Origin of the sequence: Rhizobium sp. AB2/73 (genome assembly GCF_020871915.1) — a bacterium.
In the GTDB taxonomy this organism is placed as follows: Bacteria; Pseudomonadota; Alphaproteobacteria; order Rhizobiales; family Rhizobiaceae; genus Rhizobium; species Rhizobium dioscoreae.
In genome coordinates this window covers 112,661-222,738 of the sequence record NZ_CP067071.1, presented here as the reverse complement: position 1 = coordinate 222,738, position 110,078 = coordinate 112,661, and the positions used below count along the sequence as shown (strand labels likewise).

Below are 110,078 nucleotides of genomic sequence, written 5' to 3'. Positions count from 1 at the left end.
GAAGGGCAAGACGCTTTATGCCTATCGCGTGCCGGCATCCTGCCTGGCGCCTAAATCGTCGGCAGCGGGTGCGACGGAAAATTAAGAAATCGAGCCGGGACTGTTGACCGGCTCGTGCAACTGCATCATGACAGGCCACACTAGGAAGACGCCAAGCGTCCTGTTATCATGACCGAACCGCTGGAGTTCGCTCCGGCAAAGGAATGAAGGCATTTTGGACCGTTGAGCCCGCTCGAATTCGGCGCCGCCGACAGCGAAGATAGAGAAGACAGGACGCACCGCGCCGGAGCGCGCGTGATCGCCTCGCTGTTCGTCGCATTCTTCGCCTATATCGGATTGGCGCTTGGCGGTGGCATCAACCTTGCCGCGCGCGCCGATGCGGACGCGCTCTCCTCGGGCAAAGACACCCAGCCTCTCTATCTATCGCTGCGTGACCCGGTCCGCGGAATCGTCGTTGCCGATCGGCTGGTGACGCCGAAGGCCACATGGCACGATATTGGGCCTGCAACGCTTGCTGCCCTCCCTACCCTCGGATATCCCGCAACCTCGTGGCAATCGTACCGCCCGAATGATGCCACACGCTTCGAATCCCTGGCGTTTCGCGCCTATCTCGCACGTGCGCCTCCAGGCGCGCTTGCCTAAGCGTTTGGCGCAGACGCGCTGCATTTCCGACACGACCTCAAGTCCGCCCGCGGCCAGACCGTCGGCATAAGCCTATTTTCAAGGATAATACCCATGCGTACCTCACCATGGCTCGTGGCACTCTATACGGTGATCATCGTCATTGGCTTTCTGATCGCACTGCCGAACGCGCTGCCGCCGTCGGTTCTCAGCAAGATCCCATCCTGGCTGCCTCACAGCCAGGTGTCGCTCGGCCTCGACCTTCGCGGCGGCTCCTATCTCGTTCTCGAAGTCGACGAGAAGGACCTGACGAACGGCCGGCTGCAATCGCTGCAGCAGGACGCGCGCCGCGTGCTGCGCGACAAGAACATCCAGACCCGCTCGATCGTCCGCAATGGCGACCAGATCGTCGTGACGCTCAGCGACGCCTCGCAAAGCAGCGATGCCGTGACGCAGCTGCAGACGCTGGCCAATACGATCACGTCGGGCCTCTCGGCCGGCCAGTCCGATCTCAACATCAAGCCGAATGGCGCGACGATCGCGATGTCCTTCTCGCCGGCCGGCATTTCGGCCAACGTCGATTCCGCCGTTCAGCAGAGCCTTGAAGTCATCCGCAAGCGCGTCGACCAGGTGGGCGTTGCCGAGCCGACCATTCAGCGCGTCGGCCCGAACCGCGTTCTCGTCCAGCTTCCCGGCGCACAGGATCCGTCGCACCTGCGCGAGCTTCTCGGCTCGACCGCGAAGATGTCCTTCCACCTGCTGGCCGACAACGTCGATCCGAACAATCCCGGCCCCGGCGTCACCATCATGAAGGACGAGCAGGGCAACAGCTATCCGGTTCTCGACCGCATCGAACTGTCCGGCGACCGCCTGACGGATGCCCGCGTCAGCTTCGATCCGAACACGCACGAGCCGCTCGTCACCTTCCGCTTCGACAGCGCCGGCGCCAACCGGTTTGCCGAAATCACCCGCGAAAATGTCGGCAAGCCCTTCGCCATCGTCCTCGACAACAAGGTTCTGAGTGCGCCTAATATCCGCGAGCCGATCACCGGCGGCTCGGGCCAGATCTCCGGCAACTTCACCGCAGACAGCGCCACCACGCTTGCAGCCTTGCTGCGCGCCGGCGCCCTGCCGGCCAAGCTCACCGTCATCGAGGAGCGCACCGTCGGCGCCGACCTTGGTAGCGACGCGATCCAGAAGGGCATCTATAGCGGCCTGGTCGGCTTCGTTCTGGTTGCCGCCTTCATCTTCGTGCTCTATGGCGCCTGGGGGATTCTGGCGAATGTTGCCCTGCTCATCCACACGGTCCTGACCTTCTCGGCCCTGACGCTTGTCGGCGCCACGCTGACGCTGCCCGGCATCGCCGGCGTCGTCCTTGGTATCGGCCTCGCGGTTGATGCCAACGTTCTCATCAACGAGCGCATCCGCGAAGAAACCCGCAAGGGCCGCGGCGCCTTCGCCGCCATCGATAACGGCTTCAAGAAGGCTTATTCGACGATCATCGACGGCAACATGACGGCGCTGATTGCCGCCGCCATCCTGTTCTACTTCGGCTCCGGCCCGGTTCGCGGCTTTGCCGTGACCATGGGTCTCGGCCTCATCATCTCAATGTTCACCTCCGTCGCCTTCGTGCGTGTCGTGATGATCGCCATTACCCGTCGCCGCAAGCTGAAGGTGATCAACATCAGGCCGCTGATCCCCTTCAGCCCCTATGACAAGCACATCCAGTTCATGAAGGCCCGCTTCTTCGGCGTCACCGTCTCGGCGATCCTGTCGCTCGCCTCGGTGGTCCTGTTCATCCATCCGGGCCTCAACTACGGCGTCGACTTCCGCGGCGGTATCCAGATGTCGGTCAAGACCAAGGACGCGGCCGATCTGGCGACGTTCCGCGAGGGCCTGAACACGCTCGGCCTCGGCGAAATCGCACTGCAGTCCTTCGGCGACAATAACAGCCTCCTTGTCCGCGCCCAGCGCCAGGACGGCGGCGAAGAGGCGCAGACGGCGGCAGTGACCAAGCTCAAAGCCGAAATCGTCAAGATCGACCCGAGCGCGACCATCGAAGGCACCGATGTCATCGGTCCGAAGGTTTCGGGCGAGCTTGCCTGGGCCGGCATCCTGTCGGTCGTGATCGCCAGCCTGGCGATGCTGTTCTACATCTGGTATCGCTTCGAATGGCCGTTCGCGGTCGGCGCCATCGTGACGCTGGTGCTCGACGTCACCAAGGCGATCGGCTTCTTCGCGATCACCGGCCTCGATTTCAACCTGACGGCCATCGCCGCGATCCTGACGCTTGTGGGATATTCGGTAAACGACAAGGTCGTGGTCTATGACCGCATGCGCGAAAACATGCGGCTCTACAAGTCGATGCCGTTGCGAGATATCATCGACAAGTCGATCAATGAGACCCTGGCGCGAAGCCTATACACCAATGCCACCGCCTTCCTGGCGCTGGTGCCGATGGCAATCTGGGGCGGCAGCGCCGTCTCCAGCTTCGCGATCCCGATGGTGTTCGGCATCCTCGTTGCCGGTGCCTCGTCGGTCTTCATCGCAGCACCGATCCTGCTGTTCCTCGGCGATTGGCGCCGCCGTCACGCCAAGCCGATTGCCAATGATGCGGCATCGACAGACGGCAAATCCGGTAAGGACAACAAGCAGATTCCTGCCGCATAATAAATGAAAAGAGGACATGTCCGGCGTCCGGGCATGTCCTCCACCGCCCTACGAAATCGGCGGCATATGCAAAGGCAAGCCCGGACGCGGCGCCGTAATCTTTTCCACGACACCGTTTTCCTGCTCGCTGACGAGCAGATGCTTGCCGTCGACGGTAAAGGCAATATTAGCTGGGCGCGCGCCGTCCGTACGGATATGACCGGCCATTTTTCCCTCGGCGTCCACCATGGAAATTTCACCCAGGCCGTACATGGCGCAGTAAAGCACGCCGCTGCGATCAAAGGCGAGGCCGGCCGGCCCGCGCAGCGCGTTCACGGCGGGCGATGTCATCGACTGGACAAACATTTCCTGCCTGCCGCCAACGACCTGCCGATAGATTTTTCCAGTCAGTGTTTCACTATAATAGAGCAATCCATCGGCATCGAAGGCAATGCCGCTCGCAAAGAGCAGACCGGCTGCGAGGACACGGATGACCCGCCCCTCAGCCGGATCGATCTGATAGACGCAGCCATTGTAAGCCGCCTTGAAGAAATCGGGATGGATGTGGCCGCCTTCGAGAAGATTGGCAAGACGGATGCCGGAATCAGTCATGTAAAGCAGGCCGTCGGGTCCGAAAGCGAGTGCATTCGGATGCAGAAACGGACCATCCGCGCTACCCTCGATGACTTGCAGGACGCGGCCTTGCGCCGATAATCTGACAAGGGAATTCTCCGGGCCGTTGGCTACCCAGAAACATCCGTCGCCATCGACCGCAATCCCCATCGGCCGGCCGCCGACACGGCAAAGTTCCTGCGGTACGCCGCTTGCGTCGAAAAGTTTCAGACAGCGGCGGCTGGCATCCATTTCCACGGCCGCCAGGCGGCCGTCCGGCAAAGCCACGAGGCCGCTAGGCAGACGCAGCCCGGTGGCAATCGTTTCGTTCATGTTTTGAAACCTTCATTCTACGCATTACGAAGCCCCAAAAACTCAAAATGCTGCGCCGGAATGATACATAAGCACGAAGAAGATCCTTTTCGAGCCGGACGAGTGCAAATCCGGATAAGATTCTTGTGCCAGAGGTCACATCCGCGTGCAGGCCCTGTTCATCTTGACAGGCTTTGGCGATTCGGAACATCCATAGAACGTCCATATATTTTCGCGCTTGCGATTCGCCGCATGCCGCGCTCCGCCTGCCGCCGGAGGTTACTCAGGAGAGTCGATGACCGCCGCCTATCTGGAAAAGCTGAACCCGGAGCAACGGCTGGCGGTGGAACATGGCACGAGCGGTGACGGCCATATTGCCGGGCCGCTGCTCGTCATCGCCGGGGCCGGCTCCGGCAAGACGAATACGCTTGCCCATCGCGTCGCGCATCTGATCGTTAGAGGTGCGGACCCGCGCCGCATCCTGTTGATGACCTTCTCGCGCCGCGCTGCCGCCGAGATGGGCCGCCGCGTCGAGCGGATCTGCCGCGAGGTGCTGGGTGCGAATGCCGGCATTAACGCCGACGCGCTGGCATGGAGCGGCACGTTCCACGGCATCGGTGCACGTCTGCTCAGGGACTATGCCGAGCAGATCGGCATCGATCCGGCCTTCACGATCCACGACCGGGAAGATAGCGCCGACCTGATGAATCTTGCGCGCCATGATCTCGGCTTCTCGAAGACGGAGAACCGCTTCCCGACCAAGGCGACATGCCTTGCGATCTATTCGCGCTCCGTCAATGCGGAAGCGCCGCTCGACAGCGTGCTGCGGGATTACTTCCCGTGGTGCGCCATGTGGGAGCAGCAGCTGCGTGATCTCTTCGCCTCTTATGTCGAGGCGAAACAGGCGCAGAACGTGCTCGATTACGACGACTTGCTGCTCTATTGGGCGCATATGCTGCAAGAGCCGCTGATCGCCGAGGATATCGGCAGCCGCTTCGACCATGTGCTTGTCGACGAATATCAGGACACCAACCGGCTGCAGTCCTCCATTCTGCTGGCTCTCAAGCCCGATGGCCGCGGACTGACCGTCGTCGGTGACGATGCGCAGTCGATCTATTCCTTCCGCGCCGCGACCGTGCGCAACATTCTCGACTTCCCGAAAGCCTTCACGCCCTCGGCCGATATCGTCACGCTCGACCGCAACTACCGTTCGACGCAGCCGATCCTTGCTGCCGCCAACGCTGTAATCGATCTCGCCTCGGAGCGCTTCACCAAGAACCTGCGCACCGAGCGGCAAAGCACGGAACGGCCGCGGCTGGTGACGGTGCGCGACGAGGCCGATCAGGCGCGCTACATCGCCGATCAGATACTGGAAAATCGTGAGGGCGGCGTAAGGCTGAAGCAACAGGCAGTGCTATTCCGCACCTCCAGCCATAGCGGCCCGCTGGAAGTGGAACTCACGCGGCGCAACATTCCCTTCGTCAAATTCGGTGGGCTGAAGTTCCTCGATAGTGCTCATGTCAAGGACATGCTGGCGGCGCTTCGCTTCGCCCAGAACCCGCGCGATCGGGTCGCCGGCTTTCGCCTGATGCAGCTCTTGCCCGGCGTCGGTCCCTCCACGGCACAGCGCGTGCTCGACCAGATCGGCGAAGAGGCAAGTCCGATTACGGCGCTCACCGAACTGCCGCCGCCACCGCGCACGGGAGACGACTGGACCGCTTTCGTCGAGACGATGCGCGAGGTCAAAAGCGGCAAGGCCGGCTGGCCGGCGGAAATCGGCCTCGTTCGCCAATGGTACGAGCCACATCTGGAACGCGCGCATGAGGATGCCGCGACCCGCCAGGCGGATCTCGTCCAGCTCGAACAGATCGCCGCGGGTTACGGCTCGCGCGAGCGCTTCCTCACGGAACTGACGCTCGATCCGCCTGACGCCACGAGCGATCAGGCCGGCGTGCCACTGCTTGACGAGGACTATCTGATACTCTCGACCATCCATTCCGCCAAGGGTCAGGAATGGACGAAGGTCTTCATCCTGAACGCCGTCGACGGCTGCATCCCCGCCGATCTCGCCGTCGGATCGTCCGCGGAGATCGAAGAAGAGCGCCGGCTGCTCTATGTCGCGATGACCAGAGCGAAGGACAATCTCGATCTTGTCATTCCGCAGCGCTTCTTCGTGCACGGTCAACATGCGCAGGGCGACAAGCATGTGTTTGCCTCGCGCACCCGTTTCATTCCCGCGACCTTGCTGCAGTTTTTCGAGGTCTGCGGCTGGCCGCAGGCACGGGCTGAAAGCGCGGCCGCTATCCGGGCGCGGGAGGTACGCGTCGATGTGGGAGCGCGGATGCGGGGTATGTGGCGGTGAGTTTGGCGGTTGTGAGCAGCAGGTCAGGCATGTTTTGTGATGCCGCCTCTTTGTGCGTGTCCCCTCACCCTAGCCCTCTCCCCTTGTGGGCAGGGCTATCGCATATGGAGGCGGATGAGCACCATAAGCTCCTTCTCCCCTTGGGGAGAAGGTGGCCCGAAGGGTCGGATGAGGGGGTTATCGATTTGAATTCATGGATTTTGGTGGTCTTGGCGGGCACCCCCTCATCCGCCTGGCGGCACCTTCTCCCCGCTGGGGAGAAGGGGGACGGCGGTGATCTCCGCTCATATGCGATACCCCTGCCGCCTGCGGAGAGAGGGTCGGGGTGAAGGGCAGCCCTGCCCCGTCTGACCATCCGGCAATCCTCACTTCGCCTCGCGAAATATCTCGATGATCGCCGAAAAATCGCGACCGCCATTGCCGAGCTTTTCGAAGAGCGCGTAAAGTTGCGCCGCCTCCGCGCCCAGGGGCGTCGATGCACCGCTCGACAGAGCTGCCTCCTGCGACAGGCGCAGGTCCTTGAGCATCAGAGCTGTCGCAAAGCCGGGCTTGTAGTCGTTATTGGCGGGCGAGGTTGGTACCGGGCCAGGCACCGGGCAGTAAGTATTGATCGACCAGCATTGGCCCGACGACGTCGAGGCGACATCGAAGAGAGCCTGATGCGAGAGGCCGAGCTTTTCGCCAAGCACGAAGGCCTCGCAGACGCCGATCATCGAGATACCGAGGATCATGTTGTTGCAGATCTTCGCGGCCTGGCCGGCGCCGGCATCGCCGCAATGGACGATCTTCTTGCCCATCACCTCGAGCAACGGCTTGGCGGCAGCAAAGCTCTCCACCGAGCCGCCGGCCATGAAAGTCAGCGTTCCCGCTGCCGCGCCTCCAGTGCCGCCGGAAACGGGCGCATCGAGCGAAAGGCAACCGGCATCCCCTGCCATGGCATGCGCCTTGCGGGCGCTATCGACATCGATGGTGGAGCTGTCGATCAACAGGGTCCCCTTGGGCACGGAGCGCAGCACGTCGGTCCAGACGGTGAGGACATGCTGGCCCTTCGGCAGCATGGTCACGACCACCTCTGCATCCGCCAGGGCTTCGGTGAGCACGCTGGCAGGCTTTACCCCCGATGCTTCGGCTGCCTTCAGCACATCATGCGAAAGGTCGAATCCTGTGACGGCGTGGCCGGCCTTGACGAGATTGGCGGCCATCGGGCCTCCCATATTGCCGAGGCCGATGAAGGCGATCCGTGTCATGATGTTTTCCTCCCATGATCGGTTATCTTGCGAAAAGCGGTGGCTGCGCCGGTATGAAGAAGCGGTCGATGGCATCCGCCGTCACTTCGGCAAGGCTCGCCGGAGACCATTTCGGATTGCGGTCCTTGTCGATGACGGCAGCGCGCACGCCTTCGTAGAAATCGTGATTATACAATATGCCCTTGCAGGCGCCGAGTTCCCGATTGAGGCATTCGGCAAGATCGGCACTCGCCCGCCCTGCCCTGAGCAGCCGCAGCGTCAACTTCAAGCTCGTCGGCGAGCGGCTGGCGAGCGCGCCGACGGCCTCAGCGGCAAACTCCGAGGGTTCGCTCGCCAATGACTGCAGGATGCCTTCAACCGTATCGCCGAAAAAGGCGCGGTCGATCACATCGCGGTTTGCCGCAAGCCGGCTTTCGCCCGCATCCATCGCCATTGTCTTGATCAGTGCATGCACGTCTGCGGCAGAGACCGAGAGGGGGAGTGAGGCGACTGCATCGACCAGAGCCGGCAGCTCCTCGGACGAAACGCAGTGATCGGCAAAACCGGCATGGATCGCATCTGCGGCGCCGATCGCAAGGCCGGTCAGCCCCATCCAGGTCCCTGCTTCGCCCGGCGCTCGCGGCAACAGCCATGTGGCGCCGACATCCGGGAAGTAACCGATACCGGTCTCGGGCATGGCAAGGCGCGTGCGCTCGGTAACGATGCGATGGCTGCCATGCGCCGAAAGTCCGACGCCGCCGCCCATGGTGATGCCATCCATCAGCACCACATAAGGTTTGGGATAGCGCGAGATGGCGTGGTTGAGCAGGAATTCCTCGCGCCAGAAGGTTTCCGCTTCATCGGAGCCGTCCTTGCCGCTCTGATGCAGCAGGCGGATATCGCCGCCAGCGCAGAAACCACGCTCCCCCTCGCCCAGAACGATGACGCTCGCAATCGCCGGATCGGCGGCGAAACGCTCCAGGGCTGGCGCGATGACCCGCACCATCGGCAATGTCAGGCTGTTCAACGCCTTCGGGCGGTTGAGCCTGATGATGCCAGCCGATCCGCGCCGCTCGATGATGACTTCGTCCGTGCTATCCATGCAAATCTCCTGTCCCTGCTGCCATCGATCCTCAGGGATTCATCTATTGTCGGCAAGGATCATTTCGGCTGCCTTTTCGGCGATCATGATGGTTGGCGAATTGGTATTGCCCGACGTGATCGACGGCATGACGGACGCATCGGCGATGCGCAGTCTTGCCAACGCCCTGAGCCGCAGGCGCGGATCGACGACGCTTTGCGCATCGCCGCCCATGCGGCATGTACCGACCGGATGGAAAATCGTTGTGCCGATATCGCCGGCGGCACGCTCCAGGTCCGCATCGGTTTCGTAGGTCGGCCCGGGCTTGAACTCCTCCGGTCTGAACCGGGCAAAGGAAGGCTGCGCCACAATCCGCCGCGTCAGGCGAATGGAGCGTACGGCTATCTCCCGGTCCCGTGCCGCCGAAAGATAATTCGGGCTGATGGCCGGCTGCATGGCGAAATCGGGGCTGCGCACATGCACCGAGCCGCGGCTTTCGGGTCGCAGATTGCAGACGCTGGCGGTGATAGCAGGAAAGGGGTGGACGGGATCGCCGAACTTGTCGAGCGAGACCGGCTGCACATGATATTGCAGGTCGGGCGTTTCCTTGTCCGGCCCGGAGCGCGTGAAGATGCCGAGCTGGCTCGGCGCCATCGCCATGGGGCCTGAACGGCGAACCAAATATTCGAGGCCGATCGCAGCCTTGCCGATCAGCTTCGTGGCCTTCTCGTTCAACGTGGGCACGCCGGTCACCTTGTAGGCAAGGCGCAGCTGCAGATGATCCTGCAGATTCTCGCCGACGGACCGGACCTCGCGGACGAGGTCGATACCGGCTTTGCTCAGCACCTCGCCGTCGCCGATGCCTGACAGCTCCAGAATATGCGGCGATCCGATGGAACCGGCCGATAGCACCGTCTCGTTGTTCGCATAGGCGCGTTTCGCCACGCCATCATGCTGGAACTCGACGCCGGTCACGGCATCGCCCTCGACGATCAGGCGGCGGACCTGTGCCTTGGTATAGACGGTGAGATTGCCGCGCTTCATCGCCGGACGCAGGAAGGCTTTCGTGGTGTTCCAGCGGATGCCGGCGCGCTGGTTGACGTCGAAATAGCCGGAACCTTCATTGTTACCGCGATTGAAATCCGCCGTTTCGGGGATACCGGCCTCTTTGGCGGCGGCCTGGAAGGCGTCGAGCACGGCCCAGCGCACGCGCGCCTTCTCGACGCGCCATTCGCCACCGGCGCCGTGCATCTCATCCTTGCCGCGATAATGATCCTCGGACTTGATAAAATAGGGCAGCACATCGTCCCAGCCCCAGCCCGCGCAGCCGAGTTGGCGCCAGAGATCATAGTCTCGCGCCTGGCCGCGCATGTAGATCATGCCGTTGATCGAGGAGCAGCCGCCGAGCACCTTGCCGCGCGGGTAATTCAGCGACCGGCCATTCAAGCCCGCTTCCGGCGATGTGGTGAAGCACCAATCGGTGCGGGGATTGTTGATGCAATAGAGATAGCCGACCGGGATGTGGATCCAGTGGTAATTATCGTTGCCGCCGGCTTCCAGCAGCAGCACCCTGTTGTTGCGATCGGCCGAAAGCCGGTTTGCCAGCACGCATCCGGCACTGCCGGCCCCGATGATGATGTAGTCAAAGCGGTCCATTGGCATGCCCCCTCACCCTAACCCTCTCCCCGAGGGGGAGAGGGGACTATTTCGGCATTTGCCTCGGCCCCGTATCCGATGATCGTCAAAGACAGTTCCCCCTCTCCCCTCGGGGAGAGGGCTGGGGTGAGGGGGTGCACAACAAGTACGCATAGGTTTGATCATTACCGCCGATATTCAAACCCCAGCTTCCGTCCCAGCCGCGAGGCATAGAATTCGCCGATAACCCCGCGGCGGAAGAGCAGGACGCAAACCATGAAGACGATGCCGGTGATGATGGTGACGGGGAATTCCGACGTGGCGAGATAGTTTTCCAGCGTCGCCACGAACCCCGCGCCGAAAATCGGGCCGATCAGCGTGCCGATGCCGCCGAGGAGCGTCATGAGAATGACCTCGCCGGACATCTGCCAGGCGACATCGGTGAGCGTCGCGAACTGGAAGACCAGCGCCTTGACCGCCCCTGCCAGCCCGGCAAGGGCCGCAGACATGACGAAGGCGCCAAGCTTGTAGCGCGCCACGGAATAGCCGAGCGAGATCGCCCGCTGCTCGTTCTCACGGATCGACTTCAGGATCATGCCAAAGGGCGAATTGATGAAACGCCAGATGATCAGCACGCCGATCAGGAAAATGGCGAGAACGAAATAATACATGTTGAAGGAGTTGTTGAGATCGAGAACGCCGAGGAGATAGCCGCGCGGTACCGACTGAATGCCATCCTCGCCATGGGTAAATGCCGCCTGCAGGCAGAAGAAATAGAACATGTAGGAGAGCGCCAGCGTGATCATGGCGAAATAGATGCCCTGCCTGCGGATGGCGACGAAGCCCATGATGAGGCCGAGCAGCGACGCGCCGGCGACGCCGATCAGGATGCCGAGTTCGGGCGGCAGGCCCCACTCCTTCACCGCATGGGCCGTGAAATAAGCGGCCCCGCCGAAGAAGGTGGCGTGACCGAAGGAGAGCAGGCCGGCATAGCCGAGCAACAGATTGAAGGCGCAGGCAAACAGCGCGAAGCAGAGCACCTTCATGACGAAGATCGGGTAGATGAAGAATGGCGCCCAGATCAGGCCGACAAGGCCGAGGATCAGCAACAGCTTCTGCACGGAAAGCTTCGGACGCTCCTTGGAACTCAAGCTGATCAATCCAGCCATATCACGCCTCCCGACCGAAGAGACCCGCCGGCCTCAGAAGCAGCACGATTGCCATGATGACAAAGATGACGATGTTGGAAGCTTCCGGATAGAAGACCTTGGTGAGGCCTTCGGCGATCCCGAGCATGTAGCCTGTCACGATCGCTCCCATGATCGAGCCCATGCCGCCGACGACCACGACGGCGAAGACGATGATGATCATATTCGAGCCCATCAGCGGCGAGACCTGATAGATCGGTGCGGCCAGCACGCCGGCGAAGGCAGCAAGCGCCACCCCGAAGCCGTAGGTCAGCGTCAGAAGCACCGGCACGTTAACGCCGAAAACCTGGACGAGCGTGGAATTCTCGGTCGCGGCGCGCAGATAGGCGCCAAGCTTGGTCTTTTCGATCAGCAGCCAAGTGCCGATGCAGACGACCAGCGAGGCAATGACCACCCAGCCGCGATAGACGGGCAGGAACATGAAGCCGATATTTCTTGCGCCCGCCAGCTCCGTCGGAACGGCATAGGGTTGACCGGAGGAGCCGTAGAGATAGCGGAAGGTTCCTTCGATGGTCAGGGCCATGCCGAAGGTGAAGAGCAGGCCATAGAGCGGATCGATCCCGTAGAGCCGGCGCAGGCAGAGCCTTTCCACCAGCGCGCCGAACAGACCGACGATCAGCGGTGCCAAAACGAGGGCCGGCCAATAGCCGATGCCGGCATAGGAAAGCAGCAGATAGGCGGTGAAGGCGCCGAGCATATAGAGCGCGCCATGGGCGAAATTGATGACTCGCAGCATGCCGAAGATGATCGCGAGGCCAAGGCTCAGCAATGCATAGAAGGAGCCATTGATCAGCCCGATCAGCAATTGACCGAGAAGAGCTTGGGCGGGGATGCCGAATATCGTCGTCATGTTCAGACCCCCAGAACCTTGTGGAGCATATCCATGCGCTCGGAAAGCTCGCCGACCGGGAACTCCGAGACCATCTGGCCGTGATCCATCACATAGAAGCGATCGGCGATGCGGCTGGCGAAGCGGAAATTCTGCTCGACGAGCAAGATGGTCATGCCACGGCCTTTCAGCTTCTGCAGGACTTCGCCGATGCGCTGAACGATGACCGGGGCAAGGCCCTCGGTCGGTTCGTCAAGCAGCAGCATACGGACGCCGGTGCGCAGGATGCGGGCCATGGCAAGCATCTGCTGTTCGCCGCCGGAAAGCCTTGTACCGACGCTATTGCGCCGCTCATGCAGGTTGGGGAACAGCTCGAAGATCTCGTCGAGAGTCATACCACCAGCGGCGACGACCGGCGGCAGCATCAGGTTTTCATAGACGCTAAGCGTCGAGAAGATGCCGCGCTCTTCCGGCACGAAGCCGATACCCTGATGCGCCGTCTTGTGCAGCGGCACCTGCATCATGTCCTTGCCGGCAAAGGTGATCCTGCCCTTGCGGGCGCGGACGATGCCGACGATGGTGCGCAATGTCGTCGTCTTGCCGACGCCGTTGCGGCCGAGAATGGTAACGGTTTCCCCCTCACCCACGCGCATATCGACGCCATGCAGGATGTGACTTTCACCATACCAGGCATTGAGTCCCTGAACGTCCAGAAGCGGCGCCATGGTCAAGCCTCCTCCGTGCCCATATAGGCTTCGCGGACGCGCGGATCCCGGCTCACCGCGGCATAATCGCCTTGAGCCAAGATCTCGCCGCGCTGCAGCACAGTGACATGATGGCAGATATCGGCAACGACCGAGAGATTGTGCTCGACCATGAGGACCGCCCTGTCACGCGCCACATCGCGGATGATAGCAGAGACGGTGTTTACGTCCTCCAGGCCCATGCCGGCCATCGGCTCGTCGAGCAGCAGCACCTTCGGATCGAGAGCGAGCGTGGTCGCGATCTCCAGTACGCGCTTGCGGCCGTAGGAAAGATCGGCTGCTACAGCATCACGCTCCTTCGACAGACCGACAGAGGCGATGAGCTGTTCGGCGCGGGCATTGAGGCTGTCGAGAGCGGATAGCGGCCGCCAGAACTGGTGAGCGAGATTGCTCGGCCGCTGCAAGGCGACGCGGACATTATCCAGTACCGTCAGATGCGGGAAAACAGCGGAAATCTGGAAGGAGCGCACGAGACCCATGCGCGCAACCTTATCAGGTCTTGTCCTGGTGATATCGGTGCCGAGCAGCGTGATCGTGCCATGCGTCGGCTGCAGGAATTTGGTGAGCAGATTAAAAACCGTCGTCTTGCCGGCGCCGTTCGGGCCGATCAAAGCGTGGACCTGCGCGTGATGTACATCGAGATCGACATTCTTGACGGCGGTGAAGCCGCCGAAATCGCGACGCAGTCCCCGGGCGGATAAGACCACCCGGGGCTCTTCATGCGGATGTGTCGCGGCCATCGCCATGAGCTGGTCCAAGCCCTATTGCTTGACGAGGTCGCAGCCGCTTTTGGCCGGATCGATATAGGCTTCCTTGCCGGGGATCGTCGCCAGCACGTTGAAGTAATCCCACGGCTCCTTGCTCTCTTCGGGCTTCTTGACCTGCAGCAGATACATGTCGTGGATCATGCGGCCGTTGGCGCCGACCGTACCGCCGCGGCCGAAGAAATCATCAACCGGCATCTCATGCAGCTGCTTGGCAACGGCGTCGGTATCATCCGTGCCGGCCTTCTGCACGGCCTTCAGATATTGCATCACAGCGGAATAGGTGCCGGCATGGATCATGTTCGGCATCTTGCCGGTGCGGGCAAAAAAACGCTTGCCAAATTCGCGGCTCTTGTCGTCGAGGTTCCAGTAATAGCCTTCCGTCAGCGTCAGCCCCTGCGCCGCCTGCAGGCCGAGGCCATGGACTTCGGCAAGCGTGAAGAGCAGTGCCGCCAGATGCTGGCCACCCTGGGTGATGCCGAATTCGGACGCCTGCTTGATGGCGTTTGACGTGTCGAGGCCGGCATTGGCGAGGCCGATAACCTTGGCGCCCGACGACTGTGCCTGCAGCAGGAAGGAAGAGAAGTCATTGGTCGACAACGGGTGACGGACGGAGCCGAGCACCTTGCCGCCGCTTGCCTTGACAAAATCGCTGGTCTGCTGCTCGAGCGAATAGCCGAAAGCATAGTCGGCTGTCAGGAAGAACCAGGTGTCGCCACCCTGCTTGACGAGCGCGCCGCCGGTACCGACGGCCAGAGCATGCGTGTCATAGGCCCAGTGGAAGCCATAGGGCGAGCATTGCTTGCCGGTGAGATCGGTCGTGGCAGCGCCGGTGACGATATCGATCTTCTTCTTTTCCTTGGCGACCGCCTGCACGGCGAGCGCGACCGACGAGGTCGTCAACTCCATGATGGCGTCGACCTTGTCCTGGTCATACCATTGGCGGGCGATATTGGAAGCGATATCGGGCTTGTTCTGGTGATCGGCATCGACGATCTCGATCGGCACGCCGAGAACCTTGCCGCCGAAATCCTCGGCAGCCATCTTGGCGGCCGCCACAGACGACTTGCCGCCGAAATCCGCATAAACTCCGGACTGGTCGTTGAGGATGCCGATCTTGACGACACCATCGGACGGGCCGGCGGCGAAAGCCGCGGTGCCGGCTGCAAGCAGAAATGCAAGGGACGCAATAAGACTCTTTCGCATATCCTCTCCTCCCAGAGATTTGGCAAAAACGAATCTGTTCAAAATTGGCCAGCCGCTTTCCTCAAAACGGCTTTTCCCGATAGGCAAGATCACGGAATTCGCGCGTTGACGCAAGTCGCGATTGCAACTAATTCCAAACAAGGTCTGTTCATTTTTGAACAGAGGAGGATGCATGAAGCGCACGCCGCATTTTACCTGGGACGATCTGCAGTTCTTCCTCGCCGTTGCGCGAACGGGGCAGCTTTCGACCGCGGCGCGACAGCTGCGTACCAGCCACGCCACGGTCTCGCGTCGTATCGACCGGCTGGAATTCGCCTTGAAGGTCAAGCTCTTCGAGCGTAATCCGCGCGGCTATATGCTGACCAGCATGGGCCAGCGCTTCGTCGACACAGCCGAAAGAATGGAGCAGGAAACCGAGCGTCTGCGGACCGACCTTTCGACGGGATCGGCAGCCCAAGGCGGCGTGGTGCGCATCAGCGCGCCGGAGGGGTTTTCCAATTTCTTCTTCACCGGCGTTCTGCCGGAATTCACTGCGAAACATCCGAATATTTCGCTTGAGTTGATCACGATCCAGCAGATCATGTCGCTCTCTCGCAAGGAGGCCGATATCGTCGTGGTGCTCGACCCGCCTAAGGCCGGACCCTACTTCACCGAGAAACTGACGGACTACCATCTGCAGGTCTACGGATCGCGCAATTACCTTGCCCGCCATCCGCCGATCGAAAGCCGCGACGACCTGCCTGACTTCACCTTCATCGGCTATATCGAAGACATGATCTTCGCGCCGGGCCTGGATTACCTCGATGACGTCCATCCGCGCATCAGGCCGCAATTCCAGAGCTCGAGCATCTTTGCGCAGCTGACGGCGACGAAGAACGGCCAGGGGCTGTGCGTGCTGCCGTTCTTCATCGCCGGCAAACATCCGGACCTGCAGGTCGTCCTGCCACATGAGGTGGATCTCAGGCGCCACTACTGGATCACCTGCCACCGCGATCTGCGCCAATCGCCACGCGTGCGCACCGTCATTGACTTCCTGGCGGAAGCCGTGCGCAAGAATGCTTCAGCCTTTCTGGGTCCCTGGAGAAAAACCGAGAACTGAGATCGCTTCAGGCTATAGCGTGCTCGGGGCAGCATAGATCTTGCCGAGCCCGGCGGCATCGAAGCTCGCCCGTTCGACGAGGCGAAGCTCCCAATCCAGCGACGAACGCACGATCGTTTCCAGGCTGTCGTGTTTTGGAACCCAGCCCAGCTCGCGACGAGCGAGCGTCGCGTCCGCAACAATGCTCGCCATATCGCCAGGCCGGCGCGGAGCGATATGGATGCGGAAGGAACGGCCATGGATGCGCATGACCATGTTGAGCACGTCAAGCACGGAGTAACCGTGGCCATAGCCGCAATTGGCAACCAGCGAGCGGCCGCCATCGCGCAGATGACGCAAGGCCACGAGATGCGCCTCAACAAGGTCGCTGACGTGGATATAGTCGCGCACGCCGGTGCCGTCATGCGTCGGATAATCCGTGCCGTAGATATCCACCTGGCGGCGGCGGCCGAGGGCCGCCTCGCAGGCGACCTTGATGAGATGAGTGGCACCGTCGGTCGACTGCCCAGCCCTTCCCTCTAGATCAGCGCCGGCGACATTGAAGTAACGCAGCGCGACATAGCGGAAATCATAGGCCGCGGCGGCATCGCGCAGCATCAGCTCGGACATGAGCTTGGATTGACCATAGGGGGATTCAGGCCGCAACGGCACATCTTCGCTAACAGGTCTTTCCGCGGGCTGCTGACCATAGACGGCAGCGGTGGACGAGAAGACGAAATGGCGGATGCCGGCCCTCACGGCGGCGCTCATCAGGGCGCGGGTCTTGCCGGTGTTGTTTTCGTAATAGGCAAGCGGGTCCTCAATCGACATCGGCACGACGGCAGAGCCAGCGAAATGGATGATGGCTTCTATATCGTTCTCGGCGAAAATCGTTTTGAGCAGCGCCTCGTCAGCGACGTCGCCGAGATAGAAGCGGGCCGAGGGCGGGACTGCCCAGCGAAAGCCTGTGGAAAGGCAATCGAGAACAACAACGTCCTCGCCCGCATCAAGCAATCTCCAGACCATGTGGCTGCCGATATAGCCGGCTCCGCCCGTCACCAAGACAGTCATTCTTCGCGTCCCCGCCAAGTCTTATCGGCGATATATGAGGCCGCTTCACCTGCGAAATTGATTAAAAGCCGGAGGCGGGGCGGGAAAGATTGCGGGGATGGTTAGAGGGGTGTTTCGTGGTTTGATAGGATTTTATGGATTGGGTGTGCGACGGCAGGCCTCGCATATATCGGAGAGTGCATACCCCCCTCTGTCACTTCGTGACATCTCCCCCACAAGGGGGAGATTGCTGCCCCCTCCACCAAAACAATGAGGTTTCGGCTTCAGCAGATATGATGTTCATTGGGTGTGAGAAGCTGCCGTGAGTTTCCAATCTCCCCCCTTGTGGGGGAGATGTCGCGAAAGCGACAGAGGGGGGCACGGGACCAGCCAATCAAACGCTGTCAGCCGCAGCACACGGATCGTTCCTACAAACTCAAAATATACCTACTCAACCTTTCCGCGGCATCCGCCACCTGCACCGGATCGCGCAGGAAGCAGGCGCGCATGAACAGCTCTCCGCCCAAACCGAAGGCCGTTCCGGGTGCCAGGCCGACGCCGGTCTTGTCGACGATGTCGATGGCGGCCTTGCGGCTGTCGGTGACGCCGTCGATTCTGAGGAAGGAATAGAGCGCACCATCTGGCTTCAGCGTCTGTACGCGATTGGTGGCGATCAGCGCGTCGCAGAGAATATCGCGCGAGCGAGTGGCCTTTTCGATATTGGAGCGAACGAAATCATCGCCCTCGTTCAGCGCTGCAACCGCGCCTCTCTGCATGAACTGCGCGACGCCGGAAGTCGAATATTGCACGAGGTTTTCGATCACCTGCCCGAGCTCGGCCGGTGCGACGATCCAGCCGACACGCCAGCCGGTCATCGACCAGTTCTTCGAGAAAGAATTGACGAAGAGAATCTTGTCGTCGGCTTCCTTGACATCGAGGAAGCTCGGCGCGCGGCCGCCGGCATAATAGTAGAGCGCATAGATTTCGTCGGCCATGATCCAGAGATCATGCTTGCGCGCCAAAGCGAGGATATCGCGAAGATCCTGATGTGTCGCCGTCCAGCCTGTGGGGTTAGACGGGGTATTGATGAACAGGCCCTTGGTCTTCGGCGTAATCGCCGCTTCCAGCCGGTTGAGATCGAGCGACCATTTGCCATGCTCGAACTGCAGCGGCACCGGCACGGAACGGGCGCCTGCGATCTCGAGCGCCGCAGCAATGTTCGGCCAGGCGGGCGACAGATAGACCATCTCGTCGCCGGGAGCGGTGATCGCCTGCACGGACAGCTGGATCGCCTGCATGCCGGAGCCGACGACATAGAAGTTCTCCATCGGCAGCGAGGTGCCGAAATGCCGGCCATAATAATCGGCGAGCGCCTGACGCAGTTCCGGAATACCGCGCTGCCAGGTGTAAAAGGTTTCGCCGGCGTTGAGCGAGGCCATGGCGGCGCGGTTGATGAAATCCGGCGTCGGCAGATCGCCCTCACCGACCCAGAGTGGCAGCAGCCCCTCACGACCGCGGGCATAGTTGACAACTTCCACGATCCCGCTTTCGGGTGCTGCGAGCGCGCGTGGGCTGAGGCTATCTAGTATCGACATGCAAAGTCTCCGGTTTCTGCCTTCATAAAGCAGAGCGGCGGACAAATCCCATGACTTTGCCTTAGTGACCGATCGATTTTGGTGATGAATAGAGCCCCGGTCCTCGCCTGCACCGAGGCTTCGAAAGAGGTTGAATTGGACCTATCACCGCTTGGCGAGAAGGTCGCGGATTTCGGTGAGCAACTGAACGTCGGCCGGCGGCGGAGCTGCCTCGGCAACCTTCTCTTCCTTGCGCTCAAGCTGGGCACGCAGCGTGTTCACGCCCTTGACCATCAGGAAGATGATCCAGGCTAGGATGAGGAAGTTGATGAGGACGGTGATGAAGTTGCCGTAAGCGAAGACTGCCCCCTGGGCACGGGCGGCTGCCAGCGTCGGCGCGTTGACCGCCGAGGAAAGGCCGATGAAGTAGTTCGAAAAATCGAAGCCGCCGAAAATCGCACCGACGATCGGCATGATGATATCGTCAACCAGCGATTTCACGATGCCGCCGAAAGCGCCGCCGATGATCACGCCGACTGCGAGATCCATGACATTGCCGCGGGCGATAAATGCCTTGAATTCATTTAGCATTGAGCAGTCCCCTTCGCGTTGCCGTTGAATTCACTGTTGATAATTAGCACCATCTTTTGCCTTATTTTTCAACAGCAAATCGACCAGGAGCCTTGTCCAGGCATGCATATCCCATGATAATTTCGCCGCATTAGCAACTTTAGGGCGCATATATTCGGCAGCTTGTTCGTCAGTTGCGAGCAACCAAGCCGAGGCCCCTGGATGTACATCAGGGATCTCGGGTGAGTCGTTCGGCATAGTCGGCCGCGCTTCAAGCGCTGACCGCATTCTCCCGCATCACCTTCGCGACGAGCTTGCGAGCGTAGTCAGGACCGGGCGCCTGGTCGAAGAGAATGCGATAGATGATCGGCGAGATGACGTGATCCATCAGTTCCACCAAAGTCGGAAAGGACTCGCCGGCCGCCTCCGCCCGCGCAATAAATACGCTTAGTTGGCAGCGTGTATAGGTGCAGCATTTTTCCGCATTTGCGCTATCGGGTACCGCGAGAACATCGCGCAGCAGTTGCCGTCCGACTCCCGAGGCCATTTCATCGGCATATTGCTCGACCCAGGCCTCCAGGTCCTCCCGGGCGCTGCCAATCCTGGCGGGCTCGCCTTCAGGCTGCAGGCGTGAGGCGGCAACATCCGCCAGAAGCTTTTGAAGGTCACCCCAGCGGCGATAGATCGTCGACGGCGTGACATTGGCGCGCTGTGCGATCAGCGGGATCGTCACCTCGGCGCGATCCATCGTCGCCAGCATGTCGCGGACGGATTGATGCACGGCCGCTTGCACTCTGGCGCTGCGCCCGCCGGGGCGGGGATTTTCTCTGTAGCCCATAAGCCCTTGCCAATTTTTCCCGTTTTGCGGATCGTGAATGACCGAAGGCATCTACTGACGCAAAGTATTTGCTTTTATACGCCAGGCACCTATATCCGTCTAACGCAATCTTTTAGCTTTAGGTAGGATATAGTCGATGCCCAAACTCGATTCCACCGCCAGCGCCCCGATTTCATCAGCCAGACGCCTGGCGCCTTTCTATTATGCAGCAACGAGCGCCTTGTTTTTGGCCGCCTCGTCGGCACCGACGCCTCTCTACCGCCTTTATCAACAGGCCTTTGCCTTTTCGCCGGTGCTGCTTACGGTGATTTTCGCCGTCTACGCCTTCTCCCTTCTCGCCGCGCTCCTCATCGTCGGCTCGATCTCCGACCATCTCGGCCGTCGGCCGGTAATCTTCGCATCGATCCTGCTCAATATGGTGGCGATAGTCCTGTTTTTAATGGCCAGGGGTTCGGATTGGCTGATTGCCGCCCGCCTCGTGCAGGGCTTCGCGACGGGCACCGCCGTCAGTTCCGTCGGTGCCGCCCTTGTCGATCTCGATCCGATCAGGGGATCGATCACCAACAGCCTTGCCCCGCTTGTGGGCATGGCGATCGGCGCGATCGGTACGAGCCTGCTGATCCAGTTTGCGCCGGCCCCGACCGTACTCGTCTATATCGTCACGCTTGCCCTGCTGGCGCTGCAAGCCGCGCTGCTATGGCTGATGCCGGAGACTACAAGCCGACGGGCCGGCGTGCTCGCATCGCTGAAGCCGGAAGTCGCCGTTCCCCAGCAGGCGCGGCGGACGCTGCTGGCGCTGACGCCAATCAATATCGCCGTCTGGGCGCTCGCCGGCTTCTATCTGTCGCTGGTGCCCTCCCTGGTCACTGCGACGACCGGCAGCACGGCGCCGTTGGTCGGCGGCTCCGTGGTCGGGGCATTGACGATCAGCGGCGCGGCCGCGGTGTTCCTGTTGCGTAAGCGATCCGCCGCCGCAATCATGAAGTTCGGCATACCAACCATGTGCCTCGGCATACTGACCATCATCGCCGGCATGCATGCGGCTGAAGTGTCGATCCTCGCCCTGGGAACTGTGATTGCCGGCGCGGGCTTCGGGGCGGTTTTCCTCGGCACGGTCAGAAGCATCATGCCACTGGCAAAGCCCGACGAACGCGCCGGGCTGCTCTCCGCCTTCTACATTCAGAGCTACCTCGCCTTCAGCGTCCCCGCCATCCTCGCCGGCTTCCTGTCGAAAGCGCTCGGCTTTGCCGAGGCTGCCGATATCTATGCGGCGGCGATCCTTCTGCTCATCGGCTGGGGCGTCGTTGCGCTGAGGGCGGGGCAAGAGAAGCCGTTAGGTAATGCGTAAGCATAATCTTACGTATTGCCCTTTGATCTACGCTGAACCAATCAACAAAAAGGGCCGCTCCTGACAGGGCGGCCCATGATTTCTCGCAAGCAATAGCTCTCCGGTTCAAGCCGCCTTCTTCGCACCATAAGGATCGAAGCGGCCGTAGAAGGTCTCGCCCTTTGCGGCCATGTCCTTGAGCAGCGCCGTCGGCTGGAAATGCGGACCGTAGGCAGCCGCCAGCTTGTCGCAGAGCTCCACGAAAGCCTTCGCACCCATGCCGTCGATGTAGGACAGCGCGCCGCCGGTGTAAGGTGCGAAGCCGAAGCCGAGGATGGAGCCGACATCGGCTTCGCGCGGATCCGTGACGATGCCTTCCTCGATGGTGCGGGCCGCTTCCAGCGCGATCGTGACGAGGAAGCGCTGCTTCAGCACGTCGACATCGACTTCATCTGCCTTCTTCTGCGGATAAAGATCCTTGAGGCCTGGCCAGAGCGACTTCGTCGCCGGCTTCGGCGGGTAATCATAGAAGCCCTTGGAGTTCTTCCGGCCCAAACGACCCTCACCTTCGACGAGACCGCTGATCAGCTGCATGTGACGCGGGTCGACGGCTTTCCCGCCGAGATCGGCAACCGTCGCCTTCAGGATCTTGTAGGAAAGGTCGATGGCGACTTCATCGTTCAGCGCCAGAGGCCCGACCGGCATGCCGGCCATCTTGGCGGCGTTTTCGATCATGGCCGCGGGCACGCCCTCGATCAGCATGTCATAGGCTTCGTGGATATAGCGGAAGACGCAGCGATTGACGAAGAAGCCACGCGTGTCGTTGACGACGATCGGCGTCTTCTTGATGGCGGCGATGTAATCGAGTGCGACGGCGAGCGCATGATCGCCGGTTTCCTTGCCGAGAATGACTTCGGTCAGCATCATCTTCTCGACCGGCGAGAAGAAGTGGACGCCGATGAAATCCGCCGGGCGCTTGGAATTCTTCGCAAGACCGGTGATCGGCAGCGTCGAGGTGTTGGAGGCAAAGACGGCGCCGGCCGGCAGCACGGCCTCTACGGCCTCGATGACGGCCTTCTTGACGTCGCGATCCTCGAACACGGCTTCGATGACGAGATCCGCATCCTTGAGATCCGAATAATCGGCCGACGGTGTGATGCGAGAGAGCAGAGCTGCGCCTTCGTCCTGCGTCAGCCTTCCCTTACCGATGGAATCCTTGACCAGCCCCTCGCCGACGCCCTTGCCCTTGGTTGCGGCTTCGATATCGCGGTCGATAAGCGTGACCGGGATGCCGGCTGCTGCGGTGACATAGGCGATAGACGCTCCCATGAAGCCGGCGCCGACCACGCCGACCTTCTTCAGCTCCGTCTTCGGCTGGCCGGCCGGGCGGCGGGCGCCTTTGCCGAGTTCCTGCATGGAGATGAACAGCGAGCGGATCATCGAATAGGCTTCGGTGGTCTGCAGCACATGGGTGAAATAGCGCTGCTCGATCTTCAGGCCGGTATCGAAGGGAACCTGCAGGCCTTCATAGACGCATTTGAGGATGGCGAGGGCTGCCGGATAATTGCCCGATGTCTCGCGGCGCAGGATGGCCGGGGCTGCCGGCCAAAGCTGAGCTGCGGCCGGCGTCCAGATGCCGCCGCCTGGTGCCTTGAAGCCCTTTTCGTCCCAGGGAGCTACCGGCTTCAGGCCATCCTTGATCATCTGCTTGGCGGCCGGGATCAGCTGATCCGGCTCGACAACCTGATGCACCAGGTTCATAGCCTTGGCGCGAGCCGCCGTCAGCGACTGGCCCGTCGTCATCATCTGCAGGGCGGATTGTGCATCCGTCAGGCGCGAGACACGCTGCGTGCCGCCGGCACCGGGGAAGATGCCGACCTTGACTTCGGGCAGCGCGATCTTGACGCTCTTGGCGCTGGACGCGACGCGGCCGTGGCAGGCGAGCGACAGCTCGAAAGCGCCGCCCATGCAAGTGCCGTTGATGGCCGAAACCCAGGGCTTGCCGCAGGTTTCGAGCTTGCGGAACAGGCCCGTCATGCGCCCCACAAGATCGAAGAGTTTTTGCGCGGCTGCCGCTGGGTCTTTCGCCTTCTCATCCTGATAGAAGGAGAACATCGACTTGATCATCGAAAGGTCGGCGCCGCCGGAGAAGGAGGATTTGCCCGAGGTGAAGACCACGCCCTTGACGGCTGCATCGGCAACCGTGGCGTCGATGATGGCGTTCAGCTCTTCCAGGATCTCGGCGGTGAAGACGTTCATGGACTTGCCGGGCATGTCCCATGTAACGAGGGCTATGCCGTCTGCGTCGGTTTCGACGGTGAAATTCGTGTAAGCCATTGGGTTCCCCTCCTCAGACGCGTTCGATGATCGTGGCCGTGCCCATACCGGCACCGATGCAGAGCGTGACCAGCGCGGTGTTGAGGTCGCGGCGTTCCAGCTCGTCCAGCACGGTGCCGAGGATCATCGCGCCGGTCGCGCCGAGCGGATGACCCATGGCAATCGCGCCGCCATTGACGTTGATCTTGTCATGCTCGATATCGAAAGCCTGCATGTAGCGCAGCACGACGGCGGCGAAGGCTTCGTTGAGCTCGAAGAGATCGATGTCAGCAAGCGTCATGCCGGTGCGCTTCAGGAGCTTCTCGGTGACGTCGACCGGGCCGGTCAGCATCAGCGCCGGGTCGGAGCCGATATTGGCGAAGGCCTTGATGCGGCCACGCGGCTTCAGCCCCATGCTCTGACCGCCCGCCTTGGAACCGAGCAGCACGGCAGCGGCGCCATCGACGATGCCGGAGGAGTTGCCTGCGTGATGGACGTAGTTGATGCGCTCGACTTCCGGATGGGCCTGGATGCCGACGGCTTCGAAGCCGCCCATCTCGCCGGGCAGCTGGAAGGACGGATTGAGCGAGGCGAGCGCCTGCATATCGGTGCCGGGACGCATGTGCTCGTCGCGGTCGAGAATGGTCAGACCGTTGATATCCTTCACCGGAATGACGGAATTCTTGAAGTAGCCCTTTTCCCAGGCATTGGCGGCGCGCTTCTGGCTCTCAACTGCGTAGGCATCGACATCATCGCGCGAGAAGCCGTATTTGGTGGCGATGAGATCAGCCGAGACGCCCTGCGGCATAAAATAAGCCGGGAAGTTGACCGAGGGGTCCATGAACCAGGCGCCGCCGGACATGCCCAAGCCGACGCGCGACATGCTTTCGACGCCGCCGGCGATGACGATGTCATCAGCCCCTTGCGCTATCTTGGCCGCGCCGAAATTCACGGCATCAAGGCCCGAAGCGCAGAAGCGGGAAATCTGCATGCCGGGCGCCTTGGTGGAATAGCCGGCTTCGAAGGCAGCGCCCCTCGGGATAACGGCGCCAGCTTCCATGACAGGATCGACGCAGCCCATAATGATGTCGTCAACCGTTTCGGTATCGAGGCCGTTGCGGTCGCGGATCGCCTCCAGCGTCTTGGCGGCGAGGCGCACGGAGGGCACTTCATGCAGCGCCCCATCCTTCTTGCCCCGTCCGCGCGGCGTGCGCACGTGGTCGTAAATGAAAACCTCGGTCATGTCTCATCTCCCTGCAGCGGCAAGCCGCCTTCCGATTCAGTATATAGCGACCAACGCCGCGAATTCCCCTTTCCCCTCGGGGAGAGGTGCTCGACAGAGCAGATGAGGGGACCCAAGGGCACCCATACGGTGCAACGCCCCCGCATCCTGCGCTTCGCGCGTCCTTCTCCCCGAGGGGAGAAGGAAAAACTCAAAAGGCTTCCGCCGCCAGTTCCATCATCGTGTCGGCACCGGTTTCGATGCGGGCCTTGCGCAGCGCCGTTTCCGGCATGATGCGCTCCATGTAGAACCGCGCCGTGACAAGCTTGTTCTTCAGATAATCCTCGCGCGCACTGTCGCCAGCCGCAAGGCCTGCCTGCGCCGCCTTGGCCATCTTCGCCCACATATAGCCGAGAACGACGAGACCGAAGAGGTGCATGTAATCGGTCGAGCCGGCACCGGCATTGTCGGGCTTGGCCATGGCGTTCTGCATGAACCACATGGTCGCCGCCTGCACATCGTTCAAGCCCTTCTTCAGGTGCTTGGTGAAGAAGGCCATCTGCTCGTCGTTGCGGTTTTCCTCGCAGAAATCGCCGATTTCCTTGAAGAGTGCCATGACGGCGCGGCCGCCGTTCAGCGCCAGCTTGCGGCCGACGAGATCGAGCGCCTGGATACCGTTGGCACCTTCATAGATCATGGTGATGCGGGCATCGCGGACATACTGGCTCATGCCGTGCTCTTCGATATATCCGTGGCCGCCGAAGACTTGCTGCGCCATGACGGCATGGTCGAAGCCCTTGTCGGTCATGACGCCCTTGAGGATCGGCGTCGCGAGGCCTAGGATGTCGTCGGCTGCCTGGCGTTCCTTCTCGTCCGGAGAGCGATGGGCGATATCGGATTTCAGCGCCGTCCAGAGCAGGAAGGCGCGGCCGGCCTCGTTGAAGGCGCGGATGGTCATCAGCGAGCGGCGGATGTCGGGATGGACGATGATCGGGTCCGCCTTCTTGTCCGGTGCCTTCGGACCGGAGAGCGAGCGGCCCTGTATGCGTTCGCGGGCATAGGCGGCGGCATTCTGATAAGCGATCTCGGCGATGGAGAGACCCTGCAGACCGACGCCGAGGCGAGCCTCGTTCATCATCACGAACATGGCGTTGAGGCCCTTGTTCTCGGCGCCGATCAGGAAGCCGGTAGCCTCGTCATAGTTCATGACGCAGGTGGCGTTGCCGTGGATGCCCATCTTGTGCTCTATCGCGCCGCAGGAGACCGGGTTGCGATCGCCGAGCGAACCATCATCCTTGACGAGGAACTTCGGCACGATGAACAGCGAGATGCCCTTCGTGCCCTCAGGCGCACCTTCGATGCGGGCGAGGACGAGATGGACGATATTATCCGTCATGTCGTGCTCGCCAGCCGAAATGAAAATCTTCTGGCCTGATATCTTGTAGCTGCCATCGGCTTGCGGAACCGCCTTGGTGCGCAAGAGACCGAGATCGGTGCCGCAATGCGGCTCGGTGAGGTTCATGGTGCCGGACCAGCTGCCCTCCACCATCTTCGGCAAATAGGTCTGCTTCTGTGCATCGGTGCCATGCACGAGGATGGCGGCAATCGCGCCCTGCGTGAGGCCCGGATACATCATCAGCGACATGTTGGCGGCGGAGGTATATTCGCCGACGGCGCAGTGCAGTACATAGGGAAGCCCCTGCCCGCCGAATTCTTCCGGTGCGGCGAGACCCAACCAGCCGCCTTCGCAATAGGCGCGATAGGCTTCCTTGAAGCCCTTCGGCGTGGAGACGGTGCCGTCGTCATGTCGCACGCAACCCTCCTGATCGCCGGAATAATTGAGCGGGAAAAGCACCTCTTCCGACATCTTGGCCGCTTCACCGACAATCGCCTCGATCATGTCAGGCGTGGCATCGGCATAGCCCGGAAGATTGTTGTAGCGCTCCAGCCCGAGCACATCGTTCAGGACGAAAAGCGTATCGTTCACCGGGGCCTTGTAGACTGGCATTTCTCGAATTCCTCCAATTCGCCGCCGGACCTTGACTTTCCGGCCACTGTCACACTCTTACAAAATATTGACGTTTGCGTAAACGTCAAATTCGTGTCTCGCTGTGAAATTTTGGTGAAGCCGATTGGGGGAGAGCATTCCGCATATCGCCGATATGTCCCCTCTGCCCAAGCAAATTGGTGCTGCCTCAGAACAAGAATATCGGGCTGCGGGACAGCAGAACCAAAATAAAAGGTTAAGACATCAGACAAACTTAACGAGTTGTTTACCACGTTCCGTAAATTGTACGAGTTGAGCAGCAGTGCTTCGCGTTTTTTCAACTTATGCTTGGAAATCGCGCTGCCTATGCCGCTCTGTTTGAGGAAAGCCAATAGATTTATCCCTTTCCGAATGGCGGGATGCAGACAGCAAGGCGATGCAGCAACGTCTTCTTTCGTCAGCATGACGGCCCGGGTGGTCCACAGTTCGAGGCGAGCAAAAGATATGAGCGGATCGCGATCAAATCATACCGGAACCAGCGACTGGACGTCGCTGGATGCTCTGAGCCGCACGATCGAGGGGCTGGAGGCACGCATCGAGGGGTTGATGGGAACCGCCGCCGCGCGCGATACGCGCCAGCGCGTCGCTGCCGGCTATGCGCCTGCTCCCGAACCAGCCGCAACGGAGCGGATGCCGCCCCGCCCCGAACGCGAACAATATGCCGGCCGCGCTTACGAGCGCCCGGTGCGCAACGAACGCCATGAGAGCGACCTGCGCTCCGATCCGCTTGCCGAAATCCGTCAGCGTCAGCGCACGCTGGAAGCAAACCGAGAACGTCTGCAGCCACGGCGCGAGGAAATCACGCATGCAGAACTGCAGCCGGCGCGGCGTCCGATCGACAGCTACCCCCAGCGCCAGCCGATGCGGGCCGCTGCCGCCGACGCGCCGGTCGACATCGCCCAGGCGCTCGTCAACCTTCGCCAGGATCTGAAGCGCGACATCGCCGATAGCGTGAGCCGCGAAGTCACCGCCTTGCGTGCCGAAATCCGCGATATCCGCGAAAACGCCGAGGACAAGCATTTCGTCGCCGATGTCCGCCAGGACATGGCCAGGCTTGCCGACAGCATCAACCAGCTCGCCGGTCAGCCGGAGACCTCCGGGCTGAAAGCGGAATTCGACGAACTGCGCTCGCTGATGGACGGCCTTGCCCGCGAGGAATCCCTGCACCATGTCGAGCGGCAGGTGAAGGCGATCGACACGTCGGGCCTTCAGGACGAGCTCGTCTCGCTGGCCTATCGCCTTGATGACATCAAACAGCATCTCGGCGGCATGAACGACAGCCCGGCCGTGCACGCGCTGGAAACCAAGCTGCTGACGATCGCGACCGCGATGGAAAGCCTCGGCTCGATGATGCAGCCGCAGGACCAGGCCATGCAGCGGCTGGAAGGCCGCCTCAGCGGCCTTGCCGATCAGATCGACCTGATGAGCCGCGATGCAGGCCGGCGTCAGCCTGCCGACGATCTTTCCGGCCGCCTCGAAGCGCTCGCCATGCGCATCGACGAACTCGGCAGCGCCAAGGCCGTCGCCCGCCTCGAAGAGCGCCTGGACCAGCTTTCGCTTCTGATGGAGCGTTCGCAGAAGGCCACGCCGCAGCCGGAGCTCGTCACCTATCTCGCCGACATCTCCCATAAGATCGATGCGCTGGAACATGGGTCTGTCGGCAACGCGCTGGCCGACCGGCTGGATTATCTCGCTCGCCGCATCGACGAGATCGATTTCCATCCGTCCGCGCCGGCAGCAAGCCTCGACGACAGCATGGCGCGTCGCCTCGAAGGCCGCCTCTCCGACATCGCAGCCCGGCTGGAAGCGAGCACCGCCGCTCCGCCGACGGATACGCAGGCGCTGCGCAGTCTCGAAGAGCAGATCGCCCATCTCTCGACATTGCTGACGGCCGAGCCTCGCGCCGGCGGCGATCATCTGCCTCCGGATTTCGATCGCCGCATGAGCGCGATCGAGGACTATATGGCGACCAACGACGAATATATCATCGAAGCGGCCCGCCATGCGGCGGAAACCGTCGTCGAAGCCTATTCGCGCGAAGGCGGAATGGGTCATGGTGCGCAGGCGGCCGATATGGCGGCATTGACGGCACTTGCCGAAGACCTTCGTCATCTTGAGGACCTCAGCCGCGCCAGCGACGAGCGCACACACCGCACCTTCGAGGCTCTGCACGATACGCTGCTGCAGATCGCCGACCGTCTCGATCATATGGAACAGCTCAAGCCGGCGCCCGCCATGCCGGCCGCGACATTCGAAAGCGACGTCTTTGCCGAAGAGGATGCTCCGGCGCTGAGGCCGCCAATGGCCGCGCAGCAGAAGGCGGGTCCGATCATCCGCACGATGGCGCCTGCCGAAGCCTCGGTTTCCGCCGAAGTCGCGGTCGCGCAGGCGATCGACGCCAATACGAAGGCTGAAATCAAGGCGGCAGCCAAGAAGAGCGGCAAGACCAGCCTGTTTGCCAGCCTCGGCAAGCGCTTCTTCATGCCGGAAAAGGCCGAACCGATCTTTCTGCCGGACCGCCCGGTCATCGAGCAGGCGCCGTCGATCGATCCCGCCGACGTGATGCCCGGCGAAGAGGCCAACGAACTGCTGGAGCCGGGCTCCGGCGCGCCTGACATCAAGAAGATCCTCGAGCGCGTGCGCGCCAGCCAGAACACTTCGCGCAGCGGAAGCGCCCGCCAGCCGAGCGAGAACGAACGGGCCGATTATATCGCGGCCGCCCGCCGCGCCGCGCAGGCCGCGGCCATGGAAGTCGACCAGACGCAGCGCTCGGCTCCTGCTTCCAAGAAAGATGCCAAGAAGGGCGGTGCGTTCTCGCGCTTCCGCCGGCCTATCCTGCTTGCGCTGGGCGCAGTCATGCTCGCCATCATGGCCTATCCGCTGGCGAACACGCTGACACGCGGCCAGAAGGCGCCGGCACCGGCTCAGGTATCGACGATGGTCGCGCCCGCCGATAGCGCCGCGACCAATACCGTCGCTGCCAACGCGAACCCGGCCGCCAGCAATCAGCAGCCTGCTGCAAACCAGGCCGCCGCACCCTCGGTTTCCACGACGGAGACGGCGGAAGTCCGGCCTGCACCCACGGCCACCGATCCCGCCGCCGCACCCGCGAATGATCACCTGACGGCAGCGGCGCCGCTCGACGGCAACCAAACGGCAAGCGAAGCCCTTACCCCCGCCGGCAGTACACCCGCGCAACAGGCCTCCGCCTTCGCTCAGACGGACAATACCAATGCCGCCTCCCCCGCCGCCACGCCGGCAGCGCCTGATATCACCGTGCCCGACGGCATTCAGCCGCCGTCGCTCGTCGCAGCTGCTAAATCGGCCGATCCGGTGGCGCTCTTCGAAATCGGCGCACGCTATACGGATGGTCGCGGCGTTGCGGCCGATATGAAGCAGGCTGCAACCTGGTATCAGCTTTCAGCCGACAAGGGTTATGCTCCGGCCCAGTATCGCCTCGCCAGCATGTATGAGAAGGGCAACGGCGTCGATCGCGACCTCGTCAAGGCCAAGCAATATTACGAACAGGCCGCCAATCAGGGCAATGCCAGCGCCATGCACAATCTCGCGGTTCTCTACGCCTCGGGCACCGTCGGCCCGCAGGATTATGATAGCGCGGCGAACTGGTTTGTCCGCGCCGCCGATCTCGGCGTCTCCGACAGCCAGTTCAACCTCGCAATCCTCTATGCGCGCGGCAACGGCCTGAAACAGGATCTGCAGGAATCCTACAAATGGTTCGCGATCGCCGCCAAGAGCGGTGACAAGGACGCCGCGCAGAAGCGTGACGAAGTGGCCAACGCCATGAAACCGGCCGATCTCGAAAGCGCCCGCGCCAGGGTCGATCTCTGGAAAGTGCAGTCGGCCGATCCGAAGGCCAACGGCACCGATATCCCCGACGAATGGACCACCGGCAAGGGCGTGAACACCGCCTCGATCGACATGAAGAAGGCGATCCGCAACATTCAGGCCATCCTCAACAAGAATGGCTTCGACGCCGGCGCACCCGACGGCACCATGGGAGACAAGACGGTAGCCGCCCTGAAGAGCTTCCAGAAATCCGTCGGCTTGCCGGCGGATGGACGGGTCACCGATCAGGTGGTCAAGGAGCTTCTCGCCCGCAACAAGTAGCTTCGTTGCTTTCGTACGAAAGCGATCAACCAAAATGCCGGCGTCAGCACGCCGGCATTTTGCTTAAGGGGCTCTGGGCGCCTCCCCGCCATTAGTGCCCACTTGCGGAAATGGCGTCACAGAAAAGTGGAAAAAGTCGGGTTAGGGTGAAATCCGGCAATTCGAAAACTGTGGCAATGCGACCTTTCCTAAGGCTCTGGCAATGATTTCAGATTAGAATCCGCCATTTAAGGGGAAATGGGCTTCGGTCACCGCGCCGAAAAGCCTGCAAGTGGGAACAAGGCGTGACGATCTATCTGCCGATCGCAGAATTGTCGGTGAATATTTTGATTATTCTCGGCATGGGAGCAGCCGTAGGGTTTCTCTCCGGCATGTTCGGCGTCGGCGGCGGTTTTCTCATCACGCCTCTTCTGATTTTCTACAATATCCCGCCGGTCGTTGCCGTCGCCACCGGCGCCAATCAGGTCGTCGCCTCCTCGGTCTCCGGCGCGCTCAGTCATTTTCGCCGTGGCTCGCTCGACCTGAAACTGGGCTCGATCCTGCTGGCGGGCGGTCTCGCGGGGGCGACCTTCGGTCTCTGGCTATTCGTGCTGCTGCGCAGGCTCGGCCAGATCGACCTGATCATTTCCCTGATCTACGTGATTCTCCTCGGCACCGTAGGCTCGCTGATGCTATGGGAAAGCGTGCGAGCCATGCGCCGCGCAGCCGGCAAACTGCCCCCGGCAACCGGCAAGCCGCGCCATCACAACTGGGTACAGCGGCTGCCGCTGAAGCTGCGGTTCAAGAAATCCAAGCTCTATCTCAGCGCCATTCCGGTGATCGGCCTCGGCTTCTTCGTCGGCATGCTGACGCCAATGGGTATCGGCGGCGGCTTCATCCTTGTGCCCGCCATGATCTATCTGCTGCGCGTGCCCACAAACGTCGTTGTCGGCACGTCGCTGTTCCAGGTCATTTTCGTGACGGCCTTCACGACCATCGTCCAGGCAGCCACCAACTATTCCGTCGATATCATCCTGGCCTTCCTCTTGATGGTGGCGGGCGTCGTTGGCGCGCAATACGGCGTGCGCGTCGGCCAGAAGCTACGCGGCGAGCAATTGCGCGCGCTCCTCGGCCTCCTCGTCCTGGCCGTCGGCCTTCGCCTCGTCATCACTCTCGTGGTCACCCCCGCCGACGTCTACTCGGTTGTCATGGAAGGGGTGAGCCGATGAGAATATCCGGATTGCTCCTTGCCGCCGCGCTTTTATTTTTGCCCTCTGTTGCGCAGGCGCAAGTCCTGCTCGATCAGCCCACGACCTCGACCACGGCGCGGGAGACGATGGAGATCGGTACATCGACGAGCGAGATCGCCATCACCTCGGACTTCACCGGCGCCGATCTGACGATTTTCGGCGCCCTTTCCAACACCGACCAGCTGCTTCTGGCCATCGGCCAATATGATATCGTCGTCGTGCTGGAGGGGCCACGCGAGAATGCGACGGTACGCCGGAAAGAGCGCGTCTTCGGCATATGGGTCAACACCCGCTCGATGACATTCGAGCACGTGCCGGAAGCCTATTCGCTCTCGAGCACGCGCGCGGTCGACAATATCACCACGCCGCTCGAACTCAGCGACCGCGGCATTGGCGTCGACCATCTTCCGCTGACGCCGGTTGGCTTCGTCGGCAATGTCGGCGATGTCCCGGAATTCCGCAACGCCTTCCGACGCTTGCAGAAAGCTGGCGGGCTCTATGAAAGCGACCCCGCCGGCGTTCGCTTCGTCAGCTCCTCACTCTTCAAGGCAACGCTCAGGGTTCCCGCCGACGTGCCGAATGGCGTGCATATGGTGCGTGCCTATCTCTTCAAGAGCGGCAAGTTCCTGAGTGAGAAAGCGCTTCCGTTAAGGGTCATCAAAACGGGTATAGAGCAAACGATCACAGATGCGGCGCATCAGCGGCCGATCACCTATGGCATTTTCTCGGTGCTGCTCGCCCTCGTCACCGGCTGGGGTGCAAGCTTCATCTTCCGGAAGAATTAGAGCGTTTCCACTTTTCCTTGAATCGCGGAAACGCTCTATCCTCTTGTTTTCTTGTGCATTCCGGACGGAAAACCGCTGCGCACTTATCCTGGAAATGCTCTAATCAGCCGTCTTTCCGACGATTGGCGACTTCGAGATAGGCCTCGGTCAACCGGCCGAGCACCGAGGGTGTGCCCGGGGGCAGCACCTTGCCGAGATGCTTGGCGCGCAACTCCTCCATGAAATCATCCCAGAGCTTTTGGCCGCCATCCTCCAGGAGCTCGGCCCGGATCGACAGCTCTTCCGAAACAGGAAGATGCTTGCAGCCCCACGCGCCCATATGGGCAAAGAGTGGCACGAGGTCGATCGCCATTTCCGTCAGGCTGTAGATAGCCTTCTGCTTGTGGGTCGGATCCTCCTCTCGGGTCAACAACCCGCGCTCCACCAGCCGCTTCAGCCGATCGGCGAGGATGTTGGAAGCAATCCCCTCCTGCGAATTCTGCAGCAGCTCGCGAAAATGCCGGCGATTGCCGAACATGATGTCCCTGATGACGATCAGGCTCCAGCGGTCGCCGAGAATTTCCAACGTCAGATTGATCGGGCAGCCGGAACGATGCAGCGCGTCCATAATGATCTCCAAAAACCGCTTGCATTTTGCCATCAGTCTAGTTAGCTTGCAACCAATTGCTTTTTGCAATCAGTTTTGATTTTGATGTGGTTATTCAAACGGGGGAAGTGATGAGGAAGCTGGTTATCTGGAATCTCATGACGCTCGACGGCTATTTCGAGGGGACCAAGCCGTGGGATCTTAACTTTCATATGCTCGCCTGGGGCGATGAGTTGGAACACTATGCGGTCGAACTCGGCAAGGAAGGCGATCTGCTGATCTTCGGCCGCAAGACCTATGAAGGCATGGCTGCCTACTGGCCGACCGCGACGGAAACGCCCGACATCGCCGCCTACATGAACGGAATCGCCAAGATCGCCGCCTCGCGGACGCTCGGCCAAGCAGACTGGAACAATACCCGCGTCGTTGGTGACATCGTCGCTGAGGTGAAGAAGCTGAAGCAAGAACCCGGCAAGACCATGTTCGTCTTCGGCAGCGCTGAAGTGACCGATACATTGCTCAAGGCGGGGCTGGTCGATGAGCTCAGGATCTGCCTCGTTCCTGTCGTCCTCGGTGCCGGCAATCCGCATTTTAAACCGGCGGCCGAGCAACGCCCGATGAAGCTTATCGACTCCACGCCTCTCAAGACCGGAGCTGTCATCCTGCGTTATGAACCGGCGAACGCGGCCTAGGCCGAGAGATTGCCGAACCGCACCGAGTAGATGCGGTCGCGGCCCAGCAGGTGCGCAATCAGGCTTTCCCGCTCGAAAAGCCCGGCCATTGCCTTGTGGCGAAGATCGAGGCCGCCGGTCATCACGCCGAAGGCCGGCATCAACAGGCGGGCGCCATCCGTGGCAAAGCACGGGCGGCGCACCGATTTCTCACGGCGCCGAACGGTGGCCGAGGGATGCAGGTGGCCGGCGATCTCGCCGGCCTGCAACCCGGCCTTTGGCTCATGGCGGAACGTTAAACCACCGTAATGCATCTCATCAACCGAATGGCCGGGCAGGTCGACGGTACCGTCCGGATCGTGATTGCCGTTGATCCAGATCCATTCGCGGCCGCGGGCCATGTTGACGATCAGGCTGCGAAACTCGTCCGGCAGATGCTGCGAACCGACCCGATCGTGGAAATTGTCGCCCAGCGACACCACGAGTTTCGGATCATAGCGGGAGATGACGGCGGAGAGGACTGTAAGGGTCGCCAGCGTATCGTAGGGCGGCAGCATCATGCCGCGGCGCGCAAAGGCCGCGCCCTTTTCCAGATGCAGATCGGAGACGACGAGAATGCCGGCCTTCGGCAGGTAGAGCGCGCCCAGCGGATCACAGACGGCGGTGACGCCATGAATGACGGCCTCAACGCCCGCCGCACTGGTTGCGCCGTTGCCTTCATTCATATCTCGCGCTAGCGCCAGGCGGTTCATCACTTTAACAATCTACCTTCGTGGTCTGCTTTGCAGCATTCCTATTCCATCGCTTCGCGGATCAGGTCGTCAGCCGCTTCCGCAAGCAGGGAATCGTGAGCCTCGCCCGGTACCGGCACCTTGCCGATTTCCAGCATCACCGGCACGGCGAGCGGGGAAATATGGTCCAGCGCGCGATGGATGATATGGCCCTTGATTCGCTTCAGCATATCCGCAAGACGGCCAATATCCAAAAGCCCGGTGGCGGCATCCTGCCTCGTTGCCTGCAGCAAGATATGATCAGGCTCATGGCTGCGCAGCACATCATAGATCAGATCGGCCGAGACGGTCACCTGCCGGCCGGTTTTTTCCTTGCCCGGATGCCGGCGCTCGATCAAGCCGGCAATCACGGCGCAATTACGGAAGGTGCGCTTCAAAAGAAAGGATTCGTCGAGCCAGGCTTCGAGATCGTCGCCGAGCATATCCTCGTCGAAGAGATCGGAGAGGCTGAGACGCCCGTTGGCGATCATCAGCCCCATATCCTCCAGGCCCCAGATGCCGAGCGAATAATCGGTCGCGACAAAGCCCATCGGCTTGGCGCCTGCGCGTTCCAGCCTTCGGGTCAGGAGCATGCCGAGCGTCTGGTGGGCGAGCCTTCCCTCAAAAGGATAGGCAACCATGTAGGCGCGGCTGCCGCGCGGGAATGTCTCAATCAGAAACTCGTCGCGCTTCGGCAGCAAGGACTTCTCGTTCTGAATTTCCAGCCAATCGCGCACCTGATCCGGCAGACGGTGCCGCCGGTCGGGATCGGCTATCATCGCCCGCACCTGATCGGCCAGATAGGTGGACAGTGGGAACTTGCCGCCGGCATAGGAGGGAATTTTCGGATCCAGCGAGAAGGCCTGCGAGGCCAGGCATTCGCTCTCGCGAATGCCTTCGAAGCGCAGAACCTTGCCGGAAAACAGGAAAGTATCGCCGGGTGACAACTGCTCGACGAAATATTCCTCGACCTTGCCAAGCGGCGCGCCGCCTCTTCCGAGCGAGCCCAGCGCGTTGCGCTTTACCAGGCGGATGTTCAGCATCGCCTCTTCGACGATAGTGCCGAGGTTCAGTCGGTATTGTTGGGCGACCTGCGGATTGGAAACGCGCCAGCGCCCATCCGCCGTCCTGCGGATACGGGCATAGCGCTCGTAGGTTCGCAGCGCATAGCCGCCGGTGGCAACGAAATCGACGATGCGCTCGAAGGTCTCCCAGGAAAGCTCGGCATAGGGTGCCGCACTCTGCACCTCGTCATAGAGTTCGAGCATGTCAAAGGGCTCGGCGCAGGCCATGCCGAGCACATGCTGGGCGAGAACGTCGAGCGCTCCGGCGCCGATCGGCGGCGTGTCCTGCGCGCCTGTATAGTTGGCATCAAGCGCTCCCTGGCATTCCATGACCTCGAAGCGGTTGGCGGGCACAAGGATCGCCTTCGAGGGTTCATCCATGCGGTGATTGGCGCGGCCGATGCGCTGGGCAAGGCGGCTTGCGCCTTTCGGCGCACCGACATGGATGACGAGATCGACGTCGCCCCAATCTATACCGAGATCGAGCGTGGAGGTGGCGACGACGGCGCGCAGCCGGTTTTCCGCCATGGCCGCCTCCACCTTGCGGCGCTGGCCGACATCGAGCGAGCCGTGGTGCAGGGCGATCGGCAGATTGTCGTCATTGGCCGACCATAGCTCCTGAAACAGCATTTCGGCCTGCGAGCGTGTGTTGACGAAGAGCAGCGTCGTGCGATGGGCCTTCAGCTCGCGATAGATATCGGGAATCGCATATTTGGCGGAGTGGCCGGACCAAGGAATGCGCTGTTCCGTCGCCAGGATCGAGATATCGGGCTTGGCGCCACCCTCGACGATGACGAGGCCGGCGTGGCGCTCTTCCCCCGGCCGCTGCGCTACCAGCCATTTCTGCAGGTCCATGGGATCGGCGACGGTCGCTGAAAGACCGATGGTCTGCACGCGCGGCGCCAGCTTGCGGATGCGAGCAAGGCCAAGGGACAGCATATGACCGCGCTTGGAGGTGACGAGCGAATGCAGTTCATCGAAGACGATGTATTTCAAATCCTTGAAGAAGCGCTCGGCCTCACGATTGGCGAGCAGCAGCGCCACCTGCTCCGGCGTCGTCAGCAGGATATCCGGCGGATTGAGCTTTTGCCGCTGCCGCTTGCCGCTCGGCGTATCGCCGGTGCGGTTTTCGACCGTGACAGGCAGGCCCATCTCCGAAACGGGCTTCATCAGGTTGCGCTCGATATCGACGGCGAGCGCCTTCAGCGGCGAGATGTAGAGCGTGTGGATGCCGGTGAAGGCGGAGCCGGGGGGAATCTTGCCACGCCGGGTGAGATCGGTGAGCGACGGCAGGAAGCCGGCGAGCGTCTTACCCGCACCGGTCGGGGCAATCAGCAGCGTGCTTTCGCCGGCTTCGGCGCGGGCCAGCAGCTCCAGCTGATGCGCACGCGGCTGCCAGCCCTTCTCCGCAAACCAGCGGAGGAAGGGGGCAGGCAAGGCAAGGGGGTACTGCGCGTCGATCTGGTCCACGGGATTCAATGTAATGGATATGCGGCGGATGAGAAGCGGGGAGACTTCGTGTCCTTTCGTTTCAGCGTTTGCGGAGAGCGCAATACCCCCCTCTTTCACTTTGTGACAGAGGGGGGTATCGGGCGCACGACAGGCTCCAAACGCAGCTTCCATGCAACCCCAACTTCTAAGGCTATTGACTCCCATCATAATCGCGGATAAAAATTATCCATGATCTGAAAGGCACAAAGATGAAGCTCGGAGACGGTGTCGAACAATCCATCCATTGCGTTGCCATGTTGGCGGGTTTGTCCGATGGTGGCGTGCTTTCGGCAGCCGCCCTTGCGGAATTTCACGGCGTTTCGGTCAGTTATCTTCTCAAGCATCTGCAGGCGCTTTCGGGCGCCGGCATGCTCGATACCGTGCCGGGGCCGAAGGGCGGATATCGGCTGGCGCGCAAGCCGGAGGAGATCACCCTTCTCGATATCGTGCTGGCGGCCGAAGGCCCCGCACCCGCCTTCCGCTGCGCCGAAATCCGCCAGCGCGGCCCGAACCCGCTGGAAGGGCGCTACTTCGCCAAGCCCTGCGGCATCAATGCCGCCATGCTGGCAGCCGAACGCGTCTATCGCGCCGAATTGGCAAAGACAACGATCGCCGACGTGCTGACCGACCTCCGGCAGACGGACACGGACGGTGGCATAGCCGCGAGAGGCTGCGCCTTTCTCGAGCTGCATGAACGCAAGACCAAAAACTGAACCTCAATTTAAAATCCAAGGAGAAGACCCATGCATCCGCGTTTCAATTTCGCCAAAGCCTCCCCGGACTCCTACAAGGCCGTCGTCGCGCTGGAAAACTTCGTTCAGAGCAGCGGCCTTGAGCGCCGCTTCATTCACCTGATCAAGCTCCGCGCCTCGCAGATCAATGGCTGCGCCTATTGCGTCGACATGCATGTGAAGGAAGCCCGCCACGATGGCTTGAGCGAACAGTGGATCAATCTGATGTGCGTCTGGTGGGAATCGCCAGTTTATGACGACCGCGAGCGTGCCCTGCTTCGTTGGGTCGATTCCGTCACCAAGATCGCCCAGACCGGCATTCCGGATGCCGATTTCGAGCCGTTGAAGCAGCATTTCAGCGAAGAAGAGATCGTCAAGATCACGGTGGCGATCGGCACGATCAACATCTGGAACCGCCTCGCCGTCGGCTTCCGCTCGCAGCATCCGGTAGATGCGGCAAGCAAGGCTGCTTGAGTACGCTCTTGCCGGGCATGTGATGTGCCGCCGCTTGCTGCGCTGAGCTTTCCCTTGAGCTCCGTCATCCTCGGGTCAAGCCCGAGGACGACGCGCTGTGGGGTTAGCAGCGGGGAGCCAAGGAAGTCTGGGTGACAGCGGCTACTTGATAACCTCAAAACGAAAAACGCGGGGCCAGAAACCCCGCGTCATTCATTTGTTCTCTTATGCTCGGGGAACCGAAGCTGAGAAGTCTTAGGCAGCAACCGAGCCGAAGCCAGCCGTCGGAACTTCCGAGATGGTCTTCAGAACCTGGGAAGCGATCTGGTAGGGGTCGCCTTGCGAGTTCGGGCGACGATCTTCGAGGTAGCCCTTGTAGTCGTTCTTGATGAACGAGTGGGGAACGCGGATCGAGGCGCCACGGTCGGCAACGCCGTAGCTGAACTTGTTCCACGGAGCCGTTTCATGCTTGCCGGTCAGGCGCATGTGATTGTCCGGACCGTAAACAGCGATGTGGGCTTCGAGGTTCTTGTCGAACTGAGCCATGAGCGCTTCGAAATAGGCCTTGCCGCCGACTTCGCGCATGAACTTGGTCGAGAAGTTGCAGTGCATGCCCGAGCCGTTCCAGTCGGTGTCGCCGAGCGGCTTGCAGTGGAACTCGATGTCGATGCCGTACTTTTCGCACAGACGCAGCAACAGGTAGCGCGCCATCCAGATCTGGTCGGCGGCCTTCTTGGAGCCCTTGCCGAAAATCTGGAATTCCCACTGACCCTTGGCCACTTCGGCGTTGATGCCTTCGTGGTTGATGCCCGCTTCGAGGCAGAGGTCGAGGTGCTCTTCAACGATTTCGCGAGCAACATCGCCGACGTTCTTGTAGCCGACGCCGGTATAGTACGGACCCTGCGGAGCCGGATAGCCGGATTCCGGGAAGCCGAGCGGACGGCCGTCCTTATAGAAGAAGTATTCCTGCTCGAAGCCGAACCATGCATCTTCGTCGTCGAGGATCGTTGCGCGGCTGTTGGACGGATGCGGGGTAACGCCATCAGGCATCATGACTTCGCACATGACGAGCGCGCCGTTGGTACGGGCCGGGTCCGGATAGATAGCGACGGGCTTCAGCACGCAGTCAGAGCTGCGGCCTTCGGCCTGCATCGTCGACGAACCATCGAAGCCCCAAAGCGGAAGCTGCTCGAGCGTCGGAAATGCGTCGAATTCCTTGATCTGCGTTTTACCGCGCAGGTTCGGTACCGGGGTGTACCCGTCGAGCCAGATGTACTCGAGCTTATATTTCGTCATTACGCACCTCATAACAGTTAATCAGGCGAAGTAGGAAAACTTTCCCGGCGCGCCCGCCGGAAAATTCCTCACTACGAACGGCTGCCAAGAGAGATGCATGTGCCGTGCCAAATCGCATCGGCACCCGGCCTGTCAGGCGAGATTTTTATAATTCAGCCGTGTTCGGGCGAGATTTCCCAGTGCCAAGCATCAGATTCTTTTCAAATCGCAGCCATGGCTCCAATCGAGCTGCCAAAGTGTCGCAGGCTCGACCGCGCCCTAAAATCGATTGGAAAATCGGCAGATCAAAGAAACGGCATCGGCCGCGCCATCGTTGAATTGCCTATAATTTCATCATTTAGCATTTTTTTTAAGCGGAATGGTGATATTCGCCTTCGGCTTTGCTATATATGAGTTGTCTCTTGAAGCGCGCCCGCTTGAACACCAAAAAGGGAGAGACAAAGAATGGCAATCGGTACCCGGCACGAAACCGCAAAGATCTATAAGTTTCCCGTCACGGCTCGCCCGACGGCGCTCAGCCAGCGTCCGAAGGTGAACCTCACCCCTGATATCGGCCCGTCCATTGCGACGGCCGCATTCGACAGCTGGTATCACGAAGCCGCAATCGTCGAATCCGACGAGACCCGCAAGCAGTAGGCTTCAGCTTTACAGCGCTATATAGCGATCCGAGCGATGATTGATCGCGACGAAGAGATTGAGCGCGATTGCGCCGATCACCGAGCAGATGACCACAGCAGGCGTGGTCACCGCAAAAGCGACGGCGAGCACGCATAGGTCGATCGCAAGCTGCACCAGCCCTGCCCTGATGCCGAAACGCTCCTGCAGATAAATCCCCAGAATGCCGACGCCGCCAAGGCTGGCGCGATGACGATAGAGTGCGAGCAGGCCGAAGCCGAGGAGAATACCGCCAAGCACCGCCGACCAGAGCTCATTGATATGTGCGACATCGAAGAGCAGCGGCTGCAGGTTGGTCAGCAGCGAGGTGAGCGCAATGGCGATGAAGGTCTTGATGGTGAAGACCGGGCCGAGCTGTTTCAGCGAGAGATAGAAGAACGGCAGATTGACCACGAAAAAGGCGAGGCCGAAATTCACGCCGATCGCATAGTGCAGCAGGAAAGCGATGCCGGCGGTGCTGCCGGTCAACAGGCCGGCGCTTGAAAGGCAGAACAGCCCGAGCGAGGAAATCAGGCTGCCGGAGACGATGCCTTGAACATCCTCGATCCACGAATGCCGGGTCGCGGAGGTATTCCAGATACCAAATGCGCTCTTTGCGTTTGCCATGTGATTTCCCCTGGGTTTCAAGGCGTTTTGCTGAAAGCTCAGGCGATAATCAAGCGAAAATACGTAAGTAATGCTGACCTATTTCAAATTCGCAAGATTCGAAATTATCAAGCCGATTTCCGGGTAATGAAAAGAATGCCATGGACCGGTTTTCCGCCATCCATGCGAATGACGCCGCGGGTGAGATCCAGCACCGTAAAGCCGTGAGCGGCCAAAACCTTCCTGACATAAGCTTCGGAATGGGCAAAGCGTAAGGAATCGCGCAACACATAACCGTCCGCCTGCTGTGCATCCTCGACCGAAAAGGCAAAGACGGCGCCATCGGCCGAAAGTTTCTGCACGATCGCCGTCACGCCATGCAGATCGCCGAGATACATCAGCACGTCGGCCGCAGTGATCAGATCTGCGCGGCCAGCCTCAAGCTCACCACCGAAAATGCCTGACAATTCCGGCTCAAGCGCGAGATCGGCCTGGCCGAGGTGATCGTAGACATTCTTTTCGGCCGCCTTGGCGAGCATGCCCTTCGACAAGTCATAACCTTCCAGCCGATCGACCCGGGCGCGGATTTCCGGCCCAAGCAGGCCCGTGCCGCAGCCAAGGTCGATCGCGAGACGGAAATGTTTCGGGATACCCGCCGTTTCGGCAATAAGCCCGGCAAGCTTGCCGGGCACGCTATAGCCGAGCTTCTCGACCAGCGAGGTTTCGAAGCGGTCGGCGTAGTCGTCGAACAACCGCTCGACATAGAGGCTCGGCGGGCGGTCCGGCACATCGGCACCGCCGAGAACGGCAAGCTTGAGGCGGGCGCCGAAGACATCGCCTTGATCGAGCATCAGCACTTCGTTCAGCGCCGCGATTGCGCCGGATGCATCGCCGGCCTTTTCGCGATAGGTCGCAAGCGTGAACCAGCCCGCCGCCCAGCGCGGAGCCAGCTCCAGCGCCTGCTCCATCAGCTCGGCGGCACTCGCCGGCTCTCCGCTTTCGGCAAGCATCTTCGCATAGTCGGCACGGCGGTCGGCGATGACATCGCCGGAGGAAAGCTGGCTTGGCAGCATGTGTTTCATCCTGTTTGATGCTCGCCTTTGAACGCGGCCATAAAAAAACTCAAGTCCTATTTCAGGCAGGCGCTGGTTTAGGGTGTAGGCTGGGCGAAAGTGCTTGCGAGTCGCAGGTGCCGGCCCTATCTCAGCACCGACCGACTGCCATATGGAGACGTTAGCATGTCCGATCAGGTGAACAGATTCCTTGGCGACTCGCCAGGCAGAACGCTGGTGAAGCTCGTCATCGTGTCGCTCGTGGTCGGCTTCGTGATGAAGTTCTTCGGCTGGCGGCCGCTCGATTTCCTCTATGGCGTCCGCCGCTTCCTGCTCGATCTCTGGCACAGCGGCTTCGCTGCGCTTGGCGAGTTCGGCGATTATGTGCTGCTCGGCGCATCTATCGTCATTCCTATCTTTATCATCCTCCGCCTGTTCAACTACCGCCGCTGATATGACGTCTCAGACACCGAACTATTCGCGCCGCGATGCGCTGCGCCTCGCCGCCCTTGCGCTCACCGCATCCGTCGCAAGCTGCGCCACGCCGCCCGCCCGGATTTCCAATATCCCCGCCAGCGACCAGACTGCCTCCGCCCTGCCGCTCGTCAATGCACTACGCGCCAAGAACGGCCTGCCACCGCTGAAGGTCGATACGGCCGCCAGCACCGCCGCTGTCTATCAGGCGAGGCGGATGGCGGATTCCGGCAAGATGGAGCATCTGATTGGCATCGGTGATGATTTCGGCAAGCGCGTCAAGGCAAGCGGCGTCAAGCTGCCGGCGGCAGAAAACATTGCCGAGGGCCAGCACGACGTGAGCGCCGCGGTGACGGCCTGGATCAACTCGCCGAAGCATTTGCACAACATGCTCGGCAAATATGACGGCCTTGGCGTCGCTCTGGCCTACAACCCCTCTTCCGGCGGCAGGCCCTATTGGTCCATGGTGCTGTCCTCGAACTGAGGAGGCGTAAGGCAACATGGATGTCCAGCAGGAGAGCCGGAAGGTTCTGCCCTTCGACGTGACGCATCGGCTCGTGCTGTCGATCGCGATTCCAATGACGCTCGGCTTCATGACGACACCGCTGCTCGGCCTTGTCGATACGGCCGTGGTCGGCCATATGGGCCAGCCCGACGCGCTCGCCGGCCTTGCGATCGGCGCTGTGCTCTTCGACCTTCTCTTTGCCAGCTTCAATTTCCTGCGCGCCTCGACCACAGGGTTAACCGCGCAGGCCTATGGCCGCCATGACCGTCGCGAACAGCAAGCCGTGTTCTGGCGGGCGCTAATATCGGCGCTTACCTGCGGCATCCTGATCGTCATTCTTTCGCCGCTGCTGCTCTGGATCGGCATTAAGCTGATGGGGCCGGAAGGCGGCATTGCCGATGCGACGCGCACCTATTTCTCCATCCGCATGCTCTCCGGCCCGGCGGCACTTGCCAATTACGCGCTGCTCGGCTTCGTGCTCGGCCGCGGCCAAGGCCGTATCGGGCTCCTGCTGCAGACCGTCATCAATGGCGTCAATATGGTGCTCGCCATCCTGCTCGGGCTCTATCTGGGCTGGGGCGTCGCCGGCGTTGCCTGGGGCACACTGATCGGCGAAGCGAGCGGCATGCTGCTCGGACTTTTGATCGTGCTGCGCAGTTTTGCCGGCGAGGAGCGCCCGGCGCGCGCGGAACTGCTCTCGCGCACCAAGCTCATGCAGCTCTTCGCGCTCAACCGCGATATCCTCATCCGCACCTTCGTTCTGATCGGCGCCTTCACGCTGATGACGCGCATCGGCAACAGTTTTGGTGCAGTCATGCTCGCCGCCAATGCCGTACTGATGAACTTCTTTTTGTTATCTGGCTACTATCTCGACGGGCTCGCCAATGCCGCCGAGCAGATCACCGGCCGCTCTATCGGCGCCAATTACAGGCCCGCCTTCGAGCGCGGCTTGAAACTGACCGCGCTCTGGTCCTTCGGGCTGGCGCTTGCCGCCGCCATCTTCTTCTTCACCGTCGGGCCTGCCCTGATCCGCCTGCTGACCACCTCGGAGGAGGTCCGCACTGCTGCCGAAACCTATCTGCCCTGGGCGGCAATCACCGGCTTGACCGGGGCACTCGCCTTTTTGATGGACGGGGTCTTCATCGGCGCCACATGGTCGCGCGAGATGCGCAACAAGATGCTCCTGTCGTTCGGCGGCTATCTCGTAGCGCTTGCCGTCTTCGTGCCGACGCTTGGCAATCATGGCCTGTGGATGGCCATGAACGCCTTCCTGCTGTTTCGCGGCATCTTCCTGGCCATGGGCCTGAAGAAGCGGGCGGATCAGACGTTCCGGTTCGCCCAGTAATCCAGCTTGGCATCGCGCAGGTCGCGGATCGAGCCGGCGCGCTCGCGATCGAGCAACTTCGAGAGATCCCCCACGATGCGGCCGGGCAATCCCGGGCCTTCATAGACCATGCAGGAATAAAGCTGCACGAGATCCGCGCCGGCCTTGATCTTTTCCAGCGCTGTCTCCGCTGAGGAAACGCCGCCGACACCGATGATCGGCAGCGCGGCACCGACGCGGCGGCGCATCTTGGCGAGTACCACGGTCGATTTTTCAAAGACCGGCTTACCGGAAAGGCCGCCCGCCTCCTTGGCCTGCCGCTGATCCTTCAACCCGTCACGCGACAGCGTGGTGTTGGAGACGATCAGACCGTCGAGCGCATGCGACAGCACTTCGGCGGCGATATCGTCCATACCCTCCTCGGTGAGATCCGGAGCGATCTTGAGGAAGACGGGGATGCGCTTGCCGGCCCTTGCCGCTTCCTCATCGCGAGCTGCGAGGACGGCCGACAACAGGGCGGACAGGCTTTCGCGCGCCTGCAGATCGCGCAGGCCCGGCGTATTCGGCGAGGAAATATTGGCGGTGAAATAGCGCGCCACGGAGTAGAAGCGGCGGATGCCGGCGACATAATCGGCGATGCGGTCGGCACTATCCTTGTTGGCGCCGATGTTGACGCCGATAATGCCGTTGCCGTGGATGGTTTTGAGGCGCTGGAACGCCGCCTCATGGCCCTCATTGTTGAAGCCGAGGCGGTTGATGACGCCTTCGTCTTCGACCAGGCGGAAGATACGCGGACGTGGGTTGCCCGACTGCGCCTTCGGCGTCACCGTGCCGATCTCGGTAAAGCCGAAACCGAGCTTCAGCAGCGCCTCCGGCACTTCGGCATTCTTGTCATAGCCGGCGGCCATGCCGATGGGGTTGGCAAAGTCGAGCCCTGCCACGGTCTGGCGCAAGCGGGGATCGTTGCGTGTGCGGCAAGCCGGAACGAGGCCGGATTTCAGCGCCGCAATCGACATGCCGTGTGCCGTTTCCGGATCGAACAGGAACAGGCCGCGCCGGCCGAGATCGCGAAAGGCGCCGATCATTCCGCCATCTCCGGAAAGAGGTGAGCTCCATCGTCGCCAATCGGCAGCGGCTTTTCCCAGAGGACGGCCGAAAGTGGCAGTGGCGCATAGAGATGCGGGAAGAGATCGCCGCCGCGCGAGGGCTCAAACACCAGCTTGTCGCCGAGCGCGTCGCCGTCCACCGCCACCAACAGCAGGCCGGTCTGCCCCGCAAAATAGAGTTCCGCGGTTTTCTTTGCCTGTTTCGCGGTGGAGAAATGAATGTAGCCATCGGTCAGATCGATCGGCGCGCCATGAAAAACGCCGGTTTGTCTGGCTTGCTGCCAGAGCGCATCCGGCACGATCTTGTAAACCACTGGCATGGCGGTCATCATCCCTCTGTAAAGCTGTCCTGCTAGGGCTTTGCACGAAAACATCAGCCGATGTCCACGGTTTCCGTGATGGATTTGGGGTTTAACGCAGAAAATCCGGAGGATGACATGACGAAGGAACTGAAAATCGGCCTTGCAGCCATGCTGGTGCCCGCTGCTTTTCTTCTCTCCACACCGGCTCTTTCAGCCGAACCGGATGCGGAACGCTTCCAGCTGGAGCGCAGCGGCGATCATTTCATCCGCCTCGACAAGCAGACGGGCGCCATGTCCATCTGCCAGGACCAAAGCGGCAATCTCGTCTGCCGCATGGCCGCCGACGAGCGCAGCGCCTATGACGACGAGCTCGACCGGCTGGCCGACCGCGTGACGAAGCTGGAAAAGACCGTTGCCGCAAACAAGGGATCGAGCCTGCCCGACGACGCCGAGATCGACCGTACGCTCGGCATCATGCAGAAATTCATGCGCGGCTTCATGGGCATGGCGAAGGAATTCCAGAACCAAGAGCCGGATAGCAAGCCGCAGCCGCAGAAGACCTGATCCAGGTGAAGGACGCTGTCGCGAAAGCACGGGGATAAAGGACCGTATTCCTATGCCGGCCTTTACTCGCCAAAATGCCTCGGTTAACCTTTTCTAAAGAGCAAAGCGCCGGGCGAGCCGGCGCGGATACCGAGCGGCGATGCTGTCACACGAGCAGATATGGGGTGCGATCGACCGGCTTGCCGAGCGGCACGCCTTGACCCCTTCCGGCCTCGCCCGCCGCGCCGGCCTGGATGCCACCTCCTTCAACAAATCGAAGCGATTGAGCCAGGACGGACGCCTGCGCTGGCCATCGACGGAATCGATCGCCAAAATCCTGGATGCGACCGGAGCAAGCTTGGAACAATTTCTGAGCTTCATTCGCCCGGCCGAGCCGCCGACCGCAACAGCCGTGAACGGAATCCTGCCACCCGGCACCTCCATCCCGCTGATTGGCTTTGCCCAAGCGGGCGCCGGCGGCTTCTTCGACGATGGTGGATTCCCAGCCGGCCAGGGCTGGGACATGGTGGAATTTCCCGTCGCTGCCGGGCACAGGACCGGCGCCTATGCGCTGGAGGTACAGGGCGAAAGCATGTTGCCGCTCTATCGCGACGGGGATATTCTGATTGTCGAGCCAGGTGCTCAGATCAGGAAAAACGACCGTGTCGTTGTGAAGACCCGCGAGGGCGAAGTCATGGCCAAGGTTCTGCTGCGGCAGAGCGCCAAGTCGATTGAGCTTTTGTCGCTCAATCCCGAACACCCCAACCGCAGCTTCGATCTTGCGGATGTGGAATGGATTGCGCGGATCATTTGGGCCAGCCAATAGGAAAGTTTTCTCGTTATGCGTCGAAACATTTGGCTTGCAGGTGCGGCAGGCGTGATCGTCGGTTCTTGGTTGACCCTCGTCGCGATTCAGGTCAGCGAGCGTGGTTTCAGCCTGCCCCACCGAGGCCACCGAGGCCACAGCGACACGACAGCTCAAAGCAAGCCGGCTGCGACTGTGCCGGGCGAGACCGGCAGGGCCGGCACCACACCACCAGAAGCTATCGAGGCACCCAAGCCAGCCGAGACCACGAAGCAGAACGACGCAAATTCAGGGCAGGCGCAATCGGAAGGCCAACCGGTAGCGCAAGCCGGCGGCTCGGCCACGCAAGCAACGAAGGATAAGACAACGATCCTCGCCACAGCGTCCCCATCGACAAGCAGCTCCGACGGCAGTCCCGAGCTGTCCGCCGCTGCCATGGCGGCGGCGGCGCAGCCGGTGACGCAACAGGACGACAAGGTTCCGACCGATCCTGCCCGTTCGAACGACGTATCGACGAAGCCAGAGGGAACACAAAAGCTGCCGCCTGCAACAGAGACGGCGAGCAGCAAGGATGCCGCCACGTCCCAGGCCCAGCAGCCAAACGAAGACACGCCGGGCAAGGCGGTAGCCGCTTCATCGGAGACTGCGTCTGACGACCAGGCCAAGGCCGATCTCATCCCGGACAACCGGATACCGGCCGACCAGATCGACAGGGAGACGGCGGCGGCCGAACATCGAACCCTGCCGCCGGAATTGCCGCGGCAGCAGGTTCAGCCGGCGTCTCGGTCCGAACAGGCAGCGCTTGATCCCGCATCCAAGCCAAAGGAGCAGACGACAACGATCGAACTCGTCCGCCCCTTCTCGGATCAGGCCGGCATATTGACCATCACCGGTAGGAGCGTACAGCTCACCGGGATCATTCCGACCGATGTCGACCGAATGTGCACCGGCCCGAGCGGGAAGGACTGGCCTTGCGGCCAAGCCGCGCGCACGGCATTCCGCATGTATCTGCGTGGCCGGTCGATCGATTGCGATGTGCCCGATGCCAACTGGAAAGGCACCGTCAAGGGCGCCTGCCGCTATGTCCGCGTCGATCTCAGCGCCTGGCTGGTGCGCTTCGGCTGGGCCGATCCGGAGCCGGGTTCGCCGCTTGCATCGCTCGTCGACGAGGCCAAGCAGAAGAAGCGCGGCATGTATGGCGACGATCCGCGCAAGAATGGAAAATCGACGCTCGGGCCGGCCTTGCCCAAGGAAGACCCGCTCAACCCGATCTGACGCCTTGCTTCCGGCACCACAGCTTTGCGCGTCATATATGACGCGCAAAGCTCGCCACAGCACTTCCAATCCGCCGCATAATTCCTTAAATCGATTCCGATTCAAGGAATTATGCAGTAACTTTTGCCATGGGACGCGCGACTTTTCAGCTTGCCAAATTCAAAGGACTTCGCCTGTCATGAACAAGCCGCTTTCTGCTCACGAGGCCCTGATCTACGTCATGGTACTGGCCTCGGCCGTCGATCGCACGATGAACGACCGGGAGCTCAGCCGTATCGGAGAACTCATTCACGCCCTGCCGGTCTTCAAGGGGTTCGACGACGAGAAGCTGATTTCCGTCTCTCGCGATTGCGCCAAGCTTCTTTCGAACAATGAGGGATTGGACATCGTGCTCGAAACCGTGCGCGATACGCTTCCCGCCCGTCTCTACGACACGGCCTACGCTCTTGCCGTCGAAGTCGCTTCGGCCGACCTGTCTGTCAAGGCCGAGGAATTGCGCCTGCTCAGCCTGCTTCGCGACCGTCTCGGCCTCGACAAGCTGACCTGTGCGGCCATCGAACGCAGCGCAATCGCCCGCTATCGCAAGGCCTAGAGGCTTTTTCCGAAATTGCGCTAATCAGTAAAGCCCGTAAGGGAAATAGCGCAGATAGATTTCCTGCAGCCTGCCATCGCGCGAAAGGGTGGCAAGCGCGTGGTTGATCGCGGCCGTCAGATCGGCATCCTGCTGGCGCAGCATGATGGTCATGCCTTCGCCGAGAAATTGCTGCGACAGGTAGGGACCGTCGAAAAGGGCACAGCATTTTTCCGCCGCCGGCGACGAGACCCAGAAGGAAAGCTGCAGGCCATCGGCAAATGCCGCATCGATCTTGCCGTCCTTGACGGCGGCCAGCAGCCCATCCTTGTCATCGAAGGGCATCGGCTTGATCGCCGGGAAGAAGGCCGTCAGCATCGCCTCATGCACCGTTCCCTTGACGACGCCAACGGGGTGTCCGGAGAGCGAGGCAGCAGTCGTGCCGCCGATCGACGCCTTGAGATTGCGCACGAAACGGGCCGGCAACATCAGGAACGGCCGTGAAAAGGCGAAGGTCTTGCGCAGTTCGGGCGTGACTGCAACGCCGGCGATCACGGCATCGCCTTGCGAAGCGGCAAGCGCGCCCTGCAATTCGCCGAAGGGCAAGGCCTGGATCTGGCATTTGTCCGCTATTGCCAGCTCGTCGCAGATCTTGCGCGCCAGCTCGACATGGAAGCCGGTGAGCTTGCCGTTCTGATCGAGGAAATTGAAGGGCGGAAAGTCGATCGACGTCAGGAAGCGCAACCTGACCAGCGAGGACAGATCCGGCTTCGGCAGGCGCTCACGCGCATCGAACAGGATTGGCAGGCTCTGCGGCTTCGTCTCCTGAGCGGCAAGCGGCAGGGTGCAGGACATGGCGATCAAGGCCGTAAGCGCAAGATGCCGGGCGACCGACATGATCGAGGAAAGGCAAACACGCATGGTCTGGATCCGGCCTCCGGTCGTGGATGCACATTTCTGGTTTCACGAATCCGATGTAGCAGAGTCATGCCGCAGGGGGAATATCGCGGCCTACTGATGGTCGAAGCGGCTCCGGGATGAGCGGCGTTCGAGCCTTTTACTTTTTCGGCAGGACGAGCCGTTCAATCTTTGCCGATCGGGTGCCGCCCGCCTCCCCGCGCCGTTTCAGCAGCCGTGCCGGAGCGCCGACATAGATGCCATAGGGCTTGGTCCGGCCCTTGACGACGGCATTCGCACCGATGACACATCCTTTGGAAATATGGGAGCCACCGAGGATCTTGGCGCCTGCTCCGATCCAGACATCGTCTTCGATGACGATGGGTTTCTTCGTCACGCCCTGCAGACGAATTGGGCGGGAAATATCATCGAAATTGTGATCGAAGGAAACGATCATCGCATGCGCGGCGATGCGTACATCATTGCCTATGACGATCCCGCCGCGGCCCAGCAGAATGCTGTAATCATTGAAGGAGACGTGATTGCCGATCTCGATGCTGCCTTCCTGTGCATCGATGACGACTCCCTTGCGGAAATGCACCCTCTCACCGATGCGAACATCGCCGCGCCGCCAGATGATCCTGGTGCCGAGAGGTACTTTCGTGCTGCGGGCAATCTTCAGCGCACCGCTTCGAAAGAGCGCCCTCAGCCTGTAAAACCATGCTATTCCACGCATTCCGACGCTCCTGACAAGAGGCGCCTGTTTTTGCATACTTGTCTGGCGGCCACCTGAATGCGCTACAGATGGCGATGCGGCAGCGCAGCCACAAGTGCTGTCCTTGCATTGCTCAGGTGCGCGCAGCAAGACCCGTGATCAATGCAATCACGCCAAAGCCCGCCGCCCCTGCGCACACGGCAGCCCAGCCGCCGAAATCCCATGCCGTGCCGGCGAGCGCCGATCCGAGAGCTCCGCCGAGGAAGAAGATGCCGACGAACAGACCATTGATCCGCCCGCGCGCCTCTGGCTTCAGGAGATTGACGGCACGGCGACCCAACGTCTGATCGCCGGTGACGCCGACATCGAGCAGGACGGCGCTCACGCCCAGAAGGATCAACAAGGCCACGGAGCCACCCGAGCGTATTCCACCCACCCAGGCGGCCAGCGCCATCGCGGCAAGCACGATCAGATGCGAGACCAATGTCGCCGTCCGTGTCCAGCCCCTGTCGCCCATACGGCCGAAGACGGAGGTCGCCGCAGCGCCACCGGCACCCACAAGGGCAAACAGCGCGATGCCGGATTGGCCGAGCGAGAATGGCGGCTGCGCCAGACGCAGTGCGACGGAAGTCCAGAACAGGCTGAAGCTCGCCATCATCAAGGCTGCCGTGAAGGCGCGCAGCCGCAGCACCGGCTCCTCCCGCAAAAGCTTGAAGAGCGAACCGATCAAGGCCCCGTAGCTCGCGCTGATCAGAGGGCGCCGCTCGGGCAGGCGTAAGGCAAGCACAGCGGCGAGGAGCGCAAGCGTTGCGGCGCTCAGCGCATAGAAACTTCTCCAGCCCCAAAAGTCGGCAATCAGGCTCGCCAAAGGGCGTGAGACAAGAATGCCGACCATGACGCCGCTCATGACATTGCCGATCACCCGGCCGCGATGTTCGGGCGGCGCCATCGCTGCCGCGATCGGCACGAGGATCTGGATGGCGGAACAGGCCGCTCCCAGAAGGAAGAGGAAGATCAACAGGCTCCAGCCGGTCGGCGCGAAGGCGGCCGCGACGGCCATGGCCAATGCGGAGAGGAGCATGCGCAACACCAGCTGCCGGTTTTCCATGAGATCCGCCAGCGGCACCAGAAAGAACAGGCCGGCGGCATAGCCGAGCAGCGAGGCCATGGCCACCAGGCCGGCACCGCTTTCGGAAAAGCCGAGCGACGGACCGATGATGCCGACCAGTGTCTGAGGCGCGAAAAGATTGATGATGATGACACCGGTCGCGATGGCGAACAACAAGGTCGAGGGAGCAGCCGTTGCTGCGGAAACCTCTTCCTCCGGCTCGCTCGTGATGCATTCCGGGACTTGCGACATGATCTCTCCAATAATTTCTGATAATAAAGATAGCCATCATTATCGCTTTGTTGCATAATGCGACAACTGAAATGAACTAATAATGATTATGCGAGTTCAGCATGAACATTCATGACCTGGAAGCCTTCGTCGCGGTGGTGGAAACAGGTTCGATCGTTGCCGCCTCCGCGCGCATCAATCTGACCCAACCCGGCATCACCCGGCGCATACAGAACCTGGAAGACAGTCTCGGCATCGCTCTCCTCGATCGGCAGTCCAAGCCCTTGCGACCGACGGCGGCGGGACGCGAGGCCTATGAGCATGGCCGTCGGGTGCTGCGCTCGCTCGACGATCTTAAGGCCGGCGTTTCGCCCGGCGGCACGATCGGCGGCGAATTCCGTCTCGGGATCATGCCTTATCTCTCCGAAGCGGCCTTATCGGCCCCGCTCGACGAATTGCGCAGCCAGTTTCCGCAATTGACGCTGCGCATCGTCACCGGCTGGTCGCCGCAACTGATCGAACAGGTCGCGCACAGTCAGCTCGATGCGGCCACCGTCTGTCTGGCAGAGGGGCTGCAGCCGCCGGACAATGTCGTCGGCGAGATGCTCGGAGTCCATGCCGTCATTCTCGTCGCGGCACCGTCGCTGGGCGTCCCCAAGGAACCGAAATTGGAAGATCTCTCCCGCTTCCCCTGGATCATGAACCAGAGCGGCTGCGGCTTTCGCGCCTTCATTCAGCATCGCTTCGAAGCCGAACACCTGCCCTTCGACGTCGGCGTCGAGGCCATGAGCGCCGATCTGCGCATGTCGCTGGTCGCTCGCGGCCTCGGCATCGGCGTTATCACGCCCGCCGCGTTGGCCGACAGCCGCTGGCACGATGCCATCGAGATCGTCGAGGCACCGGATTTCAGCCCGAAAGTCGTCAACTGGATGATACATCGCCCGCCGGCGGGGCGGCTTGCCCGTCCGATCGCAATTTTTGGGGAAGCGCTAAAGGAAACGCTGAAAACGAAGAGACCGCTTCTGGCGTGAAGACTATGGAGCGGGTGAAGGGAATCGAACCCTCGTATTCAGCTTGGGAAGCTCGACCTAAAACCTATAGTTCAAGCACTTAGCTGTAAAACTCCGCCGTTCGCGCGAGAAAAAGCCGTTTAGTATCAATAGGGCTGTAAAACGGCGCGGACTGCTAGTTCGGCATTTTCTTGTGCTTGTCGAGTTCGTTTAGCAACGGGATGAGACCTTCGGCGACATCAGGAGAAAGGCTCTCAAAAATCAAGCCGGCCCGCTCGATCACCTCGTAGGTGCGAGCGTCCACGATGGCGAAAGTGCCGTCGTCATCTTCGACCAGGGCATAGCGTTCTCTCATGCCTCACGATAACACGCTTTCGCGCGGCGAATCCAGAAGCGCTGTCCCGGCGCTTGACTCTTCTCGAAAATGAGAACATTTTGAGAACAAATTGAGGAAGACGCCATGAGCACCGCCGAGAAATTCATCATCCTGCCGTATCGAAAGAACCGTGGCAATTTGGTTCCGGGCGAGATGCGCCAGGCAACCAGCGTTCCATCCGCAGAGAAGATCGCGGCCTCGATGGCTTCCCGATTTGTTGGCGTTGCGGCTTATGCCGTCATGGTCGACGAGGAGACCGGCGATATGTCGTCGCCCCGGCTGCTCGCGAAGCATGGCGAAATCGCCGACCTGAACGCCGCCTGAGATAGACTGAAAATTTGATGAGAAAGGCCCGCCGAACCGGCGGGAGCGGAGACGTGCGCAACACTGAACCTGCTGCTTCCCCACCAAATACGCTTGCAGATCATAAGGGGGAAACGGTCGATTTCATCTGCGAGGATTGCGAGATCCTGAAGCGGCTGAAACCATCGGCTCTCTTGGAAGAGTATGGCAATCAGACGATGCCCTCCCTTCCACCGCTTGTCGCGAAGTCGCTGGGGTGCAATCGCACCGAGAACGCGTTCTATGACCGATGCAGGATGCATTTTCACTTCTCGCCGGACGAATGGGCGAAGCGGTTGGGCTACATCGATCCGCGAGAGCGGAAACGTGAAGAGCTTCGCTTTTCCGATCTGAGCCGATGGCATAGGCTCTACGTGCATTGCAGCTGCGGACGGAAAAACGAGCTGGATCGAGAGCGACTTGAGAAATCATTGGGAAAGGATGCCTTGATTTCTGCCGCCGCCGGCAAGCTTGTCTGCAAAAAATGCGGCGTCAAAGGTTCGGCAAAGATCATCGTCCGCTCGCCGCCACGGGATTAGGGGGAAAGACCATGTGCAATCTTTATAATGTGACGACGAACCAGGAGGCCATCAGGCAGATCAGCAGAGCGATGATCGACAACATCGGCAATCTTGAGCCGGAGCTCGATCTTTATCCCGACCAGATGGGGCCGATTGTTCGTAACACACCGGCCGGCCGAGAACTGGTGAAGGTTCGCTGGGGATTGCCGTCGTCTCAAAAGGCGCAGCTCGACGCCGCCACGAAGCGAGCCGACAAGCTGCGCGCCAAAGGCAAGGAAGTGAACTTCGAAGAGCTTCTGAGGATGGAGCCGGATGGCGGCACCACGAACGTCCGCAACACATCAAGCAAGCATTGGGCGCGATGGCTTGGCGTGGCAAACCGCTGCGTCGTGCCGTTCACGCGGTTCGCCGAGCCAGATCCGGCAAGCAAGGTCGAGGGAGGGAGGACGCCGAACGCCTGGTTCGCAGGCAGCGCGGACGAGCCGCTGATGTTCTTTGCGGGCCTATGGGTGCCGCAATGGCGATCCGTGAGGAAGGTGAAAGAGGGAGAGATTACCGTCGACCTCTATGGCTTCCTGACGACGGAACCGAATGGGATCGTTGGGCCTATCCATCAGAAGGCCATGCCCGCAATCCTGCGAAATCAGGATGAGGTCGAGACCTGGCTTACCGCACCATGGGAGGAAGCGAAGGCGCTTCAGCGGCCCTTGCCAGATGACGAGCTGGTGCTGTTACCAGCCGTGAAAACCGCAGGAGAAGAACAATGACCGAAGATAGAATAGGGAAACTGGAAAGACGAGTTGCCGAGCTCGATGGCCGCTGCGTGATGCACGAGCTGCTTATCGCGCAATTGTTGGGCACCGTTGGCTCAAGCACCGGCGACATAAAGGGTTTCGTCGGACGCGTGCTCGGCAACGTCGCACGCGATCTCCAATCCGCCTCGAAAGCTGCAGGCGCTGCGCAAGAGACACGCTTTGCCTACGCCATGAAGACACTGGAGAACTTCGCGGGGAATATGGCGGGGTCGCTCGGCGGCGTTCCGAAGGGTGATCTGAACTGAGATGCCCGAAGAACTTGAGCGCCCGATAGATACCGTCCACGTCAATCACTGGTGCGAGCATCCCGGCTGCAAACAATGGGGCGGCTTCGGTTACGATATCGGCAAGGGCGAGACAAAGTGGTTTTGCTTCGAGCATCGCTGGCTGGACTATCGCCAGCCGCGATATGGTGATCGGCCGAGAGGCTGATCAGTGCCATCCTCAAAGTTTCAGCCAGTGCCGGACGATCGCAGAAGCCGTGTCGCTCGCCCAAACTATGAGCGACCCGACAGAGATCCCGAACAATAGAAGAAGTGCACCGACGCCCGTACCGAGAAGCTTGATGCGCCGCCATTCCGAAAGGGCCGGCTCGACTTCCTTGTGGTTTTTAGTAACGGTTTCCTGAAGGATTTTCACCTCGTCGCGGATCTGAGCGTCGACAAAGCCGGCTATGGCAATGGTCTCTTCGGTTTTGGCAATCTGCTTACCTTGCTCATCGAGCCGTCTATGGATCACGGCCCGGCTCTCGTGAGCATTTTCCTTCTCCTCCTGAAAATCTTCCCTTATCCGATCGAGCCCGTTTTCCAGGCGGCCGAGGGTGCGCACGATTTCGTGCAGGAGATCGCTTTGCGTCGGCATTCAATTCTGTCTTTCACTGCAGGAGGGAGATCAGGCCGGGCGCGATCACGCAAAGGAACGCGCCTGTCGACAGAACGAAGAGGATGAGGCTCACGCGCGCAGGCATCACGGATGCCTCTCGAAGTTGGCCTTGGTATCATCGTAGAACGACGCGCAGCGCTCACCACGCGCATTCGCTCGATCGAGGGCGCTACGCTCCCTCACCACGACGGAGCGCAGCTCGTCGCCTACCCTGACGGCGGCATGCGGCTCCTTCTTCCGGCAATCATCGGGCAACGGCGGCAGATTGGTGCCAGCCGCGATGACACCACTTTCCGATGATGCCTTTTCCAGCCGGTCAGTGAGACTGCAGGAACTGAACGTCAGCGTCATCAACAAGGCACTGGCGATCGGCAGCAGCGAGCTTCTTTTCATAGTCGGCGATCTCGATATCGGTTTGTGCGTCTTTGGTAAGCTGGGCGGCATCATCGGCCGCCTGGCGCTTTCTGGCCTCTTCTAGGGCTTGGGATGCGGCGTTGCGCTGGCGTTCCAACTCTGCCGTCTTGGCTTCCGCTGTCGTCTTCTCGCTTTCGAGCACATAGCCCTTCAGCGCCTCGTCCTTCACCGTCTGCACGCGCCCCACGGCAATGTCGCCGATTAGCGGGACGGCCTTGAGGATGGGATAGTCGTTGAGGATCGGCAGGCCGGTCCAATAAATCGAGGTGAGTAGGACGCCGACAGCTACGCCGGCGCCAATTTTCAGATAGTCGAGTATGCCGAACATCATTTCACCTCCATATCCGGCGGATCGGCCGGCGCGGCGCTATCGTCGCGGTAGGGGAGCGCCCGGCCGGTGCGCCAGATGGCGATGACATCCTGCACGGTGGCGAAGCCGGTATAGCCAAGGATGAGGATCGCGATCAGCATGATCCAGCCATAGGCGATCGTCTCATTGACGCGCGTATCAGGCGCGCTGATGAGCAGATGTAGCTGGTAGCAGGCCCAGCAGACGACAGGAAAGATGATCACCCGCCGCCACATCCATGCGGGCTCACCGTGTTTCTTCCTCGCCATCAGCGCGCCGCCTCGATCGCAGCGGCGAACTTCTTGGCGTAGCCGGCGATATCGGCGGCGCGATCCGTGCTGTTGATGATCTTGCGGGCGCCGATCCAGTCACTGGCCGTGCCGCTGAAGAAGTCGGCGAGCTTCCTGCCCGTGAAGCGGCCATTGATCATGCCGTCAAACAGGATCTCGACGGCCTTGACGCGATCGAGCGCCATGTCCGGATGATCGGCAATGCCGTATTTGGCGTAATTGTCCCGGCCGGTGATCTGCACCAGGCCTCGACCGCGATAGCGCCAGCCGTCGCCGCTCGCCTCGTCGCCATTGCCTATGCGGTTCGCATAGGCGCGATTGGCGATCCGCTCCGGCTGACGGGCATAGGCGGTCGCCTGCGCGGCGCTGAAGTATTTCGGGAATGTGGCGCGAAGGCGATTGGCCGAGTAGTTGAGGTTTTCCGAGATGGCGCACATGGTGCTGTCCGTCTCGTGATAGACCGTCGCCAGCATATAGGCGAGCCAGCGGTTATCGACGGGCTTGGCCTGCCATTCGTCGAGAATGGCTTCCATGCCGTTGACCTGATCTGGCGACAGGCGGCCGCCAAACAGCGACGCGCGCACCGCCGCGAAGAATTTCGCGTGATCCATGATAGTTGATCCTGATTTGATGAAAGATGAGCGCCGACTAGGAGACGGACTCGTAAGTGCCGTTCATGGCGAAGGCCATGCCGTTGGTGCCGGGATAGGAGGCGTCATAGTTGGTGATGAGGATGGTGGGTGTTCCGGGGTTCATATAACCGAGCAACGACTTGCCGTTGAGCGCGGTTTCCCGGCCGACATAGGTAAAGATCTCTGGACCGCTCGCGACAGGAAAATTGTCGACGATGATCGCACCACTGCCCGTGCCGTTGGTCGCAACGCTGCCCGTTATCTGGAAATGAACCTGACGGCCAACCTTCTTGTATTTTCCCGTCACAGTGGCTGTTGTGAGCGTGCCGTTCTGCGAACGGATCGTTGGCGAGAAAGCCGTCCAGGCTGCCGCGACGTTGTCAGTCGCGGGATCGGAGCGGGACCAATCGATAAACCTCACGTCGGCCGGATTGAACGCCATGAGCAGCGGGATCGTCGCGCCAACGGCGAACCGCCCGGAGGCGTCGCTGACACCGAACATATCGCCGTGCGCGAACGCCACGCTGTCGCTCCGCGATAGATCCATCGACACGCGAACCGCGCCCTTGGATTTCACGCGGCCCCACTGACCCGGCCGGATATCTTCATAGGCGATACCGGCAAACAGGCGAGCTGCATCCGTGCTGGTCATGGTGCGCACGCCAGGCCGACCGGTCGTTGCCCATGCGACGGCCGTCTTGCGCAGGATCGTGGTCGCACTGGAATTATAGACGCGCTCCTCCTCGTCGGTGAAGCGCGGCCGGAACAGCTCGTTGACATTGAAGAGATCCGCGACGGCCGAGCTGCCGAGCGCGGTGTTGATCGACGCTAGGATCGTGGCATTGGCAACGGCGCGATAGTCGCTGTTGAAGGTGACCGTCTTTGTCGTTGCGCCGTCTATCAGCACGGTCAGCGTCTTCGCTGTGGTCGAGCAGTCGCCAAGGCGCTTGCCGAGCTGCGTTACCGCCTGGTCCGCATTCGGTCCGATCAGGTGATCGCCCACGTCAAGGAACCCGTAGACGCCACCGGCAAGGCCTGCCGCTCCGGCGACGGTCGTCGTGCCGCCAAAGAGCGCGTCCGCCCCGGTTCCGGAGACGGTTACTGAAGAGCTCGTGCCAGTGGTTGCACTCGTGATCCGCAGCGCGCGAGAAAAATCATCGTCGAGCACATAGGGAGCCGGCGTATTGCCGTAGCCGGTAACCGTCGCCAACATCTTGTTGGCGGGCACCTTTGCCGGATCTGTCGGCATCCATGGCCATGAACCCAAGACCACCGGACCGCCAAGGCGGTTGCCGACGAGCCGCACGACATCGTTCTGAAGCGAACCGATGTTTGCCCAATAGAATGACGCGAAGGTAGAGCCGGGCGTCGCCGCGCGTGGATCGAGGTCATTGCCCTCAATATCGATCGTGACAGGCGCGGCGGCCAGTCCCCAATTGTGGCAGTGCAAGGCATCGAAATTATAGCCGAGCAGCGTCGAGCGGCGCACTTCAAGACCGCCGCCATCGCTAATACCGGCCCCGATCGCGCTGCAATTATTCCAGACCAAAGATCCGCTACCGCCGTTCGCATCCTGGTAGGCCTTGGCAGCGTCATTGCCCAAATGCTCCAAGTGGCAATCTTCGATAACCTGGCGACGGCCAAAAAGCGTGTTAATGCTGTCGGCATGAATGACGTATCGGGCGTTCTGGGCGGTCAGCCTGAGATTGCGGAGCGTGATCTCATTATGGAGGTCTACTGTCGAATCGTTCGCAATACTTGCAAGCGAGGCATTCGCCGGAAGAGCAAAGGCGAGGATCGGCCTCTGCAAACCAACACCAGCGAATTCCAGATTATCGATGCTCGGATAAAAGAAAGGATAATTAGAGCCGCTATAGCTACCGGCGCCATCGATTGTAAAGCGTACGCCAGCCGGCGAACCGGCAATGGCGCTCGCAATCGTGGTGAAGTCGCCGCCAGCCGGAGCGATCTTGACCGTTGCGCCCTTTTCTCTCGAACGAAGACGGGTTTTGCGGGCAGAAAGCCTGGTTGAGAGATTATGGCGCAGGCGCGCAGTCGCTGCCGCACCTGTGATGCCGGCTATTGGCGCATCCAGAACCTCCACGATAACGTCGAGGATCTTCATGGTATCCGTCGTCAACGTCACCATATCGCCGCTGACGACACCGCCCGTCTGTACGCCATTTTGAAGAGTAACGACGAATTGCTCGACGCCGGCGACGGTTGTTCCCTCAACGATATAGGCGCGGACGGTACTCGACCTTTGCTGCGAAAGAACGCGGTAATTGGTCAGAAAGCCGCCGCCCGTTGGACGCAGGGATGCCCCGACCAAAGGGGTAATCACGCGCGCATAATCCGGCGACGTCTCAAGCAAGATCGTCACCCGGATATTGGCGCCGCCGAGATAACGAGCATCGTCATCCTGCGGATACCAGATCCAGTTGATATAGGTGAAGCCGCCAGGAGTACCGGCCGGAATAGACCAGCCAACGATATTGTTCGTCTCGGAATCGCGAAGCCAAGAGAGCCCGCTTGCGAGCGATCCGACGCCTTCATACTTCTCAGCGGCAAGCGAGGCCCCAAAGCGCGACTGTGCCAGGCCGCGCAACGCAAGGCCAATATTCTCCGAACCCGACGACGCATCCGGGGTGCTGACAACGCGATATGTCACCGATCGCAGGGTCAACGACGCAATTGACGGGGCAGCGACGGCCGCAAGCGAAACCTGCGCTATCAGCCCAATCGCCGGCTCATTGCCGACGACGGTATAGCTGACCGTTCTCGTCAGAGTGCCGCCAATCTGTTTCTCGGAAACCAGTGCGCCGCCGGTAACACCCTGGCCGCGACCGATATCGACATATGCTGTACTCAGCGGAGCGCGAGACAAAAATCCCGCCGTCGCATCGAAAACGGCGGTGATGTAAATTGTCCTTCCCGCCAGAGCGGCAATCTCTTTCGCGTCCGAGAGGGGATATGTGGAGATGTTTGCCGAACGGCCGTCCGAATTGGCGGGAATGCTGAAGCCGATCGGATATCCCTCGCTCGACAGGATCACCGTTGCGCCAGACACCGGAAAATTGAGATTGAGCGCCTTGCAGTCATCGAACCGTTCACCAACGCTCGGCAGATCGTCCGGGCTGATCAGTGATCCAGACGCCTGCAGGTCGTCGACGATGGCCTCTAACGCCGACAGACTGGTCTGTGTAGTTTCTATGTTCTCCTGAACTTCCTCACCCCAGGCCTGGGCATCTTGATTTAAGACGCGGCGTGCGCGGCCTTCCTCATCATATCCCGCAAACACATCGTTTGCCGTTTTGGTGTAACCCGACATTGCAATTGCCCCGATTTTTATGAGAGTAGAATCGATCAGCTGCCGCTGTGATTTATGACTATGTCGTAGTCTTTCGCAGCACCTGGCGTGCCGTCGCTAGTGATCGTCTGAAACCGCCAGGTGCCACTTGCGCCCGAGCTATCAGCGAAATGGACCTGTTGCCCTGGCCGGACATTGACTTGCGAGAGCGTGACAAAGCCCGCGCCGATATTCCGTTGAAACCGAATGGCTGCGGCCCTGACTTCGGATGCCGTCAAGGTTATGTCGATCGTCGCCGGCTGCGCGCCGGAGCCGGAAATTCCGGGCTCTAGATGGACACTGACCACGGTCGGCTGCGCGCAGGCGGCATTATCAACCCCGACGACCGTATGAAGCGGATCGGAGAAATAGGTTCCGTCGTCATCGTCGAAGACGCGCACGCGGGTATCGATCGTTCGCCCTTGATAGTCTCCGGCCGCATACGCAAGATTTGTGGCGGGCGGGCTCGGATAGCCGAAATCCTTCACCAGGGGATTGAGCTTTTCCTGCGCGGCCGTTTGCGCCTTCAGAAGATCGGTATGCTCCTGAATTTTCCGCGACTCTCGCTGATACTCATCCTCGCTTGACCCACCGCCGCCTCCGCCTTTCTTCTGGCCGGTGACCGGATAATCCGCCAGGGTAACCGGCTTGACCTTATCCTCTTTTTTGCCGGCGTTCGGGTCGGCCGGCAGGCGCGGACCCGCTTTACTGGCGGCAATCGCTGTTTTCCCGGTCAGGCTGGCGCGAATGGCGTCGGCGGTCAGCGCAGCATTGTCCTGCGATTGGCCGGCGTTACTGAAGGCATCATTGATGCGATCAGTGACAGCCTTGGTCGAATAGAAGAGTTTGCCTGTTCCCGGATCTGCGGCGGTCTGGTCGCCATTGATGGCGCCGGCAATCCACTTGCCGACGTTGTTCAGGCCGGTTGCTTCGCCGAAGTTCTGACCGCTGTTGCTGATGGCGTTTTGAAGACTGATCCACTTATTGTAGAGCTTGTCTATCTGACCGAACAGCGCATCGAAGTTGATTGCGTTGATCGTGCCGGCGGCCTCGTCCACAAACGCGGCAAAGGTCTTCGAGGCCTCTCCGGATTTGTTGAACTTTCCGGCCGCATCAACAAGGACGTTCTGCAGTCGGACAAAGCTCCCCGATATCGTGGTTTCGGAGCTGGCGACCTGCTGCGCAAGGACAGGTGCGCCGGCAAGGAAGGCGCGGAAGAAGGCCTCAGACGAAACCTTTCCCGATTTGACGAGCTTCGTCAGTTCCGAGACAGAGCCGCCAGCTTCCTTCAAGCCGGCCGCCGTCGCCTGCAGGATGGAACGACCGCCATCGAGCAGGGAATTGTATTCTTCCGCCTGAACGGTCCCGTTTCCGAGCGCCTGGCTAAGCTGCAGCAACGCGCCCGCCGATTCTTCTGCCGAAGAGCCCTGCACACGCAAAGCAAGCGCCACCTTGTCGGAAAAATTCAATAGATCCGACTGGCTGGCATGCAATTCCTTCGACGCCATCGAAGCGCGGCTATAGAGCGTGACCAGCGTTTCCAGCGGCGTATTATTTTGCTGCGCCGACGCGAACAGCTTGTCATAGACATCTGTGAGCTGCTGGCCCGAAAGCCCGGTCACCTTCAGCGCATTGCTGATCTTGATGGATGAATCGATCAGCTCTTTTCCGCCGGCCGCGCCGCCGATCAGGGCAAAAGCCTTGACGCCGATCGAGGCAAGGCCGTCGAGCTGACCCGATACATTCTTGTTCAACGCGGCGAACCGGCTTTCGATGGCCTTGGCATTCCGGGCGGCCAGCGAATTCGATCGATTGAGCGCGTTTTCGAATGTCTTCGTGCGCGCCTCAAGCGAGACTATGAGCTGTTCGATATCAGTTGCCAAGGCAAGACCCCATGCGGCCAGTGGATTGCGGATCGACGGCTAGAAACCGTCGATACCAAGTTCAGCGAGGCGATCCTCGTCCATGCCGGGCGGAGGATCGTCCTTGGTGCGATTGGCGAGGCGATACCCCTCAACAGCGCAGGAAAACTCCCACAAGGTCATCGAGCCGATGTCGCGGCCGATTACTCCACCCCACTTGTAAAAGCGGGACCATCGCCATTTTCCGCGAGGGAGTGGGTCGGACTCTGGTTCTCCCCCGCTTTCGACTCCCCCGGCGGATCATCCTCAGCGCCGTAAAGCGCTGCCATAAGGATCGTTCTCGCCAGGAGCACGAAGGAGGTCAGAGGTTCGTCATGGCCGATGTAGCGTTTCACGAGATTGCGAGCGGCATCCTTGGGCAGGCCACCGCCTTCCAAGCCGAGACGAATGGTCTCGATGATGTCATCCACATACCATTGGCCCGATGAGAGGCGCTGCAGGATATGCATCGGGCCGGCGTCGCACTTCACCTCAAGGGCGCGAAGCAGGTCGAGACCGAGCAGGAAGGTGTGCTCGCCACCAGCCCATGTAAGATCGACGCCACGCATCAGGGACCAGCCACGGCGGCGGTGCGCACCGGCAGGCCGTCGAACTGAATGTCGATCTCAGCCGTAACCTTCTGGCCGCGCTCAGCCGTATTGTTGAGGTTGACCAGGTAGGCCGGGCCGGTCTCGTACTGCGTTTCGCCGACATCAGCTTTCAGGTGGCCGATGCGGATATTTTTGGTCGCTCCACTGTACCACCAGTCCGTCATCATGCCGTGCGACTGCTTCGCCCATACGCCAGTCGCGGAAATCGTGACTTCCTGCGATTGGACGGCGCGCTCCACGGCGGCGGGCAGCGCCTCGTCGTCGCAATCGGGAACCTCGCTCGTGCTCATATTCGATGCACGATTGACGTTGCGGGACGTGAGGCCGCAAATCCTAGCGAAAGTGCCGGCCACTTCCGTTTCGACCTCCAGCACCATTTCCGCGAAATTCTCGGTAACTGCTCTTGCCATTGGCTTTCTCCATGGGAAATCGCGCCGGCGAACGCCAGCGGAAGAATGGGCGAGTAGCCCGGTTGCAATCAGGTGGTTGGGCGGCTGCGGCGGGGTGACACGGTGCGTTCCGCGCGGCCCGTATTCACCGCGTACTCAACGACATCACGCGGCCACTTGCGGATCGACAATTTCCCGCACGGCCAACTCTTCGACGAGTGCGGTTATGCCCCACGCATCGACACCAACGCCGCCGTCATCCGGCAAGAGACCCGCGTCGCGGACACGAGCGATGATCGCTGCAGCCTCCTCCGCATCCTGCGTTGGTCGATCACAGATGACGAGATCACCGCCTTCTTTAGCGAAGCCGTTCAATAGCTCCGCGATGTTCTTGCGAGCTTCCAAGACGGTCGGATGGCACCAGGCCTTTATCCAGAGCAGCCATTGCCGTGTCACTTTGTGCCGACCGATGAGAGCGAGGCCCCAAAGGTCATCAAGGCCACCAGCATCGCCGCCTGCGACGATCTCTGCCCATCGTGGTTTCGAGGTCGCCGGCGCTGTCGATTTCATGAAGATCTTCGATGGTAGCGTCGCGCTACTCGGTAGCGTCGTAGGTGAGGTCCCGTCCGGGCCGTGGGCACGTGAAGAAGGTAGATGCTTTGAACGTGTGCTCCACCTGGAGAATGAGACGTCGTCGCCAACCCAGGCGATATCGGTATCTGCCTGTCAGGGCCATCGCGTCACCAACGGGGCCGAGCCCGCTCCAGCTTGAAACTAGATACGATCATCATCGACCACTGCATCAGGCTTCGGTGGGCACCTGGCCGACCTCGACCATGACAGGTGGGTGCATGGTACCGAGGAGGCGGAGGTGGACAGATGCGCCCGCATTGAGGCGGGCAAGTTCGTCAGGCGTCGGCTGCCATGCGGTGACCATGCATGGCGTGCCTTCGCCACCAACTGTGCAGTTGATGGCTTCGTCCCTGATCGGCAAACCGAGATAGCCTTGGCTCTTGCCGATGATGCGGGTCGCGCCTTCGATCATTGCAATCTGCATGTCACCAACTCCGAAACGATTGACGTTCCTGCTTCTGCTTCAGGCTGTCGTGGCAGGGCTTGCACAGGCAATGCAGGTTGTTCTCATCCCAGAACAACACCTCGTCGCCGTGATGCGGCGTCTTGTGGTCTGCCACGAGCTGCGATGTGTCAGCCTCGATGCGACCGCATCCCTTCATCTGGCAGGTGAAGAGATCGCGGACCAGCACGCTTATGCGCAGCTTCTGCCAACGAGCCGTCTTGTACCAGGCGCGCCATGGCTGCGTGCGGTCACGCTCACGATGGCGCTGCGCTTCCGCTTCCTGCCTGGTCGATATCGACGGCGCAGCAATGCGTGAGCCGAGCGCCTGAAGACGCGGCTTGATAGACGATAGCCTTGCCATGAACCTCGACCGATTGCGGCCCCAGAAACGCGAAACCCGCCGGGCTTTCGCCTAGCGGGTTTCGTCTAACCTTTTACAGTGTGCTTAATGTGCACCAAACATGTGCCGCGTGTCAAGCGGCTATCTCACTGCAGTTTCCGTTGCATTTTCAGTAGCTTGAGCGTTCGGTGCGCTTCTGCGCGATGGTGCCCACGGTTGGCGATTTGGGGAGAACGGAAGCAAATCATGGGCAGCCATAGCGCCGGAGAGCGAGTCGTGCAGCGCTTCAAGCGCAGATTGCCAGAGCTGCCATTCGAGGCGCGCAATCACCGCTGATCTGATCGGATCTGCAAGCCGATACTTACGGTAGGCACCACGCATAGGCCGTTGGCGCTTCACATGGAAACCATTGTCCTCGTACTCGATCGTGCCGCCGAAGGCGTCTTTGGCATAGCGCTTGATAAACCAGGCATCCTTGCCGCCATTCTTCACCGTGACGACCTTCGGCTGTTCCGCTGTCCAGTCCGGCCCGCGCTTCAGGATCGCTGCGCTGGTGACGAGCGTGACGATATGGCGGCCGTTCAGCCTCCCGCCGCGCTCATAGACCTGCTCTGCGGCGATGCGGTCGACTTCGGCGCGAATGACACCGTGGGGATCATCCCATTCAGGGAACGGCCACCAACCGCTCATGATCTCGTAGCCGTTGCGATCAGCCAGCGCCCGCACCGCATTGCCGACGATCAGCGCGTCGGGATGCGGCTCGCCAATGTTCACGAAGTTGCCGACGACGCCATAGCCGTTCGGGCTCTTGTCGATATTGGTGCCAAGCGTGATCACGTCAAACATCATCTGCCAGACGGACGGAGCGGCACTCGGTCCGACAGAACCGCTTTCAACCTTCGGCAGTTCCTCAACGAAGGCCCAGGTCAAAAGGGCTTCGATACCAATCATCTTCTTCATTTTCACCCTCTTTTGATCACTTGGACATGTAGGACAGCAAGCAATTTCACTTGGACAGGTAGATCAGTAACTGGACTGAAATAACTCAATAAAAACAACGATTGGAACGCTAGGACAGGTATTTCGACGCGGCATCATGAAGACAGCAATTGCTTGTCGTTACAGTGCCCCACACCCTTTACTACGCGCGCGCATAGCGACATGCGGAAATTGCTGCCCTAGCGTTCCAATCATTGTTTTCATTGACAAATCTCTGCCCAATGCCTCGTTATTGATGTCCACATCATCGCCTCTATCTGTCCTAGCCGTCCGGCCCGAACCCCTTGGATGGACACAAGGCAGCAAAGCGGAACGCTGCCCGCGATGTCCATTCAGGGGGTCCGGGTGAAAGTCAGTCTTGGAATGGATCATCGTCGTGCCGCTTGTAACCGCCGCTGGCGTGCCGATACTCATCCTTGATGCGGATGCCGCAATAGATCGTGCCGTTCGATCTCGCCTTCCAGAATTGCCGTTTTGTGCCATCTGGAGCGTCCCAATCCTTTTTCGCCTGGTCAGGTAATCGGCGTGTCAGCGTCGCCTGCTGGAACTCCGGAAGACCGTTGATTTTCGCGTAAACCTTGAACGCGTCAAACAGCGATCCTGGCGTCTCCCTATCCTCCGCGGCTCCAGTAATGATGCAGCCATTGCGCAGGAAATCGCCAATCGGGTCGCTGTCCTGTCGATATTCATCGGTCGCCTCAACCACCTCAGTTGGTGGATTGAGACCATGCTCCAGGTAGTCGATTGCGCCTCGCACCATCCACGCGAAGATCAGGTCTTTCTCGGCTCTCAGCTTTTGCGGCAGCTCCCGATCTATCTTCGTCTTCTGGATCTGGACGTTGAACGGGATCATATGGACGCGTGCCCACATGCCATCCGAATCGTCGATGATGACTGGCTTATGGTTGCCGGAGATGATGATCTTGAAGTGCGGCGTCAGCTCGAAGAATTCCTGATTGAGGCGACGAACATCCATCTTCGTGCCGCCCGTCATCTTCTTGATCAGCGCGCCCTTCAATTTTACGCCCTGCTCCGGCTCCTCGGCCGTCACCAGTCGCACGCCGGGGAGGCGGGCAAGATCTGGTGTTGCGTCCGAGCCCTTGCGCTGCTGATCGCCGGCAAAACTGTCGATCGACATGGAAACGGCATAGTCCCCGAGCACATCCAGCATCAGCTCCGCCAGCGTGGATTTGCCATTTCGACCGCCGCCATAAAAGAAGAGCAGGCAATGCTCGGTTGTGAGACCTAGAAGGCAATAGCCGAAGAACCGCTGCAGAAACCGCCGCATGTCGTCTGATGGCATCACCTCCCGAAAGAAGCGCTCGAAGGTGACGGGTATCCCATCCGGATCGAACGTGACGGGCGCCAGCTTGGTAAGGTAGTCCTCCTGGCGGTGCGGATCGAGCCGTGCGGCCCATCGCCCGTCCCTGCGAACGAAACGCAGCGTGCCACTCATGGTGTTGATGGCGTACAGGTCGGTATTGAGATCCTTGACCATCTTTGCGCAGTGTGGCGCGGCTTCCGTCAGCATATTGTTGATCTTCGATGTACCGGCCGAGCTTTTGGCATGCGCGTGGCGGGAGGATATGCGGCCCTTGCGTGATTTGTCGGCGGCATCCATCGCCTCGATGGTCGCCTGAAGCTTCTCAAATTCCTCAAGCTTTTCCGCGTCCCAATCCTTGGCCTTTTTTCCGAGGATCTTCATTTCGGCGAGCGCCAGTCGTCCAGCCTCAATCTTGGCCCGCTCGTCATCCGTCGCATCCAGTAGAATAGCCTCATCTTCGATGAATTCCGCCGTTCTTTGAGCTAGAGGACGCACACCGGAGCCGTCCTCATCCTCTTTGAACCGCATTCCGTCATAGACGTGCCACCCGACTCGCGCCACGTTCAAAATATCGTCGCCATAGCGAATGCGGAAACGGTTGCCATTGCCAATATCGGTCTCGGGCTCGCGAGCGCACCATTCCAGTATTTCTTCCGGAGATAGCTTTAAGGACGGCTCTGCGATTTCCGGCTCTGCAATCGGCAAGGGGTCCGGGTTCTTTCCGGAACGCTGCAACGCAGCCTCCGCCATCTTTCTCGCGACCGCCTCCGGCAGCGTCGGTCTATTCGGCTTGTCAGTCATCTATGCCCCGATCAAATGCGATGTCATGAGTTTGGAAAAGTCCGCGCCTTCCGGCGGCCACCATGTTTCGATGGCGCGTCCATCCCGCGAAAAGCGCTCTTCGGCGCGCGCCATGGCGGAGGCGGTAAACACCGGCTCGCTATCGCCATCGGCAAGCAGCACGAGCTGCGTGACGTGGTCCGCGATCTGCAGGGCCTCGTCCGGCGCCATATCCGCTTTTGGAACCGGCCCCGGCACGCGCTGGCGAATGGTCCGGCCGTTGGTGCTCTGCTTTGTCAGCGTCGGATGCGCGAAGGCCGATTTCGGATCAGCCGGCCCGGCAAGGTTGCCGAGATCGCCGGCCGCGTAATAGAACGTATCCTCGCGAAAGCCCTCGGCGCCGGCAATGGCAAGGCCGTTCTCGATCCCCTCACCGCCAACCCATCGCGCCGACGCCATCAGCCCGAAGAGCGGGATCAACGAGCCCTTTTTCGTGCCGCGCATCTTCTTTGCCGGTAGTGGATTGCCGTCCTCGTCGGCCCCGAGATCCGCGCGGAACTTCGGCGCCCGGCGAATGTCGATCCATGTCTGGTGACAGCCGGTAATCCGCATATCGAGGTTCACGAAGGGCGCGACCATGGCCGGGCCGGTATAGTGCGCGATCTCGAAGCCGCGCCCATCCTTGCCGTGCCAATAGGTGCTGCTCGGCAGAAGCCTCAGATTGGTAAAGACGCCGTCATGCATCTGAAATCCGGTGCGCAGGTAAAGATATTGCCGCAGCAGATCCGTTTCCGGATACTCAGGTGCCCGCAGCCATATGCCGCGCGCCTTCTCCACCTCGCGCTGGCGAAACCAGTCCTGGTCCTTGTTCGCCTTTTCGGCATTGGCCTTGTTGATGCGCTTGCGCTCTTCGATCCGATCGAGTCGCGCATGCCGATCCGCCTCGCTCTCGCGCTGCGCCTCATCTGGAACCGGTTGCCCGAGCGCATCGGCGCAGGCGGCAAGAAAGCCCTCGCGCGTCGAGGTATCGTGATGGTTCGCCAGCGCCATGAGGCTGATGCCGTCCCGGCCCTTGCCGCCGCATTGCCTGCAGTTGAAGGCCCCGGCCAACGGACTGATCGAGAACCTATCCTTGCCGCCGCAATATGGGCATGGGCCGGCATGGTTTTTCGTCACCTTGTCGGATGCGATGATACCGAGCGCGACGGCCGCCTCTATGACGGTAACCGAGCGGGCTTCTTCGATGAATAGGGTGATAGGGTCCGTCATTCTATTTCAGTCCCCATAGCTCGTATAAGGAAGGATGCTCTGGCTGGGGATCTGGCGGCAATCCGAGCCGCAAGAGTGCGGAGCGCATATGCTGCTTCCAGCGGCAAAACTCCGTTTCCGAGCATCCTGAGCTCGTCCACATGGGAGGCCATCCCATCAGCCATTCGACGAACCGAGGGTTCAAGATGCGGCGATCGTTCGAGGACTGATCTCCATGTTTCTGTGTCTGCTGGACCGGGAGGGAAAAGGCTTGGCCGGTCAAGGTTGCTACTGGATTTGCCTTGTTGCTCCGGCTGTACTGATATTGACCCACTTCGTGCGACCGAGGCGTCATCCAGTTCCGCGATAGATCCGCCGCCTGACCAGCAAGCACTATGCCGTGAGTTCGGCCGTGCGATGGAGCCATCTTCGTAGTCCGGTTCGAGTTTGCTGATGCTGTTGGGGTGGCCCAAAGATGGGCCACAAAGTTCGGAAGCTGGCCGGTATGCTTCTTTCCCTTCCCATTCTCCATGTGATCGGACGAATTCGCCCCCTTGTAGTCCCTCGCTGCCGGTGTCGGCCAAGCCGAGAATGAAGATGCGCTCTCGGACATGCGGCGCACCAACTTCCTGCGCTGTGAACAATCCCGCCTCAACCTCGAAACCAAGTTTTCGAAGGTCTCGAATAACGCGCGCGGCGCCAGCGACTTCGTCATCCCCCGCCGAGAGCATTCCGCCGACATTTTCGATGAGGACGAGGCGTACACGCGCCTGAACGATGATGCGCCTTGTTGGGGACCAGAGATCTCGCTCGTCAATGCTCCCGCGCTTCTTTCCCGCAATGCTATGTGGCTGACACGGGATGCCACCAATGAGCCCATCCACGCATCCACGCCAGCGTCTGCCGTCGAAGGTTCTGACATCGCTCCAGATAGGCGCCGGAGCCAGGAGTCCCGCTTCCATCGCTGAAACCAAATTCGCGATTGCGAAGGCTTCCCTCTCGACCATGCAAACCGTTCGAGCGCTTGGAATTGCCAGCTCGACGCCGAGATCAAGCCCACCCCCCCCTGTACAAATGGAGAGGAGGTTGATGTGTTGGGGACGTATATCCACATTCACGCACGAGCCTCCCGCAACGGTACGTCATGAAACGCGGCATAGTTCGGCAGGTCGTCATCACCCATCGGCCGCACGCGCCCGAGCCGCTGCAGCGCTGTCAGCGCCTGGTCGAGTTCAAAGCCTTCCGGCGTCGCCGACCAGCTATCGCGGTTGATGCAGATGAAAGGCGTGCCGGGCACGACACCGCGCAGCTCGATCGCCTTCGTCACATTGCGAAAGTTCTCGATCTGCCCCGGCGTCAGGCCCCATTGCTTGGCGGCGTGGTAGCATTCGTATAGGCTCGGCGCGATAATCAGCAGCACGCGCGGGCTGCGGCGGGGAGCGGTCAACATCAGGTCCACCTCTGCGATTGCACAAGGTTGCGGATCTCGGGTTTCGGGGTGATCGTGCTCGGGATATCCTGAATTTTTTCGGGAATATCCTCGTCAGCGGATATCCGCCTGCGGGATATCCATGCTTCCAGCTTCTGCCAGTCGCCGTCTTCAAGCCCGATGACGCCGTCCATCAGCCGACGCTCGCGCCAGGCAAGCTCGGCCTGCGACATGCGCTTGCGGCTGGAAAACCAGACGGCGATGCACTTCGCGCCGTTCGGGATCTTGAGGATATCCTCCGGATCGCTGACGACGCGCACCCAGGAAGGCGCATTGGTCGTCGCGCATTGCAGCGTGCGCGCCAGCGCCTCTTCCGGGCATTCCGTCACGAGGTAAAGCCGGATCGCGTCAGGCATCTTCCGCCTCCATCGTCTCCGCCTCGTCCTCGAACAAGCGATTCTCCGGAGGCTTGTCGAGCTCGGCGAGATTGCGGACGGACTGACGGAAGTAGGATGGCTTCAGCTCAAAGCCGATGCCCTTGCGGCCCATGTCGACGGAGCAATAGACCTCTGAGCCGATGCCAAGGAACGGCGTCAGCACCGTCTCGCCCGGCGCCGACCAAAGCTCAAGGCAGCGCTCGATCACGTCGAGCTGCAGCGGCGAAATATGCTGCTCGTCCTGATGGTCGCGCGCGCCGCGATATTGCAGCGTCCGCGTCTGGCGGATATCCGTCCAGACCGGTGATGCATAGCGCTGCCAGACGAGAACGGAACGCCACATGTCCATCGGCCACGGCTTGAATTCCGGATCTTCGAGGCGGCCGATACGGCAATATTCCGCATAGCCATCCTGGCTGATATCCAGTCCCTCGCCGATGAAGCGGTCAAACATGCCGTCGACGGGCACGAGGTTCGCGCCCGGCTTGCGGAAGGTGACGACATAATCCGCGAGCCCCATGCCCGAGAGGGTGCTATCCTTGACGATCTGCTTGTGCAGCAACCGAAGGCTCTTGGTCCGCTGCTGCGCGACGACGGGATCTTTCCAGATGCAGACTTCGGAATGGAAGATCCACCCCGCCGCCCGATAGGCTGTGATGATCTCGCCGCGAAAGTCGCGCATGCCGATGAAGCCATCGCGGTTCTTGCTCGTCGGCAGCTGCATGCAGTGAACCGAATGCAGCCGGCCGGATTTTGTCACGCGCAGTAGCTCGGCAATCAGATACCCGTAGTGTTCCCAAAACTCCGCGCCTTCACTGTTCGAGATGTCACGGTCGTAATTGGAGAATTTGAAAAGCCCTTCAAAAGGCGGTGAGTGAATGCCGAAATCGACGCTCGCATCCGGCAGCCCCTTGATGAGATCGCAGCAATCGCCCTGATAGATGGCGTAGCGATCATTGACGATCTGGTCGACGGTCTTTGCCTTCTTCATGCGGCGATCTCCTTGAGCCATGTCGGGATTGCCATGCGCTGCGTCGGCGCATAGGTCGGACGGTCGCGGACAAGGCCGCGCACCTGCGTGCTGGAAAGATCGGCCATGTGGCGCACCATCGCCGCCGCCATGCGGTCGGCGTCTGCTTCCTTGCGGCGGAAGTTGGCGACGACGGCGCCCTCGCGCTCATCGGCCACGAAATGCGCATTGACCGGGAAAAGCTGGCCGAACCGCCAGAAGCGGCGAATGGCCTGATAGATCTGCTCGAAACTATCCGTTAGCCCGACGAAACCGGTATCGGCACAATGCTGCCAGTTCATGCCGAAGCCGGCGATGGATGGCTTCGTCACCAGCACCCTGATGCGGCCCGCTGAGAAATCCTTGAGCTTCCGTTCCTTGACGCCATCCGTATCGGAGCCGGCAAGATTGACCGCGCCTGGAATGGCGGCGACCAGCTGCTCGGCTTCGGAATTGAGGTTGCACCACCAGACGAAAGGCCGGTCGCTCGGCGTCAGCGCGGCAGCCTTGGCAACCCGACCGCCGACGCTGTCGCGCCGTGTCGCCAACCGCTCCGAAAGCGTGCGCGCTTCCATCGGAAACAAGGTTCCGGTCTCGAAGCTCGGTTTGAATTCCGCCGCGACCGTATGGTGATGGTAGCGCAGCTCCGGAAGGTCATAACCCTCGTCGGAATAGCCGAGATCGGAAGGCTTGCGCAGCATGACGGCCCATGACGACATCCATTTCCAGAAGTCGTCTTCCGCATGCCCCTTGAGGCGCCATGCCTTGGTGTCGCCGCCATCGTGAACGAAGAAGGTGGCGAGCATATCGGTATAAGACATGACGCCCAGGAATTCAGCGTGATTGCCAAGTTCCATGAAATCATTCGGGGCCGGAGTTGCCGTCGCAGCGAGGCGGAACGGCAGCTTGGCGCATTCCTGAATGAGCCTGGTGCGATAGTGCCCGTCGACATTCTTGAGGATCGAGCTTTCGTCGAGCGCGACGCCACCGAAAGCGGAGAGGTCGAAGCGATCGAGCTTCTGATAATTGCTGATGTCGATCGAGCCGCTCGACCTGGCATCGACGACCTGGGCACCGATACCCCACTTCTCCGCTTCGGTTCCATGCTGGTGCGACACGGCGAGTGGCGCGAGCAGCAGCACCGGTTTGCCGGTATATTGCGATACGCAATGTGACCACACCAGCTCGATCAGCGTCTTGCCGAGCCCGGTCCCGGCAAAGATCGCCGCCCGGCCGCGCCGCAGGGACCAGCCGGTAAGGTCGCGCTGATGCGGCATCATGAAATCGGGGAGTTCAAAAGTGCCTTCGATACCTGTCGCTGGATCGAGGATGCGCTTGCGCTCAAGGAAACGTTCGTAAGCGCCCATCAACCAGCCCTCGCGCAAGAGATCACGGCGTGGTGAGCACAGTACGAGCTTGTCCACCCTGTTTCAGGCGAGCCTCGGCGCTGGCGCCCACAGCACGACATATCCGGGCCGTCTTCATCCTCGAAATTCGTCAAGGGCCACGAGCATTGCCGGCTTGTCAGGGCGGCAAATGGAGTTACCGCCTTCGGGTCAATCGCTTGCCCGGAATGCTGGTATCTGCGGCCACCGTCACCCACGCCGCTACCACTTGCCCTCAGCCCGAGTGACGCCAACCGTGCGCTGGTCTGCCGTTGCGGCTGGTGATCCTGCGACGGCGGCACTGATCGTTGACGAGCGGGAAACATCTGAGAGTGAGTGCGCCGCGCCATGATGACGCGATCTCGCTTGACGCCCATGATCTTTGCGATCTCCTGATCGCTGCGGCCCTGCTGCCAAAGCATGCTGGCTGTGCTCAGGTCCTCTCTGGACCAAGGGCGCGCCGATTGCTTGAAGTCGCCACCAACCTGACGGGAGGGAAAAAGGTCGCGCCTGCGGTGCGCGATACCGATAACAGCGTTTCTCTGGCAGCCCAGCTTTGCCGCGATCTTCGCCGCGCTCATGCGGGTTTCTTTCCACATCTTGGATGCCGCCAAGATCCGCTCGTCCGTCCAGAAGCTCATCGGCGCGCCCTCGCGACATGGCGCTCAGCAATCGCGCGACGGCGTTGCTCGCGTTCAAAGCGGCCTGTGCCCATCGAGTCGCGCCAGCAGATCGGCCCTTCGACATCGAAGCGCGCCTCGACATCGGTGATATCCTGAGAGACCATCGAGGCCACGGCATTGGGATGCACGTCAGGTTCGACGGTGGCGACATAAGCCAGGATCACTTCGACGCGCGGATAATCCTCTTCAATGACGGCTCGGAAGCGGGAGTTCTTGGCGATCATGCGCGCACCCGCAGTCTTCCAAGCACGTCTTGGAATGCCGAGATGGCCTCGTCGATCTCACGTGTGATGACGCGCTCCTCGGCGCCGTCAATCTGGTCGTCATTGGAAAGCGCTTCGGTGATAGCCTTGACGACATCGGCCGCCTCGTTGGCGATCCGGAGGGCATCCTTGACGGTGACCGGCTTGAGCGAGACGTTGACGACACTGCCGCCATTTGGCACGAGCTTATAGCCCAGCATCTCGGCCATGGCGCTGACGATGATCGGCGAGTTCGCCTCAAGATCCGCCTCGACTGCGACGTCGATCGGCATGAAGCTCTTTTCTTCTGCCTGGCTGCCATACTTCGAGAGCTGACCGCCATTGACGCGCGTCATGTGCTGAAAGCTTTCGCCGCCGCCAGCCATATCGACGGCGCGGCGCGTCGAAGCCTTGAGCGTCAGCGCCTGTCTGTCTGAAATTGAACGCAAATCATCCTCCCTGAGAGTCAAGGAAATATTTTCGGAAAATCTTTCGGTGCAGCGCGCCGAGCGCGCGGGTACGGTCAGCCCATCAGATCAAGGGGGACCGCATGAAGACGCCGAACCATTCATTCCGCCGCCTCCATCGTTCCGTAGATGTCTGGACGCAGAACATGCCTCGAAATCCCGGTTTCTCGTTCAACGGCGATCACGCGATTGACGGGCACACGGTCCCACTGAAGGACGGCGGCTGGCGTAATACCTAGCCGCCGAGCCAACTCGCTCGCGCTGATGCGCTCAAAGACCAGTTTCAAAACAGGAGTAATCGTTCGCATGCTCGGATATAAGCATAACTTAGAAATTCATACAAGCGACAATTTAATGGACGTGAAAGCGGCACATGGGCCAATTATAAGCATGGCTAAGAGAGAACTGCCACTGAAGGTCGGCGCGGCTATCCGTACGGCGCGAAAGCGTCGCGGCTTAGTACAGCGCAATATTGCTGAGTTCCTTGGCATCGAGGTGGCGGCGGTCGGAATGTGGGAGAGCGGCAAGAATATGCCCTCTGCCGAGAACTCATTTCGTGTCGCGGCATTCTTGAACATCGATCCAGTCGCACTATCGCGAGGCGAAGTCGTTTATCTCAATGATGAGGGCCTAGCAGACGCCGAGGTAATCTCGGACCCCGCACCACTCGACGCGGGACCAAAGGACGTGGATCTCCTCGGCGTCACCTACGGCGGCGATGACGGCGATTTCCAATTCAACGGCGAGGTGATCGAGCATGTACGGCGCCCGCCAGGCATCGCGAATGTCAAAAATGTGTTCGCGCTCTACGTTCTCAGCGAAAGCATGGCACCGCGCTACGAGCCCGGGGAAGTCATCTATTGCGGCAGCCGGGAGCCAATTCCAGGCGATTACGTCGTAATCGAGATGCACCCTGAGATCGAGGGCCAGCCAGGCAAAGCCTTCATCAAAAGGCTGAAACAGCGCACCGGCAAAGAGATTATAGTTGAGCAATTCAACCCGCCGAAGCTGATACCATTCGACAGATACACAATCAAAAATATTTGGCGCGTCATCCCGAACAAAGAACTGTTTGGGTTCTAAGAACTTCGATTTCCGCCCGAACTCGATCCGCGTCGCGGTCAAAAAATGCCTGTACAGTTACGTTCTTTCCGGGCAACCCTTCCGCTGCACATGCTGAACAAGTCAGCTTTTGCGCGACCGCCGAAAGCGGGAGATGGCTTGATACTCCACGCCTAACGAGTTGGTGGCGCGCCAACCAGCGTGTACGCCCACAGTCTGCGCACTCCACTCCCAGGCGACTTGCTTGCCCTACAGTCACGTCCTGTTGCATTTTTCTCAACCTGCCATTGTTCTCTCTATGTTCACATAATTGATTCTTTCTCTGCGTGAGTCGAGTCCAATTCCGTCTAAGCGATACTTATAATTTCCGCTTGCGTTGAATTGTAATTATCGCTTATGTTCGCTGACATCGTTCTAATCGAGGATGCAGCGATGATCCGTTTCCAGACAATCGAACCCAAGGCCGCGCCAAAAATCGCGCCGCAGCCGCGCCCGACACGGACGATCGTTGATCGTTTGGCGGATGCCATCTGCGAGCTGGCTGGCGAGCAGCGCCCAATCACCAATCAGGCGCTACTTGATCGCGGCTTTACCGAGCCGGTGATCAAGCGTTTCGCCGATCAGGCCCGCGCGCTCGCCCGCCGCCGCTTCATCAAGCACATCTGAGGGCCGCCTATGCAGCGCAACGCCTTCACCCCGTTCATCGATCAACCGCGGCGCCGTTCCGGCGTCGAGGAGATTGCGACGCTTCTTTGTGAAGCGCACGTATGGCGCATGCGGCTCGTCGAGCTGACCCTCGCAAGCCTGGTCTTTTTCTGGCTCGGCTTTGCCATTGCCGCGAGGTGCCTATGACGGCAGCCGCACGCATGTCCCTCCCCCGCCTCACCGACAAGCAGGTCTGGTCGTTCAACAATGACGGAACGGTCATGGATCTGGCGGCGCCCGATCAGGCCAGCGTCTGCTTTATCGAAATGGGCAACACGCTTTCCGGCGTCCGCCGCTTCAACGGGCGCGGTATTTCCGATGCTCAGCATCTGGTCATGGGCGCGCAGGCAATCATCAATGAAGGCGGTTCGTCGCTTCTTGCCGCCCTCTACATCCTGCACGACGGCCACGAATGGGCGCTTGGCGACATCACCCGGCCGATGGAGTTGCTTCTCTCGTTGACGCTGCCGTCCCTTGCCATTCGCGAGGCGATCCGCCGTGCCAAGGAAGGCTGGGATGACGCCATCTACGCCGCCGCAGGCCTGCCTCTTCCGTCCGCATGGACGGCGGCGCAGAAGAAGACGGTGAAGGCAATGGACGATCGCATGTGCGCGGCCGAGGCTGTCGCCATTTTCGGCCCACGCGCGGCCAGCCAGTTTCCCAAATTCATCGTTCCGAAAACGACCGGCGCGATTCGCCCATGGGGCGCGGCCAAGGCCGAAGAGGAATTTCGAAAGATGCTCACCCGCCTGATCGGCGAGGAGCGGATCGTCAGCCAGGCGGCCCTTGCCGCCGCAGCAAGGGAGTTGAGGTAAGTGACGGATGTCCTTTCAAAAGCTACGCCGGCCGAACTTCTCAAGGCCTATTCCCGCTTTGCCAAGGAATTTCCGGTCGAGACAAAGACCGAAGCGGGCCGCCGCCTCGCCGACGCCTTTGCGACCTTCCTAGATGAAGTCGCCGATAGTCCGGATGTCACGAATACCGACATCAGGGACGATATCAACGCCATAATGGCGCGCAACATCGTCGCCGTCAGCATGGCCTTTCATTCGGCCTGCGTCTGCTTTTCCTGCCTCGGCATGGATTGCGAGGATCTTGGCAACGCCGTCGCGACGCAGGCCAGCGGCCTCGACGACCGCATCACCAAAAGCGCAGGCATGGTGCACTGATGGCGGGATATCTCAACAAGGTCACGCTGATCGGCAATCTCGGCGCCGATCCGGAAATCCGCCGCACGCAGGATGGCCGGCCCATTGCCAATCTCAACCTCGCCACGGCAGAGCAATGGCGCGACAAGAATACCGGTGAGCGCAAAGAGCGAACCGAGTGGCACCGCATCGTCATCTTCAACGAGCAGCTGGCGAAGATCGCCGAGCAGTTCCTTGAGAAGGGCGCCAAGATCTACATCGAGGGCCAGCTCGCCACCCGAAAATGGCAGGACCAGAACGGGCAGGACCGGTGGAGCACGGAAATCGTGCTGCAGGGCTTCGATGCCAAGTTGATCATGCTGAACAAGAAGGACGGCTCCGGCTATCGCCAGGGCGGCAATGGCGCTGGCGACTATGGCTATGACAGCGACCGCGCCGCCGGCTCGTCCTCTTCATCCTCCACCCGAACATCGCAGACGATCGGCGGCAATTTCAGCCGCGACCTCGACGATGACATTCCGTTCTGAGGTGCACCATGGCTGTAGGCACGAAGGAAATCACCATCAACTTCGCTGAGCCGCGCCAGACGGCGCTGCGCGATTGGCTTGCTGCGCTGCCCGAGGATGTTCGGTCGCAGCTACCGCCCCTCACGATCAAAGTCTCCATGAATTTCGACATCAAGGACTTTGACGAAGAAGAGATTGCGGATCGCTATGAGGAGCTATTTGCCGACGATATCTCCTGGGTAGAGCAGTGCTACCGCATGCTCGCCGAAGGGCGAACGGAAGAGGCCATGCAGGTCATGTATGCCGGCACCGGTCGAGAGCTTGCCCCCCCCGTCACACGAACTCGCAGTCGCCGATCTTCTTTCCGGCAGGAAGGCATCCTCCAATGTTCGTAACTGAAAAACCGGCGCTTGCCGAAGCGCTCGGCGTCGTGCGCGATGTCGTCAAAGCCAAGAACAAGTTCCCGATTCTAGACAACGTTCTGATCGAGCACGATGGCGAGCGGCTGACGGCGCTGTCGAGCAATCTGACGATCGAGATCCGCACCCGCTTTGCCGCCACCATCGGCGAAGAATTCATCCCCTTCACCTGCCCGGCGCATATCTTCGCGGACATCGTTCGCAATGCACCGGAGGATCGCATCGCCATCAACGCCATCGAGCAGGCCGGCGTCATGGCACAGGTGCAGATCAAATCCGGCCGGTCCAAGCTCAAGCTGCCGGTCCTGCCCGCGTCTGATTTTCCCAAGCTCGACGCGGGCAAACTTTCGCATGAGTTGAGCCTGAATGCATCGACGCTGCAGAAGGCCCTACGCGGCGTGGAATATGCCGCCGAGACCAATCAGGCGAAGTTCTATCTTTGCGGCGTCCGCTTCGAGCCGGGAGACGATGGCGTCTCGCTCGTTGCCACCAATGGCGTTCGCCTGGAAAAGCGGCTGATCCCTGCGACGATGTTCGATCAGGACGATTTTGCAGGAATGCAGGCGGTCACCATACCGAGCGAGTCGGTCGACAAGATCATCAAGCTCCTCGACGGGGCTGATGATGCGATTGTTCAATGGTCGCGGGACCGCATGCGCGTGACAGCTGGCGAAACAACGCTGACGACCAAGCTGATCGACGGCGAGTATCCGGCCTGGCAGCGCATCGAGCCGGCTCCGGATAGTCTCGTCTCGCGCTTCAGCGGCAAGGCGTTGAGCGACGCGATACAGCGGCTCCTGACCGTCACGCCAGACGCAGGCAATGGCGTCGCCTTCAGCTTCAAGGAAGACATGCTGGCGCTCAGCTCGCGCGACATCAACGTCGGCGAAGGCGAGGACGAAATCCCCGTCGAGACCAATGGCCAAATCCAGACCGGCTTCCACGGCCGCCACCTGCGCGAGGCGATCGCCCATTACGACGGCGACAATTTCGAGCTGCTGATCGGCGTCGGCGCCGCCCCGGCCCTGCTCCGCATCGCCGGCCACGAGAGCGCCTACACCATCCTCATGCCCATGCAGGTCAAAGGGGCCTTCGGCCGTGGATGATCCGTGGACCGTCGTCAAAATTGGTGCCTTCACCTGGGCGACGCTCGTCATCCTCGTGGTCCTCATGCCCATCCTCGTTCACAACTGGAGAAACCGGAAATGAGCCGCATCTACCTCGCGTCCTCGTGGCGCAATAAATACCAGCCTGACGCCGTCGCCATGCTGCGCGCCGCAGGCCATGAAGTATACGACTTCCGCAACCCGCCGAATGGCGTTCCAGGCTTCGCATGGTCTGAGATTGATCCTCACTGGGAAGGATGGAAGGCGACTGAGTATCGCAACCTCCTGACAACACACCCCATCGCAGCGCGCGGATACATGAACGACTTTCGCGGCATGGAGTGGGCTGACACCTGCGTCCTGCTTCTGCCATGCGGAAGATCGGCTCATCTCGAAGGCGGATGGTTCGCCGGTCGCGGCAAGCGCCTCATCATCTGGACGCACGATGGCGAGGAGCCGGAGCTAATGGCGCTGATGGCAAATCACATCGTGACCAGCAGCCAGGAATTGCTTGCCGCGCTTGGCAACCCAACGGAGCGCGCCGCCTAATGAGCCGCCGCGACCGCATCCGCGCGCGCATCATGGCGCGCGTCTATATCGACCCTGTAACAGGCTGCTGGATCTGGACCGGCCCGACATCCGGATCGAGCGGTCGCGGCAAAAACTATCCGCGCATGTCGCTCGATGGGCGCATGGTCGCCACCCATCGCGTCATGTGGACGAACGAGCACGGCTATATCCCCGGCAACAAGGAACTTGACCACGCCTGCCGCAACCGCCTCTGCGTGCGGCCAGACCAAGGCCATCTTGAGCTTGTGAGCCATAGCGTCAACATCAAGCGCCAGTGGCAGGCCCGCAAGGCCGCAACGATGATCGGCCACAACGGCGGCCCAGCGCTCGTCTGCGAGGAGGTGTAGCATGGCACGCCGCGCCGCGATCCGATCGAGCGACATCAAGACGACTGTCTCCGCACTGAAGGAAGCCGGTCTTACACCTCTCGCACTCGACACCTTGCCGAATGGTGGTATGCGGTGGCATTTTACAGCTCCGCAGGGAACCGGCGAGGATGACCTCGATCGGGAATTGAGAGAGTTCGAAGAACGTCATGGTGCTGGTCGATCTTAAAGGCATCCACACGGTTAAGGCTAAGGGCCGCGTCTACTATTACGCATGGCGCGGCGGCCCGGCCCTGCGTGGAGAGCCGGGAACGCACGAATTCATGGCTTCCTACAACGAAGCCATCGCAGATCGTCAGGCGCCAGATGAAGGCAAGTTCCGCTCGATCATCACCCACTACAAGACACACGAGTTTCCGAAGCTGGCGGCATCGACCAGACGCGTCTGGACGCCATGGCTCGACAAGATCGGCAAGTATTTCGGCGATCTCCGTATCGCGCAGTTCGACCGGCCGGAGAAAATCCGCCCGGTCATCCGCCGCTGGCGTAGCCAATATGCCGAAACGCCGCGCACCGCAGATCTCGGCCTGCAGGTGCTCTCCCGCATCCTGTCGCATGCCGTCGACCCGATGGGGAAGATCGCGTCGAACCCCTGCGACGGCATCAAGCATCTCTATTCCAGCACGCGCGCCGAAATCATCTGGACCGATGACGACATCAAGCAGCTGAAAGCGGTGGCGTCGGCGGAAGTCGGCTTCGCCGTCGACCTGGCCGCGCATACCGGCCTGCGCGTTGGCGATCTCGTTCGGCTTTCGTGGTCGCATATCGGTCCCGATGCGATCGTCATTTCGACCGGCAAGAGTAAGCATCGCAAGGAAGCTGTCATTCCCCGCTACGATGCGCTGAACGAACTGCTGGCGCGTATCCCGAAGCGATCCCCCGTCATTCTCACCAACAGCCGCAAGAAAACATGGACCCAGGACGGCCTCGCCAGCTCGTTCTGGACGGCCAAGGTCGAAGCCAAAATGCAGGAGCGGGATCTCCACTTCCATGACCTGCGCGGAACTGCTGCCACTAAGTTCTATATCGCCGGCCTTTCGATCCGCGTGATTGCCGAAATCATGGGATGGGAAGAGGATCAGGTTGAGAAGATCATCAAGCGCTACGTCAGCCGCGGCGCCGCCACGCGTGAGGCTATTCGGCAGCTCAATGAGGCCCGCCAAAGCAAGCAGGCCGAATCGAAAAAGAACGAGGGATGAACAGGTTGCTGTAAAACAGCCTGTAAAACCACGGTTTGTTCTCGATCCAAAAACACCAATTAAGTCATTGAAAAGGTTGCTGGAGCGGGTGAAGGGAATCGAACCCTCGTATTCAGCTTGGGAAGCTGCTGCTCTACCATTGAGCTACACCCGCCTGACATCGTCAGATGTCCAACAGTTGGCGGCCTCTGTCAAGGCCGCCAAATGGTCGATCACAGCCGGAAGTGCTTCGAGAGCTTCAGGCCCTGTGCCTGATAATTCGAGCCGAGGCCAGAGCCGTAGAGGCTGCTTGGCTGTTCCAGCATGTGTTCATAGATCAGGCGACCGACGATCTGGCCATCCTCGAGGATGAAGGGCACTTCGTGGCTGCGCACTTCGAGCACGGCGCGGCTGCCGCGTCCGCCGGCCGGTGCATGGCCGAAGCCGGGATCGAAGAAGCCGGCGTAGTGGACGCGGAATTCGCCGACCAACGGATCGAACGGCGTCATTTCGGCGGCGAAATGCGGTGGCACATGCACCGCCTCGCGTGAGACGAGGATGTAGAACTCATCGGGATCGAGGATCAGCTCGGTCCGGCCGCGGCTGTAGAGCGGCTCCCAGAAGTCAAAGATATCGTGCTGGGCCTTCTTGTCGACATCCACAACCGCCGTATGGTGCTTGCCGCGATAGCCGATAAGCCCTTCCTTGTCGCCGGCAAGATCGATCGACAGCGCGATGCCGCCGCCGGTGATGTTCGGCTTCTTGCTGGCGACCAGCGTCTCGCTCTCGTGCAGCGCCAGCAGTTCCGGCTCGGTGAGCAGGGCCTGGCCGACGCGGAAGCGGATCTGCGACAGGCGCGAGCCGCGGCGAACGACGATCGGGAAGGTGCGCGGGCTGATTTCGAGATAGAGCGGCCCGGAATAGCCGGCCGGGATCTTGTCGAATTCCTGCGCCCGGTCGGTGATGACGCGAGTGAAGATGTCGAGACGGCCGGTCGAGCTCTTCGGATTGGCGGATGCCGACATATCCTCTGGCAGGTCGAGGCGCTCCATCAGCGGCACGATATAGACGCAGCCGGTTTCCAGCACCGCGCCTTCGGAGAGATCGACCACATGCAGCTTCAGCCGGTCGAGCTTGTCGGCGACCAGATGCGACGGGCCGGGCATGAAGCTGGCGCGGACGCGGAAGGCATGCGACCCGAGCCTGAGGTCAAGACTTGCCGGCTGGATCTGATCGACATCCAGTTCTCTCTCGCTTGTCAGCCGCCCCGTTTCAAACAGCGCTGCGATGGCGCGATCGGCCAAAATTCCAGTATTGCGAGCCATCATGCTTCTCTCATAATTTGTCGCAGACAAAACCAAACTCGGGGAATTGACGCAAGCCGTCAACGGCAGTATTGCAACTTATCCCGTGGTGATTTGGCCGGTCGGCTTGCAGCCACGTTAAATAAATGGCTAAAAAGACCGGGGTTGAACCGGTCTGCTTTCGCGACCGGTTTTTTTGTTTTGAAAGTGGTGATGGCATGAGCAAGACTTGGCGCCCCGCAACCCAGCTCGTACACAACGGAACGCTCCGTTCGCAATTCGGCGAGACCTCCGAAGCAATCTATCTGACCCAGGGCTTCGTCTACGACACCTCGGAAGCGGCGGAAGCCCGCTTCAAGGGCGAGACAGATGGATTCATCTACGCGCGCTACGGCAGCCCCACCAATGACATGTTCGAGAAGCGCATGTGCGCGCTGGAAGGCGCTGAAGACGCCCGCGCCACCGCCTCCGGCATGGCCGCCGTCTCCGCAGCCATCCTCTGCCAGCTGAAGGCCGGCGATCATATCGTCGCTGCCCGCGCTCTCTTCGGCTCCTGCCGCTGGGTGGTCGAGACGCTCGCGCCGAAATACGGCATCGAATGCACGCTGGTCGACGGCCGCTTCACCGAAAACTGGGAAAAGGCCATCCGCCCGAACACCAAGGTGTTCTTCCTCGAAAGCCCGACCAACCCGACGCTGGAAGTGGTCGACATCGCTGCCGTCGCCAAGCTCGCCAACCAGATCGGCGCCAAGGTCGTGGTCGACAACGTCTTCGCGACGCCGCTTTTCCAGAAGCCTTTGGAACTCGGCGCCCATATCGTCGTCTACTCCGCCACCAAGCATATCGACGGCCAGGGCCGTTCTCTCGGCGGCGTCATCCTCTCCGACAAGCAGTGGATCGACGAGAACCTGCAGGACTATTTCCGCCATACCGGCCCGGCCATGTCACCCTTTACCGCCTGGACGCTGCTGAAGGGTATCGAGACGCTGCCGCTACGCGTTGCGCAGCAGACGGCGAATGCCTCCAAGGTTGCCGATTTCCTCGCCGAGCAGACAAACAAGGTCGCCCGCGTGATCTATCCCGGCCGCAAGGACCATCCGCAGGCTGATATCATCGCCAAGCAGATGAGCGGCGGCTCGACGCTCGTCGCCTTCGAACTGAAGGGTGGCAAGGAAGCAGCCTTCAAGCTGCAGAACGCGCTGGAGATCGTCAAGATTTCCAACAATCTCGGCGACTCGAAGAGCCTGATCACCCACCCTGCCACCACGACGCACAAGAACCTCACCGACGAAGCCCGCGCCGAGCTCGGCATTTCGCCGGGCACCGTGCGCTTCTCCGCCGGCATCGAGGACAGCGCCGATCTGGTCGAGGACTTCGCCCGCGCTCTCGAGCAGGTTTCCGCCTGATATCGATCGAGCCGCCCGGATTTCTCCGGGCGGCTCGACTATCTTTATTAAGCAATTGCCAGCTCCTCAGCTGGCTGCCTTGAACTCGACCAGACCGTTGTTCAGGAAGATCGTCTTGTCGAACAATTTGAGATCCAGCGGATTCGGCAGGCGAATATCCGAGAGATCGGGCACGGGCTTCAGCGCCGGATCGTAGGAACGGTCGATCTGCGAGATGAAGACAACGATCACGCCCCTGGCGCGCGCAAAGGTCTTCAATATCTGAACCTGGATCATTAGCTCTGGATTGTCCCGCTTCTGATCCAGCAGCTGCAAAAAATCGACCACCGCCAACGTGCCACGCGGCGCCCCGGCCAGCCTCTCGACGATATGATCGGCGCTGATGGCATCTGAATTGTCGAATTCGAACAGATCGGCAAATTCCGCATAATCGGCACCGACGACAGTAAAACGGTCCAGGACGACCTTTTCCGTATCCTCCAGCGTGAAGAAGACACCGCGATTGCCAGCCTTCATGGCTTCGATGGCGAGCCGCACGCTCATCAGGGTCTTGCCGTGGCCGGGCCGGGCGCCGATCAGCACCAGATCGCCCGGGCTTAAACGCGAATACAGTTCGCTGACAGATACGGCCGTGTTCGTTTTGCTTGCAAGCAAGCTCCAGCCTCCAAAACCTTCTCCAGCCGCGACGTGATCCAGCGCGGCATGCAAGGGAATTTTCTGCTGGCGTGACAGGAGCCTCGCCTTACGCTTCAAATGATAAACAGGGGCAGAAAGCCTCATATAAACCTCCTATTGCGAGCAATGACCGCAACCCCTCCTTATGCCAGGTGCTCAAACAGTCGGTTTTGATATCAACGGCCCCGCATGAAATATACTTTCCCGGTTGGAGGGGGGAGGCACGGGCCATGCCAGAATCAGATGATAGCCGAAATCCTGCTGAGAGGGAATCGGGCGCAAGTTCCCTCAGCGGAACATAAAGGAGGGACAATGGGTTATATGGCCGAGAGGTTTTGATAACTAGCGATCAGATGTGACGTCCACTCCCTGAAGTGCACCAGCAATTGCGGCAAGCGTATCCCCACTCCATAAGCTCCATCGGCGGCATTATGGTAGACAAGACTAAATGACGAGCGAAACGAGATACTTTGAGAAGAAAGGACTAACCTTCTTCATTCGCGGTAATAGCTGAATTTCAGAATGATCCGCATCCCTGAGCGAGATTTCATCACGCCGTTCCTTGACGGAGCGGGCCGGTTATAGGATACCGCTAGATATCCTGCTCTTGGCGGGAGTGGTGAAAAGCGGATAATGTGCCGCGAATGTGGAAATGCTGAAGCGGCAGTGAGGCTTGAAGGAGCGCTCGACGTTTCAGGGCAGTGGCAAGGTATCAGGCATGTATCGCGCCCTAACACGCGACATCGAAGTGGTTGTAGAGCCGTTTTACCTGGAGGAGCAATCCGATCCGGATGATGATCGCTATGTCTGGGGATACCGCATCGTCATCTCCAACCATTCGAAGAAAGCCGTGAAGCTGGTGACGCGCTATTGGCACATTACCGACATGAACGGCATCGTGGATGAGGTGACGGGACCCGGCGTGGTCGGTGAGCAGCCGCATCTGAAGCCCGGCGATACCTATGAATATTCCTCGGGCTGCCCGCTGGATACACCGTCAGGCATGATGTTCGGCCATTACCAGATGGAAACGGACGACGGGGAGCAATTCCATGTCAAGATCCCCGCCTTCTCTCTCGATACGCCAAACCTGCTGCGCACGCTGAACTGAGCTGCTCCGCGTACAGCGTCAGGCTGCCTCTATCTCCGACACTTCGAACCGATAGGTGGTCGAGCAGAACTCGCAGGTCACGGCGATCTCGCCATCGTCCTGGCTGGCCTCGATCTCCTCGGCCGTGAAACCCTTCAACACGCCCTTCAGCTTGTCGCGCGAGCACGAACAGCGGTCATAAACGGCCTTCGGTTCATAGACGCGTACGCCACGCTCGTGGAACAGGCGATAGAGAAGGCGCTCGGTGCCAACCTGCGGATCCGTCAACTCATCGGCATCGATGGTTTCCACCAGGCTGCGTGCCTCCGCCCAGGCATCGTCCTCGACATGATCGCGCACACCGGTATCGCCGTCACCGCCATGCAGGTCCGGCTGACGCATACGCTCGGGCGCTTCGGGCAGGAATTGCGCGATCAGGCCACCGGCACGCCAGCGGTGACGCGGCTTGCCGTTCTCATCACGGTCGAAAAGTTCTGCAGCTCCCAGACGCACGCGCGTCGGGATCTGTTCAGACTGGCGGAAATAGGTGCCGGCAATCTCCTCGAGCGACGCGCCGTCAAGCGCGACAATGCCCTGATAGGGCTGGCTGAAACGTCCCTGATCGATGGTGAAGGCGAGCACGCCCTTGCCGAGCAGCTGCTCCGGCTCGGTCCGGCCTTCGGCGACTGCCTTTGCCAGCGCTTCTTCGTCGAAACGGGCATAGGCGCGAACATTTTCCGGCGTCGTGAAATCGGCAACCAGAAGGTCTACGGGACCGTCGCCCTTGGTCTGCACGGTGAACTTGCCTTCGAATTTCAACGACGTGCCGAGCAGGACGGTCAGGACGATGGCCTCGGCCAGAAGACGTGCAACCGGCGTCGGATAATCATGCCGGGCAAGGATCGCGTCCAGCAGCGGACCGAGCTGTACGGCACGGCCGCGCACGTCCAGACCTTCCACCTGGAAGGGAACCACATGATCGTCACCGGCGAAATCAAACTGACCCAGCGTTGCGGCATTTTCGGCCATTGCTTTACTCCTACTGCGCCCGCGTCCTTGAGACGCGGTTTAATATCTTCAGATCGCGCCCAGGCACCAAGCAAGAATCGACTTTTGCGCATGAAGGCGGTTTTCCGCCTCATCGAAGACAACGGATTGCGGGCCATCGATCACCTCGTCCGTCACCTCCTCCCCGCGATGGGCGGGCAGGCAATGCATGAACAAAGCGTCTTTGCCGGCCTGTGCCATCAAAGCCTTGTTGACCTGATAGGGCTGGAAGACGTTGTGACCGCGTGCCCGGTGCTCCTGATTCATGGAAACCCAGGTATCGGTTACCACGCAATCGGCGCCGGCGACCGCACGGTCAGCATCATGCGAGAGCATGATTTCGGCGCCCTCGTTGCGGGCCCAGTTCAGATAGTGATCCTTCGGCTCAGAACCAAGGGGCACCGCCATATTCATGCGATAGCCGAAGCGCGCGGCCCCTTCGATCAGCGAATGCAGCACGTTGTTGCCGTCGCCCGTCCAGGCGAGCGTCTTGCCCTTGATGGGGCCTCGATGCTCCTCGAAGGTCATGATATCCGCCATGATCTGGCAGGGATGCGTATCGTCGGTCAGCGCATTGATGACCGGAACCGTCGCATGTTCGGCCAGCTCCAGCAAACGCGAATGATCGGTCGTGCGGATCATGATGGCGTCGACGTAGCGCGACAGCACCTTGGCCGTATCGCCGATTGTTTCGGCGCGGCCAAGCTGCATTTCGGTGCCGGAGAGGAACAGCGTCTCGCCGCCCAGCTGTCGCATGCCGACATCGAAGGAAACGCGGGTTCGGGTGGACGGCTTCTCGAAGATCATCGCCAGCATCTTGCCGGCGAGCGGCTTGTCGGCAGTGCCGGCCTTCTGCGCGCTCTTTCGCACGATCGCGTCATCGATGATGTTGCGCAGATCGGCAGCCGGAACGGCAGAGAGGTCGAGAAAGTGTTTCGGAGAAGCCATGTCCTTACCTGTGCTCCAGAAAAAACAATAACGCCCGCGTGGGGCGCGCATAAGCCCTTAAATCGGCATCGATTTATGGAAAGCTTATGCGATTCCTAAATGTTACCGCGTCCTTTGCACGTCGCCTCGACGCGCGGCGCAGTAATCGCCCCGTCAGCGGGCGTTGAACTCAAGCCGATTTCTTGGTGCGAGCTGCGCGCGCACGCTCGGCGGCACGCTCCAGGCGGGCAAGACCTTCGCGTGCTTCTTCGGCGGTGACGACCAGTGGCGGCAGCAGGCGGATGACGTTGTCGCCGGCCGGCACGCCAAGCAAATGCTCGGCGCGGATCGCCTGCAGCAGCTCCGCCTGCGGAATCGCCGCCTTGATGCCGAGCATCAGACCTTCACCGCGAACGTCCTCGATGATGTCAGGAAAACGATCCTTGAGCGAGGCGAGCCCCTGGCGGAAGACCAGCGAGACATCGCGCACATGCTGCAGGAAGCCTTCGGCAAGCACGATATCGAGAACGGCATTTCCGACCGCCATGGCAAGCGGATTGCCGCCATAGGTCGAGCCGTGCGTACCCGCCTTCATGCCTGAGGCGGCTTCCGCGGTCGCAAGGCATGCACCGAGCGGGAAACCGCCGCCGATGCCCTTGGCGACAGCCATGATATCAGGCTTGATGCCGGCCCATTCATAGGCGAAAAGCTTGCCAGTGCGACCGACGCCACACTGTACTTCGTCGAGGATCAGCAGCAGGCCGTGTTCGTCGCAGATCTCACGCAGCCCGCGCAGGAATTCGTTGGTGGCCGGACGGATGCCGCCCTCGCCCTGGACCGGCTCGATCAGGATTCCGGCCGTCGCATCCGTGATGGCGGCACGCACGGCATCGAGATCACCGAACTGCACTTGGTCAAAACCCGGTGCCTTAGGCCCGAAGCCCTCGATATACTTCTCCTGGCCGCCGGCGGCGATGGTCGCGATGGTGCGGCCGTGGAAGGCGCCCTCGAAGGTGATGATGTGGAACTTCTCGGGATGCCCCTTGGCGAATTGATAACGCCGCGCCGTCTTGATGGCGCATTCCAGCGCCTCGGCGCCCGAATTGGTGAAGAATACCTTGTCGGCGAAGGTCGCCTCCGTCAGCCGCTTCGACAGCTTCTCCTGACCGGGCACCTCATAAAGATTGGAGAGATGCCAGACCTTGTCGGCCTGTGCCTTCAGCTCGGCGACAAGATGAGGATGGGCGTGACCGAGCGAGTTGACCGCGACGCCGGCGGCGAAATCGAGATAGCGTTCACCACTTTCGGTCACCAGCCAGACGCCTTCACCTCGCTCGAACCGCAGGGGAGCGCGCATGTAGGTGTCATAAAGCGGCGTGGTCTCGGCCATGGCCATATCTCCTCGATCACAACTTTAAGGACCGATCGCTTCCATTTGATGAAACGGGTCCGAAAAAATCAAAAATGCCGCCTTGCGGCGGCCCGGGCACTATTGATGTTTTGCACCGCGATGTCAACAAAACTGGCATTTTGGCAGGTGCGAGATAGCGCTTGCGGGCAAAAGAGATAGGTTCGGCGGCGCCTATTGCAGAAATGCCACGCCTGGGCAGCAAGTTGGGGAAAACCTCGAAATCGATTCCTCAAGATTCTCGCGACTCTTGTCACGGAGTCAGCCTCACACTAGGTTAAAAAGCAATTGCTAGACTGCATGCGGCGGAACTAGTCACCACAATTTTAGAGCGTTTCGCGCCTCGTTCCCATGCGAGGCAATGGTGAGGGATTCTGCCATCGGAAACGCGACAGCGGAGACAGGGCATGAATTGGACAGACGAACGCGTCGAGAAGCTGAAAAAGCTATGGTCCGAAGGATTGAGCGCCAGCCAGATTGCTGCGCAGCTCGGTGGCGTGAGCCGTAATGCCGTCATCGGCAAGGTGCACCGCCTGAACCTTCCTGGCCGAGCGAAGGCAGGCGGCACGGCAACTGCGGCGCGTACGCCAAAGCGCAGTGCCGCGGCTCCTCGCGCAACGACCTACGGCTCGCGCGTCGCTACCCGCACCGTGGTCGCCCGCCAGCAGGGCGCAACCATGCTGAAGGAAGAGATCGAGATCGATTCCGTCAATGAAATTCAGTATCGCCCGGCATCGAACGTCGTCGTTCCGATCTCCCGCCGCCTCGGCCTGACGGAGCTGACGGAACGCACCTGCAAATGGCCGGTCGGGGACCCGCTGAAGGACGACTTCCACTTCTGCGGCAATGACAGCCCGGATTCGTCGCCCTACTGCACCTATCATCAGCGCATGGCCTACCAGCCGGTGCATGACCGCCGTCGCAACAACGGCTGAAAATTCCAGCAAGACAAAGAGAAACGGGCCCCTCGAGGCCCGTTTTTCTATTTCCGCCGCTCCTGCATAATTTCTTAAATCGGAATCGATTTAAGGGAAAATTATGCAGCATTTTAAGATGTTACAGCGACCTTAACGCGTCTTGAAAGACGCGTGGCGCTGTAATGGTAACACCCGAGCGGCAAGCCGCTCAGGCTTCCATGGAATAGCCCGCGCCGCGAACGGTACGGATGACATCCTGCATATTGGAGAAATTGAGCGCCTTGCGCAGACGGCCGACATGGACGTCGACAGTGCGTTCATCGACGTAGATATCGTGCCCCCATACGCCATCGAGCAGCTGCGAACGCGAGAAGACGCGGCCTGGCGAGGACATCAGGAACTCCAGCAGGCGGAATTCCGTCGGCCCCAACCGCACTTCACGGCTCTTGCGATGGACGCGATGGGTTTCGCGGTCCAGCTCGATATCGCCGCAACGCAGCACCGTGGAGAGAACCTCCGGACGGGCGCGCCGCAGCATCGCCTTGACGCGGGCCATCAGCTCCGGCGTCGAGAACGGCTTGACGACGTAATCGTCCGCGCCGGTCGAAAGCCCGCGCACGCGCTCGCTTTCCTCGCCGCGGGCCGTCAGCATGATGATCGGCAAGCGCTCCGTCTCCGGCCGCATACGCAGCCGGCGGCAGAGCTCGATGCCGGACACGCCGGGGAGCATCCAGTCGAGGATCAGGAGATCGGGAATGCGCTCCTGGAGACGCAGCTCGGCCTCATCGCCTCTGAGGATCGTGTCGACCTCGAAGCCTTCGGCCTCAAGATTGTAGCGCAGCAGAACGCTGAGCGCTTCCTCGTCTTCTACAACAGCAACTCTCGGAACCATGCGCCTATGGTCTCCTTTCTTCGCTTCCAGATTATTCCGTCACTGCGCCGACGGTGTTGGCGGTATCGTCCTTCGGGCGCTCGCCTTCCGGCTGAGCACCGGTCGCCATGTAATAGATCGTCTCGGCGATATTGGTGGCATGGTCGCCGATGCGCTCGATGTTCTTGGCGCAGAAGAGAAGATGCGTGCAGGTGGTGATGTTGCGCGGATCTTCCATCATGTAAGTGAGCATCTCGCGGAAGAGCGAGGTGTACATGGCGTCGATTTCCTCGTCACGTTCACGGATCGACACGGCCTTATCGGGCGAGCGGGTCGCGTAGACATCGAGAACTTCCTTGAGCTGGCTTAGCGCCAGTTCGGAGAGATGCTCGATGCCGCGGGCGAGACGGCGGGGAACGCCGGTGCCCTGCACGGCGATAACGCGCTTTGCGGTGTTCTTGCCGAGGTCGCCGACGCGCTCCAGATCGGAGGCGATGCGGATCGAGCCCATGATTTCGCGCAGGTCCGCTGCCATCGGCTGGCGGCGAGCGATGGTGACGATCGCCTTGTCGCCAACTTCGCGCTCGGCATGGTCAAGAACGACGTCGTCGGAGATGACCTTCTGGGCCAGGGCCGCGTCGCTGTTGACTAGCGCGCGTACGCTGTCGCTAACCATCTGCTCGGCCAGGCCGCCCATTTCGGCAATGCGGCGCGTCAGGAACTTCAGGTCTTCGTCATAGGCTGAGAGAATGTGAGTGGAGACCATTTTTCTATCCTCAAGGTGAACTGTGTGAAAGGAGCCGCGCGCCTGCCATCATCAACCAAAACGGCCCATGATGTAATCCTGCGTGCGGAAATCGTCGGGGTTGGTGAACATCTTATCGGTGTCGTTCTCCTCGACCAGGTGGCCGAGATGGAACATTGCGGTACGCTGCGAGACGCGGGCGGCCTGCTGCATGGAATGCGTCACGATGACGATGGTGAAATTCTCCCGAAGCTCGTGGATGAGATCCTCGACCTTGGCGGTTGCGATCGGATCGAGCGCCGAGCACGGCTCGTCCATCAGGATCACCTCCGGGCTGACCGCGACGGCGCGCGCGATGCAGAGGCGCTGCTGCTGGCCGCCCGAAAGGCTCGTGCCGGCATCGTGGAGCCGATCCTTCACCTCACCCCAGAGACCGGCCTTCTGCAGACTGGTTTCGACGATATGCTCGAGATCGGCCTTTGAGCGATGCAGGCCATGGATGCGCGGGCCGTAGGCGACGTTCTCGTAGATCGACTTCGGAAACGGGTTGGGCTTCTGGAAGACCATGCCGACGCGGGCGCGCAATTCCACCACGTCGATGCTGTCGTCGTAGACATCCTGATCGTCGAGCGTGATCTTGCCGGTGACGCGGCAGGTCTCGATCGTATCGTTCATGCGGTTGAGGCAGCGCAGGAAGGTGGACTTGCCGCAGCCGGAAGGGCCGATCAGGGCCGTGACCGTATTGGCGCGGATCTTCAGATTGACGTCGAAGAGCGCCCGCTTGTCGCCGTAGAACACAGAAACGTCCTGGCCGATCATCTTGTAAGGGATCGTCGTCATCTTCTTGGCCAAGGCTTTTTCGCTGGCAGCTTCCGTCATCATGTTCATTTCATGCGCCCTCCCTTACCAGCGCCGCTCGAAGCGGCGGCGCAACAAGATGGCGCCGATGTTCATCGCGACGAGGAAGAAGAGAAGGACGATGATGGCGCCGGACGTCCTTTCGACAAACGCCCGCTCGGCTTCGCTCGCCCACATGTAGATCTGCACCGGCAACGCCGTCGAAGGATCGAGCGGCGATGCCGGATAGTTGGCGACAAAGGCGACCATGCCGATCAGAAGCAGCGGCGCGGTCTCGCCGAGCGCATGGGCAAGCCCGAGGATCGTGCCCGTCAGAATGCCGGGCATCGCAAGCGGCAGAACATGATGGAAGACCATCTGCATGCGCGATGCGCCAAGACCGAGCGCCGCGCTGCGGATCGACGGCGGCACGGCACGCAAGGCGGAGCGCGTGGCGATGATGATCATCGGCAGCGTCATCAGGCTCAGTACAAGGCCGCCGACCAGCGATGCCGAGCGCGGCAGCCCCATCATGTTGATGAAGACCGAGAGACCCAGCAGGCCATAGACGATCGAGGGGACGGCAGCGAGATTGTTGATGTTGACCTCGATCAGATCCGTCAGCCGGTTCTTCGGTGCGAACTCTTCCAGATAGATCGAGGCAGCAACGCCGACCGGCAAGGCAAGTACGAGAACGGTCAGCATCAGGTAGAGCGAGCCGATCAGCGCGACACCAAGCCCGGCCGCTTCGGGGCGGCTCGAATTGCCCGACAGAAAGAGACCGCTGTTGAAGGCCTTGTGAAGCGCGCCGCTTTCGCTGAGTTGCTTCATCCATGCGACCTGGCGGTCGGAAATCTTGCGATCCTTCTCGCTGACGGTCAGATCGATCTGCCCCTTGTTGGCGGAATCGATGTTGGCGCTGGCCAGGAATGTGACGTTCTGTGTCGTCCCGATGATCGAGGGGTTGGCAACGACTCTGTCGCGCAACACGATCCTGGCGCTGTCCGACACCATCGCCATCGCCTCGCGCGCAAGCGTGCGATTGGCCGGATCGATGCCAAGCGCTTTCACCAGCGCATCGCGCACCAGCACGGGGTAATTGGCAACGATCAGCACCTTCGGATCGTTCATGCGCTTACCCGTCGGGTCGATTACCTTCTCGGTAAATTCGATCGGCAAGTTGATCGAAGTCTGGACAAAGGCGGTATAGCCTGTGCGGACCACGGTCGAGACCAGGATGATAAGGAAGACGAGACCGAAGATGACGGCGGTCATCCCATAGGCGCGAAAGCGACGCTCGGCGGCATAACGCCGCTTAATGCCGATATCTCGGTGCACAGACGCACCCGGCGTCAGACCGCGCGGCATGTTGAGCTGAGAGGAAGATACGGCGTTGCTCATTCGTATTGCTCCCTGTATCGACGGACGATGTAGAGCGCATAGACGTTGAGGCACAGCGTCAGGCAGAACAGCGTGATGCCGAGGGCGAAGGCGACGAGCGTCTGCGGCGAAGTGAACTCCAGATCGCCGGTCAGCTGATTGACGATCTTCACCGTGACCGTCGTCATCGGTTCGAAGGGATCGAGCTGCATGCGCGCGGCAACGCCTGCAGCCAGTACCACGATCATGGTTTCGCCGATCGCCCGCGACGCGGTCATCAGCAGCGCGCCGACGATGCCCGGAAGGGCGGCCGGCAGGAGCACGCGCTTGACCGTTTCCGACCGCGTGGCGCCAAGCCCGAGCGAGCCGTCGCGCAGCGAGCGCGGCACAGCCATGATGATATCGTCCGACAGCGACGAAACGTAAGGGATGAGCATCACGCCCATGACAAAGCCGGCCGTCAAAACGCTCTGCGCCTCGATGAAGCTTCTGTAGTTTCCGGTCATCAGCCCGTCGATCTCGGCGGAGATATCGCGCAGGAAGGGGCCGACTGTGACAAGAGCGAAGAAGCCGTAGACGATTGTCGGAATGCCGGCCAGAACCTCCAGCATCGGCTTGGCAATGGAGCGGACGCGAGCCGAGGCATATTCGGCCATGTAGATCGCGGCAAACAGGCCGATAGGTACGGCAAAGAGCATGGCGACGAAGCCGATATAGACCGTGCCCGCCAGGAGCGGGATCAGACCGAAAGTGCCCGAGGTCTGCGCGCCCGCGCCGGTGAAGCGCGGGTCCCAGACAGCACCGAAGAAGAACTCGCTGGCCGGCACCATGCTGAAGAAACGCGCCGCTTCCGAAAGCATGGAAACGACAATGCCGACCGTTGTCAGCACCGCGATGGAGGAGGCAACGATCAGGGCTCCGAGGATGACCTGCTCGACCCGGTTGCGGGCGCGAAAACGCGGCGCAATCGCGCGAAGGCCATGGGCCGCGCAAAGCAACGACAGGACGATCGCCGCCGCCGCCATGACCATGCGGCTCAATTCGCGCATGCCATTATATCTATTCGCGGCCTCGATCATGTAGCCCGTGGGGCGCACGGCAAGTGGAACGCCCTTCTGCGCCAGCAGCAACTGAAGATCGGCCTTGCCGCCATCGATATCGGCAAGCTCCTGGCTGTCGAGCATGCGCATGCCGCGGGCGATGCTGCGCACCATGCCGTAGCTGAGATTGAGCTCAGCCGGCGGCAGAGACTGAACCTCCTCGGGAAAGGATTTGGTCACCAGCCGGTCGATGACGATGGGACTGACGATCAGCCAGACGCAGACGAGCGCCAGGGGCGGAAGTACCGCCCATATGGCGGCATAGGCACCGTGATAGCCGAGGCGGGAATGCATGGACGAAGACCTGCCGCCCGACAGCGCAGCCGCCCTCACCCGCCCCAGCACGAAAGCGGAGGCGCCGAAGACCGACAAGCAGAGCAGCAGCAGCGATACACTCATTCCCATTCCCCGGCGAACCCCGGGGCAGCGGAAAGCCGCCCCGGTGCCCGACCCTTCAGCAGTCACATGATCTTCCCGCCCGCGAAATCCTTGCGGATCTGGTCGCGCTCAGCATTCGGCGCCGGCACGAGGCCATATTCCGCCAGCGGGCCGTCCGGTCCGATCATCTGATCGCTCGTGAAGAAATCGACATATTCCTTGAGCCCCGGGACGACACCCAGATGGGCTTTCTTGACGTAGAAGAACAGCGGCCGCGATACCGGATAGGTGCCATCGGCGATCGTCTGGCCCGAGGGTACGATGCCGCTGACGGTGGCGACCTTCAGCTTGTCGGCGTTGTTCTGGAAAAAATACAGGCCGAACACGCCGATGCCATGCTTGTTGGCATTGATGCGGGCCAAGGTCTCGGGATAGTCGCCATCGATATCGACGGCGGCGCCATCCTTGCGCACGGCAATGCATTTCTTGGCCTGCTGAGCGGCGTCGGAGAAGGCTGCCTTGATGACATCGGCCGCGCCGGAAGCCTTGCAGCCGGCGGCAAGCACCTTCTCTTCGAAAACTTCTCGGGTGCCATGCTTCTCGCCCGGAATATAGGCGGCGATTTCAAAATCCGGCAGCGATGGATTGATCTCAGACCACTTCTTATAAGGATTGGCGACGAGCTTGCCATCGACGACGACATCGGCAGCGAGCGCCTTGTAGAGATCGACCGGTTCGAACTTGATATCCGGATTGCTCTTGTCGAAAGCAAAGACGATGCCGTCATAGCCGATCTTGACCTGCTGGATGTCAGCGACACCGGCAGCCTTGCAGGCTGCGACTTCGCTGCCCTTGATGGGACGCGACGAATTGGCGATGTCGATCGAATCCGTTCCCACACCCTTGCAGAATTCCTTCAGGCCGGCTCCGGAGCCGCCGGACTCGACCACCGGGGTCTTAAAGTTGGTGAAGGTCTCGCCGAAGGTTTCGGCCACGATCTTGGCATATGGGAATACGGTCGATGAACCGGCGATCTGAATTTGATCGCGAGCGGTTGCAGTGCCGGCAAGGGCAACCGATGCAACCAGCGCAAGAATGGATATTTTCAAAGCATTCACAACGAATCCCCCTGATGAGCTTTGAAGAGCGCCGAGGTGGAGGCCACATCCACTTTTTCAGCAGTCCATTCTTACTGGCGAAAACACCGCCCTTTTATGTCAGGCGAGTGAAACAATTATGACAGGCTATATGCCTGATATAATTTGGATAAATTGCCACCCAAACCGGGGCAGGTAGAGCTTGTCAGAAGCGAACCGTAAAGTCGGTTCCCTTTCCGACTTCCGACTTGACGATCAGTCTGGCACGATGGCGGGTCAGAATGTGCTTGACGATGGCAAGCCCGAGACCGGTTCCCTTCTTGGACCGGCTATCCTCAACGTTAACGCGATAGAAGCGCTCGGTCAGGCGCGGCACATGTTCCGCGGGTATTCCAGGCCCCTTGTCCGAGACGACGACCTCGACGGCCTGGCCCGCATTATTCAGCAGCGAAACCTCGACCGATTTCCCTTCCTGGCCGTATTTGCAGGCATTCTCGATCAGGTTCTCGAAGACCTGCACCAGTTCGTCTCGATCTCCCAATACCTCCACCTTGCCCGCCGGCAAATGCAGATTGATGCTCACATCGAGATCCCCGGCCAGCGGCAACAGGGAGTCTCGCACATGGCCGAGCAGGGGTACGAGATCCACCTTCTGATCCGGCGCGATATGCGACTTCAGCTCCAGGCGCGACAGCGACAGGAGGTCGTCGACCAGCCTGCTCATGCGAGTCGTCTGGTCGAGCATGATGCCGAGGAAACGCTGCTGCGCCTTCGGATCGGCCTTGGCAGGTCCCTGGATCGTCTCGATGAAGCCGCGCAGCGACGCCAGCGGCGTGCGCAATTCATGGCTGGCATTGGCGACGAAATCGGATCGCATGCGGTCGATGTGGCGCAGCTCCGATATGTCGCGGAAGGAGAGCAGGAAGAGCGCATCTTCCTCCCTGTCGATCTCCGGCAGATCTATCGGTGCGATGCGTACGACATAAACCCGTTCCGAAGGCAGGCGCTCGGAATGTTCGATCTGGTTCGGCGTATTGGTCGCGATGGTCTCGCGCACCATGTCGAGCAGGCCCGGCGAACGCAGCTTCGAGGAAATATGTGCGCCGATCGGAAAGGCACCGAAGGCTTTTTCGACGGCCATGTTCTGTACCAGCACGGACGCCTCTCGGTCGATGATCAGCACTGGCATATCGAGTGCCGCCAGTCCCGCAAAGGCGGTGCGCAACAGGGCTTGCGCATCGACGGGCGGCGCCTCGGCCTGTGACGGCACCTCGACCCGCTCGACGAGCGGCGGGCGAAGCAGCGTGACAATCATGACGATCGCCCAGATCCAGAATACGGCGCCGGTGTTGATGCCTTCGACCAGGGCGAGTGCGGCAATCAGCGTCGCCAGAACGAGGATGGCACTCTCCTGCCGCAGCCGAACTGCCAACCTCCTGACAAATGACCATTCGTCTTCCAACTGCGCCGTCCTTCGCCTGCCATCATAGAACGCTGGATTCCGCGTCTTATCTGCAATTCATGACAGAAGTATTCGGCTCTATCCACAGAAGCCAGTAACTGACAAAAATAAATGTAGCCGGCAAAGGAGGGTAGCCGTAAAGGGCTTGAAACTATTGAACAAAAGTTCCAGTTTCCTGGCCAAGCTTTTTTACCGCTGCCAGCGGTAGGGTTAACGCCGTGTAAACAGCCGAGGAGCCGACATATGGGGGAGAAGACAGAAAGCCGGGCGGTAGAGTTGGATATCCATGGCATCAAGCGCATATTCGATGTCGATGACCCCGTCCTGCCGAGCTGGATCGAAGACGAGGCGCTGACCTCGGGCGGCTATCCCTACAAGAAGAAGCTGAAGGAAGACGAATATCTCGACGAGCTGAAAGCGCTGCAGATCGAACTCATCAAGGTGCAGTTTTGGCTGCAGGCGACCGGCAAGCGAGTGATGGCGCTCTTCGAGGGGCGTGACGCGGCCGGCAAGGGAGGCTCGATCGCCGCGACGTCAGCCCATATGAACCCTCGTCTGGCGCGCGTGGTGGCGCTGACGAAGCCGACCGATCGCGAGGCCGGCCAATGGTATTTCCAGCGCTATGTCGCCCAGTTTCCGACGGCGGGCGAATTCGTGCTCTTCGACCGCTCATGGTACAACCGCGCCGGCGTTGAGCCGGTCATGGGCTTCTGCACGCCGCAGCAATATGAGCAGTTTCTGAAGCAGGCTCCCCGGATGGAAAAGCTCATCGTCCAGGACGGCATCTACTTCTTCAAATTCTATCTCGATATCGGCCGGGAGATGCAGCTAAAGCGTTTCCACGACCGGCGCCACGATCCGCGCGCCGTCTGGAAACTTTCCTCGATGGATATCGCCGCCCTGCCGAAATGGAAGGACTACAGCGAGAAGCGCGACCGCATGCTGAAGGATACGCATACGGACCACGCACCCTGGACTGTCCTCCGCGCCAACGACAAGCGGCGCGCGCGCCTGAACCTTATCCGTCACATTCTGCTGACGCTCGACTATGACGGCAAGGACAAGGAAGCCATCGGCAAGGTCGACGACAAGATTCTCGGCATGGGATCGGCTATCCTCGCCTGACGAGGTCGAGGCATCGCCCCGGGATTATTGCCCGGGCAGGACGCGGATGGCGTAGATATTGACGCCGCGGGCCTTGCCATCGACATCGCTGTTGATGATGAGGCGTCCCGAACCGGTCGGCGCCATGGCGCGATCGAACTTGACCTGGAACAACGAATCCGTTTTTTGCCGGCTGACGGTGAAACGGTGCCGGCCGCAACGACCGAGAGAACCGAAATCGCATTCCACCGTAATCTGCGTCGGCGCATCCGAGGTGGACTGCAATGTCAGCGCGACCGTCGAAGCCTTGCCGGCCATCTGCTGCAGCACATTGACGGGCACCTCGACCGAGCCACTGCCGTCCGGACCGCTGCTGAGCGAGGTCAGCCTCACGGCCGGCCCTTCGTTCTCCGTTACGTTTTCGGCCTTCGATTGCGAGCTGGTGGTAACCTTCGGCGCGTCGGTGGGCTTTAATACCTCCAACCATTCCGCCGAAAAGCTGTTCTGCGGATCGATGGTCGCAAGGCCCGGATTGACCGGACCGCTGTTGTCGTCCTGGTCCGACGTATCGTCATCGTTGCCATTGCCGCTGAAATCCTGAGAATCGATATGCGCCGGCGGATTGGGCACGCTCGTATCCCGCTGGGCGGCCGACATGAGTACACCCGAGGTCTTGATCCACCAGGCACCGACGCCGAGGAAGGCCAGCAGAATGCAGAAGACGAGCAGGCGCGAGAAGAACTTGCGCGGCTTGCGGCGCACGGCCGCCCGCTCCGGCTTGAAATTCATCGACCGCGGCGGCGGTGCATCAGCCGTCGGACGCACATCACTGTCCGCCCCGAGATGATCGGCGGGGCCGGCGCGCATATCGCCGAAATCGTCTTCACGTGCCGCCAGCTCGGCCGAGGTCGGCTCGGGCGGAACGGCCGGGCCTGCCGACATTGGCGGATCGCGTGTTTCTCCGCGCACGCTCATGACTGGCTCCTGCGGTCGTGCCGCTGCCTGCCTTGCATCGGACCTGGGTACGGAAGGAGAAACGTGCGGAGCATCCAGCTCCGGTGAAACCGGCATTGCCTGCATGGGGCGGGCGCGTTCGTCAGCCTCAATCTCGCGGATCGTCGCCTCCAGACGCTGGCGCTGGGCGGCAATGACGTTGATATCGGTTATGTCCTGCTTGCGAAGGCCGGCTTCCAGAGCCTGCCGCGCCGATTGATAGATGCGAGCCCGAATTTCCGGATTGGCGCGATCAGACCGATCCAAGGCGCTTCTGATAGCCGTTTCTAATCCGCTCACATCCGATCCTTTACGCTCACTCGCAACATACGCGCATACTCTACCGATAAGGCAGCCATATTTTCATCATCCGTTAACCGGATTCGGTAACGCCCCGTTTTGCAATACGCAAGCCTCCGGCATGGGTTAAGGGCACTCGGGCGGGGATAAACGGCAAAGACGACGCAAATGGGGTGGAGGTGAGGCAGTAGGCAGTAGGCAGTAGGCAGTAGGCGAAGGTATCGGACCGGGCCGATCAAGCACTATTGTCTATTGCTGCCTTTCCCTGCCTCTTCCACCATCTTCCCCTTTCGACAGACATCTGCTATCCCTTTTGACGTTTTCGTAAACGTCAAAAGGGATGATGTTCATGGCCCTCCCCTCCATTCTGACCGAGCGTCTGCGCCTGCCGGTCGTGGCTTCGCCGCTTTTCATCATCTCGCATCCCGCCTTGACACTGGCCCAATGCAAGGCCGGCGTCGTCGGTTCCTTTCCGGCGCTGAACGCACGCCCGGAAAGCCAGCTCGACGAATGGCTTGCCATGATCACGGAGGACCTTGCTGCACACAATGCCGCAAATCCGGACCGTCCGGCAGCTCCATTTGCGGTCAATCAGATCGTCCATACATCGAACAAACGCCTCGAGCACGATCTGATGCTCTGTGTGAAATACAAGGTGCCGATCGTCATATCCTCGCTCGGCGCCGTACCCGAGGTGAACGCCGCCGTGCATTCCTATGGCGGCATCGTGCTGCATGACATCATCAACAACCGGCACGCCAATTCGGCGATCCGCAAGGGTGCGGACGGGCTGATTGCGGTTGCTGCCGGCGCCGGCGGCCATGCCGGCCAGCTTTCGCCCTTCGCGCTGGTGCAGGAAATCCGCGAATGGTTCGATGGGCCGCTGCTCCTGGCCGGCGCCATCGCCACCGGCGGCGCCATCCTGGCGGCGCAGGCTGCTGGAGCTGATCTTGCCTATATCGGCTCGCCCTTCATCGCCACGGAGGAGGCGCGCGCGGTTGATGCCTACAAGCAGGCGATCGTCGAGGGAACCGCCGCCGATATCGTCTACTCCAACTATTTCACCGGCGTTCTTGGGAATTATCTGAAGCCCTCCATTCGCGCCGCCGGCCTCGATCCGGACAATTTGCCCGAGGCCGATCCTTCCAAGATGGATTTCGAGGCCGCCACGACCGGCGTGAAGGCCTGGAAGGATATCTGGGGGTCCGGCCAGGGTATCGGCGCCGTCAAATCCATCCAGCCCGTATCCGCCCTCGTCGACAGGCTTGAGAGAGAATACCAACAGGCACGCGCCCGACTGGCACTTTGATCGGACGCGAAAAGCGGTACTTTTTTCACAAGCATCTCGCTTTTTTGCCAATTGGCAATTTGAGCGCTTGAAATCTCGCCACATAGACTGTATCAGCGCCATGCAAATCGCGGGGCCGAACCGAATGCGCCGCAGAATGCCGCTTTAGCTCAGTCGGTAGAGCACATCATTCGTAATGATGGGGTCACGTGTTCGAGTCACGTAAGCGGCACCACTTATCCTGTCTGCCCCGAATACCCTCAGCTCTATTCCAGGCATCGCCAGTCCTCAGCAAGTCCGTCCGCCCGCGCCATCGACCGAATTTGCCGCAAGAAGCACCGATACTGACGTGATCGGTCAGCGACCCACTTAGGCGCGATTATGCTGATATCGCAGGCGTGCGAGCGAAGATTGATCACATATGCCTCAAAGCGGCCGGCGGATTAAGAAAGTTAAATGCGCGCCCAGTGGCAAAAGGGCCAAAACAGCCTCTGCCTTGACGGAGTCTGCTACCATGAACATCGTGCCGCACTTCTCTCCCATCCGCGTCATTCGCAACGGTTCCGGTGAAGCGAGGTCCGTAGGCACGGCCGAGGAAGTCTGGAAGACGCTTCTCGACGACTGGCCTTCGGAGGAAGGCGACTGCTTTCTGTCGGCATTGCTCATCTGCATCGACGTCCAGCGCGGCTGGCGAGCGCCTGAGGAAGCGCGCATCGCCTTCATTGCCGCAGCGGCCGAAGCGGGAGTTCCCTTGCTGTCGTGACGGCGCGGATCCGGCCGACGGGGCTGCGGAACATTCCAGCCAACGGCACGTTGACCGCGGAAGGAGAAACTTCATGGCCCAATGGTGGAGCAAACCCGTAATCGTCGAGACCCGCAAAACGGGCGACCGGCTGGTGATATCGAATGCGGAACGCGCCATGGAATACATGGCGAAGGAGTGGCCGACGCTCGAGGACGGGCAAGCCTACAGGACCGCCAGAAAAGCGCTGCTGGACGCGCATGAGGGTAAACTTGACGCAGAGAAAGCCAGGGAGGCCTTCATCGCGGCTTTGCAGGAAGGCGACATCTTTATTTTCGAGGATTGAGCCTGCATCGGCCCATGATCGGCCGGTGTTCAAATGCAGGCGGGAAGCTCCTCGCCAATAGGTCGGCCGCTGCAATCATCTCACGTCAGGCGCCAAACGGCAGCTGCCTTATTGAGCCCGCATCGGCGACGGGGGTGCCTGCCGGCCATAGGCATGACACCCAAAGCGCGGCGCGAACTTTCAGATTCACTTTTCGCGCTTCAGATCTTTGATTTTGTGCATGTCATTGTCGCAAAACCGCTGCGCAATTTTAGGCGACATGCTTCAAAGCCGCTTCAGCGAGAACGAAAAATGCCCGTGGGATTCCAAGGTCATGTATTCGAACTGCCAATGGAAATCCTTGCAGAACTTGGTGCAGGCTTCGACCACGCCATATGGAATGGCATCGACGACATTGCCGGTGCAGAAGTCGTGGCCGGCAATGCGGCCGTCCTGCTTGACCTTGAAGTGGCTGATCTGCAGCTCCTCCAGAGTCGTCTCGTAGCTGTGATTGGTATCGACGTAGACCCAATCGAAAAAGCTGTTGGGAAATTCAGAAAGCCGGACAGTGGAGTAGCCCTGGACGATGCGCAGGCGGCCTTGATCCAATGCGCCGCGGAATTTTGACCTGATCTGCTCCAGGCCCTCCTGATAGCGGGGCGTATCCCACGCGTCGATCAGGTAAAGCTCTCGCGGCGCGTTCTTTTCAAATATCTCGGCGGTGAAATCGCCGAAAGCCGCGCCGATCTCGGCGCAGACGCCGCCATGCGGCAGGCGGTGCAGCAGCTCGCCGCGATCGGGCAGCAGCCTGGCATTTTCCATGTGATGCAGGCCGAGCTGCGTATGCGGCATGCCGCTCTTGTACTGAAATCTCGAGTCGCGCGTTTGCATTTGGCAGCGGATACCTTCGGTATTGGCTGAAGGGCAGATCGCATAGACGACCTGCTTCTGGACCGTGGATGCTGCAAGTCTTGGCATTCATGGCTTGCGTCAGGCATTCGAGCCGATCGCAAATGCCGGCCTGCGAGACGGGCCCCTCTTTCGAAACGCTCCATCGACGGTTGCAAATGGGTCGGCCGCCGGCAACGAAACAGCTTTTGCTCGCAATCCGTTGAATGCATGCGATTAGCACAACCAAAGATTCAGCTTTTGGTGGTTCCGTGCGCCTTGGGATCATACTCTGAGGATGCATCATGAAAATTGCCGTTGGCGTTGCGACATGCGGTCGCAAGGCGATTCTGGGGGCGATGATCGATAGGCTTGCCGGACAGGCGCGCAAGCCGGATCATCTCTTCCTGTGCCCGGTCAAGAATGACGACATCGATACGGAGCGCTTACGTTCCGCGCCTTTTCCAGTGACGATCGTCTCCTCACCGCAGGGAAGCTGCCCGCAGCGCAATGCCATCATCGATGCGGCCGTCGGCATGGATGTGGTCGTATTCTTCGATGACGATTTCTTCCCGGCAACGAACTATCTCGCCGAAACGGAAGCCCTGTTCGAGGCGGATGAGGAGATCGTCGTGGCGACCGGCGAAGTCGTCCGCGACGGTATCCTTGGACCAGGCCTGACGGCGGACGAGGCGGACGAGGCGCTCGCCGCCGATGCCACGCCCTTTCCGGCGCCATTTATCGAGGACACGCACAACGCCTATGGCTGCAACATGATTTTCCGCCGGAAGCAGATGCTCGCAAACGGCATCTATTTCGACGAGGATCTGCCGCTCTATGCCTGGCAGGAGGATGTGGATCTGTGTCGGCGGCTACGTCCTTTCGGCAAGATCGTCAAGTTCAACCGCCTGCGCGGCGTCCATCTCGGGGTCAAGGCCGGGCGCACATCGGGTCTGCGCCTTGGGTACTCCCAGGTCGCCAATCCGCTCTATCTCGTCAAAAAGCGCTCGGTCTCGCTGAAATGGGCGCTGAAGCTGATGGGCGGCAATATCGCCTCGAATGTTGTCGGCTCTGTCAACCCACCGCCCTATATCGACCGGCGCGGGCGCCTGCAGGGCAATCTCCTCGCGGTCGGCCATCTGCTGAGCGGATCGCTCGATCCGAAATACATCAACCGGATGTGAACGCCGCAATCGGGCAAGAATCCCATGCGCGATAAAAATTGAAGTTCGGCGTTCGGACGAACCTGTTCCGTGGTAATGGTTGAAACCGGCCGCACATCCGGTGGCCTCCGTTATCCTCCATCCGTATTGAATATCGCTTCAAGGACATCTCCATGATTCACGTACTCGCCATCCTCACCGCCCATCCCGGCAAGCGCGCCGAAGTGCTCGAAGCGTTCCAGGCGAATGTTCCGGCCGTCCACGCCGAAGACGGCTGCATCGAATATACCGCCGTCGTGGATGTCGAAGGGGCCGATCCGGCTTTTGGGCCTGACACCTTCGTCGTTGTCGAGAAATGGGAAAGCCTGGCGGCGCTGAAGGCGCATGCCGCCTCCGCGCATATGGCCGCCTATGGCGAAAAGGTGAAGCATCTGATGGCCGAGCGCGCCGTTCACGTCCTGAACCCGGCGTGAACCTGTTGCTGCCGGGCAGCTTATGATGTCATCATGAAACGGCGCCCCGGAGGCGCCGTTTGCCAGCGGCCAGGCCGTCAATTGTGCGAGAAGTGCGGCTGGCTGTAATAGCGCCAGTGGCCACCGCCGCCGTGCCATCCGCGATGGCCGCCGGCATACCAGCCGTGATGGTACCCGCGCCCGCCATACCAACCGTGGTGGTGGCGATAGCCGCCATAGCCGCCGAAAACACCGAATACCCCTAAGGGATAGTAGGGCTGGTAATAACCGTAGTAGGGTCGGTCATAGCCATAATACGGCGCGTAATAGCCGTAATAGGGGCGATAATAGTGATGGCGGTAATAGTAGTGGTGGTGATAATGCCGATGGACGACCATCCGATGGTGATGCCCATGGTGATGAGGACGCGCCTCGGCGTAGGTTGCCGGCAACACGACCATACCTAGCGCGACCAGCGCTGTTGCCAGAATTTTCATTTCCAGCCTCCTTCAATGCCGGACGTAAACGCTACTCGTATTACTCGCGTCCTCCGGACGATACAGTAAACGCAACAACGCCTTCGAAAGTTCCGTTATCCCTTGGAGAGCAGGCGTCTTCGCGACATCGCCATAGGTCCGTTTAAGCACGATCACGCGCTTGTCGGCTGATGGTTTCAACCGGTATCGTCAAGACGGAATGAGGAGGACGCAAGGGATGGAACAGTCGCAAAAACGGCGCCCCAGGGCGCCGTTTTCATACCTCCCGCAGCCATCAGGCATGCGAGAAATGCGGCTTGCTGTGCCAGCGATGATGGCGATGTCCATGGCGCCATCCTTCATGGCGATGCCAGCCATGATGATGAGGGCGATATTCACGATAATGGTGGTTATGCCAGCGGTGGTGGTGATGATCACGCGCCTCGGCATAGGTGGCGGGTAGAACAATAATGCCTAATGCGACGAGCGCAGTTGCAACAATTTTCATCTATAGTCTCTCCTTGGGTGCCGAACGAGCCCCCCGGCTGCGTACGCCCGGACTAACCTAACCCACCTAAACGCGAATATGCCACGTTTGTTCCGCTACCCGCGGGACGACAGCCGCTTTCGTGCCGTTCCTATCTCTCCAACCAGTTCACCAACCGCCTGCTGGATCAACCGGCAGGCTTCCACCGAGGCTTTGCGGCCGTTATGGGCGAGATGATAGGACAGCGGCAATATCTCATCCGGATCGACGATGCGGACCTTGTCGGCGATCGGAAGCGCGCTGACCCGGCCGAGAAATGACACATAGCCGTGATTGGCAACGAGGTCCACGATGACGGGCAGCGAGTCGGCCGAGGTGATGTCGCGGCCGCGAAACCGGCGGCGGTCGCGGCTGTCATAGCCGAACGCCGTCGCGGCATTGCCGATACCGGTCCGGGGGCTCGGCACGCAGAGCGGATGATGTTCGACGAGCGCGGCGAATGTCTGCTCCGTGCTGTCGGGCGGCGCAATCGCCACCATGTCCGTTGCGACAAGCTCCATATGTTCGAAAGCGTCTAGGCCAAATACGGAATCGACGATGGCGACATCGATGCGGCCGGAGCGAAGCGCCTCGCGCAGATCATCGGCGGTCATCAGCGACAACGATAGCATGTTGCGATTGCCCCCGATGTTCCAGCGTGACACCAGGCTTGCCAGCGAGCGGGCAACCCAGCTTTCCGAACCGGTTGGAATGATCGAGCCGATGCGGACCGCTCGCGCTGTGCGCTGAAAGCGTTCGTCCGCCGCCGCCTTCATCTCGTCCCAGGCCTGCGCAATGGCGGAGAGGATGCCATGAACTTCCTGGCCGGCTTCCGTCAGCACAGAACCCTGCGCCTGCCGCGCAAACAGGCGGCAGCCGAACAATTCCTCCAGATTAGCGATCTGCAACGAAAGCTGCGGCTGACCAAGGCGCAGGCGGCGGGCAGCGCGATTGATGCTGCCCTGATCGGCCACCTCAAGAAAGCGTTCGACGGTGGCAATCTTCAACGGCAGGCGTGCGGCCCATTGGTCATAGTCCCCGGGCGCCGGCGGTTCCTTCATCAGGGCGGAAAGCTGGCGCATGCCCGCGAGAATGGGCTGCAGCCCCTTCTGAACCTTCGAACTTGCCAGAAGGGTCGCAAGCTCGCCAGAGGCGCGCTCGACAAGCTTCATGGCAAGCTCGGTCTCGAGCCGGCGCAGCGCACCAGAGACGGTCGACGCTGAAAAAGACAGCCGCCGCGCAGTTTCCCTCACCGAGCCAATGGAGAACACCATATCGGCCACGAACAAAGCACCGAGATACAAATCCCATCCCCTTATCCGCAGCACGCATCCTGGCTCGGCCGCGAGAAGATCAACAATATCCCGACGATATGTCGTGTTCTCGAAAAAAGATATCCCTAAGCCGAAAAGCGGCAGCTATCGTTCCCTTGCCGCCTTACCGATCCAGCCGCAAAAATGAGATCGGAACAGCGCCAAACGGGTAAGGGGAACAAAAACAAACGCACTTGCCCCCGAAAAAAGAAATCCAATTTCGCGCGAATGTCGAGTACGCTCGTCATAATCGCGCGACTGCAACGGGTATCCGAGGCGCATCGACTTTTCCGCGATGAGCGCTACCTGCCTGAAGCAGCCACGAATTCGCCTGTGGGCTGACCGCCCGCTCCAAGCCTGCGCCTGCCTGGACTGCGGCGGGCAAGCAGAAGAACGATTTAACGGGGTACAAAGGGAAACATCATGTTCAAGAAGCTTGCACTTGCCGCCACGCTGACGGCTCTCCTTGCCAGTGGCGCCAGCGCCGCCGACGTCGTCGTCTCCTCGAAGATCGACACCGAAGGCACTCTGCTCGGCAACATCATCCTCGCGGCGCTCAATGCCAACGGCATCAAGGCGCAGGATCGCATCGCTCTGGGCACGACGCCGGTCGTGCGCAAGGCGATTACCGCGGGCGAAATCGACATCTATGCCGAATATACCGGCAATGCCGGCTTCTTCTTCAACAAGGCCGACGATGCGGCCTGGAAGAACCTGCAGCAGGGTTATGACCTGGCCAAGAAGCTGGATTATGACGCCAACAAGATCGTCTGGCTGACGCCCTCGCCCGCCAACAACACCTGGGCGATCGCCGTGCGC

119 protein-coding genes, 2 tRNA genes and 1 riboswitch (2 of these 122 running past the window's edge) are annotated in these 110,078 nt (G+C 60.6%); of the genes, 50 read left to right on the top strand and 71 right to left on the bottom strand.

The window, feature by feature from the left end; all coding sequences use genetic code 11:
- From I8E17_RS01175 to secD, 3 genes are all read left to right on the top strand, one after another.
- Positions 1–85, top strand: the 3' end of a protein-coding gene (locus tag I8E17_RS01175) for a glycosyltransferase family 39 protein (protein ID WP_069611289.1). 1,436 nt of this gene lie to the left of the window's left edge; the window shows 85 of its 1,521 coding nt (coding positions 1,437–1,521); the start codon falls outside the window, past its left edge; it ends in the stop codon at positions 83–85.
- Between the two features lie 137 nt (positions 86–222).
- Entirely contained in the window at positions 223–642 is a 420-nt protein-coding gene (locus I8E17_RS01170) for a hypothetical protein (RefSeq protein ID WP_069611288.1), read from the top strand.
- A 93-nt stretch (positions 643–735) separates the two neighbouring features.
- Entirely contained in the window at positions 736–3,291 is a 2,556-nt protein-coding gene (gene secD / locus I8E17_RS01165; RefSeq protein ID WP_069611287.1) for a protein translocase subunit SecD, read from the top strand.
- A 48-nt stretch (positions 3,292–3,339) separates the two neighbouring features.
- On the opposite strand, the gene I8E17_RS01160 is transcribed toward secD, so the two are convergent.
- On the bottom strand, positions 3,340–4,215 hold the full coding sequence (locus I8E17_RS01160; RefSeq protein ID WP_069611286.1) for an SMP-30/gluconolactonase/LRE family protein: 876 nt from the start codon (positions 4,213–4,215) through the stop codon (positions 3,340–3,342).
- 274 nt (positions 4,216–4,489) lie between these two features.
- Here I8E17_RS01160 and I8E17_RS01155 point away from each other — a divergent pair, with 274 nt between their 5' ends.
- The gene (locus tag I8E17_RS01155) at positions 4,490–6,556 is read left to right on the top strand and encodes an ATP-dependent helicase (protein ID WP_069611285.1); all 2,067 of its coding nucleotides are present in this window, start codon (positions 4,490–4,492) and stop codon (positions 6,554–6,556) included.
- A 365-nt stretch (positions 6,557–6,921) separates the two neighbouring features.
- Here the strand turns inward: I8E17_RS01155 and mmsB are convergent, their stop codons facing one another.
- The 8 genes from mmsB to I8E17_RS01115 all read right to left on the bottom strand — a co-directional run bounded on the left by mmsB (position 6,922) and on the right by I8E17_RS01115 (position 15,269).
- Positions 6,922–7,803 (bottom strand): 3-hydroxyisobutyrate dehydrogenase, encoded by an 882-nt coding sequence (gene mmsB / locus I8E17_RS01150; RefSeq protein WP_069611283.1) that lies wholly within the window; start codon positions 7,801–7,803, stop codon positions 6,922–6,924.
- A gap of 22 nt (positions 7,804–7,825) precedes the next feature.
- Positions 7,826–8,884: an enoyl-CoA hydratase/isomerase family protein gene (locus I8E17_RS01145; protein ID WP_069611282.1), complete on the bottom strand. Its 1,059-nt coding sequence runs from the start codon at positions 8,882–8,884 to the stop codon at positions 7,826–7,828.
- Between the two features lie 39 nt (positions 8,885–8,923).
- Positions 8,924–10,519, bottom strand: coding sequence for a GMC family oxidoreductase N-terminal domain-containing protein (locus I8E17_RS01140; RefSeq protein WP_069611281.1), 1,596 nt, complete (start codon positions 10,517–10,519; stop codon positions 8,924–8,926).
- 164 nt (positions 10,520–10,683) lie between these two features.
- The gene (locus I8E17_RS01135; RefSeq protein WP_069611280.1) at positions 10,684–11,667 is read right to left on the bottom strand and encodes a branched-chain amino acid ABC transporter permease; all 984 of its coding nucleotides are present in this window, start codon (positions 11,665–11,667) and stop codon (positions 10,684–10,686) included.
- Between the two features lies 1 nt (position 11,668).
- Positions 11,669–12,556, bottom strand: coding sequence for a branched-chain amino acid ABC transporter permease (locus I8E17_RS01130; RefSeq protein ID WP_069611279.1), 888 nt, complete (start codon positions 12,554–12,556; stop codon positions 11,669–11,671).
- Between the two features lie 2 nt (positions 12,557–12,558).
- Positions 12,559–13,260, bottom strand: a complete 702-nt coding sequence (locus tag I8E17_RS01125) for an ABC transporter ATP-binding protein (RefSeq protein WP_069611278.1) — start codon at positions 13,258–13,260, stop codon at positions 12,559–12,561.
- 2 nt (positions 13,261–13,262) lie between these two features.
- Complete coding sequence (locus tag I8E17_RS01120) at positions 13,263–14,045, bottom strand: ABC transporter ATP-binding protein (protein WP_069611390.1); 783 nt, start codon at positions 14,043–14,045, stop codon at positions 13,263–13,265.
- Positions 14,046–14,060: 15 nt separating this feature from the next.
- The gene (locus I8E17_RS01115) at positions 14,061–15,269 is read right to left on the bottom strand and encodes an ABC transporter substrate-binding protein (protein WP_069611277.1); all 1,209 of its coding nucleotides are present in this window, start codon (positions 15,267–15,269) and stop codon (positions 14,061–14,063) included.
- 172 nt (positions 15,270–15,441) lie between these two features.
- Here I8E17_RS01115 and I8E17_RS01110 point away from each other — a divergent pair, with 172 nt between their 5' ends.
- Positions 15,442–16,368 carry a LysR family transcriptional regulator gene (locus I8E17_RS01110; protein ID WP_113367278.1) on the top strand — a complete coding sequence of 309 codons (927 nt, stop codon included), beginning with the start codon at positions 15,442–15,444 and terminating at the stop codon, positions 16,366–16,368.
- A gap of 12 nt (positions 16,369–16,380) precedes the next feature.
- Here I8E17_RS01110 and galE read toward each other — a convergent pair whose 3' ends face one another.
- The 5 genes from galE to I8E17_RS01085 form a co-directional block, all read right to left on the bottom strand.
- Positions 16,381–17,418 (bottom strand): UDP-glucose 4-epimerase GalE, encoded by a 1,038-nt coding sequence (gene galE, locus I8E17_RS01105; protein ID WP_069611275.1) that lies wholly within the window; start codon positions 17,416–17,418, stop codon positions 16,381–16,383.
- 407 nt (positions 17,419–17,825) lie between these two features.
- Positions 17,826–18,992 carry a pyridoxal phosphate-dependent aminotransferase gene (locus I8E17_RS01100; protein WP_069611274.1) on the bottom strand — a complete coding sequence of 389 codons (1,167 nt, stop codon included), beginning with the start codon at positions 18,990–18,992 and terminating at the stop codon, positions 17,826–17,828.
- A gap of 144 nt (positions 18,993–19,136) precedes the next feature.
- A complete protein-coding gene (gene mscL, locus I8E17_RS01095) occupies positions 19,137–19,562 on the bottom strand; it encodes a large conductance mechanosensitive channel protein MscL (protein ID WP_069611273.1) in 426 nt (141 codons plus the stop codon).
- Between the two features lie 30 nt (positions 19,563–19,592).
- The gene (locus I8E17_RS01090) at positions 19,593–19,799 is read right to left on the bottom strand and encodes a hypothetical protein (protein ID WP_219510995.1); all 207 of its coding nucleotides are present in this window, start codon (positions 19,797–19,799) and stop codon (positions 19,593–19,595) included.
- 13 nt (positions 19,800–19,812) lie between these two features.
- Positions 19,813–20,379 carry a TetR-like C-terminal domain-containing protein gene (locus tag I8E17_RS01085; RefSeq protein WP_069611272.1) on the bottom strand — a complete coding sequence of 189 codons (567 nt, stop codon included), beginning with the start codon at positions 20,377–20,379 and terminating at the stop codon, positions 19,813–19,815.
- A gap of 136 nt (positions 20,380–20,515) precedes the next feature.
- On the opposite strand from I8E17_RS01085, the gene I8E17_RS01080 reads away from it, so the two are divergent.
- Positions 20,516–21,727: an MFS transporter gene (locus I8E17_RS01080; protein ID WP_069611271.1), complete on the top strand. Its 1,212-nt coding sequence runs from the start codon at positions 20,516–20,518 to the stop codon at positions 21,725–21,727.
- 105 nt (positions 21,728–21,832) lie between these two features.
- Here the strand turns inward: I8E17_RS01080 and I8E17_RS01075 are convergent, their stop codons facing one another.
- The 3 genes from I8E17_RS01075 to I8E17_RS01065 all read right to left on the bottom strand — a co-directional run bounded on the left by I8E17_RS01075 (position 21,833) and on the right by I8E17_RS01065 (position 27,252).
- Positions 21,833–24,043 carry a 3-hydroxyacyl-CoA dehydrogenase NAD-binding domain-containing protein gene (locus tag I8E17_RS01075; protein ID WP_069611270.1) on the bottom strand — a complete coding sequence of 737 codons (2,211 nt, stop codon included), beginning with the start codon at positions 24,041–24,043 and terminating at the stop codon, positions 21,833–21,835.
- Positions 24,044–24,056: 13 nt separating this feature from the next.
- Positions 24,057–25,265, bottom strand: a complete 1,209-nt coding sequence (locus tag I8E17_RS01070) for an acetyl-CoA C-acetyltransferase (RefSeq protein ID WP_069611269.1) — start codon at positions 25,263–25,265, stop codon at positions 24,057–24,059.
- 190 nt (positions 25,266–25,455) lie between these two features.
- Positions 25,456–27,252: an acyl-CoA dehydrogenase C-terminal domain-containing protein gene (locus tag I8E17_RS01065; protein ID WP_069611268.1), complete on the bottom strand. Its 1,797-nt coding sequence runs from the start codon at positions 27,250–27,252 to the stop codon at positions 25,456–25,458.
- Positions 27,253–27,735: 483 nt separating this feature from the next.
- On the opposite strand from I8E17_RS01065, the gene I8E17_RS01060 reads away from it, so the two are divergent.
- The 3 genes from I8E17_RS01060 to I8E17_RS01050 all read left to right on the top strand — a co-directional run bounded on the left by I8E17_RS01060 (position 27,736) and on the right by I8E17_RS01050 (position 33,433).
- On the top strand, positions 27,736–31,419 hold the full coding sequence (locus I8E17_RS01060; protein WP_069611267.1) for a peptidoglycan-binding protein: 3,684 nt from the start codon (positions 27,736–27,738) through the stop codon (positions 31,417–31,419).
- Positions 31,420–31,703: 284 nt separating this feature from the next.
- Positions 31,704–32,627, top strand: a complete 924-nt coding sequence (locus I8E17_RS01055; protein WP_069611266.1) for a sulfite exporter TauE/SafE family protein — start codon at positions 31,704–31,706, stop codon at positions 32,625–32,627.
- Positions 32,624–33,433, top strand: coding sequence for a TIGR02186 family protein (locus I8E17_RS01050; protein ID WP_069611265.1), 810 nt, complete (start codon positions 32,624–32,626; stop codon positions 33,431–33,433). Before I8E17_RS01055 ends, I8E17_RS01050 begins: the two co-directional genes overlap by 4 nt.
- Positions 33,434–33,536: 103 nt before the next feature.
- Here I8E17_RS01050 and I8E17_RS01045 read toward each other — a convergent pair whose 3' ends face one another.
- Entirely contained in the window at positions 33,537–34,040 is a 504-nt protein-coding gene (locus tag I8E17_RS01045) for a helix-turn-helix domain-containing protein (protein ID WP_069611264.1), read from the bottom strand.
- Positions 34,041–34,150: 110 nt separating this feature from the next.
- On the opposite strand from I8E17_RS01045, the gene I8E17_RS01040 reads away from it, so the two are divergent.
- Positions 34,151–34,711, top strand: a complete 561-nt coding sequence (locus I8E17_RS01040; RefSeq protein WP_069611263.1) for a dihydrofolate reductase family protein — start codon at positions 34,151–34,153, stop codon at positions 34,709–34,711.
- On the opposite strand, the gene pdeM is transcribed toward I8E17_RS01040, so the two are convergent.
- Both pdeM and I8E17_RS01030 read right to left on the bottom strand, forming a co-directional pair.
- Positions 34,708–35,442: a ligase-associated DNA damage response endonuclease PdeM gene (gene pdeM / locus I8E17_RS01035; protein WP_069611262.1), complete on the bottom strand. Its 735-nt coding sequence runs from the start codon at positions 35,440–35,442 to the stop codon at positions 34,708–34,710. The two genes, I8E17_RS01040 and pdeM, sit on opposite strands and share 4 nt — an antisense overlap.
- A gap of 41 nt (positions 35,443–35,483) precedes the next feature.
- Positions 35,484–37,994 (bottom strand): ligase-associated DNA damage response DEXH box helicase, encoded by a 2,511-nt coding sequence (locus I8E17_RS01030; protein WP_113367277.1) that lies wholly within the window; start codon positions 37,992–37,994, stop codon positions 35,484–35,486.
- Positions 37,995–38,224: 230 nt separating this feature from the next.
- Between I8E17_RS01030 and I8E17_RS01025 the strand changes: the two genes are divergently transcribed.
- Together I8E17_RS01025 and I8E17_RS01020 are read left to right on the top strand one after the other, a co-directional pair.
- Positions 38,225–38,728, top strand: a complete 504-nt coding sequence (locus I8E17_RS01025) for an Rrf2 family transcriptional regulator (RefSeq protein WP_069611261.1) — start codon at positions 38,225–38,227, stop codon at positions 38,726–38,728.
- 30 nt (positions 38,729–38,758) lie between these two features.
- The gene (locus tag I8E17_RS01020; protein ID WP_015338745.1) at positions 38,759–39,220 is read left to right on the top strand and encodes a carboxymuconolactone decarboxylase family protein; all 462 of its coding nucleotides are present in this window, start codon (positions 38,759–38,761) and stop codon (positions 39,218–39,220) included.
- Between the two features lie 234 nt (positions 39,221–39,454).
- On the opposite strand, the gene I8E17_RS01015 is transcribed toward I8E17_RS01020, so the two are convergent.
- Positions 39,455–40,495, bottom strand: coding sequence for a glutamine synthetase beta-grasp domain-containing protein (locus I8E17_RS01015; RefSeq protein ID WP_069611260.1), 1,041 nt, complete (start codon positions 40,493–40,495; stop codon positions 39,455–39,457).
- 444 nt (positions 40,496–40,939) lie between these two features.
- On the opposite strand from I8E17_RS01015, the gene I8E17_RS01010 reads away from it, so the two are divergent.
- Complete coding sequence (locus I8E17_RS01010) at positions 40,940–41,131, top strand: DUF2735 domain-containing protein (protein ID WP_069611259.1); 192 nt, start codon at positions 40,940–40,942, stop codon at positions 41,129–41,131.
- A gap of 9 nt (positions 41,132–41,140) precedes the next feature.
- Here the strand turns inward: I8E17_RS01010 and I8E17_RS01005 are convergent, their stop codons facing one another.
- Positions 41,141–41,776, bottom strand: a complete 636-nt coding sequence (locus I8E17_RS01005) for a YitT family protein (protein ID WP_069611258.1) — start codon at positions 41,774–41,776, stop codon at positions 41,141–41,143.
- A gap of 107 nt (positions 41,777–41,883) precedes the next feature.
- Positions 41,884–42,828: a methyltransferase domain-containing protein gene (locus I8E17_RS01000; RefSeq protein ID WP_069611257.1), complete on the bottom strand. Its 945-nt coding sequence runs from the start codon at positions 42,826–42,828 to the stop codon at positions 41,884–41,886.
- A 165-nt stretch (positions 42,829–42,993) separates the two neighbouring features.
- Between I8E17_RS01000 and I8E17_RS00995 the strand changes: the two genes are divergently transcribed.
- The 3 genes from I8E17_RS00995 to I8E17_RS00985 are packed head-to-tail and all read left to right on the top strand — an operon-like array spanning position 42,994 to position 45,131.
- Positions 42,994–43,260 (top strand): DUF6460 domain-containing protein, encoded by a 267-nt coding sequence (locus I8E17_RS00995; protein WP_069611256.1) that lies wholly within the window; start codon positions 42,994–42,996, stop codon positions 43,258–43,260.
- A gap of 1 nt (position 43,261) precedes the next feature.
- Positions 43,262–43,765 (top strand): CAP domain-containing protein, encoded by a 504-nt coding sequence (locus tag I8E17_RS00990; RefSeq protein WP_069611255.1) that lies wholly within the window; start codon positions 43,262–43,264, stop codon positions 43,763–43,765.
- 16 nt (positions 43,766–43,781) lie between these two features.
- Positions 43,782–45,131, top strand: a complete 1,350-nt coding sequence (locus tag I8E17_RS00985; RefSeq protein WP_069611254.1) for an MATE family efflux transporter — start codon at positions 43,782–43,784, stop codon at positions 45,129–45,131.
- Here I8E17_RS00985 and I8E17_RS00980 read toward each other — a convergent pair.
- The gene (locus I8E17_RS00980) at positions 45,107–46,195 is read right to left on the bottom strand and encodes a quinone-dependent dihydroorotate dehydrogenase (protein ID WP_113367276.1); all 1,089 of its coding nucleotides are present in this window, start codon (positions 46,193–46,195) and stop codon (positions 45,107–45,109) included. The two genes, I8E17_RS00985 and I8E17_RS00980, sit on opposite strands and share 25 nt — an antisense overlap.
- A complete protein-coding gene (locus I8E17_RS00975; protein WP_069611252.1) occupies positions 46,192–46,548 on the bottom strand; it encodes a DUF952 domain-containing protein in 357 nt (118 codons plus the stop codon). The genes I8E17_RS00980 and I8E17_RS00975 overlap by 4 nt, the downstream gene beginning before the upstream one ends.
- Before the next feature lie 105 nt (positions 46,549–46,653).
- Here I8E17_RS00975 and I8E17_RS00970 point away from each other — a divergent pair, with 105 nt between their 5' ends.
- The 4 genes from I8E17_RS00970 (at position 46,654) to I8E17_RS00955 (ending at position 49,733) form a co-directional block, all read left to right on the top strand.
- Positions 46,654–47,082, top strand: coding sequence for a hypothetical protein (locus I8E17_RS00970; RefSeq protein ID WP_069611388.1), 429 nt, complete (start codon positions 46,654–46,656; stop codon positions 47,080–47,082).
- Between the two features lie 139 nt (positions 47,083–47,221).
- Positions 47,222–47,887 carry a helix-turn-helix transcriptional regulator gene (locus I8E17_RS00965; RefSeq protein WP_069611251.1) on the top strand — a complete coding sequence of 222 codons (666 nt, stop codon included), beginning with the start codon at positions 47,222–47,224 and terminating at the stop codon, positions 47,885–47,887.
- 15 nt (positions 47,888–47,902) lie between these two features.
- The gene (locus I8E17_RS00960) at positions 47,903–49,141 is read left to right on the top strand and encodes a thermonuclease family protein (RefSeq protein WP_113367275.1); all 1,239 of its coding nucleotides are present in this window, start codon (positions 47,903–47,905) and stop codon (positions 49,139–49,141) included.
- A 178-nt stretch (positions 49,142–49,319) separates the two neighbouring features.
- The gene (locus I8E17_RS00955; RefSeq protein WP_015338732.1) at positions 49,320–49,733 is read left to right on the top strand and encodes a tellurite resistance TerB family protein; all 414 of its coding nucleotides are present in this window, start codon (positions 49,320–49,322) and stop codon (positions 49,731–49,733) included.
- Between the two features lie 24 nt (positions 49,734–49,757).
- Here I8E17_RS00955 and I8E17_RS00950 read toward each other — a convergent pair whose 3' ends face one another.
- The 3 genes from I8E17_RS00950 to I8E17_RS00940 all read right to left on the bottom strand — a co-directional run bounded on the left by I8E17_RS00950 (position 49,758) and on the right by I8E17_RS00940 (position 52,684).
- Complete coding sequence (locus I8E17_RS00950) at positions 49,758–50,567, bottom strand: transporter substrate-binding domain-containing protein (RefSeq protein ID WP_229002136.1); 810 nt, start codon at positions 50,565–50,567, stop codon at positions 49,758–49,760.
- A 202-nt stretch (positions 50,568–50,769) separates the two neighbouring features.
- Complete coding sequence (locus I8E17_RS00945) at positions 50,770–51,345, bottom strand: acyltransferase (protein ID WP_069611248.1); 576 nt, start codon at positions 51,343–51,345, stop codon at positions 50,770–50,772.
- Positions 51,346–51,457: 112 nt separating this feature from the next.
- Positions 51,458–52,684 (bottom strand): MFS transporter, encoded by a 1,227-nt coding sequence (locus I8E17_RS00940; protein ID WP_069611247.1) that lies wholly within the window; start codon positions 52,682–52,684, stop codon positions 51,458–51,460.
- Positions 52,685–52,785: 101 nt separating this feature from the next.
- Between I8E17_RS00940 and I8E17_RS00935 the strand changes: the two genes are divergently transcribed.
- Complete coding sequence (locus I8E17_RS00935) at positions 52,786–53,694, top strand: LysR family transcriptional regulator (RefSeq protein ID WP_069611246.1); 909 nt, start codon at positions 52,786–52,788, stop codon at positions 53,692–53,694.
- Positions 53,695–53,848: 154 nt separating this feature from the next.
- Here the strand turns inward: I8E17_RS00935 and I8E17_RS00930 are convergent, their stop codons facing one another.
- Positions 53,849–54,028, bottom strand: coding sequence for a hypothetical protein (locus I8E17_RS00930; RefSeq protein ID WP_219510997.1), 180 nt, complete (start codon positions 54,026–54,028; stop codon positions 53,849–53,851).
- A 105-nt stretch (positions 54,029–54,133) separates the two neighbouring features.
- Here I8E17_RS00930 and I8E17_RS00925 point away from each other — a divergent pair, with 105 nt between their 5' ends.
- The 5 genes from I8E17_RS00925 to I8E17_RS00905 are packed head-to-tail and all read left to right on the top strand — an operon-like array spanning position 54,134 to position 56,159.
- The gene (locus I8E17_RS00925) at positions 54,134–54,373 is read left to right on the top strand and encodes a hypothetical protein (RefSeq protein ID WP_219510999.1); all 240 of its coding nucleotides are present in this window, start codon (positions 54,134–54,136) and stop codon (positions 54,371–54,373) included.
- Between the two features lie 53 nt (positions 54,374–54,426).
- Positions 54,427–54,930: a hypothetical protein gene (locus I8E17_RS00920; RefSeq protein WP_219511000.1), complete on the top strand. Its 504-nt coding sequence runs from the start codon at positions 54,427–54,429 to the stop codon at positions 54,928–54,930.
- Between the two features lie 11 nt (positions 54,931–54,941).
- Positions 54,942–55,679: an SOS response-associated peptidase gene (locus tag I8E17_RS00915; RefSeq protein WP_219511001.1), complete on the top strand. Its 738-nt coding sequence runs from the start codon at positions 54,942–54,944 to the stop codon at positions 55,677–55,679.
- Complete coding sequence (locus I8E17_RS00910) at positions 55,676–55,972, top strand: hypothetical protein (protein ID WP_219511002.1); 297 nt, start codon at positions 55,676–55,678, stop codon at positions 55,970–55,972. The genes I8E17_RS00915 and I8E17_RS00910 overlap by 4 nt, the downstream gene beginning before the upstream one ends.
- Position 55,973: 1 nt before the next feature.
- On the top strand, positions 55,974–56,159 hold the full coding sequence (locus I8E17_RS00905) for a hypothetical protein (protein WP_219511003.1): 186 nt from the start codon (positions 55,974–55,976) through the stop codon (positions 56,157–56,159).
- Positions 56,160–56,171: 12 nt separating this feature from the next.
- Here I8E17_RS00905 and I8E17_RS00900 read toward each other — a convergent pair whose 3' ends face one another.
- The 16 genes from I8E17_RS00900 to I8E17_RS00830 form a co-directional block, all read right to left on the bottom strand.
- On the bottom strand, positions 56,172–56,588 hold the full coding sequence (locus I8E17_RS00900; protein ID WP_219511004.1) for a DUF1515 domain-containing protein: 417 nt from the start codon (positions 56,586–56,588) through the stop codon (positions 56,172–56,174).
- A gap of 105 nt (positions 56,589–56,693) precedes the next feature.
- Positions 56,694–56,960: a hypothetical protein gene (locus tag I8E17_RS00895; protein ID WP_229002063.1), complete on the bottom strand. Its 267-nt coding sequence runs from the start codon at positions 56,958–56,960 to the stop codon at positions 56,694–56,696.
- Positions 56,926–57,354, bottom strand: coding sequence for a hypothetical protein (locus tag I8E17_RS00890; protein WP_229002062.1), 429 nt, complete (start codon positions 57,352–57,354; stop codon positions 56,926–56,928). Before I8E17_RS00890 ends, I8E17_RS00895 begins: the two co-directional genes overlap by 35 nt.
- On the bottom strand, positions 57,351–57,641 hold the full coding sequence (locus I8E17_RS00885; RefSeq protein ID WP_219511005.1) for a hypothetical protein: 291 nt from the start codon (positions 57,639–57,641) through the stop codon (positions 57,351–57,353). The genes I8E17_RS00890 and I8E17_RS00885 overlap by 4 nt, the downstream gene beginning before the upstream one ends.
- Positions 57,641–58,273 (bottom strand): hypothetical protein, encoded by a 633-nt coding sequence (locus tag I8E17_RS00880; RefSeq protein ID WP_219511006.1) that lies wholly within the window; start codon positions 58,271–58,273, stop codon positions 57,641–57,643. Before I8E17_RS00880 ends, I8E17_RS00885 begins: the two co-directional genes overlap by 1 nt.
- A 37-nt stretch (positions 58,274–58,310) precedes the next feature.
- Positions 58,311–61,625 (bottom strand): hypothetical protein, encoded by a 3,315-nt coding sequence (locus I8E17_RS00875; protein ID WP_219511007.1) that lies wholly within the window; start codon positions 61,623–61,625, stop codon positions 58,311–58,313.
- A gap of 35 nt (positions 61,626–61,660) precedes the next feature.
- Positions 61,661–63,526, bottom strand: coding sequence for a tape measure protein (locus I8E17_RS00870; RefSeq protein ID WP_219511009.1), 1,866 nt, complete (start codon positions 63,524–63,526; stop codon positions 61,661–61,663).
- Between the two features lie 39 nt (positions 63,527–63,565).
- Positions 63,566–63,688: a hypothetical protein gene (locus I8E17_RS35265; RefSeq protein WP_257714001.1), complete on the bottom strand. Its 123-nt coding sequence runs from the start codon at positions 63,686–63,688 to the stop codon at positions 63,566–63,568.
- 20 nt (positions 63,689–63,708) lie between these two features.
- Positions 63,709–64,113, bottom strand: a complete 405-nt coding sequence (locus I8E17_RS00865; protein WP_219511010.1) for a gene transfer agent family protein — start codon at positions 64,111–64,113, stop codon at positions 63,709–63,711.
- Positions 64,113–64,565, bottom strand: a complete 453-nt coding sequence (locus I8E17_RS00860) for a phage tail tube protein (RefSeq protein WP_219511011.1) — start codon at positions 64,563–64,565, stop codon at positions 64,113–64,115. Before I8E17_RS00860 ends, I8E17_RS00865 begins: the two co-directional genes overlap by 1 nt.
- Before the next feature lie 144 nt (positions 64,566–64,709).
- Positions 64,710–65,114, bottom strand: coding sequence for a hypothetical protein (locus I8E17_RS00855; RefSeq protein ID WP_219511012.1), 405 nt, complete (start codon positions 65,112–65,114; stop codon positions 64,710–64,712).
- A gap of 232 nt (positions 65,115–65,346) precedes the next feature.
- The gene (locus tag I8E17_RS00850) at positions 65,347–65,601 is read right to left on the bottom strand and encodes a hypothetical protein (RefSeq protein ID WP_219511014.1); all 255 of its coding nucleotides are present in this window, start codon (positions 65,599–65,601) and stop codon (positions 65,347–65,349) included.
- Position 65,602: 1 nt separating this feature from the next.
- Positions 65,603–65,983, bottom strand: a complete 381-nt coding sequence (locus I8E17_RS00845; protein WP_219511015.1) for an HNH endonuclease signature motif containing protein — start codon at positions 65,981–65,983, stop codon at positions 65,603–65,605.
- 120 nt (positions 65,984–66,103) lie between these two features.
- Entirely contained in the window at positions 66,104–66,922 is an 819-nt protein-coding gene (locus I8E17_RS00840) for a hypothetical protein (protein WP_219511018.1), read from the bottom strand.
- A gap of 391 nt (positions 66,923–67,313) precedes the next feature.
- Positions 67,314–69,086 carry a phage/plasmid primase, P4 family gene (locus tag I8E17_RS00835; protein WP_113397437.1) on the bottom strand — a complete coding sequence of 591 codons (1,773 nt, stop codon included), beginning with the start codon at positions 69,084–69,086 and terminating at the stop codon, positions 67,314–67,316.
- A complete protein-coding gene (locus tag I8E17_RS00830) occupies positions 69,087–70,334 on the bottom strand; it encodes a primase-helicase zinc-binding domain-containing protein (RefSeq protein WP_219511020.1) in 1,248 nt (415 codons plus the stop codon).
- 590 nt (positions 70,335–70,924) lie between these two features.
- On the opposite strand from I8E17_RS00830, the gene I8E17_RS00825 reads away from it, so the two are divergent.
- On the top strand, positions 70,925–71,281 hold the full coding sequence (locus tag I8E17_RS00825) for a hypothetical protein (protein WP_229002061.1): 357 nt from the start codon (positions 70,925–70,927) through the stop codon (positions 71,279–71,281).
- 146 nt (positions 71,282–71,427) lie between these two features.
- Here the strand turns inward: I8E17_RS00825 and I8E17_RS00820 are convergent, their stop codons facing one another.
- The 8 genes from I8E17_RS00820 to I8E17_RS00785 form a co-directional block, all read right to left on the bottom strand.
- A complete protein-coding gene (locus I8E17_RS00820) occupies positions 71,428–71,763 on the bottom strand; it encodes a hypothetical protein (protein WP_219511024.1) in 336 nt (111 codons plus the stop codon).
- A complete protein-coding gene (locus I8E17_RS00815) occupies positions 71,763–72,158 on the bottom strand; it encodes a hypothetical protein (RefSeq protein WP_219511027.1) in 396 nt (131 codons plus the stop codon). The genes I8E17_RS00820 and I8E17_RS00815 overlap by 1 nt, the downstream gene beginning before the upstream one ends.
- Positions 72,151–73,170, bottom strand: a complete 1,020-nt coding sequence (locus I8E17_RS00810) for a DNA methyltransferase (RefSeq protein ID WP_219511029.1) — start codon at positions 73,168–73,170, stop codon at positions 72,151–72,153. The genes I8E17_RS00815 and I8E17_RS00810 overlap by 8 nt, the downstream gene beginning before the upstream one ends.
- Positions 73,167–74,555 (bottom strand): helicase, encoded by a 1,389-nt coding sequence (locus I8E17_RS00805; RefSeq protein ID WP_219511032.1) that lies wholly within the window; start codon positions 74,553–74,555, stop codon positions 73,167–73,169. The genes I8E17_RS00810 and I8E17_RS00805 overlap by 4 nt, the downstream gene beginning before the upstream one ends.
- Positions 74,555–75,214: a GcrA family cell cycle regulator gene (locus tag I8E17_RS00800; protein ID WP_219511035.1), complete on the bottom strand. Its 660-nt coding sequence runs from the start codon at positions 75,212–75,214 to the stop codon at positions 74,555–74,557. Before I8E17_RS00800 ends, I8E17_RS00805 begins: the two co-directional genes overlap by 1 nt.
- Positions 75,211–75,480, bottom strand: a complete 270-nt coding sequence (locus tag I8E17_RS00795; RefSeq protein WP_219511036.1) for a hypothetical protein — start codon at positions 75,478–75,480, stop codon at positions 75,211–75,213. The genes I8E17_RS00800 and I8E17_RS00795 overlap by 4 nt, the downstream gene beginning before the upstream one ends.
- Positions 75,477–75,947, bottom strand: a complete 471-nt coding sequence (locus tag I8E17_RS00790; RefSeq protein WP_229002060.1) for a phage regulatory CII family protein — start codon at positions 75,945–75,947, stop codon at positions 75,477–75,479. Before I8E17_RS00790 ends, I8E17_RS00795 begins: the two co-directional genes overlap by 4 nt.
- Positions 75,948–76,066: 119 nt before the next feature.
- Positions 76,067–76,273 (bottom strand): Cro/CI family transcriptional regulator, encoded by a 207-nt coding sequence (locus I8E17_RS00785; RefSeq protein WP_112605555.1) that lies wholly within the window; start codon positions 76,271–76,273, stop codon positions 76,067–76,069.
- A gap of 82 nt (positions 76,274–76,355) precedes the next feature.
- Between I8E17_RS00785 and I8E17_RS00780 the strand changes: the two genes are divergently transcribed.
- The 12 genes from I8E17_RS00780 (at position 76,356) to I8E17_RS00725 (ending at position 83,066) form a co-directional block, all read left to right on the top strand.
- The gene (locus I8E17_RS00780; protein WP_219511457.1) at positions 76,356–77,048 is read left to right on the top strand and encodes a helix-turn-helix transcriptional regulator; all 693 of its coding nucleotides are present in this window, start codon (positions 76,356–76,358) and stop codon (positions 77,046–77,048) included.
- Between the two features lie 411 nt (positions 77,049–77,459).
- Positions 77,460–77,693, top strand: a complete 234-nt coding sequence (locus I8E17_RS00775; RefSeq protein WP_219511040.1) for a hypothetical protein — start codon at positions 77,460–77,462, stop codon at positions 77,691–77,693.
- A gap of 9 nt (positions 77,694–77,702) precedes the next feature.
- On the top strand, positions 77,703–77,879 hold the full coding sequence (locus I8E17_RS00770) for a hypothetical protein (protein ID WP_219511042.1): 177 nt from the start codon (positions 77,703–77,705) through the stop codon (positions 77,877–77,879).
- Positions 77,876–78,547: a hypothetical protein gene (locus I8E17_RS00765; protein WP_219511044.1), complete on the top strand. Its 672-nt coding sequence runs from the start codon at positions 77,876–77,878 to the stop codon at positions 78,545–78,547. Before I8E17_RS00770 ends, I8E17_RS00765 begins: the two co-directional genes overlap by 4 nt.
- Complete coding sequence (locus I8E17_RS00760) at positions 78,548–78,901, top strand: hypothetical protein (protein WP_219511046.1); 354 nt, start codon at positions 78,548–78,550, stop codon at positions 78,899–78,901.
- On the top strand, positions 78,901–79,407 hold the full coding sequence (locus tag I8E17_RS00755) for a single-stranded DNA-binding protein (protein ID WP_219511049.1): 507 nt from the start codon (positions 78,901–78,903) through the stop codon (positions 79,405–79,407). Before I8E17_RS00760 ends, I8E17_RS00755 begins: the two co-directional genes overlap by 1 nt.
- 8 nt (positions 79,408–79,415) lie before the next feature.
- Positions 79,416–79,781: a hypothetical protein gene (locus I8E17_RS00750; RefSeq protein WP_219511051.1), complete on the top strand. Its 366-nt coding sequence runs from the start codon at positions 79,416–79,418 to the stop codon at positions 79,779–79,781.
- Entirely contained in the window at positions 79,772–80,911 is a 1,140-nt protein-coding gene (gene dnaN / locus I8E17_RS00745; RefSeq protein ID WP_219511053.1) for a DNA polymerase III subunit beta, read from the top strand. Before I8E17_RS00750 ends, dnaN begins: the two co-directional genes overlap by 10 nt.
- 99 nt (positions 80,912–81,010) lie before the next feature.
- Positions 81,011–81,460, top strand: a complete 450-nt coding sequence (locus tag I8E17_RS00740) for a hypothetical protein (protein WP_219511055.1) — start codon at positions 81,011–81,013, stop codon at positions 81,458–81,460.
- A complete protein-coding gene (locus I8E17_RS00735; RefSeq protein WP_219511057.1) occupies positions 81,460–81,828 on the top strand; it encodes an HNH endonuclease signature motif containing protein in 369 nt (122 codons plus the stop codon). The genes I8E17_RS00740 and I8E17_RS00735 overlap by 1 nt, the downstream gene beginning before the upstream one ends.
- Before the next feature lies 1 nt (position 81,829).
- Complete coding sequence (locus tag I8E17_RS00730; RefSeq protein ID WP_219511058.1) at positions 81,830–82,036, top strand: hypothetical protein; 207 nt, start codon at positions 81,830–81,832, stop codon at positions 82,034–82,036.
- A complete protein-coding gene (locus I8E17_RS00725; RefSeq protein ID WP_219511061.1) occupies positions 82,017–83,066 on the top strand; it encodes a tyrosine-type recombinase/integrase in 1,050 nt (349 codons plus the stop codon). The genes I8E17_RS00730 and I8E17_RS00725 overlap by 20 nt, the downstream gene beginning before the upstream one ends.
- A gap of 80 nt (positions 83,067–83,146) precedes the next feature.
- Here I8E17_RS00725 and I8E17_RS00720 read toward each other — a convergent pair.
- Together I8E17_RS00720 and I8E17_RS00715 are read right to left on the bottom strand one after the other, a co-directional pair.
- Positions 83,147–83,220: transfer RNA gene (locus I8E17_RS00720), tRNA-Gly, on the bottom strand.
- A gap of 58 nt (positions 83,221–83,278) precedes the next feature.
- Positions 83,279–84,373 carry a 2'-deoxycytidine 5'-triphosphate deaminase gene (locus I8E17_RS00715; protein WP_069611245.1) on the bottom strand — a complete coding sequence of 365 codons (1,095 nt, stop codon included), beginning with the start codon at positions 84,371–84,373 and terminating at the stop codon, positions 83,279–83,281.
- A 72-nt stretch (positions 84,374–84,445) separates the two neighbouring features.
- Positions 84,446–84,524: riboswitch (SAM riboswitch) on the top strand.
- Positions 84,525–84,567: 43 nt separating this feature from the next.
- On the opposite strand from I8E17_RS00715, the gene I8E17_RS00710 reads away from it, so the two are divergent.
- Positions 84,568–85,755, top strand: coding sequence for an O-succinylhomoserine sulfhydrylase (locus I8E17_RS00710; protein ID WP_069611244.1), 1,188 nt, complete (start codon positions 84,568–84,570; stop codon positions 85,753–85,755).
- A 66-nt stretch (positions 85,756–85,821) separates the two neighbouring features.
- Here I8E17_RS00710 and I8E17_RS00705 read toward each other — a convergent pair whose 3' ends face one another.
- Positions 85,822–86,535 carry a DNA helicase gene (locus I8E17_RS00705; RefSeq protein WP_069611243.1) on the bottom strand — a complete coding sequence of 238 codons (714 nt, stop codon included), beginning with the start codon at positions 86,533–86,535 and terminating at the stop codon, positions 85,822–85,824.
- 613 nt (positions 86,536–87,148) lie between these two features.
- On the opposite strand from I8E17_RS00705, the gene apaG reads away from it, so the two are divergent.
- Entirely contained in the window at positions 87,149–87,541 is a 393-nt protein-coding gene (gene apaG, locus I8E17_RS00700) for a Co2+/Mg2+ efflux protein ApaG (RefSeq protein ID WP_069611387.1), read from the top strand.
- Positions 87,542–87,559: 18 nt separating this feature from the next.
- On the opposite strand, the gene I8E17_RS00695 is transcribed toward apaG, so the two are convergent.
- The 3 genes from I8E17_RS00695 to I8E17_RS00685 all read right to left on the bottom strand — a co-directional run bounded on the left by I8E17_RS00695 (position 87,560) and on the right by I8E17_RS00685 (position 90,884).
- A complete protein-coding gene (locus tag I8E17_RS00695) occupies positions 87,560–88,549 on the bottom strand; it encodes an Hsp33 family molecular chaperone (RefSeq protein ID WP_069611242.1) in 990 nt (329 codons plus the stop codon).
- 48 nt (positions 88,550–88,597) lie between these two features.
- On the bottom strand, positions 88,598–89,515 hold the full coding sequence (gene argF / locus I8E17_RS00690; RefSeq protein WP_069611241.1) for an ornithine carbamoyltransferase: 918 nt from the start codon (positions 89,513–89,515) through the stop codon (positions 88,598–88,600).
- A gap of 169 nt (positions 89,516–89,684) precedes the next feature.
- Positions 89,685–90,884, bottom strand: a complete 1,200-nt coding sequence (locus I8E17_RS00685; RefSeq protein ID WP_069611240.1) for an aspartate aminotransferase family protein — start codon at positions 90,882–90,884, stop codon at positions 89,685–89,687.
- Positions 90,885–91,309: 425 nt separating this feature from the next.
- Here I8E17_RS00685 and I8E17_RS00680 point away from each other — a divergent pair, with 425 nt between their 5' ends.
- Complete coding sequence (locus tag I8E17_RS00680) at positions 91,310–91,837, top strand: GcrA family cell cycle regulator (protein ID WP_069611239.1); 528 nt, start codon at positions 91,310–91,312, stop codon at positions 91,835–91,837.
- Between the two features lie 190 nt (positions 91,838–92,027).
- On the opposite strand, the gene phoB is transcribed toward I8E17_RS00680, so the two are convergent.
- The 7 genes from phoB to phoR all read right to left on the bottom strand — a co-directional run bounded on the left by phoB (position 92,028) and on the right by phoR (position 99,659).
- Positions 92,028–92,711 (bottom strand): phosphate regulon transcriptional regulator PhoB, encoded by a 684-nt coding sequence (gene phoB, locus I8E17_RS00675; protein WP_004128368.1) that lies wholly within the window; start codon positions 92,709–92,711, stop codon positions 92,028–92,030.
- Between the two features lie 31 nt (positions 92,712–92,742).
- The gene (gene phoU, locus I8E17_RS00670; protein WP_015338719.1) at positions 92,743–93,456 is read right to left on the bottom strand and encodes a phosphate signaling complex protein PhoU; all 714 of its coding nucleotides are present in this window, start codon (positions 93,454–93,456) and stop codon (positions 92,743–92,745) included.
- Between the two features lie 51 nt (positions 93,457–93,507).
- The gene (gene pstB / locus I8E17_RS00665) at positions 93,508–94,323 is read right to left on the bottom strand and encodes a phosphate ABC transporter ATP-binding protein PstB (protein WP_069611238.1); all 816 of its coding nucleotides are present in this window, start codon (positions 94,321–94,323) and stop codon (positions 93,508–93,510) included.
- 15 nt (positions 94,324–94,338) lie between these two features.
- Positions 94,339–95,640, bottom strand: a complete 1,302-nt coding sequence (gene pstA / locus I8E17_RS00660; RefSeq protein WP_113367285.1) for a phosphate ABC transporter permease PstA — start codon at positions 95,638–95,640, stop codon at positions 94,339–94,341.
- Between the two features lie 29 nt (positions 95,641–95,669).
- Entirely contained in the window at positions 95,670–97,151 is a 1,482-nt protein-coding gene (gene pstC / locus I8E17_RS00655) for a phosphate ABC transporter permease subunit PstC (RefSeq protein WP_113367274.1), read from the bottom strand.
- Between the two features lie 62 nt (positions 97,152–97,213).
- Positions 97,214–98,248, bottom strand: a complete 1,035-nt coding sequence (locus I8E17_RS00650) for a substrate-binding domain-containing protein (protein WP_069611235.1) — start codon at positions 98,246–98,248, stop codon at positions 97,214–97,216.
- A 184-nt stretch (positions 98,249–98,432) separates the two neighbouring features.
- On the bottom strand, positions 98,433–99,659 hold the full coding sequence (phoR, locus tag I8E17_RS00645) for a phosphate regulon sensor histidine kinase PhoR (protein WP_229002059.1): 1,227 nt from the start codon (positions 99,657–99,659) through the stop codon (positions 98,433–98,435).
- Positions 99,660–99,932: 273 nt separating this feature from the next.
- Between phoR and ppk2 the strand changes: the two genes are divergently transcribed.
- Positions 99,933–100,814: a polyphosphate kinase 2 gene (gene ppk2, locus I8E17_RS00640; protein WP_069611233.1), complete on the top strand. Its 882-nt coding sequence runs from the start codon at positions 99,933–99,935 to the stop codon at positions 100,812–100,814.
- Between the two features lie 24 nt (positions 100,815–100,838).
- Here ppk2 and I8E17_RS00635 read toward each other — a convergent pair whose 3' ends face one another.
- A complete protein-coding gene (locus I8E17_RS00635; protein ID WP_069611232.1) occupies positions 100,839–102,086 on the bottom strand; it encodes a hypothetical protein in 1,248 nt (415 codons plus the stop codon).
- Between the two features lie 349 nt (positions 102,087–102,435).
- Between I8E17_RS00635 and I8E17_RS00630 the strand changes: the two genes are divergently transcribed.
- The 4 genes from I8E17_RS00630 to I8E17_RS00615 all read left to right on the top strand — a co-directional run bounded on the left by I8E17_RS00630 (position 102,436) and on the right by I8E17_RS00615 (position 104,462).
- The gene (locus tag I8E17_RS00630; protein ID WP_069611386.1) at positions 102,436–103,395 is read left to right on the top strand and encodes a nitronate monooxygenase family protein; all 960 of its coding nucleotides are present in this window, start codon (positions 102,436–102,438) and stop codon (positions 103,393–103,395) included.
- Between the two features lie 138 nt (positions 103,396–103,533).
- Positions 103,534–103,609: transfer RNA gene (locus tag I8E17_RS00625), tRNA-Thr, on the top strand.
- 279 nt (positions 103,610–103,888) lie between these two features.
- Positions 103,889–104,137 (top strand): DUF982 domain-containing protein, encoded by a 249-nt coding sequence (locus tag I8E17_RS00620; RefSeq protein ID WP_069611231.1) that lies wholly within the window; start codon positions 103,889–103,891, stop codon positions 104,135–104,137.
- A gap of 73 nt (positions 104,138–104,210) precedes the next feature.
- On the top strand, positions 104,211–104,462 hold the full coding sequence (locus I8E17_RS00615) for a DUF982 domain-containing protein (RefSeq protein ID WP_069611230.1): 252 nt from the start codon (positions 104,211–104,213) through the stop codon (positions 104,460–104,462).
- 264 nt (positions 104,463–104,726) lie between these two features.
- On the opposite strand, the gene I8E17_RS00610 is transcribed toward I8E17_RS00615, so the two are convergent.
- Positions 104,727–105,332, bottom strand: coding sequence for a class I SAM-dependent methyltransferase (locus tag I8E17_RS00610; protein WP_069611385.1), 606 nt, complete (start codon positions 105,330–105,332; stop codon positions 104,727–104,729).
- A gap of 302 nt (positions 105,333–105,634) precedes the next feature.
- Between I8E17_RS00610 and I8E17_RS00605 the strand changes: the two genes are divergently transcribed.
- The gene (locus tag I8E17_RS00605; protein ID WP_069611229.1) at positions 105,635–106,513 is read left to right on the top strand and encodes a glycosyltransferase; all 879 of its coding nucleotides are present in this window, start codon (positions 105,635–105,637) and stop codon (positions 106,511–106,513) included.
- Between the two features lie 152 nt (positions 106,514–106,665).
- Positions 106,666–106,965 (top strand): antibiotic biosynthesis monooxygenase, encoded by a 300-nt coding sequence (locus I8E17_RS00600; RefSeq protein WP_069611228.1) that lies wholly within the window; start codon positions 106,666–106,668, stop codon positions 106,963–106,965.
- 77 nt (positions 106,966–107,042) lie between these two features.
- Here I8E17_RS00600 and I8E17_RS00595 read toward each other — a convergent pair whose 3' ends face one another.
- The 3 genes from I8E17_RS00595 to I8E17_RS00585 all read right to left on the bottom strand — a co-directional run bounded on the left by I8E17_RS00595 (position 107,043) and on the right by I8E17_RS00585 (position 109,250).
- Positions 107,043–107,441: a hypothetical protein gene (locus I8E17_RS00595; RefSeq protein ID WP_069611227.1), complete on the bottom strand. Its 399-nt coding sequence runs from the start codon at positions 107,439–107,441 to the stop codon at positions 107,043–107,045.
- Positions 107,442–107,715: 274 nt separating this feature from the next.
- On the bottom strand, positions 107,716–107,928 hold the full coding sequence (locus I8E17_RS00590) for a hypothetical protein (protein WP_141720026.1): 213 nt from the start codon (positions 107,926–107,928) through the stop codon (positions 107,716–107,718).
- A gap of 95 nt (positions 107,929–108,023) precedes the next feature.
- On the bottom strand, positions 108,024–109,250 hold the full coding sequence (locus tag I8E17_RS00585; RefSeq protein ID WP_069611225.1) for a LysR family transcriptional regulator: 1,227 nt from the start codon (positions 109,248–109,250) through the stop codon (positions 108,024–108,026).
- 432 nt (positions 109,251–109,682) lie between these two features.
- On the opposite strand from I8E17_RS00585, the gene I8E17_RS00580 reads away from it, so the two are divergent.
- Positions 109,683–110,078, top strand: the 5' end (the start) of a protein-coding gene (locus I8E17_RS00580) for an ABC transporter substrate-binding protein (RefSeq protein ID WP_069611224.1). 513 nt of this gene lie beyond the right edge of the window; the window shows 396 of its 909 coding nt (coding positions 1–396); its start codon is at positions 109,683–109,685; its stop codon lies beyond the right edge, outside the window.

What these genes read in the sequence shown, in the direction of transcription:
- secD (WP_069611287.1), top strand. Translation starts at nt 736, where the DNA reads ATGCGTACCTCACCATGGCTCGTGGCACTCTATACGGTGATCATCGTC.
- I8E17_RS01160 (WP_069611286.1), bottom strand. Translation starts at nt 4,215, where the DNA reads ATGAACGAAACGATTGCCACCGGGCTGCGTCTGCCTAGCGGCCTCGTG.
- I8E17_RS01155 (WP_069611285.1), top strand. Translation starts at nt 4,490, where the DNA reads ATGACCGCCGCCTATCTGGAAAAGCTGAACCCGGAGCAACGGCTGGCG.
- mmsB (WP_069611283.1), bottom strand. Translation starts at nt 7,803, where the DNA reads ATGACACGGATCGCCTTCATCGGCCTCGGCAATATGGGAGGCCCGATG.
- I8E17_RS01145 (WP_069611282.1), bottom strand. Translation starts at nt 8,884, where the DNA reads ATGGATAGCACGGACGAAGTCATCATCGAGCGGCGCGGATCGGCTGGC.
- I8E17_RS01140 (WP_069611281.1), bottom strand. Translation starts at nt 10,519, where the DNA reads ATGGACCGCTTTGACTACATCATCATCGGGGCCGGCAGTGCCGGATGC.
- I8E17_RS01135 (WP_069611280.1), bottom strand. Translation starts at nt 11,667, where the DNA reads ATGGCTGGATTGATCAGCTTGAGTTCCAAGGAGCGTCCGAAGCTTTCC.
- I8E17_RS01130 (WP_069611279.1), bottom strand. Translation starts at nt 12,556, where the DNA reads ATGACGACGATATTCGGCATCCCCGCCCAAGCTCTTCTCGGTCAATTG.
- I8E17_RS01125 (WP_069611278.1), bottom strand. Translation starts at nt 13,260, where the DNA reads ATGGCGCCGCTTCTGGACGTTCAGGGACTCAATGCCTGGTATGGTGAA.
- I8E17_RS01120 (WP_069611390.1), bottom strand. Translation starts at nt 14,045, where the DNA reads ATGGCGATGGCCGCGACACATCCGCATGAAGAGCCCCGGGTGGTCTTA.
- I8E17_RS01115 (WP_069611277.1), bottom strand. Translation starts at nt 15,269, where the DNA reads ATGCGAAAGAGTCTTATTGCGTCCCTTGCATTTCTGCTTGCAGCCGGC.
- I8E17_RS01110 (WP_113367278.1), top strand. Translation starts at nt 15,442, where the DNA reads ATGAAGCGCACGCCGCATTTTACCTGGGACGATCTGCAGTTCTTCCTC.
- galE (WP_069611275.1), bottom strand. Translation starts at nt 17,418, where the DNA reads ATGACTGTCTTGGTGACGGGCGGAGCCGGCTATATCGGCAGCCACATG.
- I8E17_RS01100 (WP_069611274.1), bottom strand. Translation starts at nt 18,992, where the DNA reads ATGTCGATACTAGATAGCCTCAGCCCACGCGCGCTCGCAGCACCCGAA.
- mscL (WP_069611273.1), bottom strand. Translation starts at nt 19,562, where the DNA reads ATGCTAAATGAATTCAAGGCATTTATCGCCCGCGGCAATGTCATGGAT.
- I8E17_RS01090 (WP_219510995.1), bottom strand. Translation starts at nt 19,799, where the DNA reads ATGCCGAACGACTCACCCGAGATCCCTGATGTACATCCAGGGGCCTCG.
- I8E17_RS01085 (WP_069611272.1), bottom strand. Translation starts at nt 20,379, where the DNA reads ATGGGCTACAGAGAAAATCCCCGCCCCGGCGGGCGCAGCGCCAGAGTG.
- I8E17_RS01080 (WP_069611271.1), top strand. Translation starts at nt 20,516, where the DNA reads ATGCCCAAACTCGATTCCACCGCCAGCGCCCCGATTTCATCAGCCAGA.
- I8E17_RS01075 (WP_069611270.1), bottom strand. Translation starts at nt 24,043, where the DNA reads ATGGCTTACACGAATTTCACCGTCGAAACCGACGCAGACGGCATAGCC.
- I8E17_RS01070 (WP_069611269.1), bottom strand. Translation starts at nt 25,265, where the DNA reads ATGACCGAGGTTTTCATTTACGACCACGTGCGCACGCCGCGCGGACGG.
- I8E17_RS01065 (WP_069611268.1), bottom strand. Translation starts at nt 27,252, where the DNA reads ATGCCAGTCTACAAGGCCCCGGTGAACGATACGCTTTTCGTCCTGAAC.
- I8E17_RS01060 (WP_069611267.1), top strand. Translation starts at nt 27,736, where the DNA reads ATGAGCGGATCGCGATCAAATCATACCGGAACCAGCGACTGGACGTCG.
- I8E17_RS01050 (WP_069611265.1), top strand. Translation starts at nt 32,624, where the DNA reads ATGAGAATATCCGGATTGCTCCTTGCCGCCGCGCTTTTATTTTTGCCC.
- I8E17_RS01045 (WP_069611264.1), bottom strand. Translation starts at nt 34,040, where the DNA reads ATGGACGCGCTGCATCGTTCCGGCTGCCCGATCAATCTGACGTTGGAA.
- I8E17_RS01040 (WP_069611263.1), top strand. Translation starts at nt 34,151, where the DNA reads ATGAGGAAGCTGGTTATCTGGAATCTCATGACGCTCGACGGCTATTTC.
- pdeM (WP_069611262.1), bottom strand. Translation starts at nt 35,442, where the DNA reads ATGAACCGCCTGGCGCTAGCGCGAGATATGAATGAAGGCAACGGCGCA.
- I8E17_RS01025 (WP_069611261.1), top strand. Translation starts at nt 38,225, where the DNA reads ATGAAGCTCGGAGACGGTGTCGAACAATCCATCCATTGCGTTGCCATG.
- I8E17_RS01020 (WP_015338745.1), top strand. Translation starts at nt 38,759, where the DNA reads ATGCATCCGCGTTTCAATTTCGCCAAAGCCTCCCCGGACTCCTACAAG.
- I8E17_RS01015 (WP_069611260.1), bottom strand. Translation starts at nt 40,495, where the DNA reads ATGACGAAATATAAGCTCGAGTACATCTGGCTCGACGGGTACACCCCG.
- I8E17_RS01010 (WP_069611259.1), top strand. Translation starts at nt 40,940, where the DNA reads ATGGCAATCGGTACCCGGCACGAAACCGCAAAGATCTATAAGTTTCCC.
- I8E17_RS01005 (WP_069611258.1), bottom strand. Translation starts at nt 41,776, where the DNA reads ATGGCAAACGCAAAGAGCGCATTTGGTATCTGGAATACCTCCGCGACC.
- I8E17_RS01000 (WP_069611257.1), bottom strand. Translation starts at nt 42,828, where the DNA reads ATGCTGCCAAGCCAGCTTTCCTCCGGCGATGTCATCGCCGACCGCCGT.
- I8E17_RS00995 (WP_069611256.1), top strand. Translation starts at nt 42,994, where the DNA reads ATGTCCGATCAGGTGAACAGATTCCTTGGCGACTCGCCAGGCAGAACG.
- I8E17_RS00990 (WP_069611255.1), top strand. Translation starts at nt 43,262, where the DNA reads ATGACGTCTCAGACACCGAACTATTCGCGCCGCGATGCGCTGCGCCTC.
- I8E17_RS00985 (WP_069611254.1), top strand. Translation starts at nt 43,782, where the DNA reads ATGGATGTCCAGCAGGAGAGCCGGAAGGTTCTGCCCTTCGACGTGACG.
- I8E17_RS00980 (WP_113367276.1), bottom strand. Translation starts at nt 46,195, where the DNA reads ATGATCGGCGCCTTTCGCGATCTCGGCCGGCGCGGCCTGTTCCTGTTC.
- I8E17_RS00975 (WP_069611252.1), bottom strand. Translation starts at nt 46,548, where the DNA reads ATGATGACCGCCATGCCAGTGGTTTACAAGATCGTGCCGGATGCGCTC.
- I8E17_RS00970 (WP_069611388.1), top strand. Translation starts at nt 46,654, where the DNA reads ATGACGAAGGAACTGAAAATCGGCCTTGCAGCCATGCTGGTGCCCGCT.
- I8E17_RS00965 (WP_069611251.1), top strand. Translation starts at nt 47,222, where the DNA reads ATGCTGTCACACGAGCAGATATGGGGTGCGATCGACCGGCTTGCCGAG.
- I8E17_RS00960 (WP_113367275.1), top strand. Translation starts at nt 47,903, where the DNA reads ATGCGTCGAAACATTTGGCTTGCAGGTGCGGCAGGCGTGATCGTCGGT.
- I8E17_RS00955 (WP_015338732.1), top strand. Translation starts at nt 49,320, where the DNA reads ATGAACAAGCCGCTTTCTGCTCACGAGGCCCTGATCTACGTCATGGTA.
- I8E17_RS00950 (WP_229002136.1), bottom strand. Translation starts at nt 50,567, where the DNA reads ATGTCCTGCACCCTGCCGCTTGCCGCTCAGGAGACGAAGCCGCAGAGC.
- I8E17_RS00945 (WP_069611248.1), bottom strand. Translation starts at nt 51,345, where the DNA reads ATGCGTGGAATAGCATGGTTTTACAGGCTGAGGGCGCTCTTTCGAAGC.
- I8E17_RS00940 (WP_069611247.1), bottom strand. Translation starts at nt 52,684, where the DNA reads ATGTCGCAAGTCCCGGAATGCATCACGAGCGAGCCGGAGGAAGAGGTT.
- I8E17_RS00935 (WP_069611246.1), top strand. Translation starts at nt 52,786, where the DNA reads ATGAACATTCATGACCTGGAAGCCTTCGTCGCGGTGGTGGAAACAGGT.
- I8E17_RS00930 (WP_219510997.1), bottom strand. Translation starts at nt 54,028, where the DNA reads ATGAGAGAACGCTATGCCCTGGTCGAAGATGACGACGGCACTTTCGCC.
- I8E17_RS00925 (WP_219510999.1), top strand. Translation starts at nt 54,134, where the DNA reads ATGAGCACCGCCGAGAAATTCATCATCCTGCCGTATCGAAAGAACCGT.
- I8E17_RS00915 (WP_219511001.1), top strand. Translation starts at nt 54,942, where the DNA reads ATGTGCAATCTTTATAATGTGACGACGAACCAGGAGGCCATCAGGCAG.
- I8E17_RS00910 (WP_219511002.1), top strand. Translation starts at nt 55,676, where the DNA reads ATGACCGAAGATAGAATAGGGAAACTGGAAAGACGAGTTGCCGAGCTC.
- I8E17_RS00905 (WP_219511003.1), top strand. Translation starts at nt 55,974, where the DNA reads ATGCCCGAAGAACTTGAGCGCCCGATAGATACCGTCCACGTCAATCAC.
- I8E17_RS00900 (WP_219511004.1), bottom strand. Translation starts at nt 56,588, where the DNA reads ATGCCGACGCAAAGCGATCTCCTGCACGAAATCGTGCGCACCCTCGGC.
- I8E17_RS00895 (WP_229002063.1), bottom strand. Translation starts at nt 56,960, where the DNA reads ATGACGCTGACGTTCAGTTCCTGCAGTCTCACTGACCGGCTGGAAAAG.
- I8E17_RS00890 (WP_229002062.1), bottom strand. Translation starts at nt 57,354, where the DNA reads ATGATGTTCGGCATACTCGACTATCTGAAAATTGGCGCCGGCGTAGCT.
- I8E17_RS00885 (WP_219511005.1), bottom strand. Translation starts at nt 57,641, where the DNA reads ATGGCGAGGAAGAAACACGGTGAGCCCGCATGGATGTGGCGGCGGGTG.
- I8E17_RS00880 (WP_219511006.1), bottom strand. Translation starts at nt 58,273, where the DNA reads ATGGATCACGCGAAATTCTTCGCGGCGGTGCGCGCGTCGCTGTTTGGC.
- I8E17_RS00875 (WP_219511007.1), bottom strand. Translation starts at nt 61,625, where the DNA reads ATGTCGGGTTACACCAAAACGGCAAACGATGTGTTTGCGGGATATGAT.
- I8E17_RS35265 (WP_257714001.1), bottom strand. Translation starts at nt 63,688, where the DNA reads ATGACCTTGTGGGAGTTTTCCTGCGCTGTTGAGGGGTATCGCCTCGCC.
- I8E17_RS00865 (WP_219511010.1), bottom strand. Translation starts at nt 64,113, where the DNA reads ATGCGTGGCGTCGATCTTACATGGGCTGGTGGCGAGCACACCTTCCTG.
- I8E17_RS00860 (WP_219511011.1), bottom strand. Translation starts at nt 64,565, where the DNA reads ATGGCAAGAGCAGTTACCGAGAATTTCGCGGAAATGGTGCTGGAGGTC.
- I8E17_RS00855 (WP_219511012.1), bottom strand. Translation starts at nt 65,114, where the DNA reads ATGAAATCGACAGCGCCGGCGACCTCGAAACCACGATGGGCAGAGATC.
- I8E17_RS00850 (WP_219511014.1), bottom strand. Translation starts at nt 65,601, where the DNA reads ATGCAGATTGCAATGATCGAAGGCGCGACCCGCATCATCGGCAAGAGC.
- I8E17_RS00845 (WP_219511015.1), bottom strand. Translation starts at nt 65,983, where the DNA reads ATGGCAAGGCTATCGTCTATCAAGCCGCGTCTTCAGGCGCTCGGCTCA.
- I8E17_RS00840 (WP_219511018.1), bottom strand. Translation starts at nt 66,922, where the DNA reads ATGAAGAAGATGATTGGTATCGAAGCCCTTTTGACCTGGGCCTTCGTT.
- I8E17_RS00835 (WP_113397437.1), bottom strand. Translation starts at nt 69,086, where the DNA reads ATGACTGACAAGCCGAATAGACCGACGCTGCCGGAGGCGGTCGCGAGA.
- I8E17_RS00830 (WP_219511020.1), bottom strand. Translation starts at nt 70,334, where the DNA reads ATGACGGACCCTATCACCCTATTCATCGAAGAAGCCCGCTCGGTTACC.
- I8E17_RS00825 (WP_229002061.1), top strand. Translation starts at nt 70,925, where the DNA reads ATGCGGCGCACCAACTTCCTGCGCTGTGAACAATCCCGCCTCAACCTC.
- I8E17_RS00820 (WP_219511024.1), bottom strand. Translation starts at nt 71,763, where the DNA reads ATGTTGACCGCTCCCCGCCGCAGCCCGCGCGTGCTGCTGATTATCGCG.
- I8E17_RS00815 (WP_219511027.1), bottom strand. Translation starts at nt 72,158, where the DNA reads ATGCCTGACGCGATCCGGCTTTACCTCGTGACGGAATGCCCGGAAGAG.
- I8E17_RS00810 (WP_219511029.1), bottom strand. Translation starts at nt 73,170, where the DNA reads ATGAAGAAGGCAAAGACCGTCGACCAGATCGTCAATGATCGCTACGCC.
- I8E17_RS00805 (WP_219511032.1), bottom strand. Translation starts at nt 74,555, where the DNA reads ATGGGCGCTTACGAACGTTTCCTTGAGCGCAAGCGCATCCTCGATCCA.
- I8E17_RS00800 (WP_219511035.1), bottom strand. Translation starts at nt 75,214, where the DNA reads ATGAGCTTCTGGACGGACGAGCGGATCTTGGCGGCATCCAAGATGTGG.
- I8E17_RS00795 (WP_219511036.1), bottom strand. Translation starts at nt 75,480, where the DNA reads ATGATCGCCAAGAACTCCCGCTTCCGAGCCGTCATTGAAGAGGATTAT.
- I8E17_RS00785 (WP_112605555.1), bottom strand. Translation starts at nt 76,273, where the DNA reads ATGCGAACGATTACTCCTGTTTTGAAACTGGTCTTTGAGCGCATCAGC.
- I8E17_RS00780 (WP_219511457.1), top strand. Translation starts at nt 76,356, where the DNA reads ATGGCTAAGAGAGAACTGCCACTGAAGGTCGGCGCGGCTATCCGTACG.
- I8E17_RS00775 (WP_219511040.1), top strand. Translation starts at nt 77,460, where the DNA reads ATGATCCGTTTCCAGACAATCGAACCCAAGGCCGCGCCAAAAATCGCG.
- I8E17_RS00770 (WP_219511042.1), top strand. Translation starts at nt 77,703, where the DNA reads ATGCAGCGCAACGCCTTCACCCCGTTCATCGATCAACCGCGGCGCCGT.
- I8E17_RS00765 (WP_219511044.1), top strand. Translation starts at nt 77,876, where the DNA reads ATGACGGCAGCCGCACGCATGTCCCTCCCCCGCCTCACCGACAAGCAG.
- I8E17_RS00755 (WP_219511049.1), top strand. Translation starts at nt 78,901, where the DNA reads ATGGCGGGATATCTCAACAAGGTCACGCTGATCGGCAATCTCGGCGCC.
- I8E17_RS00750 (WP_219511051.1), top strand. Translation starts at nt 79,416, where the DNA reads ATGGCTGTAGGCACGAAGGAAATCACCATCAACTTCGCTGAGCCGCGC.
- dnaN (WP_219511053.1), top strand. Translation starts at nt 79,772, where the DNA reads ATGTTCGTAACTGAAAAACCGGCGCTTGCCGAAGCGCTCGGCGTCGTG.
- I8E17_RS00740 (WP_219511055.1), top strand. Translation starts at nt 81,011, where the DNA reads ATGAGCCGCATCTACCTCGCGTCCTCGTGGCGCAATAAATACCAGCCT.
- I8E17_RS00735 (WP_219511057.1), top strand. Translation starts at nt 81,460, where the DNA reads ATGAGCCGCCGCGACCGCATCCGCGCGCGCATCATGGCGCGCGTCTAT.
- I8E17_RS00730 (WP_219511058.1), top strand. Translation starts at nt 81,830, where the DNA reads ATGGCACGCCGCGCCGCGATCCGATCGAGCGACATCAAGACGACTGTC.
- I8E17_RS00725 (WP_219511061.1), top strand. Translation starts at nt 82,017, where the DNA reads ATGGTGCTGGTCGATCTTAAAGGCATCCACACGGTTAAGGCTAAGGGC.
- I8E17_RS00715 (WP_069611245.1), bottom strand. Translation starts at nt 84,373, where the DNA reads ATGATGGCTCGCAATACTGGAATTTTGGCCGATCGCGCCATCGCAGCG.
- I8E17_RS00710 (WP_069611244.1), top strand. Translation starts at nt 84,568, where the DNA reads ATGAGCAAGACTTGGCGCCCCGCAACCCAGCTCGTACACAACGGAACG.
- I8E17_RS00705 (WP_069611243.1), bottom strand. Translation starts at nt 86,535, where the DNA reads ATGAGGCTTTCTGCCCCTGTTTATCATTTGAAGCGTAAGGCGAGGCTC.
- apaG (WP_069611387.1), top strand. Translation starts at nt 87,149, where the DNA reads ATGTATCGCGCCCTAACACGCGACATCGAAGTGGTTGTAGAGCCGTTT.
- I8E17_RS00695 (WP_069611242.1), bottom strand. Translation starts at nt 88,549, where the DNA reads ATGGCCGAAAATGCCGCAACGCTGGGTCAGTTTGATTTCGCCGGTGAC.
- argF (WP_069611241.1), bottom strand. Translation starts at nt 89,515, where the DNA reads ATGGCTTCTCCGAAACACTTTCTCGACCTCTCTGCCGTTCCGGCTGCC.
- I8E17_RS00685 (WP_069611240.1), bottom strand. Translation starts at nt 90,884, where the DNA reads ATGGCCGAGACCACGCCGCTTTATGACACCTACATGCGCGCTCCCCTG.
- I8E17_RS00680 (WP_069611239.1), top strand. Translation starts at nt 91,310, where the DNA reads ATGAATTGGACAGACGAACGCGTCGAGAAGCTGAAAAAGCTATGGTCC.
- phoB (WP_004128368.1), bottom strand. Translation starts at nt 92,711, where the DNA reads ATGGTTCCGAGAGTTGCTGTTGTAGAAGACGAGGAAGCGCTCAGCGTT.
- phoU (WP_015338719.1), bottom strand. Translation starts at nt 93,456, where the DNA reads ATGGTCTCCACTCACATTCTCTCAGCCTATGACGAAGACCTGAAGTTC.
- pstB (WP_069611238.1), bottom strand. Translation starts at nt 94,323, where the DNA reads ATGAACATGATGACGGAAGCTGCCAGCGAAAAAGCCTTGGCCAAGAAG.
- pstA (WP_113367285.1), bottom strand. Translation starts at nt 95,640, where the DNA reads ATGCCGCGCGGTCTGACGCCGGGTGCGTCTGTGCACCGAGATATCGGC.
- pstC (WP_113367274.1), bottom strand. Translation starts at nt 97,151, where the DNA reads ATGAGTGTATCGCTGCTGCTGCTCTGCTTGTCGGTCTTCGGCGCCTCC.
- ppk2 (WP_069611233.1), top strand. Translation starts at nt 99,933, where the DNA reads ATGGGGGAGAAGACAGAAAGCCGGGCGGTAGAGTTGGATATCCATGGC.
- I8E17_RS00630 (WP_069611386.1), top strand. Translation starts at nt 102,436, where the DNA reads ATGGCCCTCCCCTCCATTCTGACCGAGCGTCTGCGCCTGCCGGTCGTG.
- I8E17_RS00620 (WP_069611231.1), top strand. Translation starts at nt 103,889, where the DNA reads ATGAACATCGTGCCGCACTTCTCTCCCATCCGCGTCATTCGCAACGGT.
- I8E17_RS00615 (WP_069611230.1), top strand. Translation starts at nt 104,211, where the DNA reads ATGGCCCAATGGTGGAGCAAACCCGTAATCGTCGAGACCCGCAAAACG.
- I8E17_RS00610 (WP_069611385.1), bottom strand. Translation starts at nt 105,332, where the DNA reads ATGCAAACGCGCGACTCGAGATTTCAGTACAAGAGCGGCATGCCGCAT.
- I8E17_RS00605 (WP_069611229.1), top strand. Translation starts at nt 105,635, where the DNA reads ATGAAAATTGCCGTTGGCGTTGCGACATGCGGTCGCAAGGCGATTCTG.
- I8E17_RS00600 (WP_069611228.1), top strand. Translation starts at nt 106,666, where the DNA reads ATGATTCACGTACTCGCCATCCTCACCGCCCATCCCGGCAAGCGCGCC.
- I8E17_RS00595 (WP_069611227.1), bottom strand. Translation starts at nt 107,441, where the DNA reads ATGAAAATTCTGGCAACAGCGCTGGTCGCGCTAGGTATGGTCGTGTTG.
- I8E17_RS00590 (WP_141720026.1), bottom strand. Translation starts at nt 107,928, where the DNA reads ATGAAAATTGTTGCAACTGCGCTCGTCGCATTAGGCATTATTGTTCTA.